Raw genomic sequence first — 114,059 nt, forward strand, 5'->3', positions numbered from 1 at the left:
GCAAGCTCGCCTGCGACGCGGACATCATCCCGGTCGTCCTCGGCGGCGAGGGCCAGGTCCTGGACATCGGCCGCGCCTCCCGCATCTTCCCGCCCCACATCCGCAAGGCCATCACGGCCCGGGACCGGGGCTGCGCCTTCCCGCAATGCACCATCCCGGCCCCCTGGTGCGAGGCCCACCACATCACCTACTGGTCCCGCGGCGGAACCACCGGAACCGGCAACGGCACCCTGCTCTGCTCCCATCACCACCATCTGATCCACAAGGAACACTGGAGCATCCAGATGCGCACCGGCATCCCCTGGTTCACCCCACCACCCCACCTCGACCCCGCCCAGACACCCCGCCGGAACAGATACTTCCGCCCCCACCAGTGGCGCCCAGTTATTTAGGTGCTCGCTATATTTAGTTGCTCGATATTTAGGTGCCCGCTTTCGGCAATGACGGCCTTGTGCGAGCCATGGGGTGAGGACTCGTTGGAGCTCTTGGGGATGCTGGCCCGGGGAACCGGGCCAGCCGGCCCGATCCCGGGGGGCTTCAGAGGAACGGCGTTAGAGGAACTCGGCCCGGCCTTCCATTGCCGAGGACGCCAGTGCGTGTTCCCGCCGCGGGATCCTGCCGGCCGCTTTCGCCAGCCTGCCGGCGATGACGGCATGTTTGAAGGCCTCGCCCATGAGCACCGGATTCTGCGCACGGGTCACCGCCGTAGCCAACAGCACGGCGTCGCAGCCGAGTTCCATCGCCAGGGCAGCGTCCGAGGCCGTGCCGATCCCGGCATCCAGCACCACGGGCACGGACGCGCGCGAGACGATCAGCTCGATGTTGTGCGGGTTCAGGATGCCCAGTCCGGTGCCGATCGGGGCGCCCAACGGCATCACGGCCGTCGCGCCGAGGTTTTCGAGCCGGAGGGCAAGCACGGGGTCGTCGTTCGTGTAGGCGAAGACCTTGAAGCCTCGGGCCACGAGCTGTTCGGTTGCGTCCACGAGTTCGACGGCGTCCGGCAGCAGTGTGTGCTCGTCGGCAATGACTTCGAGCTTGACCCAGTCCGTTTCCAGGGCCTCCCGCGCCAGCTCGGCGGTGAGGACGGCGTCCTTGGCGGTGAAGCAGCCTGCCGTGTTGGGCAGTACCCGGATCCGATGGTCCTCGAGCAGCTGGAACAGCGAGCCCGTCTCCGCCGGCGAATAGCGGCGTATCGCCACCGTGGTCAGCTCCGTCCCGGACGCCACCAGCGCCGCCCCGAGCCCGTCCAGGCTCGGCGCACCGCCGGTTCCCATGATGAGGCGGGAGCCGAGCCTTACGCCGTCGACCACGAACGGATCGGCCACCGCACCGGTCATGGGGACGGCCTGTGTTCCTGCGAACGTCGTCTCGTTCATGCTGGTCATCCTCCTTGGACTGCCGTGACAAGTTCGACGTCGTCGCCGTCGGCGAGCGCCGTGGCGTGCCACTGGCTGCGCGGCACCACTTCGGCGTTGCGGGCGACGGCGACACCGAGCTTCCGCCCGTCGGCGGCGCGGCCGTCGGGGCCGATGCTCCGGCCAGTGAGCTGGCTGACGAGTGCGGAGACGGAGGCGCCGTCGGCGACGCTCTGATCCGTTCCGTTAAGTCGGATGTTCATGCTGCTTCCTTCTTAGGGCTGTCCCCGGACGTAACCGGGATGCGGGAAAAACGGTCGGGGCGGAACCCGGCCCAGCGCGGGTCCGGCGTGAAATCCATGAGTTGCCGGCACACGGCGGCAGCGGCGGGGGTCAGCAGGACGCCGTGCCGGAAGAATCCTGTGGCGATGATGAGTCCCGGGACGTCGCCGCCGTCCGCTTGTGCGATCCGCCCCAGCAGCGGGGCATTGTCCGGGGTTCCGGGCCGCGCCCGCGCCGTGGCTTCCAAAAGCTCCAGCTCGGCGACCGCAGGCACCAGCTGCTGGGCATCCCGCAGCAGCTGGTAAATGCCGCCGGCGGAAACCGCGTGCGGATCCGACGGTCCATCCTCCCGCTGGGTGGCCCCGATCACCACGGTGCCGTCCTGGCGGGGGACGATGTACACCGGGATGCCGCGCACCATGCCCCGCACGGTGGCCGTGAGCAGCGGCTGCAGATGCGGAGGCACGCGGAGCCGGAGGATGTCGCCGTAGACGGGCCGCAGCGGCAGCGCCAGCCCGGCCGGAAGCTCCTCGAGCGCGGCGGCGCCGAGCCCGTTGGCGACCACGGTCTCGGCAGCCCGTACGGTACCGCCGCCAGCCAACCGCACACCTGCCACCTGTCCGTCCTGCCACAGCAGGCCTGCCGCGCGCCGCCGGACGAAGCTGCCGCCTTCCGCACCGAGCACGCCGGCGAGCCGGGTGATCAGCAGGCGGGGGTCCACCTGGTGGTCGGCCGGGATGTCGAAGGCACACGAGATGCCGGGACTCAGCAGGGGCTCCCGGGTGCGCGCCTCGCGCACTGTCAGTGGCTCCACGGCCAGGCCGCATGCCTTCTGGACTTCCCTCAAGTCCGCGAGCGCGCGCCGGTCCGCCGCGTCGGCCCCCACCGCCAGGGTCGGCGTCGTTAAGTAGCCGGTACCCGCCGGGGAATCCGCGCCGGCGGCAACGGCGTCGAGAGCCGCAGCGAATCCTGGCCACAACCGGGAGGCCTCAAGCATCAGTTCCAGGAGCTGTTCCTCCTGGTAGTGCAGTTCACTCACGGGGGCCAGCATGCCGGCCGCGGCCCAGCTGGCTCCGCTGCCGGGAGCATCATCGATCAGGACCACGGATCGGCCCGAGCGGATGGCCTCGAACGCGATGCCATGGCCGATCACCCCGCCGCCGATCACGGCCACGTCGGCAGTCGTATCCCCCGCGATGATTCCCTCTGCGGTACCGGGCCCCGTGTCACAAACCTGGGCGTCGGCGTCATTTGCGGCTCCGGCCGCACGGCCTGCTCGTGTGCCCATGAAAAATTCCTTCCCTACGCCGGTACTAGCCGGATCAGGTCAAGCGGTCGGCTCTGACGCCCTCTCAGCCGGGCAGCGGCGACATGGCTGCTGCGGGCTCCCGCGGTATGCGCCCAGTTTAGAGGAACTAGGCTGGTCCCATGAGCCAGGACCCTCTCCACACCACCGCCCGCCTCTATCTCTGCACCGACGCCCGCAGGGACCGCGGCGACTTCGAGGACTTCGTGGATGCCGCCTTCGCCGGCGGCGTGGACATCATCCAGTTGCGCGACAAGTCGCTCGAGGCCTCCGAGGAGCTGGAACTGCTGGAGGTCCTGCACACCGCAGCGCAGCGCCACGGGCGGCTGTGGGCCGTCAATGACCGGGCGGACATCGCCTCCCTGTCCGGGGCTCCGGTGTTCCATGTCGGCCAGAAGGACATTTCGCTCGACGCCGCCCGCGGCTTTCTCGGCAAGGATGCCGTGATCGGTCTGTCCACCCACAGCCCGAAGCAGGTGGACGCCGCCATCGCTGCCGCGCCAGGCCGCAAAGGGCTCGATTATTTCTGTGTGGGCCCCGTGTGGGCGACGCCCACCAAGCCCGGGCGCGCCGCCGTCGGCCTCGATCTGGTGCGCTACGCCGCCCAGGCGATCGGCGGGGCGGACGCGGAGGGAACCGGCAGGGTCAACGAAAGCGTGCTGCCGTGGTTCGCGATCGGCGGGATCGACCTCAGTAACGTGGAGCAGGTAGTCGATGCCGGTGCCCGGCGGATCGTCGTGGTCCGGGCGATCACCGACGCCACTGATCCGGCCCACGCCGCCGGAGCCTTGCTGGCGGCGCTGGACGCCGCCGCATCCTAAGCAGGTCCCACCCGTAATGCCGGCCGGCACTGAAACTATCCGGCGAGACCCAGCTCCGTCATCCGGCGCGCGTGGTTCGCTGCGAGTTCGGCCGCCAGGCCGTTGACCAGCGCCCGGGCGCCGGCGTCGTCCAGCCCCGACAGTCCGCCGAGGAACGCGTGCTCAGCGCTGACACGCTGGGCGTGGTTCAGTACTTCCCCCAGCAGACGCCTGGCCCACAACGCCAGGCGCGACGCCAGCCGGGGGTCATCGGCCAGGGCCGCCTTGATGCGCGCCTGCAGCACGGCCGTGGACTCACCGGTGGAGCGGACCTGCCCGATCAACTCACGGGTCGCGGCGTCGACGTACCGGCCCACGACGCCGTAAAAGTCCGCGGCGACCGTGTCGATCACGTAGGCCTTCATGAGGGCCTCGTACCAGTCCGACGGGCGCGTGCGTTCGTGGAAGTGGTCCACCGAGGGCTGGAACGGCAGCATGGCGGCCTCCGTATCCAGGCCCATGTGTTCGAGCCGGATTCGGACGAGTTCGTAATGCTGGAACTCGACCACCGCCATCCTGCCCAGCAACGCACGGTCATGCAGCGTGGGCGAATACCGGGCACTCGAGGACAGCCGCTCGAAGGCGGAAAGCTCGCCGTACGCCAAGACTCCCAGCAGGTCGGCAAGGAAGCTGTTGTAGAGGGCAGGATCGTCCGCAGTTGCGCTCATCTTCCAAGACTAATAGCGGAAATCGGGCTACCCTGATTTTCGTGTCACATCATCGCCTGACCCCCAGTGTCCACGAGCAGCAGAACCAGCTTGCCGGGGCACTCAAGGCGTTGCGCACCACGCTGGAACTGCCCGGCCCGTTCCCCGAGGGTGTGCTGCGCGACGCGGAGGCGGCGGTGGCCGAGCACAAGCTCCCGGACCTTGACCTCACGCACGTCGAGTTCGTGACTATCGATCCGGCATCGTCCACCGACCTGGACCAGGCCCTGTTTATCGAACGGAGCAACGGCGGCTACAAGGTCTTCTACGCCATCGCCGACGTCCCCTCCTTTGTCGCCCCGGGCGGGGCGCTGGACGCCGAGACCCGGCGCCGCGGCCAGACCTTCTACACCCCGGACGGCAGGATTCCGCTGCATCCGGAGATTATCAGCGAGGCCGCCGGCAGCCTGCTCGCCGGGCAGCTGTGCGCGGCGTTCGTCTGGGAGTTCGAGCTCGACGCCGCGGCAGAGGTCGCCTCGGTCCTCGTGCGCCGGGCACAGGTCCGCAGCCGCGCGAAGCTCAACTACAAAGGCGTCCAGGCCGAGCTCGACGCCGGCACCGCGGCGCCCGTGCTGCAGCTGCTGAAAGAAGTAGGCCTCAAACGGGTGGAACTGGAACGACTGCGCGGCGGCGCGAGCCTGAACATGCCGGAACAGGAGATCCAGCAACTGCCCGACGGCGGCTACCGGATCGTAGCGGCCCCGCCGCTGCCGGTGGAGGACTGGAACGCCCAGATTTCACTCATGACCGGGATGGCCGCCGCGGCGCTCATGCTCCAGGGCAAAGTCGGCATCCTGCGCACCATGCCCGCCCCGGACGAGGCATCACTGCGCCACTTCCACCGGCAGACCCACGCCCTCGGCAAGCCCTGGGACGGGGAAATGCGCTACGGCGAGTACCTGCGGACCCTTGACCCGACGGACCCCCGGCAGCTGGCCATTGTGCATTCGGCCGGGATGCTCTTCCGCGGTGCCGGATACACACCCTTCGACGGCACAGTGCCCAACGCCGCCGTCCAGTCCGCCATCGGCGCGGCCTACGCCCATTCCACGGCACCGCTGCGGCGGCTGGTCGACCGCTTCGTGCTGGTAATCTGCGAGGCCCTGAGCAACGGCACCGAAGTTCCTGCCTGGGCCCGGGAGGCGCTGTCGTCCCTCCCCGCCATCATGGGCACCTCGGACCAGCTGGCCGCGAAACTGGAGCGGCTGTCGCTGGACACCGTTGAGGCGGCCCTGCTCGTCAACCACGTCGGCCAGGAATTCGACGCTGTCGTCATCTCCGGTCCCAAGCCGGCCAAGGGCACCAACGGCACCAGCAACGGCAACGGCGGGAAGACCAACGGCAACGGAAACGGCCCGTCCGGGATCGTCCAGATCGCCGAGCCCGCCGTGACCGCACGATGCCCCGGCGAGCTGGAACCGGGCACCAAAGTCCGGGTCCGGGTGTTGTCCTCGGACATCGCCACGCGGGAAATCCAGTTGGAGCTCGTGGGCTGACGGCCCGCCGGCGGTCCGCTAGCCGTCCCCACGCCGTCGCCAGCCAGCGCTGCCGGCCGCCCTCCCGGTCACCTCCCGAGGCGTAATCACCCGCCCAGTCGAGGATCCACGCCTTGTACAGCTAGACTGAAGAGGTAGAAATGGATGCCCGGTCGTTGATTTCCATGATTTTCGAATTCAACAAGCCCGCCCCTACGCGATCTTGAGATACACCCGCTGGTCCCCAGTGCCAGCATTTAGATAGCCCGCGATCGGCTTCCACTGGAATTGCTTGCGCGCCTGAGCGTGCTCCGGAACGGCCACCACGGCCGGCCCCGTTGAGCAAGCAGCGCAGCCCAAAATGAATAAGGAAACTCCCCTGTGAGTGAATTGCACACGCACCAGCTTCTGACCGATGAGTCCGGCACGGAGACCATCGAGCCCGAAGAGACCATCATCTCGGACGAAAAGCCGCACGAGATTGCCGAGAAGACCTTTGCCGACTTCAATGTCCGTGCCGACATCGTGGAGTCCCTGGCCGACGCCGGCATCACCCACCCCTTCCCGATCCAGGCCATGACCCTGCCGGTCGCACTGGCAGGGCATGACATCATCGGCCAGGCCAAGACCGGTACTGGCAAGACCCTCGGCTTCGGCATCCCGGCGCTGCAGCGCGTCGTCGGCCGCGACGACGCCGGCTTCGACAAACTGGCCGTTCCCGGCGCCCCGCAGGCCCTGGTGATCGTGCCCACCCGCGAGCTGGCCGTCCAGGTAGCCAAAGACCTCGAAAACGCCGCCAAGAAGCGCAACGCCCGCATCGCCACCATCTACGGTGGCCGCGCTTACGAGCCGCAGGTCGAGGCGCTGCAGAACGGCGTCGAGGTTGTCGTCGGTACCCCCGGCCGCCTGATCGACCTCTTCAAGCAGAAGCACCTGAGCCTGAAGAACGTCAAGATCGTTATCCTCGACGAAGCCGACGAGATGCTGGACCTCGGGTTCCTGCCGGACGTCGAGACCCTGATCGCCGGCACGCCCGCGGTCCGCCAGACGCTCCTGTTCTCCGCCACCATGCCCGGCCCGGTCATCGCCATGGCCCGCCGCTACATGACCCAGCCGACACACATCCGCGCCGCGGACCCGGACGACGAGGGCCTGACCAAGCGCGATATCCGCCAGCTGATCTACCGTGCCCACAGCATGGACAAGGTGGAAGTGGTGGCCCGCATCCTGCAGGCCCGCGGACGCGGCCGGACCATCATCTTCACCAAGACCAAGCGCACCGCCGCGAAGGTGGCCGAGGAACTGGTGGACCGCGGTTTTGCTGCGGCCGCCATCCACGGTGACCTCGGGCAGGGCGCCCGCGAACAGGCGCTGCGCGCCTTCCGCAACAACAAGGTGGACGTCCTCGTTGCCACCGACGTCGCCGCCCGCGGCATCGACGTCGACGACGTCACCCACGTGATCAACTACCAGTGCGTCGAAGACGAGAAGATCTACCTGCACCGCGTGGGCCGCACCGGCCGTGCCGGCAACAAGGGCACCGCCGTGACGTTTGTCGACTGGGACGACATGCCGCGCTGGGGGCTCATCAACAAGGCCCTCGGCCTGAGCTACCCCGAGCCCGTGGAAACCTACTCGTCCTCGCCCCACCTGTTCGAGGAACTCGACATCCCCGCAGGCACCAAGGGCCGGCTGCCGCGCGACAAGCGTGTGCTGGCCGGGGTCGACGCGGAGGTCCTCGAAGACCTCGGCGAGACCGGCAAGAAGAACTCGCGCACCAGCGCAAAGGACGGCAGCCGCACGAGCAGCCGTGACGGCGCCCGTGAAGGCAGCCGCACGAGCAGCCGTGACGGTGCCCGCGAGGGCAGCCGGACCGGCGGACGTGACTCGCGCCGCAGCGGCACCGAAGCCGGCGGACGCTCCGGCGACCGCCGTCGCCGTCCCGCCGAGGCCGATGCCGCCACGGCGTCCACTGCGAACGGACAGGGACCGGAAGCTGCTGCCGCCGCGCCGGCGAAGGCCCCCACCGAGGTGGACCGGGCGACCCGTGCCCGGCGCCGGACCCGCACCCGCCGCCGCAACGGCGAGGTAGTGGCCGGCGGCGACGCACAGCCGAGCGGCGCCGAGGCCTAATCCCCTCCATGACTGACACCGTCTGGGCGCCGGACGGCAGCAACCTGGTGGTTCACGCGGACAACGCGGAATACCTCCCCACGCTGCCGGACGGCGCCTTCACACTGATTTACGTGGACCCGCCCTTCAACACCGGCCGGGTCCAGCGGCGCCAGGAAACCAGGATGGTGCTCAACGCCGGCGGCGAGGGTGACCGCGTCGGGTTCAAGGGCCGGTCCTACGACACCATCAAGGGCGCCCTGCACAAGTACGACGACGCGTTCAGCGACTACTGGTCCTTCCTCGAGCCCCGGCTCGTGGAGGCCTGGCGGCTCCTGGCCGACGACGGCACCCTGTACCTGCACCTGGACTACCGCGAGGTGCACTACGCAAAGGTCATGCTGGACGCGATCTTCGGCCGCGAATGCTTCCTGAACGAGATCATCTGGGCGTACGACTACGGTGCACGGGCCAAGTACCGCTGGCCCACCAAGCACGACAACATCCTCGTCTACGTCAAGAACCCGGCGAAGTACCACTTCGACAGCGCCGAGGTGGACCGTGAGCCCTACATGGCGCCCGGACTGGTGACCCCCGCCAAGCGCGAGCTCGGCAAGCTGCCCACGGACGTGTGGTGGCACACGATCGTTTCGCCGACCGGCAAGGAGAAAACCGGCTACCCGACGCAGAAGCCGGAGGGGCTGATCCGCCGCGTGGTTGCGGCCTCGAGCCGGCCGGGCGACTGGTGCCTGGACTTCTTCGCAGGTTCCGGCACGCTCGGGTCCGTGGCCGCGAAACTCGACCGCAGGTTCGTGTGCGTGGACCAGAACCAGCCGGCCATCGACGTGATGGCCAAACGCCTGGCCGCGCAGGCGCAGTTCACGTCTTTCCCGACCCTCTGACCCGCCGCCCTCACCACGCCCCGCCGTTCCCGCCCGTTGCGCTAACACTTGTGGCGGCTATTCGGGTCCTGGGGGGCCTCATAGGGACGCTAAGTGATAGCTCAACACGGGTCCAGGGTCTCAGCGGACTGGGTCTCAGCGCACCACGGACGAGCCCGTGCCCAGTTCCTCGATCCGGGCAAAGACTTCTGCGGAGGTCAGATTCTCGCCCAGCAGGTTCGGCTTTCCCGCGCCGTGGTAATCGGAGGACCCTGTGATCAGCAGGCCATAGCGTTCGGCGATGCGGCGCAGGAACGTCCGGCCCTCCTCGGGGTTGTCCCGGTGGTAGATTTCCAGGCCGGCCAGGCCGGCATCGATCATCTCCCGGTAGGTCCCCTCCCCCACGATCCGGCCGCGGGCGGATGCCACTGGGTGGGCGAACACCGGGACGCCCCCGGCTGCACGGACCAGTTCGACGGCGAGCGCCGGCTCCGGCGCATAGTGCTGGACCCAGTAGCGCGAGCGTGCTGTGAGGATGGAACCAAAAGCCTCGGCCCGGTCTTCCACCACACCGGCCGCGACGAGCGCGTCGGCGATGTGGGGGCGGCCCAGGGTGGCACCCGGCGCGACGTGATGAATCACGTCGTCCCATGTCAGCGGGTAGTCCTCCGACAAAAGGGTGACCATCTTCTGCGCCCTCGTGTGCCGGGCGTCCTTGGACTTGGTGATTTCCTCAAGCAGCCCGGGATGCGCGGGGTCGTGGAGGTAGCTGAGCAGGTGAACGCTGATGCCTTCCGCGGTGCGGCAGGAGATCTCCATCCCCGGGACCAGCGCGACCCCGGCTTTCCGGGCTGCGACGGCGGCCTCCGCCCACCCGGCAGTGGAATCGTGATCGGTCAGGGCGACGACGTCGAGGCCCGCGGCGGCGGCGGACTCCATGACGCCGGCCGGCGCCTGGGTGCCGTCGGAAACGTTGGAGTGCGCATGCAGGTCGATCCTCACCTCACCAGCCTAGTAGATGGCAGGATCCAAAGCCTCGGCCCCTTCGTGCCGGGGCCCTGCAGCGGCCCTGCACCGCGAGCGCGCCGTTGGCCTAAGCCGCGGCGCTGGTGAGACTATGGGACGGTGAACGATGCAGATAACACCCTAGTCTCCGCTTCCCAGCCCCTCGAAGAGCGCGTCAACAACCGCTCGCAGCGGCCCAGCTCCGACGCCTTCAAGGCCTTCATGGCCAGCAACTGGGCGCCGGCCTCGCAACAGCTCCCCGAGCGGGATGCCGTCGCGGGCCACGCCGCAGGCCGGCGCCGCTCCATCTCAGGCCAGTTCAAAGGTGAACGCCTGGTCATCCCCGCCGGCCCGCTGAAGGTCCGCTCGAACGACTGCGACTACCGCTTCCGGCCGCACTCCGCCTTCGCGCACCTCACCGGCCTCGGCCTGGACCACGAACCTGATGCGGTCCTGATCCTGGAACCGGTAGCGGAGGGCACCGGCGACGACGGCGGAAACCACCACGCCACGCTGTACTTCCGCCCGTTGGCAGGCCGCGACACCGAGCAGTTCTACGCCGATTCCCGCTCCGGGGAGTTCTGGATCGGCGCACGCCCGACCCTGGCCGAGTTCAAGGCCAAGCTGGGACTGGACACGGCCGACATCGCCGAACTTGAACTCGCCATCACCAAGAATGTCGGTGCGCCGGAGATCGGCGGAATATCCATCAGGCTGGTCCGCAAGGTTGACGAGAACATTGATGCCCTCGTCGACACTGCCCGCTACAACACGGCCAAGGACCCCGACAACCTCGACCTGAGTGTGCTCGACGCCCTGGACGAGAAACTCACAGAGGCCCTCTCGGAACTGCGCCTGCTCAAGGACGAGTGGGAAATCGAACAGATGAAGATCGCCGTCGCCGCCACCGTTGCCGGCTTCACCGAGGTGGTCAAGGCGATCCCGCGGGCGCTGACCCACCACCGCGGCGAGCGCGTCGTGGAAGGGGCGTTCTTCGCCCGGGCCCGCGAAGAAGGCAACGAGCTTGGCTACGACACCATCGCCGCCTCCGGCAACAACGCCACCGTGCTGCACTGGACCCGGAACACCGGCAAGATCAACGCCGGCGAACTGCTGCTCCTGGACGCCGGAGTCGAGGCCGACTCCCTCTACACCGCGGACATCACCCGCACCCTGCCGGCCAACGGCAAGTTCTCCGAGGTCCAGCGCAAGGTCTACGAGGCAGTGCTCGACGCCGCCGACGCCGGCTTTGCCGCTGCCCAGCCGGGCACGAAGTTCCGGGACATCCACACCGCAGCCACCACGGTGCTGGCCGAGCGGCTCGCCGAATGGGGTCTCCTGCCCGTCTCCGTCGAGGAAGCCGTGAGCACCGAGGGCCAGCAGCACCGCCGGTGGATGCCGCACGGCACCAGCCACCACCTCGGCCTCGACGTCCACGACTGCGCCCAGGCGAAGCGGGAACTCTACCTCGACGGCGTGCTCACGCCCGGCATGGTGTTCACGATCGAACCCGGCCTGTACTTCAAGAACGAGGACATCGGCATCCCCGAGGAATACCGCGGCATCGGCGTCCGGATCGAGGACGACATTCTCATGACGGCCGACGGGCCGGTCAACCTCAGCGCCGCACTGCCGCGCAAGGCCGACGACGTCGAGTCCTGGATGGCGGGCATCTACCTGGAAGTGGACGGCCAGACGCCGTAGGTCAGCCAGGCAGTATATAGCAGCAAGAAAGGGAGCGTCCCCGCACCGGGACGCTCCCTTTTTGCTGCTATTTGCTGCTATTTGCTGCTGTTTCCTGCCTGAATCAGTGCTGCTGGCCGTCCTGGCCTGCCGCGGGCTTCTCGCTGTCCGTGACCCTGACCCCGTACTGCGGGCGGCCGTCCGGGAGATCCGGATAGCTCACCCCAGAAACCCGGCCGGCCGGGCGGGCCGCCGCCTCCTCAGCTGGGGCCGGTGCCGTCGGTGCGGGGCCTGCGGGGCCCTCCTGCTGGGGTGCACCGCCCTGGTACTGTCCGGCGGGGTCTGCGCCGGTCTCCGGCGTTCTCTGGCCGTACGGGTCGTTCCAGCCCGCGGGGCGCTGCGGCGCATGACTCTGCTGTCCCGGCTGCTGCGGGCCCGGCTGCTGCGGTGCCTGATGGCGGTAGTCGTGCTGCGCGAAACCGCCGGCCGCGGCACCGGACGCGTCATGCGCCGTCATGGGCAGCTGGTGGAGCAGGCGCCGCGCTTCGCCGGCGGCCTCGAAGGAGACCACGACGTCGTAATTGGTCGCCACCACCTGGCTGGTTGAGGTGAAGTCACGCTTGCCGCGCTGCATGGCGTAGGTGACGATGCCAAACAGCATGAAGAACGCTGCACCCATCAGCACTGACGTCACAATCGAGAAATAACCGGGGGTTGTGGAGAAGAACGACAGCATGACGCCGACGAACAGGCCGAACCACATGCCGCTGAGGGCGCCGGAGAGGGCGACGCGGGGGTAGGTAAGCCGGCCGGTCACCCGCTCGACCATCTTCAGGTCATTGCCCACGATCGACACCATCTGCACGGGGAACTGCTGGTCAGCCAGGTAGTCCACCGCCTTCTGGGCATCCAGGTAGGAGTTGTAGGAACCGACAACGTCGCCTCTCGGGACGGTGCGTGCCTCGTCCGAGCCGTTGGGGGCACCGGCCCTGGGAGCACCAAAAATGTTTGACATATGCCCATTCTCACCCATCGGGCTGGTGTGCGGCTGGAAATTCAGCTAAAAGAGAGCAGACTCGGTAGCCTGTAGGGGTGAGCACGAATCTTTCGCGAGTGTTTGTCGCGCGCCTCCTCGGACTGGACGTCTTCGACCCATTGGGTGACCGTCTGGGTCGGCTGCGCGACGTCGTGGTGCTCTCCCGCGGAACCAGGGGCGCCCCGCACGTGGTGGGCATCGTCGTCGAGGTCCCCGGCAAGAAGCGCGTCTTCGTGCCGATGACCCGGATTACGTCCATAGACCAGACCCAGGTCATCTGCACCGGGCTGGTCAATCTTCGCCGTTTCGAACAGCGCGGCGCGGAAACCCTCGTGGTGGCCGAAATGTTCGACCGCCGGGTGACCCTTGCGGACGGCAGCGGCGACGCAACCATCGAGGACATCGCCATGGACCGGCACCGCTCCGGCGACTGGTTCGTCAGCAAGCTCTTCGTCCGCCGCGGCCACTCCCTCTCGCCCCTGAGCCGGCTGCGCCGCAATGAAACCCTCATCATCGACTGGGCCGATGCCCGGCAAGGCGCCAAGACCGAGCCCCAGGCCGCCACCCAGTTCGTGGCCACGCACGAGGACCTCAAGCCCGCCGACTTCGCCGAGGCCCTGCAGGAAATGAGCGACAAGCGCCGCTTCGAGGTTGCGAGCGAACTCCAGGACGAACGGCTCGCGGACGTCCTGCAGGAGATGCGCGAAGGTGACCAGGTGGAGATCCTCTCCGCCCTGGACGTCAACCGCGCCGCCGACGTCCTCGAGGAGATGGATCCGGACGACGCCGCCGACCTCCTGGCCGAACTCCCCAGCGCCCAGGCTGAAGAACTCCTGCAGTTGATGGAACCCGAAGGCGCCGAAGACGTCCGCCGCCTGCTCGAATACGACGAGGACACCGCCGGCGGGCTCATGACGCCCGTGCCGGTGATCCTGCCCCCGGAGGCAACCGTCGCCGAGGCACTCGCGCACGTACGCCGGGAGGAACTCTCCCCCGCCCTGGCGTCGTCGATCTTCGTCGCCCGACCCCCGTTGGAGACGCCGACGGGACGATTCCTCGGTGTCGTCCATATCCAGCAGCTCTTGCGCTTTCCGCCGCCGGAGCCGCTGGGCAATCTGGTGGACAAAAGCCTGGAGCCGGTCTCCGACCAGGCCCACATCAGCGAGGTCGCCCGCGCGCTGGCAACGTACAACCTCAACTCGCTTCCAGTTGTCAACGATGACGGACGGCTTGTGGGGGCGGTGACTGTTGACGACGTGCTTGATCATCTGTTGCCGGACGACTGGCGCGCCCACGAGGACGATGCCCCGATAAGAAAGCTTGGAGGCCGCATTGGCTGATCCCACAGCACCACGGACCTCCAATGTCCGCCCTGGCGGCAGGACCACCGGCGGCCTCGACACGCCACTAAGCGGCCGGCAGCGTATCCTGCCCAACTTCCGTCCCGACCCGGACGCCTTCGGCCATGCCACGGAAGGCTTCGCCCGTTTCATGGGCACCCCCGCGTTCCTGATGTACATGACGGTGTTCTGCTTGTTCTGGCTGGGCTGGAACACGTGGGCGCCGGAGGAATGGCAGTTCGATTCACGGGCGCTGGGCTTCACGCTGCTGACCCTCATGCTGTCCCTGCAGGCCTCCTACGCCGCGCCCCTGCTGCTGCTGGCCCAGAACCGCCAGGACGACCGCGACAAGGTCTCGCTGCAGCAGGACCGCCAGCGGGCCGAGCGCAATCTCTCCGACACTGAATACCTGACCCGGGAACTTGCGTCCCTGCGCATCGCGCTGCGCGAGGTCGCCACCCGCGATTACGTCCGCGCCGAGCTCCGCAGCCTGCTGGAGGACATGCTGGAGGCCCAGGAGGAACTGCGCACCCACGATCCTTCCGCCGGCGCCCACGAGACCCCGCGGGAAAAGGTCAAGGAAAAGATGAAGGAGCGGCGCGACAAGCAGCGCAGCCCCCGGACCCAGCAAATCCCCCGGGTAAAAGCCGGCGGCAAGCGCGATGACCCGGCGAGGGACCGTGCCCAGGGCTCTTCGCAGGACTCTTCGCAGGACCCGACAGGGAACCCTTCGGGGAAACTGCCGAACCCGTCGGCGAACCACTCCGGGGCCGCGGCCGATCCCGCCCGCCAGCCCGCACACCGCACCATCCCCGAAAGCTGAGCATCGCCCGCATGAGCACCCCGCTGGAACAGGCAGTGCACGGCGCACTTGCCACCGTGATCGACCCTGAGCTCCGCCGCCCCATCACCGAGCTCGGCATGGTGGAGTCCGTTGAGATCGGCGACGGCGGCCGCGTGCGGATCGCGGTGCTGCTGACCATCGCGGGCTGCCCGCTGCGCGGAACCATCACGGCGGACACCGAGGCTGCCCTGTCCGCCGTCCCGGGCGTCACCGGCGTGGACGTGGACCTCAAAGTCATGACGCAGGTCCAGCGCGACGCCCTCAAGGAGCAGTTGCGGGGCGCCGGCGCCCAGCGCGGCATCCCGTTCAACGCGCCGGGCTCGCTGACCAAGGTGTACGCCGTCGCCAGCGGGAAGGGCGGCGTGGGCAAGTCCTCGGTCACTGTCAACCTGGCGTGCGCCCTGGCCGCCCAGGGGCTACGTGTGGGGATCGTGGACGCGGATGTGTACGGTTTCTCCGTTCCGGCGCTGATGGGCATCACACAGGCCCCCACGCGGGTGGACGACATGATCCTGCCGCCCGTGGCCTACGGGGTCAAGGTCATCTCCATCGGCATGTTCGTCACCGGGAACCAGCCCGTGGCGTGGCGGGGCCCGATGCTGCACCGGGCGCTGGAGCAGTTCCTCACCGACGTCTACTTCGGCGACCTCGACGCCCTCTTCCTGGACCTGCCCCCCGGCACCGGCGACATCGCGATCTCCGTCGCCCAACTGCTGCCCAAGGCGCAGATCCTCGTCGTGACCACCCCGCAGGCGGCCGCCGCGGATGTTGCCGAGCGGGCGGGTGCGATCGCCACCCAGACGGGCCAGACCGTGGCCGGCGTCGTGGAAAACATGTCCTACCTTGAAATGCCCGACGGCGGCAGGATGGAACTGTTCGGCAGCGGCGGCGGCGCCGTGCTCGCCGGGCGCCTCTCGGCCACCGTGGGTGAGGACGTGCCGCTGTTGGGCCAGATTCCACTCGAAGTCCTGCTGCGTGAGGGTGGGGATTCCGGAGTGCCGCTGGTGCTGGGCCGTCCGGAGACGCCTGCGGCCGTGGCCTTGGCGGGGATCGCCGGCAGGCTGGCGTCGGTTCCCCGCGGCCTCAAGGGCATGCCGCTGGGTCTGCAGCCCCGCTGACAGCGCCCGGCCGCATCCCTGCGCAGGCACTGCGGCAGGCCCGACGCGGGAAGTCCTAGGTCGCCTCTGAGTCGAAGGGTGCCGGTTCGCCCTCGGGCAGCCGCTCGAGCACCCGCTCGGGGCGGTGCGCGGCGACAGCAGTCGCGGCAGCGGCCGTGGAGACCGTTGCCGGTGCCCCGGCGCTCATCGGCTTGGTGTCATCGTCAAGGAGCGCTTCCTTGATGATCCGGCGGGGATCGTACTGGCGCGGATCGTACTTCTTCCAGTCGACCTCATCGATGTCGATGCCGACTTCTTCCTTGATCTGTTCCCGCGCACCGGACGCCATCCGGCGCACTTCCTTGACAATATTGGCAAGTTTTTGGGTGTATTCGGGCAGCCTGCTGGGACCAATCACCAGAAGGCCGATGATCAGCAGAAGTAAGAACTCCGGTCCATTGATTCCAAGCACTTTAGGAAGGTTACCCTCTCGCTCGGGCTGGCGACGATTCCGCGAAGTCCGTATGCCGGCCATGTCCGGCCCGTCCCTGCCTCACGGTGCCAGGTGCTCCAGGATTCGGCTCAATCCGCGCTCGATCCGTTCCGGAATTCCGTTGTGCGAGGCCGGCACGGGAGTGCGACTGCTGACCCGGGTCAGCGCGGCAACGCCGTCGGCCGCCTGCTCGGCCGGCAGGTCCGAAATGTACGTGTATGTCGCCGCCGACGTCTGGTAGATGGCCCGGTAGGGCGGGGCGGGGTTGACCCAAAGAAAGCCATACCCGGGTTCGGGGGCGGCCGACGGCGTGCCGGCCTTGGCCGGGATAAAGCCGTCAGCCACGGCGGCGTGTCCGGTCAGCACGTTGATGGGCGAAACTTCGGCCCGTGCGGGTGCGGGGGGCGCCGCGGGCGCCCGTGTCGAAGCGTGCTGCTCAAGGACCGTGGCGAAGTGCCGGCCATCCGTGAGGCGAAGTTCCAGGACCTCGTCCCCGGAGATGACGCCGGCACGGGCCCAGATGAGGTGGAATCCGAGCTCGCGCAGCTCCGGACATGTCCACCCCTGCGAGCGGAACGCAGCAAGCTCACCGGTGTTCAGCGTCCCGGCAGGGGTGAAGTCGGGCTCGCCGCCGAGGCCGAACGCAACACGGGGCCCGGTTCCCTCAGCGCCGGGGACGCCGGATCCGCTGGCGTCGAACAGCTCCGTTGCACCGAGCGGCTCACCGCTGCCGGGCAGCCCGGGGGCATCCGGGTGGGCGAGGGTGGCAGTCCCTGCGCCCTCGGCGGGGACCGCGTCGTCGCCTCCCATGACGTACGCGGTGCCGGTCATGAGGGCTAAAGCGGCGACGGCTCCGCCGACAGCAAGCACCGGCAGGCGCGGGCCGCGGCGACGGGCGCCGTGTGGACCCGCGGCGGCGGCGCGACCGGCGACCGGCCCCGTCGTCCCTGGCCGACCCGGCACGGGGTGTCCTGCCGGGAACCGGTCCGAGGGCCGCGGACGATGGCCGGCCCCGGCGGCATCCGCCGCGCCCGGCCGTTCCGCTGCATCCAATACGTCCGCTGTGTCCGCCGGGCCGGGGCGTTCCGCCATGGCCCGTTCCGGAGCTGAAGGTGCCGAAGGTGTAGGAGCCGTAGGTGCCGGAGCTGTAGCTGCAGGCACCGTAGCTTCCGGGGCTGTTTGTTCCCGCTCCGCTTCGGCTGTCCGTTCCGCGGCCGCCCGTTCCGCGGCCAGCTGACCGGTCCGTGCCAGGAGCCGTGCAGTCAGGTCCTCACTGGCCTCGGGCACGGCGGCGCCGCGGAGCTTCTCGAGGTACTGGCGTTCGCGCTGTTGCCGGGCGCGGCATTCGGCACACGATTCCACGTGGTCGTGGCGGCCGGCGGCCCATTTCCGGGTAGCCCCGGGCCCGCCCCAGAACCTGCAGCCTGGTGCTCCCAGCAACCGTCTCAGCAGACCCATTGACCGGTTCAGAGGAGGCCGGCGATGCGCGGCATCTTGAGCCGCGGCTTGAGGGACTGCTTGGCCGGCTGCGCCGGGCGCGGGTCGCGGTGCGCGAGCTTTTCACGGAGCATTGTCCGGCCGCGGTGAATCCGGGACCGGACGGTCCCGAGTTTGATGTCCAGCGCGGCGGCGACTTCGTCGTAGGAGAGCCCTTCGAGGTCGCACAGCACGACGGCGGCGCGGAAGTCGGGCGGAAGTTCCTCGAGCGCTGCCTGGACATCGACGTCGAGGTTGTTGAATTCGAAGCTTTGCTCCGGCCCGGGCTCCCGGCCCGGCAGCCGCGACTCGGCGTCGTCGGCCAACGCATCAAAGCGGATCCGGCTCTTGCGCCGGGCCTGGTCCAGGAACAGGTTGGTGGTGATCCGGTGCAGCCAGCCATCGAGCGTGCCGGGCTTGAAGTTCTCGAGCGAACGGAAGACCCGCACGAACACCTCCTGGGTGAGGTCCTCGGCGTCGTACTTGTTTCCGGTCAGACGGTACGCAAGGCGGTAGACCTTGGCGGAGTGGTTCGTCACCACTTCCTCCCAGGTCGGCCGGACCCATTCGGCTTCCGCCGCGGTCCGGGACTGGCCGGTTGAATCTGTTGCCTCTGTTGCCGGGACAGGTGCCAGAATCGACATCGTCCACTCCCCTCGTGGATGGTACCTACGCCTGAATTGTGCCTGCTTGCACAGGTTCCTGCACCCTTCATTCGACGCCGATCACCACGCGGATGAGCGGATACCCATCATTTCAAAATAAGCTGGGAATTTCCTGATCCACCGCGGTCTTCCGCCGAAGGCAGAACGACCCCCTCCGGCCGGGGCCACGGTGCTGCCGCTTCCGCGTCCCGTCCCGCCGGACACAGTACGCTGTAGGGAACACTCCCCTGCCGCCCAGAAAGCGATATCCCATGAGCGCCGATAAGTCCACGAGCTGGTCCTATGCAGAAGATCTGCCTGCCGAGGATGAGGTCCTGTTGCACGCGCGCGAACGGTCCTTCGAGCTTGGCGTGACCCCGATCGGCCCCGGCGTGGGCGCCGTGCTGACGGTGCTGGCGGCGGCGTCCAAGGCACAGACCGCCGTGGAGATCGGCACCGGCGCAGGCGTGTCCGGCGTGTGCATCCTGCGCGGGCTGGGTCCGCAGGCTGTCCTGACCACTATCGACGTCGACGTCGAACACCTCAAGGCAGCGCGCGAAGCGTTCCAGGAGGCCGGCAGCCCCGCCAACCGCACCCGCACCATTTCGGGCCGGGCCGGGGATGTCCTGCCCCGGCTTACGGACGGCGCCTATGATCTCGTCTTCATTGACGCGGACAAACCGAACTACCCCAGTTACGTCGAACAGGCCGTGCGGCTGCTCAAATCCGGCGGGCTGCTGATCGTCAACGATGCCCTCGACAAGGACCGGGTCGCGAACCCGGCCGCCCGGGAAGCCACCACCGTGGTGTTGCGCCAGATCGGCAAGTCCATCCGCGACGACGACCGTCTCGCTTCCGCCATGCTGCCCACCGGAGACGGCCTGCTGATCGCGGTGAAGAAGTAGCCGCCAGGATTCACCAGCCCGGGTGCAGGGGCGGGCGCTGACAGCAAAGGGCGGGGTCCGCAGCCTGGTGGCCGGGACCCCGCCCTGTTGCAAAGCTCTTGGCGTGACGCTATTCGGTGACGCCGACGAGGCATTCCTTGAGGTTCGTCGCCTCAGCGGCATTGAGTTCGACTACAAGCCGCCCCCCGCCTTCGAGCGGAACACGCATGATCAGGCTTCGTCCCTCTTTCGTCACTTCCATAGGGCCGTCGCCGGTGCGTGGTTTCATTGCCGCCATAAGGAATATCCCCTCCATTAGTCCCTGACATACCAGCCCGGCCGGGCTGCGTCCGCTTGGCCAATCAAGCCGTCCGGCAGCGCTCCAGGAGGCTGCCGTGACCGGCAAACTCACAAATAAACCGCTTACAAACTGTGTGCTTCTTGTCCTTGCTTATCCTCTATTATCGCGTAACAATCCGCCCGTAGCTAATCGTTGGACTTTCCAGCGCGTCCCGCCAGGCCGGGCCGGCACCGCCAAATGGTGCTGTGCGTCACGGCGGGTAGTCCCCTCCGCCCGGCAGTTGCGCCCACGCCCACAGCCACACAATCCAGACGACCTGCAGCAGCACGAACATGACCACCACGGTGCCGCGGTAGGCGCGGGAACGCGAGAGAAGGGCGGCGCTGAGGGCGAGCGGGAACAGCGGCAGCAGCATCCTGAACGTGCTGGTCTGGGGGTGCAGGAAGACCAGCAGATAGCCCATATAGCAGCAGCACCAGAGCCTCAGCTCGGTGCCCAGGGCGACGACCGGCCGGGACATCATCAGCAGCGTGAACGCGGCAACGAACACGAAGGGAGCCAGCACGCCGAAGGTCGGCCCGAACAGCATGATGCCGGCGTCGAACCATGGCTTGAACGGCACCAGGTCTTCGCCGCGCCATGCGGTTTCGGTCTTGGTGTAGGCGCCCGGATCGCCGGTCGCGGCCCAGGCGATGGCCGGCCACAGCAGGGCACCGATGCCGCTGACGGCGGTGAGCCCGCCCAGTGACCACAGCTCGGCGTTGCCGGGGAGGGCGAGGCCGTCCCGGCGCTGCACTGTGACGCCCTGCGTCGCGGGGCTCTGGTTCGCGGGGTGTTGTGCCGTGGCGTGTTGTGCCGTGGGATGCTGCACAGTGCGGGTCTGCGCAGTACGGGTTTGCGCAGTGAGGCGCTGCCAGAGACGGTAGAGCAGCAACAGGCCCATCATCGCCGCAAATGGAACCCCGGTAGGCCGGGAAAGGCACATCAGGACCACAACGGGCATGGCCCACAGGTACCGGCGCTCCATGACAAGCAATAGCGCGGCGCCGAGGAGCAGCAGGTTGAGGGATTCGGCGTAGGGCACCTGCAGCACCGGCGCCACCGGGAAAGCCGCTAGGAACACGGTCCCCCAGAGCGCCGTGCGGTGCGTGGCCCGGTGCCGGAAAATTCTGTACGCCACAAGGGCTGCACCCACACCGGAGACCAGGGCGATGGCCGTCAGGGACCACGCCGGGCCCGTGCCTGTCAGCCCGGACACCACCCGGCCTAGCACCGGAAACAGGGGGTAGAAGGCCCACGTGTTCTCCTGGACGGTGCCGGCGTCGTCGGTCGGCAGAAGCGCCGGATACCCCGCCTGCAGCGCTTGGGCGTACCAGCGGGCATCCCAGATATTGATGAAGTTCCAGTAGTCGGGCTTGGCGGGAAACCACGGATTCACGCCCTGGTGCAGGGCGGCGGCCATGAAGATGCAGGCGCTGACCAGCCTGGCGGCGATGTAAAGTCCGGCCACCTGCGCCCACCAGGGCCACCGCGCCATCGCGGCGCCCGCGGCGGCGATGCGGCTCCACAGGGCCGCGTTCAACCCCTGGGGCTTCCGGGCCTCAGGCGCCGCGACGGTCTTCGGGTCTTCCACGCGGCTCACGGACGCTGTTCGGTCGGCGGACGGAGGCGCTCCAGTTCCTCCCCGAGTGCCTCGATCTCCTGGTCCTTGGCGGTGATCTGCTCCCGCAGGTCATCCAGGACCTGATCCACCTGGTCCATCCGGTAGCCGCGGAGTCCGACGGCGAAGCGCAGACGGTCAATGTCCGCCGCGGCCGCGCGCTCGGGCAACAGGACCGGCGGCAGGGATGCGACCGGCTCGTCGAAACCGTCGTCAAAGGAACCGCCCGCACCGCCGTCCCGGCGGCGACGGAAGATCTTCGGTGCCAGGCCGGTGCCCAGGAGGACGGCGACGCCGATCAGCACAATCGCCAGGAAAACCAGGAAGAGACTCACTAGACCATCGTGCCAGAAGCCGGACGCCGGAGCGCTCAGGCGGACGGATCAGCCCCGCGTTCCCTTGATGTTTGCCGTGCCGGTCCCGTTGGTGGAGCCGCCGTTCGGGTTCCGGTGGCGGGCGGCGCCTTCCACGACCAGTTCGACGGCCCGCGCGGGGTCGTCCACCACCTGCACGAGGTCCAGGTCCTCGGCCGAGACCATTCCCTCCGCGACGAGCGTGTCCCGGACCCACTCGAGCAGGGGGCTCCAGAACGCGGTTCCCACCAGGACGATCGGGAAGGAAGTGACCTTGCGGGTTTGGACCAGGACCATGGCTTCGAAGAGCTCATCCAGGGTGCCGAGGCCGCCGGGGAGCACGATGAAGCCCTGGGCGTACTTGACGAACATGGTCTTGCGGGCGAAGAAGTACCGGAAGTTGATGCCCAGGTCCACCCACTGGTTCATGCCCTGTTCGAAGGGCAGTTCGATTCCGAGCCCCACGGAGACGCCGTTGCCCTGCACGGCGCCCATGTTGGCGGCCTCCATCGAGCCGGGGCCGCCGCCCGTAATCACGGCCAGTCCGGCCTCGGCCAGCCGGCGTCCGACCTCGACGCCGAGCTCGTAGTACGGGCTCCCCGGCACGGTGCGGGCGGAACCGAAGACGCTGACTGCCGGACCGAGATCGGCCAGCGCGCCGAATCCTTCCACGAACTCGCTCTGGATCCGCAGCACGCGCCAGGGGTCGGTGTGGACGAACTGTCCCGGCCCTTTGGTGTCCAGCAAGGTCTGGTCGGACATCGTGACCTTGGCGGCCTTGCGGCGCAGCTCAAGCGGACCCTTGTGGCGGATCCCGTTGGGCGCCGGTGTGCTCCGGGCCTCCCTTGCCGGCTTTCCGCCGGGATTCTGTTCCGGGTTCTGTTCGGCGTTCTGCTTGGGGCCGTGCTGCGGATCGGTACTCATGCCCATAGGCTAGCGCGGAACTCGGCCGCCGCCGCGTCGGCGCGTCGGCGCCGCACGGCCGCAGCCGCCTGCCGAGGCCGTATGCCGAGGTCAACGGCGAATGTCCGACGCAGTCCAGCAAGGGGCCTGACGTGCAGGTATCTCTTGAATCACGATCTGCACCAAAATGAGTGATTGCCGTCATATCTGGTCAATCTTCGCTAGATTCGTACTATGACTACTCAAGTGCCCGGCGATGCCCTCGTCTCCCTGAAGGCCGTGAACAAGCATTACGGCCAGCTGCACGTCCTGAAGGACATCAACCTGAACGTCCGCAAGGGTGAAGTTGTTGTTGTCATCGGCCCCTCGGGTTCCGGCAAGTCGACGCTCTGCCGCGCCATCAACCGCCTCGAGACCATCGACGACGGCGACATCAAGATCGATGGCAAGGAACTGCCCGAGGAGGGCAAGGAACTGGCCAAGCTGCGCGCCGACGTCGGCATGGTCTTCCAGTCGTTCAATCTGTTCGCCCACAAGACCATTCTGGAAAACGTCACCCTCGGCCCCATCAAGGTCAAGGGCGTTGCCAAGTCCGAGGCCGACAAGGACGCCATGGCCCTCCTGGAGCGGGTCGGCGTCGGGCATCAGGCCCCCAAACTTCCGGCCCAGCTCTCCGGCGGCCAACAGCAGCGCGTTGCCATCGCCCGTGCCCTGGCCATGAAGCCCAAGGTGATGCTCTTCGATGAGCCCACCTCTGCCCTCGACCCGGAAATGATCAACGAGGTCCTGGACGTCATGGTCCAGCTCGCCAAAGAAGGCATGACGATGATCGTGGTCACCCACGAGATGGGCTTCGCCCGCAAGGCGGCCGACCGCGTCGTGTTCATGGCCGACGGCCAGATCGTTGAGGACGCGACCCCCGAGGAATTCTTCAACAACCCCAAGAGCAGCCGGGCCAAGGATTTCCTGTCCAAGCTGCTGACACACTGACCGACTACGTTTTCGCACCCTGGCTGCCGGACGGCGGCCGCCCAATGAAAGGAATGTCATGATGGCATTTTTGACCCGAAGGAAATCCCTTCTGGTTGCCGCTTCCGCAGCACTGGCACTCAGCCTGAGCGCCTGTGGCGGCAGCTCCTCCACGACCACCAACCCGCCCGTAGCCGAGAAGCCGAGCTTTCCTGCCGATTCCACCATGGCCAAGCTTTCCTCCGCGGGCAAGATCACCATCGGCACCAAGTTCGACCAGCCGCTCTTCGGCCAGAAGGGCCTCGACGGCAAGCCCGTAGGCTTCGACGTCGAAATCGGCAAGCTGATGGCTGCCAAGCTGGGCATTCCCGCCGACAAGATCGAGTGGGTCGAAACTGTCTCCGCCAACCGCGAGCAGTTCCTCAAGCAGGGCAAGGTGGACATGATCGTCGCCACCTACACCATCAATGACAAGCGCAAGGCCGAAGTCGACTTCGCCGGGCCTTACTACGAGGCCGGTCAGGCGCTCATGGTGAACAAGGACAACAACTCCATCACCAAGCCCGAAGACGTCAAGGGCAAGAACGTCTGCTCCGTGACCGGCTCCACGCCAGCCTCGACGATCGTGGAGAAGTACGGAGCCGTCCTGGTTCCGGCCGCGACCTACTCAGCCTGCCTGGAACCGCTGCGGAACCACCAGGTTGAAGCCGTCACCACCGACAACGTCATCCTGGCCGGTTTCGTGTCCAAGGAACCGGACGCCTTCAAGCTGGCATCGGATCAGACCTTCACCAAGGAGCCCTACGGCATCGGCCTGAAGAAGGACGACACCGCCTTCCGCACGTGGGTCAACGACCAGCTGGAGGCCTCCGACAAGGACGGGTCCTACAAGAAGGCCTGGGAAGACACTGCCGGCACCGTCATCAAGACCACGCCCGCGCTTCCCACGATCGACCGCTACTAGCCGCCACTCCCGTCTTTCGCCTGGAATCCCCTCAACGCAGCTGAAGGAACTTATGGACGTCATTATTGAAAACCTCCCCCAGTATTGGGACGGTTTTCTTCGAACCCTTTTCCTGTCCCTGGTCTCGGGGATTATCGCCTTGGTCTTCGGCACCATCCTGGCTGCCGCCCGTGTCTCGCCCGTCGCCGCGCTGCGTGGCTTCAGCATGACGTACGTCGAGATCGTCCGGAACACCCCGCTGACCATCGCGTTCTTCTTCGCCGCAGTGGTTCTGCCCCGCCTCGGCGTTACGTTCCAGCAGTTCGAGGTCGCAGCCATCATCGCCCTGAGCGCCTACACCTCGGCCTTCATTGCCGAGGCCGTGCGCTCCGGCGTCAACAGCGTCCCGGTGGGCCAGGCGGAGGCCGCCCGCAGCATCGGCATGCAGTTCACCCAGGTGCTCTCGCTGATCATCCTGCCGCAGGCCCTGCGCACCGTGATCCCGCCGTTGATCAACATTCTGATTGCCCTGGTCAAGAACTCTTCTGTGGCCGGCGCGTTCTATGTGCTGGAACTCTTCGGCCAGGGCAAGCAACTGGCCAATGCCAACGGCGACGCCGTCATGTGGGTTCTGGTCGGCATCGCATTCTTCTACCTGCTGATAACCATCCCGCTTGGCTTCCTCGCCAGCGTCGTTGAACGAAAGGTGGCGATCGCACGATGAGCTCTGTTCTCTATGACGTCCCCGGCCCCAAAGCCCGACGGGTCTCGCTGATCGGCTCCATCATCGGCGTGATCGTGATCGGCGGCCTCCTCGTCCTGGCAGTCGTGACCCTCGCCCAGCAGGGAATCTTCGACCCCAAACGCTGGGCGGTCTTCCAGCTTCCCGAGGTCTGGGCCCTGATCGCCGCCGGCATCGGCGCCACGCTGGCCGCCGCGGCCGTGTCGGCCGTGATTGCATTCCCGCTGGGCCTGCTCCTGTGCCTGATGCGCATCTCGGACAACGCCTGGATCAGGGTGCCCACCCGGATCGTGCTGGAATTCCTGCGCGGCATGCCCGTCGTGCTCATGATGCTGTTCGTGCTGCTCGTCTTTGCCACCAGCTCGTTCATCGCCGTCGTGGCCGGCCTTGTCCTTTACAACTCGGCGATTTTCGCCGAGATCATCCGCGCCGGCGTCCAGTCGCTGCCCAAGGGCCAGCGTGAGGCTGGCCTGGCGATCGGCCTTACGAGCTTCCAGTGCCGGCTGACCATCGAGCTGCCGCAGGCCATCCGGCGCATGCTGCCGTCCCTGGTCGCGCAGCTCGTGGTGCTGCTGAAGGACACGTCGCTCGGCTACATCGTCGCCTACGGCGAGCTGCTCCGGGCCGTGCAGGTCATGGCGGACTTCCTGGGTCCGCAGTACCTGTTCCCGGTGTTCTTCGTGGCCGCGGCCATCTACATCGCGATCGACCTGGCGGTCTCCCGCCTGGCCATCTGGCTCGAACGCCGCGGCTCCAAGCGCGCCGCCGGCGGCGTGGCGCACGTGCCGGTCGCCGGTATTCCGGCCGCCAAGTAAGCCGTCCCACCCACAAAGGGTCCGGAACCTCACGGAGGTTCCGGACCCTTTGTGCGTTACGCCTTGTTTCCCGGTCGTTGTGTCCTGGCGTTGGTTCCTGGGCTTTGCTAGGCGCTCAGCCAGGTCCGCAGCGCCCGCAGGCATTCGCGGATGGCGTCCGCCTCGACGTGCTCATTGTCCTTGTGCGCCAGCAGAGCATCGCCGGGCCCAAAGTTCACCGCGGGGATGCCCAGTTCACTGAAGCGTGCGACGTCGGTCCAGCCGTACTTGGGCTTCGGCTCCGCGCCGACGGCGGCAACGAAGGACGCCGCCGCGGGGTGGTGCAGGCCCGGCCGCGCGCCGGCCGCACTGTCGGTGCGCACGACGTCGAATCCGTCCAGCAGTTCGCGCACGACGGCCTCTGCTCCGTCCGGGGTCTTGTCCGGCGCGAAGCGGTAGTTGATTTCCACGACGCACTTGTCCGGAATGACGTTCCCGGCCGTGCCGCCGTGGATCTTCACGGCGTTGAGGCTTTCGCGGTAGTCCAGGCCGTCAACCGTCACGGTCTGCGGCTCATACGCCGCCAGCCGGGCCAGGATCGGGGCCGCGGCGTGGATGGCATTGCTGCCCATCCAGGCCCGGGCCGAGTGGGCAGCCTCGCCGTTCGTGGTCACTTCGAAGCGGCTGGTGCCGTTGCAGCCGCCCTCCACCGTCCCGTCGGTCGGCTCGAGCAGGATCGCAAAGTCCCCGCCGAGCAGGGAGCCGTGATTGCGCACCAGACGGCCCAGGCCGCTCTTCACGGCCTCGACCTCCTCGTGGTCGTAGAAGACGAATGTGACGTCCTTGCCTGGTTCCGCCCCGCCGTCGAACATGGTGGCCGCCAGCGCCAGCTGCACTGCGACGCCGCCCTTCATGTCAGTGGCGCCGCGGCCGTAGAGGATCCCCTCTCCAGGGGCCCCGGAGGGCCAGTACGCCGGCACGGTCCCCAGCGAGCCCTCTGTGGTGGGCAACGGCACGGTGTCCAGGTGGCCGGCCAGGATGACGCGCTCGGCCCGGCCCAGGTTGGTGCGGGCGATGATCGAATCGCCGTCGCGGACCAGCTCCAGCTGCGGCAGCTGGCGGAGGGCATGTTCCACGGCGTCGGCCAGGACCCCCTCGTTGCCGGAGACGCTGTTGATGTCGATCAGGGCGGCCGTGAGCAGGGCGACGTCCTGGCGGAGGTCCAGATGGACCGGTGTGCGGACAGGGACGCTGGCGGTGGCACTGGCAGGGGTGCGCGGGTTCGTGGGGGTCACCGTTCCACCTTATCTGGTTGCCTTCCCGTCCCACCTGAGTCGCTGCAGGGGCCGTTTCCAGGCGTCGAGAGGCCCCTGCAGCGTGTCAATCGGGTTGTCATGAGTTTCAGCGCCCGAGGGGCCTCTCGTTAGACTTGGGCCATGACTGAAACTGCTGCTCCCGCTGTGCCCGCCGACGCTCGTTCCGACGCCCGCTCTGCCTATGGCTACGGGGTGGCCACCGTGTCCACCCGCAACGGTGACGCCACCGTGCTGGACGTGTGGTTTCCGGCGCCCGCGCTCGGAGTCGCCGCGGATCACCAGCGTGACGTGGAGAACGCGGACCAGTCGCTGATCGACATCGCCGCCAGCGGCATTGACCCGGACCGGGGCACAGAGCAGATCGTTGTCTTCGCCCAGATCAACCTGGATGCGGCACCCGCGGACACGGCGGACGCCTACCTTCGCCTGCACCTGCTCTCCCACCGGCTCGTCCAGCCCAACACCATCAACCTTGACGGCATCTTCGGCAAGCTTCCCAACGTGGTGTGGACCAACTTCGGCCCCGCAGCCGTGGAGGACTTCGAGCTGACCCGGGCGCGCCTGCGCAAGCGCGGCGCCGTCACGGTGTTCGGCGTGGACAAGTTCCCGCGCATGGTGGACTACGTCGTTCCCTCCGGCGTCCGGATCGCCGACGCCGACCGGGTCCGGCTCGGTGCGCACCTGGCCGAAGGCACCACGGTCATGCACGAGGGCTTCGTGAACTTCAATGCCGGAACCCTGGGTACCTCCATGGTCGAGGGCCGGATCTCGGCCGGCGTCATCACCGGCGACGGGTCCGACGTCGGCGGCGGGGCCTCGATCATGGGAACCCTCTCCGGCGGCGGCAAGGAAAAGATCTCCCTCGGCGAGCGGGTCCTCCTCGGCGCCAATTCCGGTGTGGGCATCAGCATCGGTGACGACTCGGTGGTGGAGGCAGGCCTCTACGTCACCGCCGGCACCCGTGTGCGCGTGATCGGCCCCAAGGACGCCGACGGCGAAGACACCAGCCGGATCGTCAAGGCCGTGGACCTTTCCGGCGTTCCGAACCTGCTCTTCCGCCGCAATTCCACCACTGGTGAGGTTGAGGTCCTCCCCCGCAAGGGCCAGACGGTGGAGCTCAACGAGGCCCTGCACGCCAACTGACCGCACCGGCTGGTACGGTATGGCGGGCGGCGAAGACCGCGCGGGCGGGGCCGACCCGCCCCGACGAAAAAGCCGATGACGCAGCCCGCAGGGGCCTGAGGGAGTATTTTCGTGGCACGACGAGGGAGCTGGCGGCGCCGGATTGTCCTTCTGCTGACCCTGGCGATGGTCGCGGGCGGCATCTACACCGCGGTGACGTTCCTGCAACGGTCGGAGACCTTGATCACCGAACGCTGCACGGCCACGGGAAGCGGCGGCGATGACCTCTCCACCGACCAGGCGGCCAACGCCTCCCTCATCACCGCCGTCGCGGTCCGGCGGGGACTTCCGGCCCGGGCCGCCAGCATCGCGCTGGCCACCTCGATGCAGGAATCAAAACTGCGCAACATCGGCCATGGCGACCAGGCCGGTCCCGACTCCCGAGGACTGTTCCAGCAGCGGCCGTCCCAGGGTTGGGGCACCACGGCGCAGGTGATGGACCCGTACCACGCCAGCAATGCGTTCTACGATGCCCTCGTCGAGGTTTCCGGGTACGAGTCGCTCGATATCACCGTTGCCGCCCAGCGCGTCCAGCGCTCGGCGTACCCGGAGGCCTACGCCCAGCATGAGGTGATGGCCCGCGCGTTCGCCTCCGCCCTGAGCGGGCAGACGCCCGCAGGCCTGGACTGCTCCCTGCGCTCCCCCGACGCCGCCGGGAATCCTGCCGCCGTCACCGCAGGGCTGACCGCTGCACTCGGGGACGTGACGGCGTCCACCGACGGCCGGACCCTGCTCGTGGAGGCCGAAGGAACCCAGGCCTGGGCTGTGGGCCAGTGGGCCGTGGCCAACGCCAAGGAGCTTGAAATCACCAGCGTGGAGGTCGAGGGCCGCGCCTGGAACCGGCAGTCCCGCGACGGCTGGCAGCCGGCCCTAGTCCCGGCCGGCCAGGTCAGGGTTACCGTCGCAGACGCCCCCGGCACCTGACCGCTACCGGGGGTCAGTTGGCAGCGGCTCAGTTGCCACCGGGTCAGTTGCCAGCGGGTCAGTTGCCAGCGGGGGCAGCCGTCACCGGGCGGGCTCAGACGAGGAGATCGACCACCGGCTGCACGTAGCTGCGGAACAGCTCCGGCTGGGACAACAGCTCGTGGCTCATGATGATCTTGTCGGGCTCGAGATACCAGGCCCGCGGCTCCGCAAGCGGGAGCTCGATGATCGTCAGGCCGAAATCCTTTGAAGCCCGTCCCACGTCAAGCAGGCGGTCCTCCACCATGTCGGCCAGCAGCTCGTTGTTGCCGTTGGCTTCGCGCTCCGCCTCGAGGGTTCCGTATTCGGCGAGGCGTTCCCGGGCCCACGTCAAAGCGGCCCCGAAGTGGGCCTGCAGCACGCGCCGGAGGGCCGGCGAATTGCTGAACGCACGGAAGCCCGGAGGGGAGAGCTCGGGGGACATTTCCGGGTGGTCTTTCAGCAGCTGTTCCCACCAGGCCTCCCATTCGGTCTTGAGCGCAGCCGGGCCGCCAACCTCTGCGATCAGGTGGGAGTGGTCCGAGGCGCGGATCTTCGGTGCCGCATGGCAGAGCGCCGGGTGTCCCGCGGTGTCCAAGCCGGCGGCGTCACGAACGTAGAGGGCAATGAGCATGGGACCAGAAGTATCCATCGTGATCCGCCAGCCTGGTCCGCCGGTGTGGTGCATCCAATTGCCTCCTTGGCAAGACGTACGATCTCAGTCTATTCCTGTTGTTATGAGGCGTTAACGGCTGGCTGCCCGGCCGCCAGCCGTCGCTTCAGGCCCGCCAGGTGGGCTTCGAGCACATCCTTGCACATCACGGCCGTCATCCACTCGGGCTGCAGGAGGGCGTGCATCGTCAGGCCGTCGAGGACTGCCAGCAGCAGTTCCGCTTCGGTGACGAGCACCTGTTGGTCGAGGCCGGCCGCGTGGTCGGCGTCAGCGCCTTCGGCCTCGGCCAGGCCCAGGATGAGCCCGCCCACGACGGCGGCCACCGCCCGGTGGCTGCGGTCGGCCTCGGCGGCCAGGAACGGCCTTGTCCGGGCAGCATTCTTGAAGGCCATCCAGACGCAGGCATCAACCGCCCGTTCCTCGTCCAGCGGAAGAAACTCACCCAGCAGCGCCAGGACGGCCGCATGCTGCTCCCCTGAAACCGGCGGCGCATCGCCCAGCCGGGAGTCCGCGTCGGTGAGGCGGCCGACGATTCGGTCCACCACCACGGCGAACGCGTGGGTCAATAGCTCGTCGCTGCTGGCGAAGTAGTGCCGCACCGAGCCGACGGCCAGCTGCGCTTCATCGGCAACTTCCCGCAGCGAGGCCCGCTCGAGGCCATCCGTTGCGATGATCCTGAAGACTGCGTCAACTATTTCCTGGCGCCGGATGACGGCGTCGACAAATTTAGGCACTGGTCTTTTTTAGCACGTACGTGCCGCGGCCGCCCCGGGCCACACCGGTCCCGGCGGGGACGTGGCGCGGGTCACAGCGGCACGGTGCCCCCATAAGTACGACGCCGGCCGCGCACCTCAGCAAAAGGTGCGCGGCCGGCGTCGTCCTGTCTATCGCGCACGCCGTGGCCGGCGGGCGGGCTACAGCGACGGGTAGTTGCGTTCCGGTTCGCCGACGTAGAGCTGGCGCGGGCGGCCGATCTTCGTATTGGGGTCGCTGATCATCTCGCGCCACTGGGCGATCCAGCCCGGCAGGCGCCCGATGGCGAACAGCACGGTGAACATCTTCTCCGGGAAACCCATGGCCTTGTAGATCAGGCCGGTGTAGAAGTCCACGTTGGGGTAGAGCTTGCGCTGGATGAAGTAGTCATCGCCCAGGGCTTTCTCTTCAAGGCGCATGGCGATGTCGAGGAGCTCGTCGTTTCCGCCGAGCTTGCTCAGGACCTCGTGGGCCGTGGCCTTGATGATCTTGGCGCGCGGGTCGTAGTTCTTGTAGACGCGGTGCCCGAAGCCCATGAGGCGGACGCCGTCCTCTTTGTTCTTGACCTTCTCCATGTAGTCCTCGGGCTTGATGCCGTCGGCCTGGATCTGGCGCAGCATCTTCAGGACGGCCTCGTTGGCACCGCCGTGGGCGGGGCCGAAGAGGGCGTTGATGCCGGCGGAGACGGAGGCGAACAGGTTCGCGTTCGAGGAACCGACCAGGCGGACGGTCGACGTCGAACAGTTCTGCTCGTGGTCGGCGTGCAGGATCAGGAGCAGGTCCAGGGCCTTGGCGATGACCGGGTCCACCTCGTACTGCTCGGCCGGCAGGCCAAAGCTCAGGCGCAGGAAGTTCTCCACCAGGTTCATCGAGTTGTCCGGGTACAGCATGGGCTGCCCGATCGACTTCTTGTGGGCGTAGGCGGCGATGACCGGCATCTTGGCCATGAGGCGGATGGTGGACACCTCCACCTGCTCGGCGTTGAACGGATCCAGCGAGTCCTGGTAGAACGTCGACAGCGCCGACACGGCCGAGGACAGCACCGGCATCGGGTGGGCGTCACGGGGGAAGCCGCTGAAGAAGCCCTTGAGCTCCTCGTGCAGCAGGGTGTGGTGGCGGATCCGCTGGTCGAAGGACTCCAGCTCGGTGGGGGTCGGCAGGTTGCCGTAGATCAGCAGGTAGGAGACTTCCAGGAAGCTCGAGTGCTGGGCCAGCTGCTCGATCGGGTAGCCGCGGTAGCGCAGGATGCCGGCGTCACCATCGATGTAGGTGATGGCCGAGGTGGTGGCCGCGGTGTTCATGAAACCGGGGTCGAAGGCGACGGCGCCGGTCTGCTTCAGCAGCTTGGAAACGTCGTAGCCTTCGTTCCCTTCTACAACCTTGATGCGCGGGAGTTCGAGTTCGCCGCCGGCATGGCGCAGGGTTGCGCTGGTGGTTTCAGTCATGGAGTCTCCTCATGAGGCATCGGGGCCTCTGTCGAAAGCTGGTCCAACATCTGGTGAAGCTGCCCGCGGATCCTGTGCGGACAGGATTTCCAAAGGCTGCGCTGCCTTCTTGTGGAAAGCCACCATTGATCGTCAGTTAAAAAGTACCTTCACTTCGCGGGTGGCACTAATCCGGGGGGCCCGCAAAACGCCAAAAACACGCCACATGTGGCACGCGTCACAGCATTGTTACGCTTCCGGGTCCAGCCGCGAGACGGCGGCGTCGATCCTTTCGTCGCTGGCGGTCAGCGCCACCCGGATGTACCCGTTGCCGGCGTCGCCGTAGAAGACCCCGGGGCCAACGACGATTCCGCGGTCCGCGAGCCGGCCCACGGTGTCCCACGTCGCCTCGCCGGCGGTGGCCCACAGATAAAGGCCCGCCCTCGATTCATGGATTGTCAGGCCGAAACCTTCGAGCGCGGGCACGATCCGTTCCCGACGGCCCCGGTACAGGTCCTTCTGGGCCTGGACGTGGGCGTCGTCGCCGAGGGCCACGCGCATGGCTTCCTGGACCGGATTGGGCACAATCATCCCGGCGTGCTTGCGGCTGTTGACCAGGTTCGCCATGATCACCGGATCGCCGGCGACAAATGCCGCGCGGTAACCGGCCACGTTGGACTGTTTGCTCAGCGAATAGACGGCGAGCAGGCCATCGTGGGAGCCTTCTGCGACCTGCGGATCCAGGACGCTCGGGACCGGGGCGCCGCCACGCTGGAGGTCCCACTCCCCCCAGCCGAGTTCGGCGTAGCATTCATCGGACGCGACGACGGCGCCGAGCTCGCGGGCCTGCCGGACGATCCGCCGCAGCGACGCGATGTCCCGGACGCTGCCGGTGGGGTTGGCCGGTGAATTGACCCAGACCAGGCGCACGCGGGCCCGGGTGCCGGCGTCGAGCTCGTCAAGGTCGTCCGCGGCGACCTGCTCCGCACCGGCGAAGGTGGCCCCGATGTCATAGGTGGGGTACGCAACCGTGGGCCGGACGACGACGTCGCCCGGCTTCAGGCCGAGCAGGAACGGCAGCCACGCGACGAGTTCCTTGGAACCCACCGTTGGCATCACATTCTGCGGGTCGAGCCCGGGGACGCCGCGCCGGCGCGCAAACCAGCCGGCGATGGCTTCCCGCAGGGCCGGCGTCCCGTGCACCGTGGGATAGCCGGGGGCGTCCGCGGCGGCGCGCAGTGCGTCCTGGATGAGGGCCGGCGTCGCGTCCACCGGGGTTCCGATGGAAAGGTTGACGGCTCCTGCCGGGTGCCGGGCTGCCGTGGCGAGATACGGCGCCATGGCCTCCCACGGGTAATCGGGCAGGCTCAGGCCGAAGGTGCGCACCGCGGATGTCACCGTAGCGCCGTCCTAGTTCTCTTGGTTCTGCGGCGGCAGGGCGGCGATCATGGGGTGGTCGGTGTGGGTGTTCCCAACCTTCGCGGCGCCGCCCGGGGACCCGAGTTCGTCGAAGAACTCGACGTTGGCCTTGTAGTAGTCGGCCCATTCTTCGGGGGTGTCGTCCTCGTAGTAGATCGCCTCCACGGGGCAGACCGGCTCACAGGCACCGCAGTCCACGCACTCGTCGGGGTGGATGTACAGGGAACGCTCACCCTCGTAAATGCAATCGACGGGGCACTCCTCAATACATGCCTTGTCTTTGACATCTACACACGGCTGCGCGATTACGTACGTCACGTCCCTGGCCTCTCCACGTTGGTTCCGGCGACCGGCCGGATGATTTCCAGGCCCTGAGCCGGGCTGCTGACTTCTGAGCCTATTATCTCCCAGCCTGTTCCCGCGAACCTAGCCGGACGTCACACATGCTCCGCGTCTTACGATGATCTGATGAGCTCGCCTTTGCCCTTGCCCCAGCAGTTTCTCTCCGCCGCCCCGCTCGGCACCCGCGTTGTGGTCCGGTACAGGATCGACGGCGGCCTGACGGATGCCCTCGGCGAGCTCGTGGATCGCGCCGACGGCGTATGCACCGTCCGCACCCGCCGCTCCGACGTCGTCATTGCCCTCCCCCTTGTCGTGGCAGCCAAGGAAGTCCCGCCGCCCCCGCCGCGCCGCGCCCCGCGGATGCAGGAGCCCTGACGGGCGGTTCCGGGGTGGGCGCGTCGGTGGTTGCGCCGAGGGGACATGCCCTCCGCCCCACCTGACCACTGGACATGCCCTCCGCACCTGGCCAACCAATGGACATGCCCTCCCCTGTTGGCCAACCACGCACATGCCCAGCCTCACCCCCGGCCACCAATGGACATGCCCTCCCCTGCTGGCCAACCACGCACATGTCCAGCCCCACCTCCGGCCATCAATGGACATGCACTCCCCTTGCTGCTGGAGATGGACATTTCGGCGCCGTGCTCATCGCCGCCAGCCACCGCGGGACATGTCCAGCGGTAAACCAACAGAACAAGGGACATGCCCAGTGGTGCATCGAAAGAGCACGGGACATGCCCAGTGGTGCATCGAAAAGAGCGCGGGACAATTTCAGCGGTGGCTGGGCGCGGTGCAGGATCAGAGTGCAGGACCACAGTGCCGAACCGCATCGCAAGGGCACACGAAGCCGGACGTGGAGTCTGACTCTAGGCGGCGGCAGATAGCCTGTTCAGGGCTTCGCGGACCATGGCGATGAAATCCTCGGGGTGGTCCCTCAGCAGCGGGTACGTCACAACAAGAGTCGGGATTCCACGTCGCGTGGTGACGTTCCAACGCCGCCGGTCTTCCTCGAAGCTTGCCCTGTCCATGTGGAATCCCGCCCCGTCAGTCTCGATGCCGAGACGGCCGTCGACCATCAGGTCCAGGTGTCCCATCCCTGGAACATTGACCTGCGATTCAACATGGAAGCCGGCCTGCCGCAGCAGGAACCGGGCCAGGCACTCAATGAGCGACTGCGACTGCGGGACAATCGCCGACACGATCCGGCGCTCCCGGGTGTCGTTCCGGCCATCGAGCCGCTGACGCAATGAACCCAGCGGGAGTCCCTTCAGCACGACGGCGGATTCGGCGATGATCAGCCCGTGAGGTTCGGGTAGGCAGCGCAAGCATTGGATGACCGTGTCCAGGAGTGTCGGCGGCGCGGGCGCCCGGTGGCAGACGAAGCCCTGGTAGCTCCTGCTGTGGGTGAGGGCAACGTGCGGCTGGGCCGGGGCTTCAAGGACCCACAGCCCGCTGAAGTGTGCCGCGGTGATGCACGCCGGTTCCGCCGGAAGCGAGCGTATGGCGATCAGCTGCGCGTCTACACCGGGCAACGCATAGACGCCGCGGGCCACCCGGGACACGGCTCCCGAGTCCATCGCGGACTTGAGCTGAAAATCGGAGACCCCCGCGGCGGCAATGTATTTGGCGCGGGCGACGCCGTCGTAATTCGAGAGCACCTCGATGACGTTGGCCATTCACCCATGGTGGAGCCGCACTCTGCGCCCTGGAAGTCGGATCCCGCACTATGTGGAAAACTGCACCGGCCGGATGGGGGCGGTGCCGGACAGGTCCGACCATGAGGGGGGCATGTCCCGCGCACCAACCCGGGGCCGGACATAATGCCATTGTGCCCACTCGAGCGCCCGAAAAATGGGCATGTCCCGAGGGGAGCCGGGCAGGGCGGTCCGGTCCTGGCCCCTCGTCACCGGTCCTGGCCGGTCGGCCTCCTGTAGCGCCGGCACCAGGCCAGCATGGCCACGGTGATGCCTGCGATGCCGAAGACCCAGATATTGCCCGCGGCGTCGCCGATGACCAGGCGCTTGCCCGTTTCCAGGGTGGACCACCAGCCAATCAGCGCGTAGCAGAGGACTCCGCAAGCCGCCGTCGGGACGACAGAACGGAATGCCGCCCCCAGCCACAGCTGGACCGAGCCCAGCAGCACGAGCGCAGCGACGGCGCCCCACGGGACGTCCACTCCGCCCAGGACCAGATCGTGGCGATGCAGGGCGGTGCCGGCCAGGGCAACAAAAAGAGCTGCCGGCACGGCGGCGGCAATGCCGCCTGCCGTACCGGCAGCTCTCTCAATCACGTTGTGGCTAAAGCCCGGAGACCGGGATCAGACCTTGGCGCGGGCGCGGTTGGCCTTGGCACGCTCGTTGGTGTCCAGGATGACCTTGCGGATACGGATTGAATCCGGGGTAACCTCAACGCACTCGTCTTCGCGGGCGAATTCGAGGGACTCTTCAAGGGTCAGGTCGCGCGGGGGCGTCAGGTTCTCGAAGGTGTCCGAGGAAGCTGCACGCATGTTGGTGAGCTTCTTTTCCTTCGTGATGTTCACGTCCATGTCGTCGGCGCGGGAGTTCTCGCCCACGATCATGCCCTCGTACACCTCGGAGGTGGGCTTGACGAAGAAGGATCCGCGTTCCTGCAGGTTGATCATGGCGAACGGGGTCACAACACCGGCGCGGTCGGCGATCATCGAACCGTTGGTGCGGTATTCGATGGGGCCGGCCCACGGCTCGTAGCCTTCGGAGATGGAGGCGGCGATGCCGGCGCCGCGGGTGTCCGTGAGGAACTTGGTGCGGAACCCGATCAGGCCGCGGGCCGGAACGATGAACTCCATGCGGCACCAGCCGGTGCCGTGGTTGGCCATGTTGGTCATGCGGCCCTTGCGGGCTGCCATCAGCTGGGTGACGGCGCCGAGGTACTCTTCGGGCACGTCGATGGTCATGTGTTCCATCGGCTCGTGGACCTTGCCGTCGACGGTCTTGGTAACCACCTGCGGCTTGCCGACGGTCAGCTCAAAGCCTTCGCGGCGCATCTGCTCGACCAGGATGGCCAGTGCAAGCTCGCCACGGCCCTGGACTTCCCAGGCGTCGGGACGCTCGGTGGGGAGAACCTTGATGGAGACGTTACCGATCAGTTCCTTGTCGAGGCGGTCCTTGACCTGGCGGGCCGTGACCTTGGCGCCCTTGACCTTGCCGGCCAGCGGGGAGGTGTTGATACCGATGGTCATGGAGATGGCCGGGTCGTCAACAGTGATCAGCGGCAGCGGCTGCGGGTTCTCGGCGTCGGTCAGGGTCTCACCGATGGTGATCTCCTCGATGCCGGCGACGGCGACGATCTCGCCCGGGCCAGCGGACTCAGCCGGGACGCGGTCCAGTGCCTTGGTCGCGAGAAGTTCGGTGATCTTGACGTTCTTGAGCTCGCCATTGGCGCGTGCCCAGGCCACGGTCTGGCCCTTGCGCAGGGTGCCGTTGTAGATGCGCAGCAGCGCCAGGCGGCCCAGGAACGGTGAGGCGTCCAGGTTGGTGACGTGTGCCTGCAGGACACCGTTCGGGTTGTAGGTCGGGGCCGGGATGTGCTCGATGATGGCCCGGAAGAGCGGCTCGAGGTCTTCGTTTTCCGGGGCGCTGCCGTCGGCGGGCTGCTCGAGGGAGGCGCGGCCGACCTTGGCGGCGGCGTAAACAACCGGCACGTTCAGGATCTTGTCCAGGTCGAGGTCCGGAACTTCGTCGGCGAGGTCGGAGGCCAGGCCCAGGAGCAGGTCCATGGATTCGTGGACAACTTCTTCGATCCGCGCGTCGGGGCGGTCGGTCTTGTTGACCAGGAGGATCACCGGCAGGTGCGCGGCGAGGGCCTTACGCAGCACGAAGCGGGTCTGGGGCAGCGGGCCCTCAGAGGCATCGACGAGGAGGACGACGCCGTCGACCATGGACAGGCCGCGCTCCACCTCGCCACCGAAGTCGGCGTGGCCGGGGGTGTCGATGACGTTGATGGTGATGGTTTCGCCGTTGGAGGACGGTCCGTTGTAGGCCACCGTGGTGTTCTTGGCCAGGATGGTGATGCCCTTTTCGCGTTCCAGGTCACCGGAGTCCATGACGCGGTCTTCGAGGTGGTTGTGCTCGGCAAAGGAGTTGGTCTGCTTGAGCATGGCGTCGACCAGCGTGGTCTTGCCGTGGTCAACGTGGGCCACGATCGCGACGTTGCGCAGGTCACTGCGCGATGCAGTGGCTACCGCGGTGTTGGTGGTGGTTTCAGACATGCGTTATTGCTCGATTCAGTGGTGAAGTCAGCTGTGGTATCGCGACATTTCCAACCGGAACGCACGACAGATAAGTCCCTTTGGCACAGGGCACCTACTACCATTCTAAACGCTAGGTCATTTATTGGCCTAAAATGCGGATCGGTGACCAGCGTCCGCGCTGTCGCCAGAGCAGGACGGGCGCACGGAAATGGTCTATCACGTGTGAGTAAAGTCACTGGATTTTCCAGCGCCCATGCACCATCATTGCTCTGATAGCAGCAAGCAAGCCCGGAGACATTCATGCGAAACGCCTCGGCCCTGTCCCGCTTCGTCGCAATGATGATCGCCACCGGCGTGGTTCTTGGCGGCTGCGGACAGACCTCTTATTCACCTGCGCCCGACGCGGGCTCTTCCGAAGTGGGCTCTTCCGACGCTGGATCATCAGAGTTGGGAGCTGTGGGTACGCCACTGACCGGCAGCGGGGCCGGAGCGGCCGTTGGCGCCGGAGTCCCGGTCGCGGCCGGGTCCGCGGCGAAGACGCGCATCGGGTCCACCATCGACCCCGCCGCACTGCCGAGCGGCTCGACCTACCGCAATCCTGCCAACGGCCGCAACGAGATCATCGTCAAGGACACCAGCAATGTCGCCGTGCTGATTGGCGACTCGCAATCGGAACCTTCCTACGGCTGGCCCAGGCAGGGTCTGGCCGCTGCTGGGTACAAAGTCTTCTTCTGTGGCCGGGGCGGCACCGGTTTCGTGGCGTCCAACGGCAAGACCGGCAACTACATCGACGCGCTTCAGCGCGGCGACTGGAAACTCCCGTACGGCACTCCTCCCCTCGTGGTGATCGAAGGCGGCGGGAACGATGCCGCACGCGGCGCCTCCGATGCGCAGATCGTCTCCAACGCGGAACGGCTGATCGCCAGCATCCAGCAGCGTTACCCCGCTGCCCGGATACTCATGGTCGGCACACTCGGGCGCGGCGCCCACTACGGCGGAGGACGCCGGAGCGAGGTGGACGCGCTTTTGGGGCGGGTGGCGGACCATCACGGGCTGTCGTTCGTCAGCGCAGGCGACTGGCTCACCCGGTACAACCTGACGGGCTCGATGGCGGACCGGGTCCACCTGAACCGGCAGGGCCACGCGGCCCTGGGCGCCGTTTTCGGCCAGCGGCTGCAGTCCCTGGGGTTTGACTATGCCGACCCCGGCATGCTCGCCGGCTTATCCCACTAACGCAGGCTTGTCCCACCGGCGCAGGCACCGCCAGCGCCTGGCCACCGGCGCAGGCACTGCCAGCGCCGCGCCACCGGCGCAGGCACCGCCGGCGCACGGGCCACAGCACAACAAAGGAGCCGGTGTCCGCCCCGAAGGGAGGACACCGGCTCCTGTACTGCCAGCCGCTAAGCGCTGCTGGCGGCGGACTTCTTCAAGCCCTCAGGAAGCGGCCGCTCAGGCCACGTCCATTTCCGGCGGCAGCATGAGGCCGGCGCCGGGGATGGCGTTGAGCAGCGCCCGGGTGTAGTCCTGCTGCGGCGACTCGAAGACGTCGTCCGTCGAGCCTGTTTCCACCAGCTTGCCCTTCTCCATGACGCACACGCGGTCGGCGATCTGCCGGACCACCGCGAGGTCGTGGGTGATGAACAGGTAGGTCAGGCCGAGCCGGGACTGCAGTTCGGCGAGCAGGTTCAGCACCTGCGCCTGCACCAGCACATCCAGTGCCGAGACGGCCTCGTCGCAGATGATCACTTCGGGGTCCAGGGCCAGGGCACGGGCGATCGCGACCCGCTGGCGCTGGCCGCCGGAGAGCTCGTTGGGGTATCGCTGCATGGTGGACTGCGGCAGCGCCACCTGGTCCAGCAATTCCCGGACCTTCTTCTCGCGGCTGGCCTTGTCCCCGATCTTGTGGGTCCGCAGCGGTTCCTCGATGGTCCGGAAGATGTTGTACATCGGGTCCAGGGAACCGTACGGGTCCTGGAAGATCGGCTGTACCCGGCGCCTGAAGGCGAAGAGCTCTTTGCTGTTCAGCGTGGAGGTGTCCACGCCGTCGAAGATGATCTTGCCGGAGGTCGGCGTCAGGAGGTTCAGGACCATCTGCGCCACCGTGGACTTGCCGGAACCCGACTCCCCCACGATCGCCGTCGTGGTTCCCCGCTTGACGTTGAAGGAGATGTCGTCGACGGCGGTGAAGTCCGTGGACTTGCCCAGGCCCGAACGCAGCTTGAAGACCTTCCTGAGGTTCTGGATCTGCAGGACGTCGTCGGACTTGGCCGGCTCAACCACGCCGGTCTCGCTCGGGGCGAGCATGTCGTCGGTTTCCACGCCGAGTTCCTTGGCCGCCTGGATGCGCCGGGACGCCAGCGACGGCGCCGAGGCGACCAGCCGCTGGGTGTACGGGTGCTGCGGGTTCTGCAGCAGCTCCAGCGAGGGTCCGGATTCGACAACCTGGCCGCGGTACATGACCACCACCTGATCAGCACGCTCGGCGGCGAGGCCGAGGTCGTGCGTGATCAGCAGCACCGCGGTGCCCAGTTCCGTGGTCATCTTGTCCAGGTGATCGAGGATCTGGCGCTGCACGGTCACGTCGAGCGCCGAGGTCGGCTCGTCCGCGATGAGCAGGCGCGGCTGGCAGGCGAGCCCGATCGCGATCAGCGCGCGCTGGCGCATGCCGCCGGAGAACTCGTGGGGGTACTGCTTGGCGCGGCTTCCGGCGTCGGGCAGCCCGGCCTGGGAAAGGACCTTGGCGACGTCGTCGGGGCCGCTCGGGAGTCCGTTGGCCTTCAGCGTCTCGCGGACCTGGTCGCCGATCTTCCACACCGGGTTCAGGTTGGACATCGGGTCCTGCGGGACCATGCCGATGCTGTTGCCGCGCAGTTCGATCATCCGCTTTTCGCTGGCGTTGGAGATGTCCTCGCCATCGAACAGGATCTGGCCTGCCGCGACCCGCCCGTTGCCCGGGAGCAGGCCGATAGCAGCCAGCGCGGTGGTGGACTTGCCGGAGCCCGACTCGCCCACAATCGCGACGGTTTCGCCCGGCATGACGGTGAGGTGGGCGTTGCGGACGGCGTTGACCTCGCCGTTGCTGGTGGTGAACCCGATGGCCAGGTCCTTGATTTCAAGCAGCGGGCGCTCAGTGGCGTACTCAGCTTCCTGGAAGTCAACAGAGGCGCTCATGGTGTCCCCTTTCATCGCTTGCGGGCTTTGGGATCGAGGGCATCACGCAGGGCATCGCCCAGCATGATGAAGCTCAGGACGGTGATGGACAGCGCGATGGCCGGGTAGATCAGTGGCATCGGGTTGGACCGGAGGGAGGCCTTCGCCGCGTCGATGTCATTGCCCCAGGACATGACGCTGGCCGGCAGCCCGATGCCGAGGAAGGACAGCGTGGACTCGGCCACGATGAACGTTCCCAGGGAGATGGTGGCCACGACGATGATCGGGGCCAGCGAGTTCGGCAGGACGTGGCGCATGAGGGCGCCGAACTTCGAGACGCCCAGCGAGCGGGCGGCCGTGACGAAGTCGGCGTTCCGGACCTCAACGACGGCGCCGCGGGTGATGCGGGCAATCTGCGGCCAGCCGAAGATGATCAGGATGAGCACCAGCGTCCACACGGTCTTGTTAGCCCGGAACATCGGCAGCTGCATCAGCACGATCGCGCCCAGGATCAGGGGAAGGGCGAAGAAGATGTCATTGATGCGGGCCAGGACCGAGTCGATCCAGCCGCCGTAATAGCCGGCGACGGCACCCATGATGCCACCGATCAGCAGCACGCCGATGGTGGTCAACAGGCCCACGGTCACCGAGGACCGCGTACCGAAGATAACGCGGGCGTAGACGTCGCAGCCCAACTGGGTGAAGCCCAGCGGGTGGCCCGCGGCGGGGCCGGCGTCGGAGTTGGCCAGCTGACAGGCCTCCGAGGTCGGGTCGATCGGCGAGAAGAGCCCCGGGAAGAGCGACACCGCCACGACCACCAGGATCAGGAACACGGAGATGATGAAGAGCGGCTGCTTGCGCAGGTTCTTCCAGGCCTCACCCCACAGGCTTAGCGGTGCGGCTTCGTCCTTGACCCGGTCCGTTACCTGGAGCGGAGTCTCGGAGACATCGGCCACGAAGTGCACGGTCCGGCGGGCCGGGCGGCGCGAATCGGCGTGCCGTGCGGTGGTGGTGGTGTTATCAGGAGTCATAACGGATCCTCGGGTCAAGCCAGCCGTAAAGCAGGTCAACGAGCAGGTTGGAGAGGCAGTAGATCAGCACCAGGACGGTGACGATCGAGACCACCGTGGGCCCTTCGCCGGACAACACGGCCCGGTAGAGCCGGTTGCCTACGCCCGGAACGTTGAAGATTCCTTCCGTGACGATTGCCCCGCCCATCAAGGCACCGAGGTCGGCGCCCAGGAAGGTAATGACGGGAATCAGGGAGTTGCGCAGGATGTGGACGCGGACCACCTGGAACCGGGAGAGGCCCTTGGCGGTGGCGGTGCGCACATAGTCGGCGTTCATGTTTTCGATGACGGACGTGCGGGTCAGGCGCAGGACATAGGCAAACGATCCCAGTCCCAGCACGATCGCCGGCAGGATGAGGTCCGGGATGGTCGCCGCGGAGCTGACGGTCGGTTTGGCCCAGCCGAGCTGGACTCCGATGGTGAACTGCAGCAGGAAGCCGAGGACGAAGATCGGGATGCCGATTACGATCAGCGAAAAGATCAGGACCGTGGCGTCAAAGAGCTTGCCCTTGCGCAGGCCGGCGATGAGGCCGAAGATGATGCCGAAAAAGGCCTCGAAGATCAGCGCCATGATGGCCAGCCGCGCCGTGACGGGGAAGACCTCGCCGAGCACGGCGGCGATGGGGCGTCCGGAGAAGTCCTGGCCGAGGTCGAACGTGAAGATGCTCTTGAGGTAAAGCAGGTATTGCATCCAGAACGGCTGGTCAAGGTGGTACTGCATGCGCAGCTTGGCTGCGACCGCCTCGTTCACCGGCTTGTCGCCGAACAGGGCCACGATGGGGTCACCGGGCAGGCTGAAGACCAGGAAATAGACCAGCAGTGTTGCGCCCAGGAAGACGGGAATCAGTTGCAGGAAACGCTTGAGGATGTATGTCGACATCAGCGAGTCACACCCTCGTTGGCAGGCATCCTGTCCAGGGATGCGGCGGAGTTGTTCATCAAAGAACCTTTTCACTATGGATGCAGGCCGGCGCCGGTTTGCTCACGGCGGCAGGGCTGCGAAAAGTTCGCCCGAAAGAGCCGGGCATCAAGAAAATAAATGGAGGGGAAACACGACGACGGCGGAGGCCCCAGTATGGGCGGCCCCCGCCGTCGTTTTGTTGTTACTTACCGGTTACGTTGTAGTACAGCGGGACGCCGTCCCAGCCGTAGTCGACGTTGGTGACCTTGTCGCTCCAGCCGCCCTGGGCAACCTGGTACCACAGGGGGATGGCCGGCAGGTCCGTCAGGAGGATCTCCTGGGCCTTGTTCATGGCCTTGTTGCCGTCGCTGACCGACGCGGCGTTCAGGCCGTCGGAGATGGCCTTGTCGAACGTCGGGTTGGCGTAGCTGGCGTCGTTGGAGCCGGCACCGGTCTTGTAGATCGGGCCGAGGAAGTTGTACAGCGACGGGTAGTCTGCCTGCCAGCCGGCACGGATGGAGCCGGTGAGGGTCTTGGCGGTGGCGTCGTTGCGGGCTTCCTTGAAGGTGGCGTACGGCTTGCCTTCAACCTTGATGCCGAGCGTGTTCTTGAGCTGGTTGACTACTGCCTCAACCCAGGCCTTGTGTCCGCCCTTGTCGGCGTTGTAGGCAATGGTGAACGTCTTGTTCGCGTCCCACTTCTGGATGGCGTCAGCCTTGGCCCAGGCTTCCTTGGCCTTGTCGGCGTTGAAAGTCAGGTTCTCGGCTCCGGCGATCGAGTCGCTGTAGCCGTCAAGCACGGGTGCCGTGAAGTCCTTGGCGGGCTGGCGTGCACCGTTGAAGATCACCTTGGTGATCTCTTCGCGGTTGATCGCCATGGAGATCGCCTGGCGGCGGAGCTTGCCGGCGTCGCCGCTCCATTCCGGCAGGTATTCCGGGATGGCGATGGTCTGGTTGCCGGCGTACGGCTTGTTGATGGTGCGGTCGCCGAGGTCAGACTTGAAGTTCTTCAGCGCGCTGGTCGGGATGGTCTGCAGGATGTCCAGGTTGTTGGACATCAGGTCCTGGTACGCCGAGTCGTCGTTCTGGTAGATCTTGAACGTCACGCCGGCGTTCTTGGCCTTGCGCGGGCCGTTGTAGTCCGGGTTCGGAACGAGCTGGATCTGCACGTTGTGCTGCCAGCCGCCGTCCGCGAGCTTGTACGGGCCGTTGCCGACCGGCTTCTCGCCGAAGCCCTTCGGGTCCTTCAGGGCACCGGAGGGAACCGGAACAAACGCGGTGTAGCCAAGGCGAAGCGGCCAGTCAGATTCCGGCTGCTTCAGTTCGACGGTGAACGTCTGGTCGTCAACGACCTTCAGGCCGGACATGGTCTCAACCGTGGAGCCCTCTGCGCTGGCTTCGTCGTAGCCCTTGATGCTTTCGAAGAAGCCACCGCTGAGCTGGGCGTTCTTGGCTGCGGCGCCGAAGTTCCAGGAATCGACGAAGGACTTGGCCGTGATGGCCTCGCCGTTCGTGAACTTCTGGTCCTTCTTGACCTTGATGGTGAAGTGCTGGCCGTCCTTGCCCTCGATGGACTCGGCGAGTTCGTTGACCGGCTTGCCGCTGGGGTCGTAGCTGACCAGACCCGCGAAGATCATGTCGATGACCTTGCCACCGCCGACTTCGTTGGTGTCGGCGGGCATGAGGGGACGCTGGGGTTCGGAGCCGTCGGCGAGGATCACTTTGCTGGTGTCGCCGCCGGTACTGCCGCTACCGGTTGCGGAGCCGCTGGCACCGCATCCGGTCAGGGCGAGGGCGGCGATAGCCACCATGCCCAGTGCTTTGGAAGTGCGCGAAAAACGCATTCCGCCTCCTATGAGTTGTGGGAGTTCGTGAGGGAAAAACTTATGCTTCCCCGTAAGCAGGCACAGGGGTATCCCCTGTGACGTGGCCTACATATGGAAGTAGCCTAGCCCTAAACCGTCCAAATGTTGGAACTCTGTTGCCAAACCGTGATCCGACAATCTCATGACGAGTAACGTCAAGCGGAGTGTATTTCAAGTCACACGCTACCGGCTGGTAGTATTCGCCCGCGGTGTGACCTGGGTTACTCGCCCTTAACTGGAATCTACCGGTTTTGGCCCCTGTTCCGACCCCCTCCAGGCAAGCCTCAGCTGGCCCCTGACAGCAGCTGCGCGCGCAGTTCGCGGCGCTCGCGCTGCTTGTCCGGATCCGGCAGCGGAACCGCCGCCAAAAGCCGCTGGGTGTAGGGCTCCTGGGGATTGCGGAGGATCTGGTCGCGGGTCCCCTGCTCCACGATCCTGCCGCGCTGCATGACACATATCCGGTCCGCGAGCACGTCCACCACCGCGAGGTCATGGGTGACGAAGAGGCAGGCGAACCCCAGTTCCTTCTGCAGGTTCTGGAAGAGATCGAGCACCTTGGCCTGGACTGAGACGTCGAGGGCGGAGGTGGGCTCGTCGGCGACCATCAGCTTGGGCTTGAGCGAGAGGGCCCGCGCGATCCCCACGCGCTGCTTCTGCCCGCCGGAGAGCTCGTGCGGGTAGCGGTTGCGGTAGTCGCGCGGCAGCTCGACCTGGTCCAGCAGCGCCTCAATCCGCCGCTGCAGGTCGGCGCCCTTCGCGGCCCGTGCCAGGAACATCGGCTCCCCGATGCTTTCCCCGATGGGCAGCCGGGGGTTCAGGGACGACGACGGATCCTGGAACACCATGCCGACATGCCGGCGCATCTCGTGGAGCTGCCGGCCGTTCCTCTTGGCGGCGGAAATGTCCTGCCCGACTACCCGCATGGTGCCTGCCGCCACCGGCAGCAGGCCGACGGCGGCCCGGCCGATGGTGGTCTTTCCGGAGCCGGACTCGCCGACGAGACCGACCACCTGTCCGGGATAGATGACCAGGTTGGCCCCTTCCACGGCACGGAAGGCCGGCACCCGGCCCTGCTTCGGGTACTCGATGGCGACATCGGTGAGCTCCAGGACCGGCTCGCCCTTCGGCTTGGCCGCTTCGGCCGCGGCCAGGGCGGCGGCGTTTTCGCGCTCGCGCCGGATCAGCTCGTCTTCAGGAATGGAGAGGATCTCGACGTGGGTCGCGGCCGCGAGGGCGGCGGTGACATCCACGTCCGCCGTGGAATCCGCGCCGCCCTGGCCCAGGTGTGGGACCGCAGCCAGCAGCGCCTTGGTGTACTCGTGCTGCGGGTTGTGGAAGATCTGCGCTGCCGTGCCCGTCTCCACGATCAGGCCCTTGCGCATGACGGCGATCCGGTCGGCGAGGTCGGCCACCACTCCCATGTCGTGGGTGATGAGCACAATGGCGCTGTCCAGTTTGTTCCGCAGGTTGCGCATGAGGTCAAGGATTTCGGCCTGGACGGTCACGTCGAGGGCCGTGGTCGGCTCATCGGCAATGAGCAGCTTCGGGTCGCAGGAGAGCGACTGCGCGATCATGGCGCGCTGGCGCTGGCCGCCGGAAAGCTGGTGCGGGTAAGACCGGAAGGCCTTCTCCGGATCGGGCAGTTCGACAAGTTCCAGCATGCGCAGGGCCCGGAGCCGGGCTTCTTCCGGGGAAACTTCATTGTGCAGACGCACAGTTTCGACGATCTGCGACCCCACGGTGTACACCGGGTTCAGGGCCGTCATCGGCTCCTGGAAGATCACCGCGACGTCCTTGCCGCGCACCGCGCGGATATTGGCCTCATTGCTCCCCAGCAGCTCACGGCCGGCAAGCTTGACACTTCCTGTCACACGGCTGTTACTCGGCAGCAGGCCCAGCAGCGCCATCGAACTGGCGCTCTTTCCGGAGCCGGACTCCCCCACGATGGCGAGCACTTCGCCGGCCCGGACCTCGTAGTTCAGGCCGATCGCTGCCGGGACCCATTTCTTGTCCACGCCGAAATCCACGCTGAGATCCCGGACCTCCAGGACAGGTTCGCCTTTGCCAGGCACAGGTGACGCCGGCGGATCGAGGGTGATGAAGTCAGTCATGATGGGCTATCCTTCCGCCCGGGCCGCCGGTGCACCGGGGATTAGTGCTGCGGCTCGGAATACTGAATTATTGGGGGCATGAGCTCTACGCCGCACGCCGGAAATGTTGAAGTCTTCAAAGCACGAACCAACAAGTGGTTCGCGTTGCTGTCCTGGGCGGTGGCCGCGTTCGGTGTCGTGGTCACGGTCGTCATGGCGGGTCCGGGGGCGCTGGGCGGCATCGCCCCGCTGGCCTTCATTGCCCTCATGGGCTGGCAACTGTTCTGGATGCCGTCCGTTGTAGTCCACGATGCCGGCGTCACCCTGGAGAATCCGTTCCGCTCGATTGAGGTGCCGTGGGCAGCGCTGGTGCACGTCGATACCCGTTTTGCGCTGACGCTGGTCACCGCCCGGAAGAGCTACACCTCCTGGGCCGCGCCGGCCCCCGGCATCTGGGGCGGCCGCCATGCCCGCCCGGAGGACCTCCACGGCCTGCCGGCAACCACCTACGGTCCCGGCAAGTCGGTCCGTCCGGGAGATCTGAAGACCACGGACTCCGGGCAGGCTGCCATGCTGGTGCGGGCCCGGTGGCATGACCTCGTGGAAGGCGGGCAGCTCGCCGCCGGCGACGCCGCCAGCACCGCGGCAACGGTGACCGTCCGCTGGGTGGCGATTGGCGCCGTCGTACTGCTCCTGGCGGCAAGCTACCTGGCGATTACCGCCGGTTAGAGCGGTCCTGCAGGGGGCCGGCATCTACTGGCCCCGTGTTCCGTCAGCCGGCCCGTCGTTGCGGGGATCCTCAGGCGCCGAGGCGCCAAGTCCGGTGACGGTACCTGCCTGCACCGCGGCACCCCCATGATCGGCCGCCTTCTTGGCATTGAACTTCTTCTGCCGTGGGTCAAAGGCGTCCCTCAGGCCGTCGCCGATGAAGTTGATGCTGAGGCAGATGAGCACGATGAACATGCCCGGGAACCAGAAGAGCCAGGGCCGTGTGGCGAAGGCCTGCTGGTTCTGGGAGATGAGCAGGCCCAGTGACGTGTCCGGGGCCTTGACGCCGACGCCGAGGTAGCTCAGCGCCGTTTCGGTGAGGATCGCAGCGGACATGGTCAGGGTCACGTTCACGATCAGCACGCCGACGGCGTTGGGCAGGATGTGCTTGAAGATGATCCTGGCGTTGCTGGCGCCTGAAATCCGGGCCGCATCCACGAACTCGCGTTCGCGCAGGGAAAGGAATTCGCCGCGCATCAGTCGGGCCAGGGCGACCCAGCTGATCAGGCCAAGGAAGATTCCGAGGGCCAGGACGCCGTTGGTGCTGGCGAAGGAGGCGAACCAGCTCCCCTGGTCCCGGCGGCCGGCGAGGGCGGCCATGACGGCGGCCAGCAACAGGGCCGGAATGATGATGATGACGTCGGTCAGGCGCATCAGGATGGCCTCGGACCAGCCGCGGAAGTACCCGGAGATGGCACCGACCACGACGCCGATCAGGCCGGCGATGAGGCCGATCACGATCATGATGGTGATGGACTGCTGTGCGCCGCGCATGGTCATGGCGAAGAGGTCGCGGCCGATCCGGTCCTGGCCGAACGGATGTTCGCCCCAGGCCAGCGGCCACAGCGAGGAGGTCGGTGCGCCGCCGTTGACCAGTGGCGAGACTTGCGTGTGGGAGTACTTCCACCAGCCGGGGATTCCCAGGTAACCCACCGAGGTGAAGGCCAGGATGAATATGAAGGCGAACACCACGAGGCCGATAATGGCGCCGGAGTGTCCGAGGAAACGCTTCCGGACGATCTGGCCCTGGCTGAGACCCTTGGCCTCAAGGACCGGCTCAACGCCGGCCGCGGCTGATATCCGCGAGGCTTCGTCTTCGGCCATGATTACTTCCTGCTGACTTGGCTGGCTCATGCTTTTACCCTTACGCGCGGATCCAGTGCGGAGTAGGCGAGGTCCGCGATGAGGTTGAAGACCATGGCCGTGATGGCCACGCAGATGAAGACGCCCATGACCGGGTTGGGATCGGTGTGCGCGATCCCATCCAGGAACAGGAAGCCCATGCCGCGGACCGAGAAGACGGTTTCGGTGATGACGGCACCGCCGATCAGCGCCCCAATGTCGAAGGCCACGATCGTGGCGATCGGGATCAGGGCGTTGCGGAAGGCGTGGCGCATGATGACGGTCCGCTCGCTCAGGCCTTTGGCCCGGGCCGTGCGGATGTAGTCCATGTTCATGATTTCGAGCATCGAGGCCCGGGTGAAGCGGGTGTAGCTGGCCAGTGAAATGAGGATCAGGGCCAGGGTGGGCAGGATCAGGTGGGTGAAGGAGTCAAGGCTCAGGACCCAGAAGTCGCCCTGGATGTTCGGCGTGCTGGCACCGATGGTGGCGATCGGCCGGCCGCGCACACGGCTGTTGTTGAAGTAGCTGGGCCACGCCTGCATGTACCGGTCCAGCAGGATCAGGAAGCCGACCAGGAACGAGGTGATGGCTGCCGCCCGCATGGACTGCCCGCGGTCGTAGCCGCCCACCAGGTAGCCGATGCCCATGCCGATCAGGACGAAGGCGACCGCCAGGAGCACGATCATCAGGAACGTAGCCTCGTTGAGCAGCGGCTGAAGGAGGAAGTAGAGCACGACTCCGACGCCGACGGCGATGAGGGCCGACTGCAGGGCCTTGCGGTTTTTCAGCCCGGCGGAGAGCAGGGTCACGGCGAACGCGATGCCGACACCGGCGATGGCGATGACCACGGGGCCCATGCCCGGGGTCTTGAACCATTCGGTGGCGGAGAAGTAAATGAGCACCGCGGTGACGAAGGCGAAGGCGACGGCGCCGGCCAGCAGCCGGCGCCGCATGGTCCCGCCCGCCGCGACGGCTGTCACTGCGCCGACGACGACGCCGATCCCGAGGGCCGCGGGCAGCGGCACGTCGGGGTTCCGCAGGAAGTCGTTGAAGCCGATGGCGCCGAATTCCTTGAGCAGGACGGCGACCCAGAAGATCGGCAGTGAGAAGAACAGGAAGGCCATGAACGTCACGCCGTAATCCAGGGTGCTGTACTGCCGGAGGGCGGTGACGATGCCCAGGGTGATGCCGATCAGGATGGCGAGCACCGTTGCCGCGGTGACGAGGGTCAGGGTCTGGACGAGCGCGAAGCCGAGGGCCTCGGTGATGGGCTGACCGGCGATGTTTTTCCCGAGGTCACAGGAGTTGGCGAACGGAACGAGGCACTGGACAGCGCCGCCGAACCATTTGAAGTACCGCAGCGGGGCCGGGGTGTCCAGCTGCAAGAGCTCGGTCCTCGCGTCCATGAGCTGCTGCTTCTGGGGCGTGGGGTTGGCGCGGAATTCCTCGAGGGGATCGCCGGACGCCGCTGTCAGGAGATATACGAGGTAAGACGCACCGAGAAGGATGAGGGCGGCAGTCACGAGCCGCCGGAAGATGTAGGTCACCATTGGAATAGAACCTCGGAATTCGGGCCCAGGGATTGCCCGGACCGGTCGCGGAGTTTGGCCGGTTCCCGCCGATGTGGCGGCGGGACCACGGCATCGTCAGGGATGTCGCCAGAAAGGCGCCGGGACCGAAGAAGCTGTGGTCCCGACGCCTTTCCAGCAGTGTTACTTGGGGTCGCGGGCTACTTCTGCGCCCATTCCCAGAAGTTCCACCAAACGCCGGTCTGGTTCGGCATGTACTTCACACCGGTGATGCGGTCGCTGTACGCGTCCACGCCAACCGACTGGAACAGCGGCAGGCCGTAGGCCGAATCCCAGATCATCTTGTCGATCTGCGCAACGAGGCCGTCCTGCTTGCTCTTGTCGGTGGTGACAATCAGTTCGTCCATTAGCTTGTCGGCTGCGGGGTCGCTGAACTGGTTGAAGTTGGAGTCGTTGCCGGACTTGAAGATCTGCGGAACGCCGGACACGCCGACACCCGAGTTGCTCCAGCCAAAGATGGTGGCATCGTAGCTGCCGTCACCGAGGGCCTTGCCCCAGTCAGACTTGCCGAGGCCGCCGTCGACGATCTTGAAGCCGGCCTTGGTGGCGGACTCGCTGATCAGGGAGAAAGCGTCAACACGGTTGGGGTTGTCCTTGTTGTACATGATGCGAACTTCGGGGGTGGCGCCGTTGAGGAGCTTCTTGGCACCCTCGATGTCCACACCCTGGTAGGCGGAGGAACCATTGTTCTTGGCCGAGTCGGCGTACGGGGCCTGGTCCGGAACGAACAGCTGGGAGTCAAGCGGCGCAGCCTTCGGGTCCAGCTTCTTGACGATCTTGTCGACGATGTCCGTACGCGGGACGGCCTTCATGAACGCCTCGCGGACGTTCTTGTCGGCAAACGGGCCCGAGTAGTTCAGGTCGATGTGGTCGTACGCGAGCTGGTTGCCGACGTCGACCGTCACGCCCTGGCTTTCGAGTGCCTTGAGCTGCTCCACGGTGTCCGCGGATGCCTGCGGGGCGATGATGTCGGCCTCGCCGTTCTTGAGAGCCTGGACCTGGGCGGGTGCCTCACCGATGTAGCGGACGGTGATTTCGTCCAGATTGGCTTCCGGTCCCCACTTGTAGTCCTTGTTCTTGACCATGGTCAGGGACTGGTCCTGGTTGACGCTCTTGACGATGAACGGACCGTTGGAGAGGTAAAGGCTCGGATCGGCCGGCAGGGTCTTGGTGTCAAAGCCGGTGTTCCACAGGTCCGCCATAGCCTTGAGCTGGGCGTTCGCCGGCTTGGGGGCCTTGGAATCGCCGCGGGGCATGCCCTTCAGCAGGTCAATGAACGCCTTGGTGTCCGCCAGGCCTGCCTTCTTGGCCAGGACGTGGGCGGGGATGTCGACGCCGGGGCCGCCGATGGCGATTTCCCAGTCCGCGAAGGGCTTGGAGTACTTCAGCGTCATGCTGCGGCCGTCGTCACCGAGTTCCGGGAAGTCGGTGAGGGCGATACCGGTGGGGTCACCGGCGTAGGAGAAGTAGGACGTTCCGGTCTTACCTTCCGCGTCGGCGTCGTTGTAGTAACCGGAGAAGGCGGCCCACTGCAGCACAAGGTCGGCTGCGGTAACAGGAGTGCCGTCGGACCACTTCACGCCGTCGTTGATGGTGTACTTCACCGTCAGCGGATCGTCAGAGACCTTTTCCATCTTGCCGAACTTCTCATTGCGGACAACGTTGAGCTTGTTGTCGATGTAGAAGAAGCCCGAGTGCGTGGCGTAGCTGACCTTTGAATTGATGTCAGTGTTTCCATCGGCCGTGTTCGGGTTGAACGTATTAAACGCGTTGACCTCTACTACAGTTGCCGATCCGCCTTGCTTGCTTGCTGCCGCCGCAGTGGTCGGGGTTGTCCCGCCACTGTTGCCCGCGCAGGCGCTGAGGGCGATGGCAGCTGCTGCCGCCACGCCCACTGCTTTGGAAATACGACCCAAGCGCATTCCGCCTCCTTGTTTCTGTGGTGTGGGTGAGACCGGCGCCGAAGGCGCCAGACAGACGTCCACACTCCCCCAGCGGCAGTGTGGCCCGTCTCACATGGCATGAAGCGTAACCCCAAAGACCGTCCGGAGCCACCAAAGTTGACTCACCGTAAAGTTCGTTATGGAGCTGCAACATTGGGCAGGTTCCACAGGGCCAGCTTTCCCACAAAACGTTGACGGCGGCGTAACAAAAGGATAAAAGCGCCGCACACAGAAAAAGCCCCAATCCGAGAATCGGGGCCCTCCAGTTAATCCTTAATTACTTGGCAGAATTACCGCGCTGAGCGGCGGCGGAGAGCCTCCTTCTCATCACGGCTGACCATCGCGACAGGTCGTTGGCGTGAACTGAGACGGCGGCGGCTCGTGTCCTCACGTTCCTCAGCTGCCATCAGCCGGCTTCGAGGACGAAGAAGATGAAGGACAGGAACGCTGTCTTCTCGCCGGTGAGGATGCGCGGCGGAAGGAGTTCGTGCGGTGTGTTTGGAGATGGCCCTGGTTCGCTCACGGTGGCGACGCGGTATCCCGCCGATGTGAAGGCGTTGATCATCGCGTGAAGTGGTCGGTGCCAGAAGGTCAGAACCGCAGGCTCGCCATCGAACTCGTAATCCTCCGAGTACTGCCGGATGGCGAAGTAGTCCTCGGCTGGTTGGGTGATCACGCTGACGGTGGGGTGGTTGACCGACAGGATCAGGCGACCGCCCGGCTTCAGCACGCGCCGCAGTTCGCCAAGCGGCGCTGACCAGTCCTCCAGGTAGTGCAGAACCAAAGACGAGACAACGTCGTCGAAGGCGCCATCCGCGAAAGGCAGCGGCTTGCTGAGGTCGGCCAAGTATAGATCCGCGGTTCCGCCAAGTCGCTGTCTTGCCAGTTCGAGCATCGCAGGACTGGAATCGAATCCCGTCATGATCGCGCCCTTCGCGCTCAGTGCCGCGGACAGGGGCCCGGAGCCGCACCCTGCATCCAGGACCCGGTGGCCGTCGACGTCGCCGGCGAGGCCAATCATCGCCGGCCGCTCGTAGTAGGCGTTGAGGAGGCTGGACTCGTTTTCCGCCGAGTAGCTCTCGGCAAAACTGTCATAATGGTCGGCTTTCACGGATCCTCGCTCTCGGGTAAACGCTCATGGTCAGTAGGGTCGGCCCGATCCTAACAACGTGGCCGTAAAGCCCGTAAGCATCGCCCGTTGATAACAGATTCGGTTTCGTGTGTTGGATCAACGCGGTTGGTCTGTTCTGGTGGTCGAAATGATTACCGTGAGCCAGAACGCCTGCGTCGATAGTTTATTGTCGGCAGGTGCAGCAAGACTGAGAACGTGAATATTGTCCTGATACCGCCTCTGCTCTGCTCTCCGCTCGCTTACGCCCCGGTGATCGACACCGTCTGGACGCGCGGGCAAGTCACTTTGGCCGACACCCGGCACGACGACACCATTGCGGCCATGGCCGAACGGATCCTCCGCGAGAACGTCGGCGACATTGCTGTTCTCGGAACAAGCATGGGAGGGTACGTCGCCCTCGAAGTCATCCGCCAGGCGCCCGATCGCGTCACCGCTCTCGCACTCGTAAGCACGTCCGCCCGAGCCGACTCCGCGGAGCAGCTCCAAGCGCGGGCGCGCCAGTCCGCGCTCGTTGAAGGCGGGCATTTCGACGCTCTTGTCGACGCCGCCTTCCCTGGCGTCGTCGCGGCAGACAACGAATCCGACGATGCACTCCTAGCCACTTGGCGCTCCATGACCAGCCCAGTCGGTGCAGAAGCCTTTCTCCGACAGCAGCAGGCAGTCGTGCAGCGCGCCGATCTTCGCTCGATTCTGCCGTCCATCGCCTGCCCGACAGCGATCATCCACGGAGCCCAGGACCGCCTCATCCCTCTGAACGCTGCGGAAGAAATGGCAGAAGCGCTGCCCACGGCCCGGTTCACCGTCGTCGAGGGTGCCGGCCACTTCCTGTTCCATGAGCAGCCCGCCGCCGCACGGGACGCCGTTAGCTCCTGGCTTGAGTCCGCCACATAGCCAACTGTCCGTGAAGCCCTCACCCGCTCGCAAAAGCGATAGCCGCCAAGAACACGTGTTCTTTGCGGCTATCGCTTTTGGCCTCAGGGAGATCAGAAACCAGACGTTGAAGCGGAACTCCACGACGTTCCGCAGTCGAACAACGTCACGGGTGGCCGTTCGTGCTTCTCAGGAGGTCGAGGATGGCGGCTTCCTTGGACGGGGCCTGGATGGGTCGGGCCACCACCAGCGATGTCGCGATCGGCGCTCAGCCCTGCGTTGGGCCGCGTCCAGATAGTCCTCGCGCGCCGCATCAAAGACCTCGTGAGGAAGACTCAGCGTTGCACGGCTCAACTGGCGTCCTACCAGCAGATCGCTGATTGCCCCCGGGATCTCCCGCGTCCCCCGAGCACCTTTCACGGACCGCCTGAGCTGCACGCCCTGCTCCGTGAGCCGCATCCCCCAGGATGAGTCGACCTCAGCAAGGCTGGAACCGACCAGGACCGCTATTGCCGTCTCTACCCGTTCCCGGGAAGGGACGTCGGCCTGCAGCATGTCCCACCCCGGCAGCAGCGCACGGAGCGACGAGGAGCGCCTCCCATCATGCAGCAGGGTCACGAGCGTTGCAGCGTCATCCATGTCTATGCGGTCCACGCCGTTCAGGCTAGCGCACTCCGAGCCGCCACCGCCTCGGGAACAATCACCGTCTCGGAAGAACGTTAAGTTCCCCAACACTTCGGCCGAGGATTCCCGGGAGGTACCGGAGCTGACTCAGACGTTAAAGCGGAACTCCACCACGTTCCGTCACCAAACAACCCGTTGTAGAACAGGGGGTACGCTGACGAACATACTGGTCGACCATCACGAGATCCGGATTTCGACGGCTACTGCGACCCCATGGTCCGCCGGCTGCTTGAGGACTAATGTTCCCTAGCGTCGCAGCGAGCGGCCAATCTGGCTGATAGCGGCATCATAGGCCACATCCCAGATCCAGCCAGCAGCCGGTGCACCGGCCAGCTCCAGTGACACCAGCCCGTGGACTTGGCCCCACACGACGGCGACCATCGAGGCGATCTCGTCATCCGCTGCTCCGGGCAGCGCTGCGGCAACCGCGGCGAACAGCGGCGCGATCGACGGCTCAGTGGCACCCGGCGTCGGCCGACACGGCACCAGGCCGGCCAGTGAGCCGCCGAACATCAGGCCGTAGAGGATCGGATGCTCCAGTGCCCAAGTTCGGTAAGCCCGGCCCAATGCTTCGAGGCCGGCAGCGGCGACCTCTTGTTGGGAGGCAGCAAAGGAAGCGAAGCCATCGTCGAGCACGGCAGTCAACAGCTCCGCCTTGCCCCCGAAGAGCGAATACACCGCCGTCGTCGACGTCCCAGCGGTAGCGGCAATACTGCGCAGCGATAAGGAGGCGGCGCCGTCGCGGGCGATGAGGGAGGCTGCGGTGTCGAGCAGCCTGCGACGCAGGGTCTCATCGTGGACTATGGGTCTTGCCATAGGACAAGTATTGCATAACACTGTTCTGTAACAGCGTTATGAATAGGAGAAGCCCATGTCGGAGCAAGTGCACGCAGGACGTTTCACTGCCGATCCCGGAGGCGGCCCGGTGACAATCTTCCTGATTGGGATGCGCGCCAACCGGTGGTGGAAATTCGGGAAAGTGGCAAGGGTGGGGGCGGCCATGCCCAGGATGCTTGCCCACCTGGCCAAGACGCCGGAGGCTGGATTGTTGGGCTACCAGCAATGGTTCGGGCGGACGACCATCATGGTCAGCTACTGGAGGAGCCCGGAGCATCTGCAGCGGTTCGCGGCCGACCGGTCGGCGCCGCACCTTGAGCCCTGGCGCCGATTCATGCGCGAATCCGCCGGTACTGGCGACATCGGCGTATGGCACGAAACCTACGAGACGATGCCCGGTGGCAGGGAAAGCGTGTATAGCGATATGCCGGTCTTCGGGCTGGCAGCCGCTACCGGTCACGTACCAGTGGGAGCGGGACTGAACACCGCACGCCAGCGCTTGGAGGCAGACGAGGTAAGTTGGCGTCTGTCCGAATGAGCCGTCTAGATTGCAGTTTCTCACTGTGCAAGGTCCCCGGCCAATAGTGAAGGCAGAGCCTGTTGATTGGAGTCATCGCCGCGATTCTCCGCCACGGACGGCGACCCGGCACGCTTCCGGTGAACCCGGCGCAGCAAGCCTCACCACCGTGCGAACGGGCCGCAGCACTCCCGAAACAAATCCAAAGTTCCTACGAGGAGAAGAAACTAAATGCCGACTTTCAACGGCCCCGAAACAGGACCCGCTGTCGCCCATTTCGAAACACCGCGCCTTCATGCCCGCCCATTCCATCCGGCAGATGCAGAAGCCTTTGCCGCCTATCGCGCCCAGCCCCAGGTCGAGCGGTACCAAAGCTGGAGCAATTACACCCTTGAACAAGGTCGCACCCTCATCAACTCGATGCAAAACATCCAGCCCGGCATACCGGGAGAGTGGTACCAGTTCGCCCTCGAAAGACGTGCCGACGGCATTCTCATCGGCGATGTTGCATTAAAGGTGAACGACACTGAAAAGAGCGAGGCGGAATTGGGATTTACGCTAGCGCCCGAGCACCAGGGGCACGGGTATGGCCGTGAGGCGGTTCTGGGGCTCCTCGGCTACGCCTTCGAGCAGTTGCATCTCCACCGCGTACTAGCTGTCACCGACGCGCTCAACGATTCTGCGGCCCGGCTTCTTGACAGGGTGGGAATGCGGAGGGAAGCCTACTTCCACGAAAACGTCTTTTTCAAAGGTACGTGGGGAAGTGAGTTCGTCTTCGGAATACTGGACCGGGAGTGGACTGCAGGTCCACGGAGCGTACCGGATCTGCCTCCGACGGAATCGGGCCATAAGGAAACGACCGAAATGGCCCCCTCCCCGGTCGGCATCAAGGGGTTAGCTGTGAAATGACTCGTGAGCGCAGGTAAGGGAAAGACCCGCATCGCCTCGCGTTGGAGTCGCAGGTCATTGGGTATCCGAGGAAAAAGCCCGAAATTTCCTATGCACCCGGACTCCGTCCGAAGGTCCTTGAAGCTACGACTATCAATTCTGTTACAAGAAATGCCGCCCTCGTACGTTTTCACGGAGGGCGGCATTTCTACTGATTCAGGCGAAGAATCTACACATTAAATCTAAATTCAACCACGTCGCCGTCGGCCATGATGTATTCCTTGCCTTCGATCCGGACCTTGCCGCGGGCCTTCGCCTCGGCCATGGAACCGGCCTCGATCAGGTCATCGAAGGAGACGACCTCGGCCTTGATGAAGCCGCGCTGGAAATCGGAGTGGATCACGCCGGCCGCCTGCGGGGCGGTGTCGCCCTGGCGGATGGTCCACGCGCGGGTTTCCTTGGGGCCGGCCGTCAGGTAGGTCTGCAGTCCGAGGGTGTGGAAGCCAACCCGGGCGAGCTGGTCGAGCCCGGATTCATCCTGGCCGTTCATTTCCAGCATCTCGCGGGCTTCTGCCTCGTCGAGCTCCACCAGGTCGGACTCGAGCTTGGCGTCCAGGAAGATGGCGTCGGCGGGGGCCACGAGGGCCCGCAGTTCCGCCTGCTTCTCCGGACTGCCGAGGATTCCCTCGTCGGAGTTGAAGACATAGATGAAGGGTTTGGCCGTGAGCAGGCCGAGTTCCTTGAGGTGCTCCATCTCCAGCTTGTCGCTCTTGATGGACGAGAAGATGGTGTCGCCGCGTTCCAGCACTGCCTGCGCCGCCAGGATGGCCGCCAGTTCGGCGGCCTCCCGCTTCTTGATCTTGACTTCTTTTTCGATCCGCGGGATGGCCTTTTCGATGGTCTGCAGATCGGCCAGGATCAGCTCGGTGTTGATCGTCTCCATGTCGGAGCTGGGATCGACCTTGCCGTCGACGTGGATGACGTCCGGGTCATCGAACACGCGGACAACCTGCGCGATGGCCTCGGCCTCACGGATGTTGGCGAGGAACTGGTTGCCGAGGCCCTCGCCCTCGGAGGCGCCCTTGACGATGCCGGCGATATCCACGAAGGACACGGCGGCGGGCAGCAGGCGCGCGGAGCCGAAGATGCCGGCCAGCTTTTCAAGCCGGGCATCCGGCAGGTTCACGACGCCGATGTTGGGCTCGATCGTGGCGAACGGATAGTTCGCCGCGAGGACCTGGTTGCGGGTCAGTGCGTTGAAAAGGGTTGATTTGCCGACGTTGGGCAGTCCGACGATGCCAATAGTAAGAGCCACGAGCATATATTCTACCCGCACCAGCCGCCGGCCGTTGCTGCGGCCTGCGGCTGCGCCTGTGGCGCGGCAGGGTGCCGGCGCGGGCGCGGGGCGGTGTGGGGTGTTCCCGGGGCGTTGTCGGGTGGTGCGGCGGGTACATCCCGGAGTGTTCCAGGGTGTTCCAGGGTGTTCCGGGCGTCGAAGCCAAAACTGTCACAGGGGCATGTCACAGTGAAGACATGGAAGCTTTTTCTCTGATTCTCGCCCTGCTCATGCTGCTCACGGGCGCCGTCACCGGCGCCGCCGTCGTCTATGTCCTGCTGCGCCGGCGCTATCTGGCCGTGGAACAGGACTTCGACGGCGTGTCAGCCCGGCTGTCCGAGGTCAGCGCCCAGTTCGCCGCCGCCGACGCCGAGAGGCGCCTGCTCGCGGCCCAGAACCGGGAACTCGGCGAGTCCCGGAACCACGACGGCAGTGTGCTCCGTGCGCTGGCGCCGGTGGCAGAAAAGCTCACTGCCGTGCAGCAGCAGGTATCCCTGCTCGAACGCGACCGGCTGGAGCAGTACGGCCAGCTGGCCCAGCAGCTGCAGGAGGCCCGCCTGTCCGATGAGCAGCTGCTGCGGTCCACGCATGCGCTGGAGTCCGCTCTGCGCTCCAACAGCGCCCGCGGCCAGTGGGGCGAGGTCCAGCTGCGCCGGGTGGTCGAGGCGGCAGGCATGCTGCGGCACGTGGACTTCCACGAACAGCTCCACAGCGGGCAGGCCCACAGCTCCGGCACGGACGGCAGCCTCCGGCCCGACCTCGTGGTGCAGCTGCCCGGCGACAAGCAGCTGGTGGTCGACGCAAAGGTCCCGCTGGCGTCGTATCTTGCCGCCCAGGACCTCGGCGCCGCCCAGGCGGGCCAGCAGTCCTCGCAGCTGCCCGGCAGCCAGCAGGCGCACCTCGCCGCCCATGCCAAGGCCCTGAAGGCCCATGTGGACGCGCTGGGCAGCAAGAAGTACTGGGACATCCCAGGCAACTCTCCGGAGCTGGTGGTCTGCTTCCTGCCAGCGGAATCAATCCTGGCCGCCGCCCTCACGGCCGACCCGGCCCTGCTGGACTACGCACTGGCCAAGAACGTGGTCCTGGCCTCCCCCGGGACCCTGCTGGCGGTGCTGAAGTCGGTGGCGTTCACGTGGCGGCAGGACGTGTTGACGGACAGCGCCCGGGAACTCTTCGAGCTCGCCCGGCAGCTCTACGACCGGATGGGCACGCTCGGCGAGAACGTCACCAAGCTGGGGTCCTCGCTGAAGACCTCGGTTGAGCGGTACAACTCCATGGTCGGGACCCTTGAGGCGCGCGTCCTGCCGACCGCGAGGAAACTCAACGCCCTGGAAGCCGCCGGACTGGCCACTCCCCCCGCCGTCGAAGTTACACCGCGGGCAGTCGCGGCCCCGGAACTTCAGTCCCGTGACGAGTCAGAAGAGTCCGCGGCCTAGGTGCCCTGCGCTTGGGTCTCAGTACCCCAGGACTGTCCAATGCCCAGGACTGTCCAGTACCCAGGACTGTCCAGTGCTTAGGACTGTCCGGTGCCTAGGACTGTTCGGGGCGGGTGCCGCGGCCGCCGAGGGCGCGGGTGACGTCGCCGGCCTGCTTCAGGGTGGCCCGGAGCTCCTTCGGCAGGGAGAACAGGAGGTCTTCCTCGGCCGTGACGACTTCCTCGACCGATCCGTAGCCGTAGTCGGCGAGAAGCCGCAGCACATCCTTGACGAGGACTTCCGGGACAGAGGCCCCCGACGTCACGCCCACCGTGGCGACGCCCTCGAACCACGTCTCGTCAACCTCGTTGGCGAAGTCGACCCGGTAGGAGGCCTTGGCGCCGTATTCCAGCGCCACCTCCACGAGGCGGACCGAGTTTGAGGAGTTGGCGGAGCCCACCACGATCACCAGATCCGCCTGGGGCGAGATCTTCTTGATGGCCACCTGGCGGTTGGTGGTGGCGTAGCAGATGTCGTCGCTGGGAGGGTCCTGCAGGGTGGGGAACCGCTCCTTGAGCAGGCGCACGGTCTCCATGGTCTCGTCCACGCTGAGGGTGGTCTGCGAGAGCCAGATGACCTTTTCCGGGTCGCGGACCGTGACCTTGTCGACCTCGTGCGGGCCGTTGATGATCTGGATGTGTTCGGGGGCCTCGCCGGCGGTGCCTTCGACTTCCTCATGGCCGTCGTGGCCGATCAGCAGGATGTCGAAGTCATCCTTGGCGAACCGGACGGCTTCGCGGTGCACCTTGGTGACCAGCGGGCAGGTCGCGTCAATGGTGCGCAGGCCGCGGTCCTCGGCGGACTGGACGACGGCGGGCGAGACTCCATGCGCGGAAAAGATCACGAGGGCGCCTTCCGGAACCTCGTCGGTTTCATCGACGAAGATGGCGCCCTTTTCCTCCAGGGAGCTGACCACATGGACGTTGTGCACGATCTGCTTGCGGACATATACCGGCGGGCCGTAGTGTTCCAAGGCTTTTTCCACCGCGATGACTGCACGGTCCACGCCGGCACAGTAGCCGCGGGGGGCTGCCAGGAGGACCTTTTTGGGACCGGCGACCGGGGCCGCGGCCAGGACGTCTTCCGGGGAACGCCGCCTGCGCGGAACGGATGGCATCGGAACGGAGACAGCGGTGGTGGTCATGCTCCCATGCTACCGGTGTTCAATCCTGCCCCGTTTGCGGCCGCCGGCGACCCGGACAGCCACTCCCGTGGCTACCAGTGCTGCTCCCGCGACGGCACCAACGACGATCCACTGGCCGAAGCTGGCAGAGCACGCCGCGACGAACTCGTTCTTGAACAGCTCCGCCACATCGTTACCGCTCGAGGTCCCGGCGACAGCGGCGCCGGCGGCATCGCTGGCAAGCTTCCATACCCCCGCGAGCACCAGCGTCCCAACGCCCATTCCGACCAGCACGGTCCACCGGCGTCGGGCCGCAACGAACGCCAGAATGAAGGCGATGGCCGCGCCGACGGCAACGGCGTAGCCCATCGGGGCGTAGACGGTGACGCGTTCGATCATCTGGCGCTGGTCGGACTGCCCGATATGGATCAGCACCTGGCCGGGCGCCTCCAGCGGAAGGGTGGTCGCCGCAGTGACCTGCTTGGCCACCAGCCCGGCAAGCGGCGCGACATCCAGGGTGAGCGAGGACGAGCCGTCAACCTCCGGCGGCAGCGTGCTGGGGTCGGCGAACGTGAGGCGGTGGCTCTTGCGCAGGGTTTCAGCCCAGGCCTCGGGGTAGCCGGGCAGTCCCGTCAGCGAGCGCGCCGCGCTGTCCAGGACCGGCCGGGCCAGCTCCGTGAAGGCTTCGGGAATGCCGGCGCTGGCGGCCAGGCCGTCGACGGCGGCCGCGGCCAGCCGCTGCTGGAACGCCGGGTCCTTGCCCAGCGGCGCGGTCAGGGCAACGAAGCCCTCTTCCTGGACGATGTTCTGGTCCACCCACATGGCTGGAACGGCGACGGCTGCCATCAGGAGCCCGATGAGGACGGCGACGGCAGAGACAAAAGTGCGCAAGGGATTCCTAGGAGGTTGATGGCATCCCTCCCATCCTAGGGCGGGGCCGGGCGCGGCCATAAAGTCGGACCCCGGTGGTAGAGCTATGGATAGAGTTGACAGAGACAACTTCCGGCTGCCGGCCGGCCCACCCGCCGGGGAGCGGGCCGCCGGCAGTCGCGGTGTAAGGACATGCAGTAAACGGCACGCAGCAAAGGACACGCACACATATGCACAAGGCACTCCACCAGGCACTCCCGGCCATGGAGCCCACGCATGCCTGAGGACGCGGCGGCGGCCACCACGCTACCGGCCACCGCGGCCCAAACCAGTCCGGACAACCCCTGGCCGCTGCAGTTGCTGTCCCAGAAGCTCAAGATGCATATCGACCGCGCGCCCTCGGCATGGGTTGAGGGGCAGGTAATCGAACTCAACCGGCGTGGCAGCAACGCCTACCTGACCCTGCGGGACATCGACGCCGAAATCTCGCTGCCGGCATCGGTCTGGACCACAGTGCTGGACCGCCAGGCCGCCCCGCTGGAACGCGGTTCCCGGGTTGTAGCCCTGATCAAGGCCGAATTTTGGCTCAAGACGGGCCGGCTGAACATGTCTGTGAAGGACATCCGGCCCGTGGGCCTCGGCGACCTCCTGGCCAGGATCGAGCGGCTGCGCCAGGCCCTCGCCGCCGAAGGACTCTTTGCCGATTCGCGCAAAAAGCGGCTTCCATTGCTCCCGCACCGGATCGGCCTGATCACCGGCCGCGACTCTGACGCCAAGAAGGATGTACTGCGCAATGCCGCCCTGCGCTGGCCGGCCGTCGAATTCGAGATCCGCGAAGTAGCGGTCCAGGGGAACACCGCCGTAGCCCAGATGATCGCGGCCTTGCGGGAACTCGACGCCCACCCCGTGGTCGACGTCATCGTCATCGCCCGCGGCGGGGGCGCCCTCGAGGACCTGTTGCCGTTCAGCAGCGAGGAGCTCATCCGGGCCGTCGCGGACGCGTCCACCCCCGTGGTGAGCGCGATCGGGCACGAAGCGGACCGGCCTATCCTCGATGACGTCGCAGACCTCAGGGCATCAACGCCCACCGACGCCGCGAAGAGGATAGTTCCCGACGTCGCCGAGGAGCTTGTCAGGGTCCGGCAGGCACGGGACCAGCTCCGTCGCGGGGTCACCCGGCTCGTTGAACGCGAGGGCGACCGGCTGGCCTCCCTGCGTTCGCGCCCCGTGCTGCTCTCCCCCGACGTCATGATCAGCCAGCGCCACGAGGACGTCGAACGGCTCAAGGTCCGCTCGCACTCGGCGATCAGCGCCGCCGTCGTGCGGGCAGCGGACCAACTGGTCCACCTCAAGGCGCAGGTGCGCGCACTCTCGCCGCAAAAGACACTGGATCGCGGCTACGCGGTGGTCCAGCTCGCCGGCGCCGGAAACGCCCCCGCGGCGCACCGGGACGTTGTGCGCCATCCGTCCCAGGTGCCCGCCGGCACGGACCTCACGGTTCGGGTGGCCGGCGGCCGGTTCACGGCCCAATCCACCGGCGGCCAGGAACCGGCCGAGGAATAACCCCGGCGGACGGACGTGCCCACACGGCCACCCGTCAGCGCCCCGAACAGGCACCACCGTCAGCACCACAGACAGCGTCACCGCGGCACAAACCGCGACAATCAAGGAGCACCCACATGGCAGCAGAACCCAACCCGAACGCCGACATCGAGGCCCTCAGCTACGAGGACGCCCGCGAGCAGCTGGTCGCCGTGGTGGGCAAGCTGGAGGCCGGCGGCGCAAGCCTGGAGGAATCGCTTGCGCTGTGGGAACGCGGCGAAGCGCTGGCCAAGCGCTGCGAACAGTGGCTGGAAGGCGCCCGCAAGCGGCTCGCCGCGGCCCGGGACCAGGCCGCGGACAAGAGCTAGGCACCGGCACGCCGCGGCGTGCCGGTTCCCTCCGTATTAGGAGCGCTCGACCAGATCCCGTTCCAGATCGACGTCGAACTCCGGATCCGGCCACTGCAGCTTCAGCCCTTCCAGGGCGTCCAGCATCAGCTGCTGCACCGCGATGCGGGCGTACCACTTCTTGTTGGCCGGCACGACGTACCAGGGCGCGATGTCAGTGGCCGTCTTCTCGAACGCCTCCTGGTACGCATCCATGTAGTCGTTCCAGAAGGCGCGCTCCTTGAGGTCGGTGCTGCTGTACTTCCACACCTTGGTTTCGTCATCCAGCCTGGCGAGCAGCCGGTCCTTCTGCTCGTCCCGGCTGATGTTGAGCATGACCTTGACCACCGTGGTCCCGGCTGCCGCCTGCCTTGCCTCGAATTCGTTGATGGCCTTGTAGCGCCGCTCCAGTTCCTCGGGACTTGCCCAGCGGTGGACCCGGTGAATCAGGACGTCCTCGTAATGCGAGCGGTCAAAGACGCCCACCATGCCGGCCCCCGGCACTGCCTTCTCGATCCGCCAGAGGAAATCGTAGGATTTCTCCTCCGGGGTCGGCGCCTTGAAGGACTTGAGCTGGACACCCTGCGGGTCCATCTGGCCCATGACATGGTTGACGATCCCGCCCTTGCCTGCGGTATCCATCGCCTGCAGGACCAGCAGGATGCGCTTGGTGCCGCCGAACCGGGATTCGGCGAAAAGCTGCTCCTGCAGGGTGGTCAGCTTGCCATCGAGCTCTGCCAGGAGCGCCTCGCCGTCGGATTTCCCGCCCGGGTAGCCCGGGGTGGAGTCCGGGTCGCAGTCCTTCAGCTTGAATTTTTTTCCGACCAGCAGCGTCTCGGCGGGGTGCCGCTCGAACATCACAGCATCTGTCATGGAAAGCCTCTTTCCAGTTTCGTGCAGCCGCTGCGCGGGCGAGTTCCCGAGCTCCGCTGCTGACCGAAGCCTAGTTCCCCTTATACCGGCTCAGGAAGTCCGCCATGCGGTTGATTGCTTCCTCGAGGTCCTTGACGTTCGGCAGCGTCACCATCCGGAAGTGGTCCGGCCGGACCCAGTTGAACGCCCTTCCGTGGGACAGGAGAATCTTCTGCTCGCGGAGCAGGTCCAGGACAAATTTCTCGTCGTCGCGGATGTGGTAGACCTCGGGGTCCAGCTTCGGGAACAGATACATGGCCCCGCGCGCCTGCTGCGTGCTGACGCCCGGGATGGCGTTGAGCATGTCATAGGCCTTGTTCCGCTGTTCCAGGAGGCGCCCGCCGGGCAGGATGAGGTCGTTGATGCTCTGGTAGCCGCCGAGGGCGGTCTGGATGGCGTGCTGGGCCGGCACATTGGCGCAGAGGCGCATGTTGGCCAGCAGGTTGATGCCCTCGAGGTAGTCCGCGGCGGCCTTTTTCGGCCCGGAGATGGCCATCCAGCCGGCCCGGAAGCCGCAGACCCGGTAGGCCTTGGAGAGCCCGCTGAAGGTCAGGCACAGGACATCGTCGCCGGTGAGCGAGGCGAGGTTTACGTGTACCGCGTCTTCGTAGAGGATCTTCTCGTAGATCTCGTCGGCGAAGAGCACCAGGCCGTGTTTCTCCGCGAGGGCAACGATCTTCTTCAGCGTCGCCTTCGGGTACACCGCACCTGTCGGGTTGTTCGGGTTGATGACCACGATGCCCTTGGTGCGCGGCGTGATCTTCGCTTCCATGTCCTCGAGGTCGGGCTGCCAGCCGGATTCCTCGTCGCAGAGGTAGTGCACGGGTTTCCCGCCGGCCAGGGCAACCGAGGCCGTCCACAGCGGGTAGTCCGGGGTGGGGATGAGGACCTCATCGCCGTCGTCGAGCAGGGCCATGAGCGACATTGTGATCAGTTCGCTGACGCCGTTGCCGAGGTAGATGTCATCCACGTGGATGTTCTGGATCCCGCGGGTCTGGTAGTACTGCGACACGGCGGTGCGGGCCGAAAAAATGCCGCGCGAGTCGCTGTAGCCCTGGGCATGCGGCAGGTGGCGGATCATGTCCACCAGGATCGCGTCCGGCGCTTCAAACCCGAACGGGGCCGGGTTTCCGATGTTCAGTTTGAGGATGCGATGACCCTCCGCCTCCATCTGCTGGGCGGCCTGAAGAATCGGTCCACGGATGTCGTAAAGGACATTATGAAGCTTGGTGGACTGCTTGAATTCTGCCATTCATCAAATATGCCATATGGAGGATGTACTTCCGCTGAGACATGACTCACACACGGGCGCCGCAGTAACAACAACGACGCCGGTGCCCGGGCTGTAAGCCCGGACACCGGCGTCGCAGGGTCGCCAGTGGCCTACTGCTGGGCGAGGCCCTTTTCCTTCAGCCACGCGTCGGCGGCATCTTTCGGGTTCTGCTTCTGGCTGCCGCTCACGGCACGGTTGAGGTTGATGAGGTCTTCCGTGGTGAGGACCTTGGACACCGCGTTGAGCGTTTCCTTTGCCTTGTCCGTCATCTTGGCCGAGTTGTACAGCGGCAGCACCTGCTGGGCGATGAAGTTGTTCTTCGGATCCTCCAGCACCACGAGGTCGTTGTCCGGGATGGACGGGGTGGTGGTGTAGATGTCGGCGACCTGGACCTGGTCCGAGAGCAGCGCCTTGAGCGTGACGGCGCCGCCGCCGTCGCTGAACGGCTCGAGTTTCTTGGGCACACAGTTGTAGTTCTTCGCCAGGCCCGGCAGGCCGTAGGCGCGCTCGGCGAAGGTCGCCGGGGCGCCGATGACGAGATCGCCGCAGACCTTCGCCATGTCTTCGATGGACTTCAGCTGGTGCTTCTCGGCCGTGGCCTTGGTGACCACCATGGCGTCCTTGTCCTCAGCCTTGGAGGCATCGAGCACGGCCAGGCCCTGCGGGAGCTTGGTCGGGAGTGCCTTCGCGATGTCTTCGGCGGAGACCTCGGTGGCGTCCTTGTTTACATACAGCAGCAGGTTGCCGCTGTAGTCGGGAACAACGTCCACCGAGCCGTCCTGGACTGCTTTGATGTAGACCTCGCGCGAGCCGATGTTCGGCTTGGTGCTGGCGGTGACGCCCGCGGCGTTCAGGGCACCGGCGTAGACCTCGGCCAGGATCTGGCTCTCGGGGAAATCAGCCGACCCGATCACCAGGGCACCGCCGGAACCGGAGGCGGCACCGCTGCTGGCCGGGGCCGAGCTCAGCGGGTTTGATGAGCCTCCGCAGGCGGACAGGGCCATGGCCAGGCCGACGCCGACGGCCAGGCCGCCGAATGCGCGCCGGCCAAGGCCTCGTTGGCGGGATTCCTTCATGACGTACCTCCTTGAACAACAGTCTCCGCGATCACGGGGTCTGTGAGATCAACCGCAGCCTGCTGGCTGCGGTTCGGCTTGGATGAGGCGCCCCGTGACAGGAACAGCCTCTGAATAAGGGCAAGGATAAGGTCGACGCTGATGGCAAGGGCGGCGATCAGCAGCGAGCCTCCCAGCATTTGCGGGAAGTCGGAGAGCACGAGCCCGTCGAACAGGTAACGGCCCAGGCCGCCCAGGTTGATGTAGGCGACCACGGAAACGGTGGCGATCACCTGGAGCACCCCGGTCCGGAACCCGCCGTACATCACCGGCAGCGCGTTCGGGAATTCCGCCCGGAACAGGACCTGCCACTCGGTCATGCCCATGGCGCGGGCGGCATCCACCACGTTGCGGTCGACGCTGGAGATTCCGGCGTAGGTGCCGGCGAGCAGCGGCGGCACGGTCAGGATCACGAGAGCCCAGATCGGCGGCATCAGCCCGATGCCGGCGAGCAGGACGAACAAGGTGAGCAAGCCGAGGGTGGGCAGGGCGCGCAGTGCGCCCGCGACTGACACGATCGCAACCCGCCCGCGGCCGGTATGCCCGACGAACAGGCCGATCGGGACGGCGATGGCGATGGCGATCACCATCACCAGGCCCGTGTAGAACAGGTGTTCGGCCAGGCGCACCGGGATTCCGGCACTGCCGGACCAGTTCTCCGGATCGCTGAGCCAGGCAAAGGTGTCCGTGACGACGTTATTCACGCGTTTCCCCCTCCGGTCTTGGGACGCGAAAACCGCATCGCCGCCGCGGCGGGGCCAGTCCTGTCCGGGCCCGCGCCCGAACCGGTGCCGCCACCCGTGGCCGCCGCGGCCCGGGTCCAGGGCGTCAGCAGCCGTTCAAGCAGCACCAGGACGGCGTCCATCAGCAGCGCCAGGAGAAGGATGGCGATGATGCCCACCACCACTTCGGTGACGAAGTCACGCTGGAGGCCGGAGGTGAAGAGCATTCCGAGGTTGCCGATGCCAAGCAGTGCCGCGACGCTGACCAGCGAGATATTGCTGACCGAGACCACGCGCAGCCCGGCGAACAACACCGGCAAGGACAGCGGCAGGTCGATCTGCATGAAGCGGGCGAAGGGTTTGAACCCCATGGCGACGGCGGCCTGCCGCAGGTCCTCGTCCACCGAGTCGAAGGCATCCAGCGTGGCGCGCACCAGCAGGGCGATGGCGTAGATGGTCAGGGCCACCACCACGTTGACCGGATCCAGGATCCGGGTTCCGAGGATGGTCGGCAGGATGATGAAAAGCGCCAGCGAGGGGATCGTGTACAGCAGCGAGGACCCGGTGAGCACCAAGGACCGGAGCCCGCGGCTCTGCCGGGCGAGCTGGGCCAGCGGAACGGCTATGAGGACCCCGAACACCATCGGCAGGATGGCCAGGATGAGGTGCTGGCCGGCGAGGCTGAAGACTTCGGCCCTGTTGGCCAGGAACCACTCCATCAGAGCCCTCCGTGCCGGACGTTGCGGTCTGACTCGATGACGGCGAGGACTTCGGCGGCTCCGATGACTCCGGCCACCCGGCCGTCGTCGTCCACGGCGACGCCGAGGCCCGAGGGTGAGGACAGGGCCGCGTCCAGTGCCCGGCGGAGCGTGTCCCCCTTCCGGAACAGGGAGCCTCCGGGAACCATCGCCGGGGCGGTTCCGGTGGCGCTGCGGGGCCCGGCCCAGCCCAGGGGCCGGAGAGCGTCGTCGACCACCAGCTGCCATTCATCGGAGCTGCCCTCACCCCTGAGCTGATCGGGCGTGAGAGTGGGGACGGGGTGGATGGTGACACCGTCCGAGGGGCTGAACGCAAGGTGCCGGAACCCGCGGTCACGGCCCACGAAGGAGGCCACGAACTCGTTTGCCGGGGCCCGCAGGATCTCCGCCGGGGCGGCGTACTGCGCCAGCTTGCCGCCGACGGCGAACACGGCCACTTTGTCGCCCAGGACGGTGGCCTCGTCGATGTCGTGGGTGACGAAGACGATCGTCTTGGCCAGGTCGTGCTGGAGCCGGAGGAGCTCCTTCTGGAGTTCGTCGCGGACCACCGGGTCCACGGCGCTGAAGGGCTCGTCCATGAGCAGCACCGGAGGATCGGCCGCGAGTGCCCGGGCCACTCCTACGCGCTGCTGCTGTCCGCCCGAGAGCTGGGACGGGTACCGCTTGCCGAGCGAGGAGGCCAGCCCGACGACGTCGAGCAGTTCCTGGGCGCGCTTGCGGGCGTCGGCTTTGGACACGCCGTTGAGCCGGGGAACGGTGGCGATGTTGTCCAGCACGGAGCGGTGCGGCATCAACCCGGAGGACTGCATGACGTAGCCCATGGACCGCCGCAGCTGCGCGGCAGGGATTGAAGTGACATCGGCCCCGTCCACGGTGATGACGCCGGACGTGGGCTCCACCATGCGGTTGATCATCCGCAGGGACGTGGTCTTACCGCAGCCGGAGGGTCCGACGAAGACAGTGATGGCGCCCTTATCGATGGACATGGTCAGCCCGTCAACGGCGGCCTGACCGCCCTGGTACTGCTTGGTGACGTTCTGGAACTCGATCATGGCTTCGGCCATTTCCGGGCTTACCTAACTGTTGGCGGCAACATTGGTCGGGCCAGCGCACGGTTCGTCAGTGTGCTGGCCATAAAGCAGTTAGCTCATAGACTAACCAGCACCCCGGACTATGTCAGCGGCGCGGGGCTCCCGTAAGGCTTCGGAAGCACAACGATTTTGGATGGGTGGCGCGCCGGAAATCCTTCCGGCGCGCCACCGCGGCCCTTGTCTCACCGGGCGGTGTGCTTCAGCGGGGCCGCCGTGCACCCTTCGCGCCACTGTTATTTCTGGTATTTCCGTCCTGGCGGCTCTTTCCGCCGCCGTGCGCGTTCTCGTGGTTGTCCCGTTCGGCCGACCGCTGGCTCTTGCCCGCTACGACGATCTTCTGGTGCCATTCCCGCTGGTAGGCGCGCCGCGCGGCCGCGTCGTGGCGGCGCGCCAGGGCGGCGAGTTCGCGTTGCAGCTTCAGGTAGCTGGCCCACCGGCGGTCCTCCAGTACGCCGTCGGCGAGCGCCGCCTGCACGGCACAGCCGGGTTCCCGGCCGTGCGCGCAGTCCGAGAAGCGGCAGTGCTCGAAGAGCTCTTCGAGGTCGCCGAACATCTCCTCCATTCCTCCCTCGGCGTCGAAGACCCCGAAGCCGCGCACCCCCGGCGTGTCCATCAGGACGGCGCCGCCGGGCAGGGGAACGAGCGCGCGGGACGTGGTGGTGTGCCTGCCCTTGCCGTCGCCCGCCCGCACTGCCCCCGTCTCCTGGGCCGGGACGCCGGCGAGGGCATTGATGAGCGTGGATTTTCCGGCGCCGGAGGGCCCCAGCAGCACCAGCGTGCCGCCGGGCGGCAGATGGCCCAGCACTTCGTCGAGGCCATCGCCGTTCTCGGCAGAGGTGGTGACGACGTCGACGCCGGCTGCCTGGCGCACGACCGTCGCCACGACGTCGTCCGCGAGGTCCGCGATGTCCGCCTTCGTGATGATCACGAGCGGTGTGGCACCGGAGTCCCACGCCGCAACCAGGGTCCGTTCGAGCCGGTTGTGCGTGAGCGGACGATCCACGGGAACGACGATCCCGACGACGTCCATGTTGGCGCCAAGGACCTGCGCCTCGGACGAGGCCTCGAAGGCACGCTTGCGGCTCAGCTCCGAGTGGCGGGGCAGGATGCCCACGATGGCGGGTTCCCCCGCCGCGTTCGGACCCAGCCAGACCCAGTCCCCGGTGGCGGGAAGCTCCCCGCCGCGCGGGTAGGGCAGGTGGGCGGTTCCGCCGCCCTCGGCCACCAGGACGAGGTTGCGGTCCACCCGGATGACGCGGCCCGGGCGGTCGCCGCCCGGCACCGGCTGGGCCGCGAACCGCTCGGCGACGCCGGCGGTGTAGCCGTAGAGGACAGGACCCTCGGGGCCAGCCTCGTCGGAGGGCCCGGCCACATGAGGCACAGATGAATGAGGTTCGGATGAATTGGTAATGAGGGCGCTGCCGGCGCCCCGGGATGCAGGATGAATGGTCAACGAAAACCCTTTGGTGGGGCCCCGTGGTGCGGCGCATTGCGGGCGGCGGAGGTTTGGATGCCGCGCGCGGAGACTAGCGCTCGATGGCTAGGCTGCGCCGTGGGACGGGGCAGGAGTAATGACATGGCTTGTATCGGTGCGCTGCGCGCTCAGAAATATCGCATTCATTGCTTCCACCTCCCCGTCGATTGCCGGCCTGCTGCGGCCGGCGGTTTCTACAGGATAGCCATGGTGCCCGTGCCTGGCCAGCGGTTTAGCCGGAAAGTTTTCCGTTCAGCGGCCGCTCACGGTACAGACGCAGCCCGGCATCCACGAGCGAGACCCGGTTTAGCTGCGCCACCTCATCCAGTGGAATCCAGGCCGCGTGGGTGGTGCTGCCGTTCACTTCGTGACGCAGTTCCCCGCCCGTGATCGTCGCCTCGTAGACCAGCCGGAGCGACTGGAAGTCCCGTACGCCGCCGTCGAGCCGGACTTCGGACGGCCAGTGCCCGACGTCGATCCCGAGCATGGCGCCGACCTCGGCGTCGTAACCGGTTTCCTCGTGAATCTCGCGTCGGCACCCGTCCACCGGGTGTTCGGCCAGGTCCAGGCCGCCGCCGGGCAGCGTCCAGCCCTCGCGGCCGTCCTGCTTCCAGTACGCCAGGAGGATCCCGGCATCGCGGATGATTACGGCGTAGGCGGCTGGCCGGGTGTCGAATTGCATGCTCATCCCCCCAGCGTAGTGGCCGGAGGATTGCCTCCGTCTAGCCCTGTTCCGCCACCAGCTGCAGCACCCCGAACACCGGCTCCTGCGCCAGGACCCGGACATCGGTGATCCCCGCGGCGGCCAGTGCCGTGCGGAACGACTCCTGGAGCCCCGGCACGTTCATGCCGAGTCCGCCGCCCAGAATGACGGGGCCCTCGATACCGAGCTGCCGGACGGTCTGCGCGGCGAGGTCGGCGAGGTCGCGCCCGGCCTGCTCCATGAGGGCCCGGCTCGGCGCATGCCCGGCGTCTGCAGCCTCCACCACGAGACGGGCCTGCTGGGCCCAGAACCGGCGACCGGTCTCGGGCGAGTGGAACATGGCGATCAGCTTGTTCGGGTCATCCACCCCGCAGGATGCCAGCAGGGCAGTGGAGAGTTCGTCGGGTTCCAGCCCCTGGTTCATCCGGCGCAGGCTGTGGCGGACTGCCTCCCGGCCCAGCCAGTAGCCGCTGCCCTCGTCGCCGAGCAGGTAGCCCCAGCCACCGGCCCGGGCCTCCTCGCCGCGACCATTCTTGCCCCACGCGGCCGATCCGGTGCCGGCTATGACGGCGACGCCGGTGCTGGCGCCGCCTGCGGCAAGCAGCAGCCGGGAGTCGTGGACCACCGTGATCCGGGCACCGGGCACGTGCGGGGCAATCAGTGCCGCGAGCGCCGCGGCGTCGTCATCGGTGTCGATGCCGCCGGCTCCGGCGTAGACCTCGGCGACGTCTCCCCCGCCGATCCTGGCGAAGAGTTCCGCGAGGTTGAAGGCGGCTTCCTCGGGGCTGACGTTCTGGACATTGGAGCTGCCCACCGATTCATCGGCAACGGGCGCGCCGTCCTCGAACCTGACGCCCCGGGTTTTGGTGCCGCCGATGTCCAGTCCGATCACGGCACCTGTCCTCGCCGTAGCAGATGGCGTGGTGGAAGATGGAACGGAGTCCGCCGCCGGCGGCATATCAGTGTTAGTCACTGGAACAGGTTACTGAATCGCTGCAAGGAGCCCGCAATGCCCCACGATCTTTTCGGCACACCCGTCATCGCGGCGCCCATGGCCGGAGGCACCTCCACACCGGCCTTCGTCGAGGCCGTACACCGGGCCGGCGGGCTGGGCTTCCTCGCGGCCGGCTACAAGAGCGTGGCGGCCATGCAGGCGGAAATCCGCACCATCCGGGAGTCCGGCGCCCGGTGCGGCATGAATGTGTTTGTCCCGGATCCGGCCCAGCTGCCGCCCTCCGCGGCGGTGCTGGCGGAACTCGAGAATTACCGGCAGCAGCTGCGCACCGACGCCCGGCGCTACGGCGTCGAGCTTCCGCAGTTGCGGCTCGACGACGACGACGAATGGCAGGGAAAGATCGATGCCCTGCTCTCAGACCCCGTGGAGCTGGTCAGTTTCGCCTTCGGGCTGCCCGGACCGGACGTCGTTCGGGCCCTGCAGCGGGCGGGGTCGGCGGTGCTGGCCACTGTCACCAACGCGGCCGAGGCCGTGCAGGCGGCAGGGCAAGGCGTGGACGCCCTCGTCGTGCAGCACGCGAGCGCCGGCGGACACAGCGCGGCCTTCCTTCCGGCCCCGGAGCCGGCTGACGCGGCGCAGCCGGGCGGCACGACAGCGGAGCCGGGCGGCACGACGGCGGAGCTGCTCGCCGAGGTGCGGTCCGCCGTCGACCTTCCGCTGGTGGCTGCGGGCGGCATCATGGATGCGGCCGGGCTGGACGCCGTGCTGCGTGCCGGGGCCGTCGCAGCCCAGCTCGGCACCGCGTTTCTCCGCACTGACCAAAGCGGCGCCAAACAGCTGCACAAAGATGCCCTGGCCGATCCGCACTTCACCCGAACCCGGCTGACACGCGCCTTCACCGGCCGGCAGGCCCGGGCCCTGGAGAACGAATTCGTCCGCGACCACCCCGAGGCGCCGGAGGCCTACCCTGTCGTCCACCACCTCACGGCGCCCCTGCGGGCCGCGGCCACCGCAGCCGGCGACGCGGAACGCCTGAACCTGTGGGCGGGCACGGGCTGGCAGAAGGCACAAGCCGGACCCGTGGCCGGCGTCGTGCAAGGGCTGCTCGCCGGCCGCTGAGCGCAGCAGCAGCCCCCGCCGACCCCCTCAGGACCCCGACCATCGGAATCCGGCCGGACCTGGCCGAACTCCGAAGTCGCCGGAAACGTGCCAAACCGCCGTCACTTTACGGCGACCTCGGGGCCAACCGGCGACCGGAGCGCACCGGCCTGAGCGCACGGGCTCCGGCTCGGCCTCAGCGCACCGGCCCGGCTCAGCCTGCCGAGCGTTCGCGCACGAAGCCTGCCAGGAGCGCCGGACCGTCGCGGAGCACGAATTCGCGGAACAAGCGCACGGGATCGGACTCGGGATCGGCCACGGCATTCCGCGAAACCGGCTCCCGCCAAGCGAGGCCGATCTCGCGGAACGCCAGGACTGAATCCAGGGGAATCTCCACCCAGCCCGGTCCGCCGTCGTCGGCTTCGGTGCCCCGCGACGGGTGGTGGCTGTTTTGTGCGGCTCTGCCGGGTGCGGAGCCGCCGGGCGGCAGAATGCTGACGCCGAGCCCGGCCGAGACGAGGCCGCGGACGGTGTGCGAGTCCTGGCTCTCGAAGGCAATGCGCGGGCGGAACCCCGCCTCCCGGAACAACGCGTCGGTCAGCGAGCGCATGCCGTAGCCGGACCCCATCGCCACGAAGGGCTCCTGCCGGATCTCGGCAACCTTGGCCCGACGGCGGCCGGCCAGGGCATGCCGGTGGTGGACCACCAGGCGCAACGGTTCGCGGTACAGCGCGGCCGAACCGATTCGCTTGCTGGGTGTGGCAACGGGTGCCGTGAGCGCCACGTCGGCGGAGCCCGCGGCCAGTTCCGCGAGGCAGCCGTCCCGTGCACCCTGGCTGAGGTCAAAGGCAGTCTGCGGGTGCCTGCTCCGGAACGCACTGATGAGCAGCGGCAGCATTGCCTCGCCGAAGGTGTGCTGGAACGACACGGCGATCCGGCCGCGGACCACCTCCGACTCGTGCCTGACGCTGTCCAGCCCCGTCTGGAATTCGGCCAGGGCAGCCTCGACGTGGGGCATGAGCGCCTTCGCCGCGGGCGTCAACCGCACGCCCCGGCCGTCCCGGATCAGCAGCTCCGTCCCCACGATGGCACTGGCCCGCGCAATGGCACGGCTCACGGTCGACTGCGGCAGGCCCAGGAGCTCGGCCGTCTCGGTAATGTGCTCCGTCCGCCCCAGTTCCGCCAGCATCGGCAGCAGGGGCAGCAGCTGCACGAGCTGCCTGTGTTCGACGTCCATGTTCCCCTCCGACACTGATCCATATTTGCTATCTATTCTATGGAAATCATGCATTGGAAGCATCCCTCGGGCAGGCTTTAGCCTGAAGGCATGCCACGCATTTCCGCACCCACCGGCACCGGCCCACGCCCCGCGGCCAAGGACGCAGCCAATCTCGCAGCTGATTCTGCAGCCAACGCTGCCGCATGGGCTGGCCATCCGAAGGGCTCCACGGCCTACCGCCGGATCCTCGCCGGGCTTGCCTTTGCCGGCGTCGCAACCTTCGCCCAGCTCTACGCCACCCAGGCGGTGCTCCCGCTCCTGGCGGCGGATCTTCGCGTCTCGGCCGCCGAGGCCGCGCTGACCATCTCCCTGGCAACGGTAGGGCTGGCCCTGACGGTGCTCCCCTGGTCCTTCCTGGCCGACCGGATCGGCCGGGTCCGGGCAATGATGTGGGGCATCTCAGCGGCCACCGTCCTGGGCCTGCTGGTCCCCCTGGCCCCCAGCTTCCCCGTGCTGCTGTGCCTGCGGATGCTGGAGGGAATGGCCCTCGGCGGCATCCCGGCGATCGCGATCGCGTATCTCAACGAGGAGGTCAACAAGGCCCACGCCGCCGTCGCCGCCGGGAGCTATGTCGCCGGGACCACCCTGGGCGGCCTGGCCGGCCGGCTGGTCGCCGGACCCGCGGGTGAACTGTGGGGCTGGCGGGCCGCGGCCCTGGCGGTCTCCGTTCTGGCTAGCGGAGCGGCAGTCCTGTTCCTTGTTCTGGTGCCCCGGGCCAAGGGCTTCACCGCCGCGGCCGCGGGCGGCTTCCGCGGGGCCTTTCGCACGCTGGCCGGCCATGGCCGCAATCCCCGGCTCCTGGCCCTGTACGTCCAGGCATTCCTGCTCATGGGCGGTTTCGTGGCCGTCTACAACTACCTCGGATTCCGGCTGTCAGGGGAGCCGTTCAGCCTGCCCGCCACCGCGATCAGCCTGATCTTCCTGGCCTACCTCTCCGGAACCGTCTCGGCGCGCTGGGCAGCGGGCCTGACGTCGCGGTTCGGCCGGCGCACCGTCCTGATCGCCGGCACCGCACTGATGGCAGGCGGCCTGGCCCTGACGCTCACGGAACAGCTGGCCGCGATCCTGGCGGGATTGCTGCTGTTCACGGGCGGCTTCTTCGCGGCACACAGCATCGGATCCGGCTGGACCGGGCTGATCGCCACGACGGGCCGGGCGCAGGCCGCCTCGCTGTACAACCTTGCCTACTACCTCGGCTCCAGCGTGCTTGGCTGGGCCGGCGGCCTGGTCTTCCAGCGGTTCGGCTGGACGGCCCTTGCGCTGACGGTCATCGGACTGGCCGGCGCGACGGCGGCAATCACCGCCGTCGCGCATCCCGCGCCGGTGCCCGCAACCGGCACCGCGGCCGCCGGCAGGGTCACGGCATCGGGCTAGGCACCGGACCCTCGGGCTACTGCGTTGCCTCGATCGCCTGCACGAGGTCGGCGACGATGTCGGCCGGGTCCTCCAGCCCCACCGAGATCCGCAGCAGGTTCGCGTGCGGCTTGGCCGCGGCTTCGACCGGCCGGTGGGTCAGGCCGGCCGGGTGCTGGATGAGGGTATCAATCCCGCCGAGGGACACGGCGTGGGTGATCATGCCGACGGCGGCCGGGATCCGCTCGGCGTGCTCGGCGCTGGCGAGTTCGAAGGCCATGAGCGATCCCGGCCCGGACATCTGTGTGCCCACCAGGCCCTGCGGGTCGCATTCGGCCAGTCCCGGGTAGTAAACCCGCCTCACGAGCCCGTGCCCTGCCAGGGCAACCGCGATTTTTTCGGCGCCGGCCTGCTGGGCGCGGACCCGGACCGGGAGCGTTGCCAGCCCGCGGTGCAGCAGGTACGCCGGCCACGGGGTCAGGATGCCGCCGGTCACGGCCCGGATCTGGCGCAGGCGCACTGCCCATTCAGAGCCTGCGGCCACCACGCCGCCCATAGCGTCCCCGTGGCCGCCCAGGAACTTCGTGGCGCTGTGCAGCACCATGGCCGCGCCGTGCTTGAAGGGTTGCTGCAGTACCGGGCTGGCGAAGGTGTTGTCCACCAGGAGCGGCACACCGTCGGCGGCGGCTGCCACGCGGGCGATGTCCACCAGCTCGAGGGTCGGGTTGGCCGGCGTCTCGAGGATCACCAGGCCGGTGTCCGGCCGGAGGGCGGCGCCGACGCCCTCCGGCGTCGTGAAGGTGACCTCGTTGCCAAGGACGCCGGAGGCCAAAAGGTAGTCGCTGCCGCCGTACAGCGGGCGCACGGCGACAACGTGCTTCTTGCCCGCGGCCACAACCGCGAGGAGCACGGCGCTCAGCGCCGCCATTCCGGTGGCAAAGGCGACAGACTCGGGCGTGCCTTCCAGGACAGCGACGCCTTCTTCGAAGCGTGCCACCGTGGGGTTCCACAGCCGCTGGTAGACCGTGCTTTGCCCCTCCACATGTGAGCCGCCGGTGGCCATGTGCTCGTAGGCAAGGCCTCCGTCGTGCACGGACGGCAGGGGCGCCGTCGTGGACAGATCGATGGGCACCGCGTGGACGCCCAGTTCCGTGAGCCCGCTCCGGCCTGCGTGGACCGCCAATGAATCTTGAGAAAGCACCCTTGCTCCTTACGAATATTCACCATTGAATTCCGCAAGTATCTGGCAATAATTCGCGCTTTTGTAGAGGTTCTGAATGGAACTGTCGGATAACGCCGTTTATGATGAACGGAGAACACTACTAGGAGGATCCGTGAGCAGCACCGCGAAGAATGTTCGGCCGGGAGCCAGCGAGCCGCTGGACGCGATCGACGAGCGCCTGCTCGCTGCCCTCGTCGCGGACGCCCGCATCTCGAACAAACAGCTGGCAGAGCTCGTGGGGATCGCGCCGTCGACCGCGCTGATGCGCACCCGCGCCCTGTCCGAGCGCGGCATCATCGAGGGCTTCGAGGCCAATCTGAGCCTGTCCGCGATCGGGCGTTCGGTCCAGGCCCTCATTGCGGTCCGGCTCCGGGCCCATGACCGCGAGCAGATCGACCGTTTCACTGCCCGGGTGCCCAAACTGCCGGCAGTGCTCTCGACCTTCCACACGTCCGGGTCAGTGGACTACCTGCTGCACATCGCCGTCGCCACCACCGAGGACCTCCGGGACTGGGTTCTGGACAACCTGGCCACCGACCCCGTGGTGGGCCACACCGAAACCACGCTGGTCTTCGACCACATCCAGGGCAACCACGGCCCGCTGCCCTAACGGGCCCGGCCGGCGCAGTTAGACCCGGCGCAGTCAGACCCAGCGCAGTCAGACCCTGCGCAGTTAGCCCCGGCGCAGTGCGCTTCGCAGCGTAACGGCCGCCAGCGTCAGCGCGGCGGCGGCGCACACCGTGACGAAACCGGCGACGGCGCTCTGCAGCCCGACCATCCCGGCCGCGAGCCCCAATCCGATCACCGGGAAGGCGCTGCCAAGGTACGTGATCACATAGACGGTGCTGATGATCTGGGCGTGCCGCGCGGCCTCCACCCGGCCGGCAACATCGTTGAACACGGTCCGGAAGGCCACGCCCTGCCCCACGCCGGCAGTGATACTGGCCAGAATCAGCAGCCACGGGCTGCTCCAGGCGGCGGCCGCGGCGATCAGCAGGACGGAGACGCCCAGGACGGCCAGGCCGGCGGACACGGCAAATCGTCCCCGGATGGCCAGCAGCTGGCTCAGGGCTGAGGACCCCAGCGTCAGCCCTGCCAGCAAGCCGATCAGCGGTCGCGAATCGGCGTGGACAATCTGGGCGAAATAGCCGGGGGCGAGCGAGAGGCAGAAGCCAAAAACGGTGAAGCTCAGGAAGCCCACGGACGACGCCAGCCAGAAGGCGCCGCGCGCGTCGCTGGAGACCGAGGGCCGCCGCGGTGCCAGGACCCGCAGGGTCTGGGGACCGGCGTGCAGGCTGATGGCGGGCCGCGCCTTGAGCAGGTACAGGGGCACCAGCACGGCGGCGAGGACGATGGAGTGCAGGTAGTACGGCGTCGACGTCGGGCCCGGCAGGAGGGACAGCATTCCGCCGATTGCGGGGCCGGCCGCCACCCCGCCGGCGGAGGCCAGGAGTGTGAACCGTGAGGCCCACTCCGGCCGGCTGGGCAGCAGCTCGCGCAGGGCAGCCGAGCTGGCCCCGGTGGCGAGCGCTACGGCGACGCCCTGCAGGGCGCGCCCGGCGGAGAGCGCCACGAGGTTGCCCGCGGTGGCGAAGACAAAGCCGCCGGCCAGGCCCACCAGCACTGCCAGTACGAGGGCGGCGCGGCGGCCGATGTGATCGGACCAGTGGCCGGCCAGGACGAGTGTGGCCACGAGGGCCAGGACGTAGGCCGAGAACGCCACCGTGACATCGAGCGCCGTGATTCCGAGTTTTGCCTGCAACAGCGGGTACAGCGGCGTCGCAAGATTCGCGCCGACCAGCAGCGTAAAGATCACAACCCCGGCCATCACGAGCCGTGCGGTGGTGGAAGCGTCCCAGCCCCAGCGGTCAGCTGTGGCCGGGCGCATGCGGAGTTCGCTAAAGACTGTCATGGCCGTGCCCTTGCATGAAATCGGGCCGCATGCGTTCCCTGTGGGGAACACCGACGGCCCGGTCGAAAAGATTGGTACCTACAGAATGCAATACCAATGATCTGGATGGCCAAGTTCTGTGCCAAAATTGAGCAAAACAGTCATTCTCAGACTGCTCAAGTGAACCGGAGTGATGATTTGAACAGTCTGGACCCCACCGACCTGAAGATCCTGCTGGAGCTGATCCGGGATCCGCGGATCCAGATCGGCGAGCTCAGTGACGCCCTGGGCATCGCCCGGAACACCGCCCAGTCGCGCGTGCGGCGCATGCTGCGCTCCGGTGTGCTGCACGACGGCGGCCGTGAAATCGATCTGGAGGCGGTGGGGTACGACGTCGTCGCCTTCGTGACGATCGAGGTCAACCACCGGGAACTCGACGGCGTCGTGGGGGCCCTGCGGCTGATCGCCCAGGTTCTGGAAGTCCACGAGATCTCCGGGCGCGGCGACGTCTGGTGCCGGGTGGTGGCGACGGATACGCACAATCTCCAGGCGGCCCTCCGGTCGATCCTTCGGATCAAAGGCGTCATCCGCACCGAGACCGTCCTGGCGCTGCACACCCATATCCCGTACCGGACCGAGCCGCTGATCAGCCGGCTCGCCCAAGGCAACGCGCTCGCCCCCGGCCGGTCCGCGTCGCGGCGGGCCGGGGGCGCCGAATTCCAGGTGGACAAAGGATAATGTCCCGGTGACTATCATCGACAACGCCGTCTACGTTGACGGCATCCGCAGCGCCGAGCCGCGGAACCTCGAGCAGACTTTTGAGACCCTGACCGAGCACGGGGGCATGGCCTGGATCGGCCTGTACCGGCCGACCACTGAGGAAATGGCGGCCGTGGCGGCAGAATTCAACCTGCACGGGCTGGCGGTGGAGGACGCGATCTCTGCCCATCAGCGCCCCAAACTGGAACGCTACGACGACAATCTGTTCACTGTGCTCCGCCCCGCCAGGTACCTGGACGAGACCGAAACCGTGGAGTTCGGCGAGCTCCACGTCTTCACGGGGCGCAACTTCGTGGTCACCGTCCGGCACGCCGAGACGAAAGTCGTGGGCCAGGTCAGGCGCCGGATGGAGGGCCGGCCCGATCTGCTGCGCCACGGGCCCGAGGCCGTCCTGTACGCGCTCATGGACCAGGTGGTGGATGACTACGGTCCCGTGGTAGCCGGGCTGGAAAACGACATCGACGAGATCGAGGACCAGCTCTTCAGCGGCGACCCCCTGGTGTCCCGGCGGATCTACGAGCTCGCCCGTGAAGTCATCCATTTCCAGCGCGCCATCCACCCGCTCCCGGCAATGATGCAACAGCTCCGCCGGGGCTTCGAGAAGTACCGGGTGGACATCGAACTGCAGCACAGCCTGCGCGACGTCGAGGACCACGTGGAGCGGCTGATTTCCCGCGCCGATTCGTTCCGTGACCTGCTGCAGAATGCGCTCACCCTGGACGGAACCCTGACCGCCAACCGCCAGAACGAGGCCAGCGCGGAACAAAACGAACAGGTCAAGAAGATCTCGTCGTGGGCCGCGATCTTCTTCGCGCCGACATTTGTGGCCGGACTGTATGGCATGAACTTCGACAACATGCCGGAGCTGCACTGGACGCTTGGCTACCCGATGGCAATCACGCTCATGGCCGGCACGGCGGCGCTGATGTACGCCATCTTCAAGAAGAAGGGCTGGCTCTAGCCAGCGGCGCGGCGGTTCCGGACCTGGACCATGAGCCGTCGGAACGCCAGGACGAACACGACCTCGATCAGCACCATCAGCCCGAGCAGCAGCCACTTCCCGCTGCCGATGAAAACGATGGCTCCGGTGAGGACCAGAATGCTCCCCAGCGCCAGGGAGTAGACGGCAAATCCGAGGGCTACCCTGGCGCTGCGGACGCCCGTGCGGAAGCCGAAGCCCTGCGGTTTCCCACCGGGGTACCCGGCAACCCGGTCCGGACCGGCGGGCTGGAGCTTGTCGAACTCCTCCCACGGGTCGCGGTCCTGCTGCTGATTGGTCATGGTTCCATTATCCCGCGGGCCCGGAAACGCCGCGCCCCTGAGACCGAACCGTTGGACACTTTCGCGCTGAAACACTTTCGCGCTGAAGCATTTTGGTGCCGTCACGACGACGGGGCCAGGACCAGTGGTCCGGGCCCCGTCATTGCATGCCGATTGGGCTACTTGCTGTGGCCGTGCCCGCCCGAGTCGCCGCGCTTGCTGGTCTTGGCGGCGTGATCGCTTTCAAGACCGGCCGGAGCGGCACGGTGCTCGGCGGCCTTGGCCTGGCTGGCCGCGCGGTGCTCGGCGGCCTTGGCCTGGCCGGCGGCGCGGTGTTCAGCGGCGTTGGCCTGGCCGGCGGCGCGGTGTTCAGCGGCGTTCTGGTGTGCCCATCCGCTGTTGCCGTTCGATGCGTGGGACGCGTCGGCTTCCGGCGCGTCGGCCGAATCCTTCGCATCGTCTTCGGCGGGCGCCGGGGCCGGAGCAGCGGGGGCCGGAGCCGGGGCAGCAGGCTCCTGAGCGTCCGCGACCTCTTCCGCGCCATGGTCGTCCGCGTTCTGGTCGTCCGCGACCTCTTCCGCGCCCTGATCTTCCGCACCCTGATCGTCCGCGTTCTGATCGTCCGCGTCCGCCTCTGTGCCCTGATCGTCCGCCTCCTGGTCATCCGACTCAGCCGGATCGCCCGGTTCAGACGATTCAGACGATTCGTGATCGGCGGCTTCCTGGTCGCCCACTACCGGAGTCTCCGACCCGGCCGACCCGACCGGCTCAGAGGTTTCGGTGCCGGTCGCCGTCATGGTTGACGTCGGGTCAGCCGGGAGATTGGTGGTCGCGGTGGCCGCCGCTGCGCCGGCGCCGCCAGTGACGACGACGGAGGCCACTACTACTGCCTTGCCTGTGGTGCCCAGAGCACTAAGCCAGCAGATGATTCCTGCCACGGGAGATTCCTTTCAAAGCGGATAAGAGACCGCTGCCGTCCCCCCGGTCGGCAGCCAGCGCCACACTACCGCTCGGAAACGACCACTTGTCGGCCCTTTAGCCGCTCAGGCCACATCCTGAGCCAATGTTGAGCAAACACTGAGCCTCGGGGCAATCACCACGTCCTTAGGCCGCGCGTACGTCGACCTCGCCGGGTTCTGCGCCGTCGGTGCCGAAGACCAGCTGACGGGTGGCGATCTTTTCGGTGAAGAAGCGGTCGTGGCTGACCACGACGACCGCGCCGGGGAAGTGGAGCAGTGCCCGCTCCATCACCTGGGTACTGGACATGTCCAGGTGGTTGGTGGGCTCATCCAGCAGCAACACCGAGGCCCCGGACAGCAGGCACTGGGCCATGGCGACGCGGGCTTTCTGTCCGCCGGAGAGGTTCCCGATCTTCTGTTTGAGGTCGGCTTCGGAGAACTGGAACATGGCGAGGAACCTGTTGACGGACTTCTTCGTGGCGCTGAAGGCCAGGCTGTCCGGCAGCGCGTTCACCGCGTGCGAAACGGTGTCGGCGTCGTCGAGCTCTTCCAGCATTTTGTTGTAGGAAACAAAACCCGGCCCCTTCGCCCAGACCACTTCACCGGAATCCGCCGGTTCCTCCCCGGTCAGCACTTTCAGCAGCGTGGACTTGCCGCTGCCGTTGGAGCCCAGGACCACAATCCTGTTGCCGCGGCGGATCTCAAAGCTCAGGTCTTCGAACAGGACCTTGTCGCCATAGGACTTGCCCAGTCCTTCGACCCGGCAGAGGACATCCTTCACGTGCAGCCCGCCGTAGATCTCGGTGACGATCTGGTCCACGGGACGTGGTGTCCGCGCTTTCTTGATCTTGGCCAGCTGGTTCCCCAACCCGCGGCTGGCGGCCTTGGCGGCCTCCCGGCGGTCGGCGATGCCCTCCGCCTCAAAAGCCAGCAGCTCGGACTCATGGACGAACTGGGCCTCGAGCGTCTTGAGCCGGAACTGCTTCTGGACCACGTACTCGGCGAAGTTGCCGGGGTACTCGTGCAGGTGGAAGTTTTCCACTTCGATGATCCGGGTGACCACCGCGTCGAGGAACTTCCTGTCGTGCGAGACGATGATCGCGGCGCCGCGGTAGTCGCGGAACCAGTTTTCGAGCCATTCGACACCGGCCACGTCGAGGTAGTTGGTGGGTTCATCCAGCAGCAGGACGTCCGGGCCCTCCAACAGGATCTTGGCCAGGGCGGCGCGGTTGCGCCACCCGCCGGAGAGTTCGTCGATCGCGCACGTGCGGTGGGCGTCGCTGAACCCCAGAGTGGTCAGGACCGTGTCGATGCGCCGCTTGTAATCCCATCCGTCGAGGCGGTCCATGTCCTCGAACAGCTCGGCCTGGCGCCGGATCAGCCGGTCCAGCTCCGCCTCGGCGGGGTCAGCCGCAATGGCGGCGTCGATGGCTGCCAGCTCGGCCTCGGCAGCCTTGATCTCGACAAACAGTCCGTCAAGGACCGCAAGGATGGTTGCCTCGCCGTCGAGCTCGGAAAACTGGGAGAAGTACCCCACCTTGGTTCCCTGCTCCACGGTGATCGTTCCGGTGTCCGGGGAGACCTGGTCCAGGACGAGCTTGAGGATGGAGGTCTTCCCGGAGCCGTTCTTGCCGATCAGGCCCACCCGGTCCCCGGGCTCCAGACGGAAGAACGCCTCGCGGAGGATCTGTGTGTTGTCGAAGCGGACGCTGACGTCGTGCAGCCGGACCAGGCTCACTGCTGCGCGAGACGGTTGCGGACGATTTCGCTGACGGCCTTGCCGTCAAAACGTCCGGCCACCGTGGCGGTGACGGGCTTCATCACTGCCCCCAGCTGACGCATGGACAGCTCGACGCCGTCGGCCTTGAGCGCCGCGATGGCCTCGTCCACGATCGTCTCGACTTCCGCCGCGGTCAGTGGCTTGGGCAGGTAGGCCTCGATCACCTCGGCCTCGGCGATCTCGGCCGCGGCGCGCTCGGCTTCGCCAGCCTCGGTGTAGATGCGGGCCGTGTCGCGGCGCTTGGCGGCTTCCTTTTGCAGGAGTGCGGTCACCTGTGCGTCGTCCAGCACGATTGGCGTCTTGCCCGATTTCTCCCGGGTCTCGATCTCGCCCAGGACGTTGCGCACGGTGGTCAGGGCAACCTTGTTGCGGTCCTTCATGTGGCTCACGACGTCGGCGTGCAGGCGTTCTTTCAGGGTGGTCATAGTTCTCCTCGTGTTGTTAACAAGGCTAGCGGCAGAACCCGTTGGCCCCGATCGCCGAGATGATCCGCTGGGCGTCTTCGTCCGGGAGGGCGGGGACGTCCCCGCTGAACTCCGTCTTTGCGGCAGCGATGAGCTGGTCCGCCGTCGATTGCCCCAGCAGTCGGCCGCACAGGCGGCGGGCCTTGTCGATTGCCTGGTCGTCTGGCAGGCGGGGGTTGATCTTGGCCAGCGCGGCCAGGAGGGCTTCCTGCTGGGCCGGGTCAGGCTTGGGCAGCGACGCCGGCAGGCCCGCCGCAGGGGTCCCGGCGGACGGCTCGGGGCTCGGGGAGGCGGAGCAGGCCGCGGTCAGCAGAACAGACAGCAGGGCCAGGGCGATCGGGGTGGTGTTCTTCATCGGTGGTGGCCTTGTCTGCGCTGGATGTCTGTCTTGGATGCCTGCGCTGGATTCGGCTGCCTTGCCGCTGGATTGCACGATGGTCTTGCCGCGCGGATTGCTGCGCCGGCGCGGCCACGGCGCCGTTCACGCAGGTTCACACCATCTCATGAAAACTCTTTTTTGGCCCGCACCCGGGGTCGCCGGTAGTGCGACACGTTGCGGCTGTTCCAAATGTCGAGAGACTGGCGTAGCGTGACCTTCGTCACATCCGGTTGAGGATTGGTATCGGCCCGCTTCGCTTCGGAAGAAGGAATCCATGGATCGCCGGACTTTTCTCACTGCAATGCTGACTGCCTTGGCCACGACCGGGGCCAGTTCCGCTGCCACACGCCCTAGGCCGATTCCGGCCCTCTTCACACCGTCCCTTGCCCGTACGGCTGCCTCTGCCTCCCGGGCTCTCAAGGGCGCAGCCCACGGCGGAGATGATGCGCTGGCATTGAGGCAAATCCGGAGTCTCAATGCCAGCTGGTACTACTCCTGGGGATCCTCGTATACCGTCACGACCAACCCGGCCTTTGTCCCGATGGTGTGGAGCGCGAATGCTTTGCTCAGACAGGACGCCCTCGGCGACGTGGCCAGGCAACTTCCCCAGACGAGGACCAAACACCTCCTCGCTTTCAACGAGCCGGACCACCCAGGCCAGGCCAGCATGTCTGTCGATGAGGCCATCCGGTTGTGGCCCCACCTTCAATCCACCGGCCTGCGTCTGGGATCTCCGGCCACGGTCGATGTCAGGAGCCCGTGGCTGGACCACTTCATGGCCAGGGCGCGGCAGGCGAACCTCCGCATCGACTTCATGACGATGCATCACTACGGCTCGCCGAACCCAGAGAGTTTCCTGGCCAAGGTCTGGTACTTGCATCACAGGTATGGGAGGCCCGTCTGGGTTACCGAATTTGCCGTTGCGGACTGGCAGGCAACCCCGGCACGCCCCTCTAAGTACACGACCCGTGAGACCGCGTATTTCATGCGGGCTGCGGTTGCCGGCATGCGAGTGATGCCCTTCGTCGAACGGTTTGCGTGGAAATCCAGGGATCCCGGTGACCCCGCCATGGGCCCGTCTTCCCTCTATCAGACGAACGGCCGGCTGACCTCACTCGGCCGGCTGTACGCTTCGCTGTGACTTCCCGTCAACAGTCGGAGAGAGACCCCCCGCTACTTGTCCGTGCTGTTCGGCCCATCCTGTCGGGTGGGAAGCACGAGGAGGGCGTTACTGACGGGACGTTCCGCGCCGCCCGAGGGATATTGAGAACGGCTCCTCCGGCAACTGCTGTTGTGGAACCGCCACCGTCCAGGTTGATCGCATGGACCATTCCAAGGGACGTACCGACGTCGGCATCCCTCACTGTCCGGGCCGCGGCTTAGGCTGGTCGCATGCCGCCAACACCTGCCCAGTCTCCGGTTCCGGTTGAAGTCCTCCTCCACACCGGTCCGGCCGAGTGGTGGCAGATCGTTGCCGCGCTTGCCCCTGTTGCTGTACTCGTAGCGGCGGCCGTGGGAGCGTTCATGGCCTGGCGGACTCTGCGCCAGAAGGCCGTCGCCGACGACCGGGCCGAGTGGTGGAAACGGACCCAATGGGCGCTGGACCGTGCCCTGAACGAGTACGGGGACAGCAAAGCCCTGGGGCTGGCTGCGCTGGACGTGCTCGCCCGCAGCGAGTTGGCCCGCAACGAGGAGCTTGAGCTTCTGGACATCGCGTGGGAGTCCGTGTACGGGGCCGGTGAAAGCACAGGCAGCGGGCAGCACGTCGCTGCGCAAGTTACCGGCTCGGCGGCCCTCTCGCATCACCGGGTTCTGGTCGCCGGCGCCAGGCTGCGCGTCAGACTGGACGACCGGCTCGGCCGCACAACCCCTCCCGGCGCTGCGGCCCTGGCCAAGGAAGCGCTCTAGCCGCGGCTGGCCCTGCCTTCGAGTGGGAGCACCAGGATGACGGCCACGCAGACGCACCCGGCGCCGCAGAGGGGGCAGAGGTAGCCGGCTGCCTGTTGGTCGTCCGCCCAGAAGCAGGGGATCGTCGCCACCTGCGCAAAGCCGGCCCGCTCCAGCATCCCCAGGGAAGAGTGCTGTGGGTCGGCCGAGACCCAGGATGCGGACACGACATCGTGGCAGCCACGGGCCTTCAGAAAGTCCAGGCTGGCCGCGAGCATGATCGAGCCGATGCCCGTTCCCCTGGCTGCGGGCGCGACGACCTTGGGCTTCAGCTCCCCGACCCGGGCCCCGTTCGACGCCGCCCGGGTGCCCATCGTTGCGGCTCCCATGTTTTGCTGCTCGTCTTTCGGGCGTGAGCATGCACCATGGCGTCGCCTTGGTGCGTGCATGGACAACCCGGCCGGTGGCCAACAGGTGCGCCGGCCGGGGCAGTGTCGGACTACGAGTATGTCAGGCCAGCTGCATTTAAGGGCCAGCGTGGATCCAGGACGGGATAGCCTGGCGTCCCGGACCACGCCGGCATGAGGCGGGCCCGGGAAAGCCGTTGGTCAGCGGGCGAGGTACGCTCCGCTGGTCCGCGACACGGTGGTGTAGCCGAACCGTGAGCCGGTGACGCGGACGGTGAGCTTGGTGCCCTTGTCGGCGGTCCGGACCTTGTAGGTGGATGCGTAGGCCTCAGAGATGACGACGCCGTTGCGCAGCCAGCGGTACGTGAAGGCAGTGCCCCAGCTCCACGTGCCCCGCTGCACGGTCAGGACATTCCCGACCTTGACCGTACCGGCAATCGTCGGCGTGGCCGAAATCAGGGGCAGGCCCGCCACCCTCGCCGAAGCGTTGATCGTCTGGTACTTGCCGCCCGTTGCAGTCGGGTTCACGTAGGCCGAGAGCTTCGTGCTGGCGTCGGCCTTCGTCAGGACGTAACTCCAGCCGTAGGCCCCGGCGATCTGGACGCCGTTGCGCAGCCAGTGTACGTCCGAGGTGATCCCCGCCCGGTCATACCAGGGGTCGGGAGTCAAGGTCACCTTCGACCCGACGGTCAGGGTTCCGGTAATGGCCCGCGTCGACTCACGCGCGGTCACGGGCTTGGGTGCGGTGACTTTTACCCAGGCGGTGGTGTAACCGGGGGCGGACGCGGTCACAAGGACGGCGAGGGTCTTGCCAACTTGGGGCTGTTCCGGGGTGAAAGTCGCGCCGCTGACCGTTTTCGACCCGTCCAGCCAGTTGTAGGTGAACGTCAGCCTGTCGGAGGGCACGGACCAGGTCCCGGCCGACACCTTCATCACAGAGCCGGTCACGGCGTCCCCGGTCACGACCGGCTTGGTGACGTTCGTCAGCTGCTTCAGCTCCCCGGCCGCCGGCACGGCGACCGGGTTGGAGTAGATGTGGGTGTCGTACCAAGTGCCGGACTCGAGGACCAGGGTGTGGCCCTGGTCCTTGGCCGTGATCGTGTAGGTCAGCGCAGTGGCTCCGGGAATCACGACACCGTCGCGCAGCCACTTGTAGGTGTACTCGCCCCGCCAGGCAGTCCAGGGAACTTCGTCTACGGCGGTGAGGACCTCCCCCAGGCCGGTGCCGCCGGTGACCACGGCGCCGGGGGCTTGGTCGAAGTCAGAAACCTTTCGCTGTTTAGAGGTCGCGGCGGCCGGCTTGAACCCGGGCGCGTGGCCGGTGATCCTGACGCTCAGTAGCCCCGTTGATCCCCAGCCCTTCGGGTCGAACATTTCCGCGGTGGCACCCGGGATGGGCTTGCCGTCGCGAAGCCACTGGTACTGGCGGTGGATGACCGGAGCGCCCTTGAAAGTTCCCCCAGCGAACACAAGACGGCTGGGCCTATCCGGGTGGGTGTCCAATTGAGCGATGCCAACATCCCCCGCAACGACGGACGGGACAGCGCCGCCGGCGATCGTGACGGGGTTGGTTTTGGCGGACTGCAGGGTCGTCTTTGCATAGCTCGGCGCTGCCGCCGTGGTCTTGACCCGGAGGCCCTTGCCGAGGTCCGCCGTGGTGAGCAGGTAGGTGGGGCCGGTGGCGCCCGGGATGGGCACGTCGTTGCGCAGCCACTGGTGCGTGAGCGTGGCGTCCGCGGGATCCCAGGCGCCGTTAACAACGGTCAGGGTGCTGCCGACCTGGAGGGCCCCGCCGATGCCGGGCCGCGGGCCGGCGACGGCGCCGCCGTTGACCAGCATCGGATACGGATGCCCGTCCGGCGCCGTGCAGAATCTGACTGAGTCGACCACCGGGCCGCAGGAATCGATGTTCGGTGGGATGGCCCACTGATCGGGATCGGCCTGCGCCGGAACGGCGAGGCCCGCAAGCGAGAGCGCCGTGAGCGAGAGCGCAGTGAGTGCCCCGGCGATGCCGAAGCGGATGGTCTTCTTGTTCAATTTTCCCCCAAGTCTTTGAGCCGGCTCCCGGCTCCCCCGTCGCCGAGCATAATGCCCAGACACCATTTCAACAATGATTGCGCAGGTCAGGGGCTTGGAATGATGGTGCTGCTCTGCACCGGTCACGGGTCCGTGGGCAACGCGGCCGGGGTCCAGGACCAGTGCTGGGCCGGCTTCATGCAGGCGACCTTCAGCGCAGAAACGGCCTTTTCGACTGTCCAAACCGGGAAGGGCGTTGCCGCTGGCGGCCAACGACTAAGGTCAGGCCTGGAGATTTCGGTGGGTGCCGGAGCCGTGCTCAGTCGGGCTGACGGCCGCGGATCCTGGATGATCCTGCCCTGCAGCCGGGCCACGCACTCAAAGGTTCAAAAACCCTTGAAATCTGTGGAGCTAAGGAGATTCGAACTCCTGACCTCTTCGATGCGAACGAAGCGCTCTACCAACTGAGCTATAGCCCCGAAGCAACGCCGGTCCTGACGGAACGGCGTTGCCGGTGTCCCTAGGCTACAAACTATCTGCGCTGTTTTCCAGCCAGCCCCGGAAAGTCTCGGTGCCGTGTCGCGCCTCCGGCACCAGGTTCAACCCCTCGCGCAGGTAGCGGCCCATCGCGCCGGGCAGTGGTAAGCGCACGAGTTGACCCTTTGCGCGGGTGGCCCGCTGCCATTCCCGGGCAAAGTCGACCATGTCTTTGGATTCGGGGCCGCCGAGGTTCAGTACCCGGTGCCGCGGGCCCGCGGCTGGAACGGGCGCCGGGTCAAGGGCGGCCTCCAGCAGTACCGCGGCTGCGTCGGCCGGCGATACCGGCTGGAACCGGGCACCTCTGACCACGGGGATGATCCGCAGCTTTGAGCCGGCGCCGAACATCATCGCGAGCAACGAGTGGAACTGGGTGGCCCGGACCACCACGGTCTCGAGTCCGGACAGCTCGTAGGCGTGTTCTTTGGCAGCTTTCGACCGGTAGAAGGAGGAGTTGCTGCGATCGCAGTTCACGATGGACAGCATGACGGCCCTGGCCGTTCCCGCGTCCTGTGCAGCGGCCAGAAGCCGCGCACCGCCGTCGGCGAAGTTCTTGCGCGCCTTCCCGGCGCGCCCTTCCAGGCAATCGATCACGACGTCGGCGCCGGCCAGGACGGCCGCTATCCCCTCTCCCGTCGTGACGTCCGCGCGGAAGTACTCCGCGCCCGGGATGTTGCCGGCGGCGCCGGCCCCCGGCGGGTTGCGGCTGAGGACGGCCACGGCGTGCCCGGCGTCGACGGCCAGGCGCACCACTTCTCGGCCCACTTGCCCGGTTCCACCGGCAACGCAGATCCTTGTCATGACCCGAGGCTACCGCAGCGAAGCCCGCCGGCGACGCTGCGGGGAAATGAAGAACCCCGGGCCGCCATCGCTGGCTGCCCGGGGTAATCTCCGGAAGGACGGGGCCGATCAGGCGCGGCGCCGCTGGAGGACATCATCCAGGTTGCTCAAGGCGCTCTGGGCCTTGCTGAGCTGCTTAGTCTCAGAATCGTCGGCGGTCTGCGGATCGGACGCTGCCGGTCGCGCCGAGGCCTGCTTGAGAGACGGTTTCCCTACGGCCTTCGGCGCCTCGGGAAGGTCAAGGGGCATTGGGGCCGCACGTTCGGCCTTCGGGGCTTCGACGTAGGTGGGCTTGGGAACCTCGACGGGCTCCCAGCTCGTGCCCTCCGCTACTGCACCTGCGTCGGCTGCCATGGCCGCCGAGGCATCCCCAGAGGCGACGGCTTCAGCGAGGGCGGCCTGGCGGAGTTCCAGTGCGGTCAGCGGCTTCGGCGCGGGCTCGGGCGTGTCGCGGCCCGCTTCGGCGTCGAAGAGCGGGCTTTCCGGCCGGGCAGCGGGACGTCCGTCGGGAAGGGAGGGCGTCTGTTCGGGCACCGACGGCCGCGCAGGGGTGCGTTCCGGGCTGCCCATGGCTGCACGGAATGCAGCGTTCATCTTCCGCCGGCGATCGCGGACGGCAAGACGACGAAGCAGCGCCACTGCGGCGAAGGCGCCCAGGAGGGCGGTCACCGGCAGCCAGCCTGAACCGATGCCGAAAAGCCGAAGGGCTCCGGACACCACTGCCGTGAGGAGAGCCAGGAGCCCGGCTACCGCCAGCACCAGCCGCGCCCAACGAATCCGGAATGCCGGGGAGCCCGACGCAGCAATCGGATTCACCCGAGGGGTCGCCGCTTTGCCCGCCCCAGTCCCAGGTGTGCCGCCGGCCGGGTCTGCGCGCTGTGTGCTGATCATGGGTTTCTCCTGCTGCGCCGCCATTTTCATAACCTTCCCCGCATGTGGATCTGCTGGTTCCATGTCAATGACATCCGCCAGGAAGTCGCCTGCAGGCTGCAGCTGGTGGCGTCCGTTCCGGAGAACGTAAGGCGCCACCCACACGATCCAGAGCGCAACAGCAATGACAAGGATCACAGAGCTGCTAAGAGGGAAGTCCACACTCAAAACCGTATGAGGTATATGAGGTGCTGCCCCGCATTGTCAGGGGTGTGTCGCGCGCGCAGCGGCGACTGGCCGGCGTCGGGGCGTCGTGGCTGGTCAGGCGGCTCTCATGGGCCTCAGGACTGGCGGGTTCTCAGCCACCGCGCGAGGAGGCCTTCCGGCACTTCCTCAGCCGTGAGCGCGAAGGTCCGGTGGTCTGCCCATTCACCGTTGATGTGCAGGAACCTGGGCCGGAATCCCTCGTCACGAAACCCGAGTTTTTCCACCACGCGCAGGCTCGGCGCGTTCTCCGGCCTGATGTTGATCTCCATGCGGTGCAGGCCAAGGGTGCCGAAGCAATAGTCGGTCGCCATGGCCACGGCGGTCGGGGCGATCCCCCGGCCGGCCCGTTCCTTGTCGACCCAATAGCCAAGCGTCGCCATCATGGCCGACCCCCAGACAATCGAGGACACCGTCAGCTGCCCCACGATCACCGGCGCCTGATGGCCTGGTGTCCATTCCGCGATGACGAACGGCAGGGCCGTGGCCTGCGCGGCCTGGGCCTTGAGCGAGCGCACCATCTGCCGGTAGTCCGGCAGGCCGCCGCCGGGGACCGGGTTCGATGCCTCCCAGGGGGCCAGCCACTCGCAGTTGCGGGACCTGAGCGCTGTCCACTCCTTGCGGTCCCGGTACCGGATCGGGCGCAACACGATTTCGCCGCTCTCCAAGGTCACCGGCCAGGTGAAGCTGCCCCCCACGGGAGTTATTTGGCGAGGCTGGGGGCCAGGCTGGACGCGAAGCCGGGCAGCCATTCGCGCAGGCCCGGGCCGAGGTCCTCACTGTCGCAGGCGAGCTGGACACAGGCCTTGAGGTAGCTGAGCTTGTCGCCGGTGTCGTAGCGGCGGCCGCGGAAGATGACGCCGTACACGCCGTAGCCCTCGCCGGTGCCGGCCGAGAGTTCCTGCAGGGCGTCCGTGAGCTGGATTTCCCCGCCGCGGCCGGGCGCGGTGCGCTCCAGTACTTCAAAGACGGCCGGGTGCAACACGTAGCGGCCAATCACGGCCAGGTTGGACGGGGCGTCCGCGACATCGGGCTTCTCCACGAGCTGGTTGATGCGGACGTAGTCCTCACCGCCGATTGCCTCGACGTCCGCGCAGCCGTAGGCACTGATCTGGGACGGGTCCACCTCGATCAGAGCGACCACCGACCCGCCGGTCTTGGCCTGGACCTCGATCATGGTGCTGAGGAGCTCATCGCGGGCGTCAATGAGGTCATCTCCCAGGAGGACGGCGAACGGCTCATGCCCGACGTGCTGCTTGGCCCGGAGGACCGCGTGGCCGAGGCCCATGGGATCGCCCTGGCGGACGTAGTGGATGTCACCGAGGTTGCTGGCGGCCTGGATGGATTCGAGCTTCGCAGTGTCACCCTTCGCCTCCAGGGTGGACTCCAGCGCGGGGACGCGGTCGAAGTGGTCCTCCAACGCCCGCTTGTTGCGGCCAGTGATCATCAGGATATCGTTCAGGCCGACATTCACGGCCTCCTCGACGACGTACTGGATGGCCGGCTTGTCAACGACAGGCAGCATTTCCTTGGGCATGGCCTTTGTGGCCGGGAGAAACCTGGTACCAAGGCCCGCGGCGGGGATAACGGCCTTGCGGACGGAAGCGATGGGTGTATTCACACGACTAATCTAACGGAGGGACCAATCATTGCGTAATCATTATGCGAACCGCCTGCCGGCCCCCCGGTGCAGCGCGGCCGCAAAAGGCAGAGGAGGGGCCAAGATGGCGTCAAAAGAGGAAATTCGCTCCAGCCACAGGGCGGCGCGTTCCGCACTCCCGCTGACCGCACAGGACACCGCCGCGGCGGGCATCGCCAGCCACGGGCTCGCGTGGGCCTCCGGGCTTGGCCGCGGCCGCCAGGGCACCTTCGCGGCGTACCTCGGTGTGGGCGCCGAACCGCCCACACTGCCACTGCTGACTGCCCTGGTCGAGGCCGGGCACCGGGTGCTGCTGCCCGTTTGCGAACCCGACATCGAGCTCAGATGGGTGTACTGGACTCCCCAGTCCGGGTTTGTCCGCAGCCGGTACGCGCCCATCCAGGAGCCTGTCGGAGAGCGCCACGGAACCGAAGTCATGCGGGACGCCACCGCAATCTTCCTGCCGGCCACCGCGGTGGATTTCTCGGGCAACCGAATCGGGCAAGGCGGCGGCTACTACGACAAGTTCCTTGCCGCCCTGGCTGCCATGTCCTCCGCATCCGGCGGGGCGGACGCCGGGGCGGACGACGCTGCCGCCGACGCTGTCGCGTTGCCGACTGCCGCCGTCGTCTATGACACGGAGGTGCTGCCCGCAGGCAGCATCCCCGCGGAGTCGTTCGACCGGAAAGTCGACACGGCGCTGACCCCGGGCGGGATCGTCCGGCTCGGCCGATCCCGGCCTGCCTGATCCGGGTTCCCGCCAAGGTGATAGAATTGGCACTCAGGCCCTGCGACTGCTAAGGACGGAACAGGTCGATAGACATATCGGCGGTGATCCGGACTCCGCAGCACGGGACCTGCTCGTTTGCCCCTGAGGAGGATTTCCAGTGCCCACGTATGCATACGCCTGCAAGGACTGCAGCCACGCCTTCGAGATCGTGCAGTCGTTCAGCGACAACTCCTTGACGTCCTGCCCCGAGTGCCAGGGCACGCTGCGCAAGAAGTTCAATAGCGTCGGCGTAGTGTTCAAGGGCTCCGGCTTCTACCGGACCGATTCGCGCGACACCAAGGGCAGCACGGTTTCCCCGGCTCCTGCAGCTCCCGCGGCCACCCCCGCGCCCGCCGCAGCGGCCAGCTAAGGCACCTGCCGGGTTGGCACCGGCCGCCGGCTGGGCTACGGCCGGCTGATTCTGGGCACTGCCTGAATCCCTGTCCGCTGTTGCCGTTGCCGCTGTTGCCGTTGCCGCTGTTGCCGTTGTCCACATAGGACGTTCCGCAGCTGCCGCCGCTCTGCGCAGATCCGTAGCGTGGCGGCATGGAACTTTTCCTCACCGCGGTTTCCCCGCCTTCGTTCAAGACGGCTGCCCCGGCGGCGCCTGTGCCGTCTTCCACGCCTTTGTTCAGGCCTTTCCGCGCCGCAATGCCTGAAGCTGGCCCCGGCCGCTGGTCCCGTACCGGTATCCGTCCAACGAGCCTTCCTGCCGCCACGTTTTCCGCCGCGGGCCTTCCGTTCCGGAGCCGGATCGGTCCCGTGAAACCCCGCCGGCGTCCGCCCCGCGGCCGTCCGTCGTGGCGCCGCCTGCGCGGCTGGCTGAACCGGAACCGGCGGCTTATCGCGGCCCTCCTGTTCTGCATCCCCGCCGGGCTGACAGTTCAGCAACTGGCTCCAGCGCCCACTGACACTGTCGCAGCCTTCGCCGCCGCGGCCGATCTGCCCGCTGGAAAGTCCCTGGAACCCGGCGATCTCAGCAGGATCAGCGTGCCACCCGGCCTTATTCCTGCGGGCAGCCCCGGCAGCGAGACCGCGTTCGAGGGAAAACAGCTGGCCGCACCGTTGCGCCAGGGCCAGCTCCTCACCGACGCCCAGATCCTGGGACCGGGCCTGCTCGCCGGAAGCCCGCGAGGCTCTGCGGCCGTGCCGCTGAGGATGGCAGATCCGGCCTCCATCCAGCTGGTCTCCCCCGGGCAGCTCGTCAACGTGGTGCTCACTGCCGGCAACGGCATGGAACAACCCGGCGAAAGCCAAATCCTGGCCGAAGCCGTACCAGTGCTCTGGACGTCGACGCAGGGCGGCAAAGCCGGCTCCTGGCCCGCCACTGCGGAGACTGACGGGCTGGTGGTGGTGGCAGCGACGGCCGACCAGGCCCGCAGGCTGGCGGGCGCGTCTACCCAGGGCAAATTGTTTTTCGTGCTTGTGGCGTCACCGCCGGGCTAGCCGTCCAGCCAGCAGGGCGTTTCCGCCGGGCCAGTGGCCCGGGCCGTAGGCTCCGACGCGGGCCGCGCCCGCAGGCTCTGGGCTGCGGGCGCGGCCCGTCAGCCCCAGTGCGGCGGCTTCTGTTCCTGGAGCCAGGCGTCGTGATCGTAATTATCAGGCTGGTCACCCCAGCGCCGGGGGTCGTCTTCCGCCGCCTTGTTCGGCAGCACACCCTCCGGAACGGTGGCCTGTGCCTCCGAACGGCGCGACGTCTCCTTCGCGGCCTCCTGGTCCGGCCCGTCGCCGGTCGATTCCCCGGTCGATTCGCCGGCCTTCGACCCTGCGGTGTCGGCCGCGGCCCCCGTCGACTCACCGGTCTTCGGCCCCGCGGTGTCCGCCGCGGCGCCCGCCGCGCCGGCTTCGCGGGCGCCGGTGGCGCCGGCGTCGTTCGTGTTGCCGGCGTCGTTCGTGTTGCCGGTCTTGCCGGTGTTGCTAGTGATGCCGTCCGCACTCATGCCGCCGGCCTCCTTACTGCCTGTATTGCCTGTCATTGCTGATGCTGGTGCCTGCCGGCGGAATTCTTGGCCAGCAGTTTCATGGCCGCGGAACACCTGTCCCGAGGGTTCGGCCGCCACGTGGTACTCGGCGGCCCGCGCCTCGTCAATCGCCAAGTGCTCGATGCCGTCGTCGAAGAAACCGTGCGATGTCCGCAGCCGGCTGGACACGGCGGGCTTCTCCAACCCGAGGTAGCCGCCTATCCGGTCGGCGCAGGCCGAGGGGTCGGTGAAGACCTCTATGGTCCACAGGGGCATGTACCGCCAGCCAAGCCGCTCCAGGAGCTGCGGCCGGAGCCTGCTCCGTTCGCGGACGCTCATTCGCCGGTAGTGGCTGGTACCGTCCGACTCGATCGCCACCGGACGGGGAATCTCCGCATCGTCCTGGCCGATCGTGGTCATCGGATCGGCGGCCGCCACCATGTTCAGGACGCCGTCGTACTGGTGCCACACCCGTGCCCCGCGGGCCCGGAGCCGGTCACCCAGGTCGGCCACGAGCGGATCGGCGCCGAGCGCCTGCTCGCTGGCCGCGGCCCGGGAGGCGGGGCTCCCAAGATCCGTGTTGCCCGCGATCTCACGGTCCAGGAGCTCGTAGAAGTCCACGGCGCCGTGGCTGAGGCGGCTGACATCAAGGTCTTCGGGCCGGAAGCAGCTGAGCACGTGCAGGGACCGGCGGGCACGCGTCATCGCCAGGGCGAATTTTGCTCGGCCACCTTCGGCGGAAAGCGGCCCGAGGCTGTGGAGGGTGCGCCCATGCGGGGTGCGGCCATAGCCCGGGGAAAAGATGACGTGGTCGCGCACCAGGCCCTGGGCCCGTTCCAGATCCACTACGCGGAAGGACTCATCCCCCGCAGTGAAGAAGCTGCCCAGCATGGGGTAGTTGGGCAGTTGCGCCCTGATGGCCTCGCCGATCCGGGCGGCATGGCGAAGGCTGCCGGTCACCACGGCCAGCGACGTCCGGGGGCGGAGCCGGGCGTGCTCGAAGACCAGCTCCACCGCGCGGTTGACCTCGGCAACAACCGATTCGACGCCGTCGTGGTCAGCGCTGGGCAGCCCCGTGCCGTCGGGGAGGTACTCCACGCTGAGGGTACGGTCCAGCCCTGTGGCGGATTGGCCCTCCGGGAGGCGGGTGAGTTCCCCGCCGTAAAAACCCTTGCTGAGCTGGCGCACCAGGTCTTCATCGACCGCACGGTACACGGTCCTGAGGTTCCAGACCGGAAGCACGGCAGAGAGTGCCCGGTACGAGCTCTCAACGCTTTGGTAGGAGCTCTCCCCCACGGCGAGCCGTTCGACGCCCACGGTAAAGGTCCGGGGGCTGGCGATCTGTTCGTCGCCGAAGGCGATGACCTGCCGGGACCGGGCGATCGCCGGGAGGACGGCCTGCAACGAGGTCGTCTCGGCGTCAAGGATCACGACGGCATCGAAGGTCTGGTCGATCGGCAGCAGACCCGTCATGAGGTAGGGGCTGACGGACCACACCGGTACCAGTGTGGGCAGCAGCTCCTGCGCCTGGCCGCTCAGGGCTGCCAGGGTCACCCGGCCGTCCTTCAGCAGGCTGCGCAACAGCTCGGCCTGGCGGGGGTACGCCGAGATGGCAGTGCGCCAGCGCTCGGACAGGTTCCAGCGCAGCCGGGCAGCGCCGCTGGCGATATGGGCGTTGTCCGCAAGTCGGTACTCCGCCTCAAGCTGGCGCAGGGCGTCGCCGTCGGACATGGCGAGGTAGTCATCGCCGCTGATCATGGCCTCCAGGGCCGACTGCCACCAGGCCAGCTCAAGTTCGGCGGTCACCGACCCCTCCGGGACCTCGCGCTCGGCAAGGTCGGCGAGAAGCTCGCCCAGGCCGTGCTCTCGCATGCTTTCGACGAGCAGCGTGCGCTCCGGAAGGGTTTCAAGGGTCGCGCTGTCGGCGACGAGCCGCCGCACCCGGGGCAGGAGTTCGTCGTAGGGTGCGCGGTCCAAGTCGCCGCCGGCAGCGGTGTGCTTGACAGCCAGGCCCAGTTCAGCCAGTTCCGCTGCGAGCTCCCGGTAAAGGCCGCTGATTTCAGCCAGCCCGGACGGCACGGCCGGGTGCCGCTGCGTGGTCGCGTAGCCGGACCAGGCGGCGCGCTGTTCCTGCACGAGGACCAGGGAGCTGTGCAGGTCCGCGATGTGCACGCCGGGCCGGACGTACTCCTTGGCCACCCTGCGCAGGCGTGAGCGCTGCATGGACGGCATTTCGATCCCGCGTTCCCTGCGCCAGGCAGAGGACGCGGTGGCCGAGATCAGGTCGTGGACGGGCCGGTCAAAGATGTCGGGAGTGAACTTGTCCAGACTTTCGCGGACGGCCACGAGAAGTTCGATCTGCTCGCCCCATTCGGCGAAGGTCCGGCCGAGCCGGATCTCTGCGTGTTCCGCCACGGCATCCATGCGCCCGCGCAGCAACGGCAGTTTTTCCGCAACGGACTGGGCAACGCCCTGCGCCTCCTGCGTCTCCTTGCGGGTCAGCAGGCGCGCGCCGTGCCAGGGGCTGGTGGTCGACGCCCGGCTGAAGCTGCCGAGCTCGGCGGCGCGGCGGAGCCGGCCTGCGAGCTCCTCGCGGTCCCGGATATTGTCCAGCACGCTGCGCTTGAGCCGGACGGTCGTCGCCGGTGCCGGCTGGATGGAGGTCAGCTCTGCAAGGGACTGCATGGCCTCATACGGCGAGCAACCCCAGCGCGCCCGGACGTTGTGCAGGGAGGCTACGTGGTCCATGAGGGCGTGGCGGTGCCCGGTCAGTGTGGCGTGAAGGTTGCTCAGTTGCGGCTGCAGCGACTTCTCGTTGCGGACGATCGCCCGGACCAGCTGGCCCTTCAGCTGCAGCGGGCTGGCGCTGCCCGTCAGCTGCAAGAGGACCGAATCCAGGCCGAGGCCATCCAGCTGCCCGGAGATCTCGGCGAGGCTGGCCCGCCTGTCGCCAACCACCAGGACGGACTTGCCCTCGTCCACCAGGGCGCCGATGGTGTTGATGACTGTCTGGGTCTGGCCCGTGCCCGGCGGGCTGCTGACCACCAGCGAGTCGCCCGCCCGGACGGCGTCGACCACATACTGCTGGTCCGTGTCGGCGTCGAGCAGCAGAAGCTCGTCCGCGGGGTCACGGTCGTCCGTGCTGGGGAAGCGGCCGGGTTCCAGAGCAGGCACGTCGACCAGTTCGCCGGAACCGGACCGAGCCAGCGCGGTGACCAGGGGGTTGTTCTGGTTGATCCACGGATCATCGAGGTTGCCGGAGAGGTCGGCGAACGTGGAGACGAGCAGGTTGTGTTCGACCTCCGCGCCGTGAATCGGCTGGACCAGGGTGCCCAGGCGGTCCAGAACGGGCTGCGGGTCGTAACGGGCCGTGCTGTACGCCATCCTCGTCACCGCGTTGACGTCGAAAACGATCCCGTGGACGGTCTTGAGGTGCCGGACCAGCGCCGGGTTGATCTGCGCCTGTTCGGTGAGCTGCAACTCATAGTCGTCCTCGCCGGGGCGCACCGTGAGGGATATGGCGGTGAGCATGACCGGGGCCGAGATCCGTTGCGGCTTACCGCCGACGGCGGACGTCCAGACGACCGTGCCGGCGGAGAAATACCCCGCGTCGATGCCGCGGTCATTGGCGAGTTCGAAAATCTTGGAGCGCAGGTTTCGTGATGCCCTGGCCGCGACAACGAATTGCTGGCGGTCGCGGATCAGGGTCGAGAGCCGGGTACGTCGCCCTGCCATCAGCTGGGCGAGCCCCGAGGGATGGGCATGAGTCAGGTCAATTGAGCCTTCGGGCGTCTTGGTGAAGCGCAGCATGGTATCTGCACCGGTGACGGGCTTGAGCCCCGACAGCCATTTCCTGAACTCCTCGGAGCCCTCGGGGTGGCCTTGACCAACTGACACTGCTGCCTTCTTTTCTGTGCTCGACTTCTCTGTGCCGGACCGCGGCGGGCTCGACTCTGGCGGGTTCGTCGTATCAACGCTCGTCTGTGTTGCGTCCGCGCTTTCCCTGGCCGCATCTTGTGTGGTCGCGGTTGCCAGGCTCGCGCGGGACGCCTTGGACCATACCGGCATGCTTTCGAGGGTAGCCCGAATCCCCCGCAGGTGCGGGGCCGCAACACTGGGCGGTGCGAAATTCAGGCTGAATTGTCAGAAACATTGTCAGGAACAAAATGAAATGGCCGGCCTCGAAAGGCCGGCCACTCAGATTGCTATTCCCACTCGATGGTTCCCGGCGGCTTGCTGGTCACATCCAGCACCACGCGGTTGACGCCTTCCACCTCGTTGGTGATCCGGTTGGAAATCCGGGCCAGGAGATCGTAGGGCAGCCGCGACCAGTCGGCGGTCATGGCGTCCTCGGAGGACACGGGGCGCAGGACAATCGGGTGTCCGTAAGTGCGGCCGTCGCCCTGGACGCCCACGCTGCGGACGTCCGCCAGCAGCACCACGGGCATCTGCCACACTTCGTCATCCAGTCCGGCCGCGGTCAGCTCGGCGCGGGCGATCGCGTCGGCCTTGCGGAGCAGGTCCAGGCGTTCCTTGGTGACATCGCCAACAATCCGGATGCCGAGGCCCGGGCCGGGGAACGGCTGGCGTCCGACGATTTCCTGCGGCAGGCCGAGCTGGGCACCGACCGCGCGGACCTCGTCCTTGAACAGGGCGCGCAGTGGTTCAACCAGTTCAAACTGCAGGTCCTCGGGGAGCCCGCCCACGTTGTGGTGGCTCTTGATGTTGGCCGCACCCTCGCCGCCGCCGGATTCGACGACGTCGGGGTACAGGGTGCCTTGGACGAGGAACTTGATCTTCTCCCCGTGCGCCGCTGCCTCGGCAATGATCGCCAGTTCGGCTTCCTCGAAGGCGCGGATGAATTCGCGGCCGATGATCTTGCGTTTGGTCTCGGGATCGCTGACGCCGGCAAGGGCGCTCAAGAAGCGCTCCTGCTCGTTGGCGACGTAGAGCTTGACGCCGGTGGCGGCCACGTAGTCGCGTTCGACCTGTTCGGCTTCGCCCTCGCGCAACAGCCCGTGGTCCACGAAGACGCAGGTCAGCTGGTCGCCGACGGCGCGCTGTACCAGGGCGGCGGCCACAGCCGAGTCGACGCCGCCGGAGAGGCCGCAGATGACCCGGGCGTCGCCGATCTGGTCACGGATCCGCTGGACCTGCTCTTCCAGAATGTTGCCGGTGGTCCAGTTCGGTTCCAGCCCGGCGCCCTTGAAGAGGAAGTTTTCCAGGACCTGCTGGCCGTAGGCCGAGTGCTTGACTTCGGGGTGCCACTGGACGCCGTAGAGGCGCTTGTCCTCATTGGCGAACGCTGCGACGTCGGCGCCCGCCGTCGTCGCCAGGACCTCAAAGCCCTCGGGGGCTTCGTGGACGGAGTCGCCGTGGCTCATCCAGGTGCTCTGGTGCTGGGGCATGCCGGCCAGGATGGAGCGGCCCTCGCCGAGTGTGGTGGTCTCGGTGGCGCCGTATTCGCGCAGGCCCGTCTGGGCCACCTTGCCGCCGAGGGCGTTGGCCATGGCCTGGAAGCCGTAGCAGATGCCGAAGACCGGGACGCCGGCCTCGAAGAGGTCGGCACCGACGCTGGGGGCGCCGTCGGCGTAGACGCTCGAGGGCCCGCCCGAGAGGATGATCGCGGCGGGGTTCTTGGCCAGCAGCTGCTCGGTGCTGTACGTATGCGGAACCACTTCCGAATACACATTCGCTTCCCGGACGCGGCGGGCAATCAGCTGCGCGTACTGGGCACCGTAGTCAACAACCAGAACCGGCCTGTGGGACGTCTGGGATGCAGTGGGAGTAGTCACCCCACTAGACTACTTTGCGCTGCTGCCCGCCCGCACATTGAGAAGCCGGTGCTGGCCCGAATCGCGGGCCGAGGTAAGCGAACTCACATGCCCGACGGCGGCTGCCGGCGTCGAGTCACTGACCCGGAAGGACTGATCGGGACGGATCAGGAAGGGCGCCGGGTCAGGAGGGGTTCAGTACCGCTGGGGCGCCTGCGGGTTTGCTGCGAGTTCGGCCTCGACCTCGGCGTGGAACTTCTTCTCGACGAAGAAGGACAGGAACGGCACGACGCCACCCAGGGCCATAACCACCAGCTTGGTGAACGGCCAGCGCATGAGCGACCACAGCCGGAAGTTGGAAATCAGGTACACGACGTACATCCAGCCGTGCACGATCAGGACCGTGATGGAGAGGTTGACGCCCCCGATCACCCCTGGCGGCTCGGCGTCTGCGAATCCGAGGCCGAACGGCTGGCCGGTGACGGCGTTGGTGCCGCCGGCGAAGAGGTACTGACCGAAGCCGTACCGGGCGATCAGTTCGGCGCAGAGCAGCAGCAGCATCGTGCCCGTCAGGTAGGCGAGCACCTTGTAGAACTTCAGGGCGGACCGGATTTGGGCCTCGGTGCCGCCGAAGCGGCGCTTCTTCCCGGCTTTCCCCGTGCCGTTGGTGGACTGCGGCTGGATGGCGGGCTGGGGCTCGATCATGATTGCACTCTCGGGTCTGTGGGTTGGGGGGCTGTGGGATGGGAGTCGGTGGGCGCTTGTGCCGCCTGGTGGTGGGCCGCCTGGTGGTGGGCCGCGTTGTGGTGGGCCGCGTGGCGGTCGGTTGGGGGCTCTTCGCCGGCCGTTTCCTCGTCGAGCGCGTCTTCGAGGTCGCGGCGGTAGTCGTCCTTGACGAGCCGCCACCAGATGAACAACGCGAAACCAGCGAAGACCACCCATTCCACGGAATAGAAGAGGTTGAGCCAGTTGACCTGTTGCGCGGGCGGCTGCGGGCCGATCCGGAGGGGTTTGACGTCGCCGCCTGCGGCCGCGGCCCCGACGTCGGTGCCGCCGGCCAGTTCGGTGGTCGCTGCGACAAAGCCCGGGTAGCTGCTGACGTTCCAGTCGTTGATGATTTCGGCAACCGAGACGGCGCTGGCGCGGCCGGGTCCGGGATCCGTCCGCGGCAGCGGGGACTCGGACGGCAACAGCCGCCCGGTCAGTTCGATGGTGCCCGACGGCGGCGCCACGGCGTCCGCGGGATCCGCCACCCATCCGCGTGCGACCGGAATCCAAGTCTGCGGTGTGGCCCCGCCGCCTTTCAGGGCCGGGGCATCCTTGACGGCGAAGGCCGACACGATCCAGTAGCCCTTCGCCCCGTCATTGAGCCGGCCGGGGACGAGGACCTGCTTCTGGGGGTCGTAGCTGCCGGTGGCGGAGACCATCTGGTCAGCCACGGATCCGGGGAAGAAACCACCCGGCTGCAGGACCGAGGTGAGCTGCCGCGTTTGCTCCGTTGTGGTGGAGACCGGGGCTTCGGCCTGCGTTGAACGGCCGAATTGCCACTGGCTGAGCAGCACAAAGACCCCGGAAATGGCGATCGCGAACACGAGTCCTGCGATCCAGCGGGGTTTGAGGGCAGTTTTCAGCACCCCTTAAAGGTACTTCGTCCCTGTGTAGAACAGCGAAACGGGCCATCGAGAGTGGGGCCGCCGGGTCCCTGCGTGGCGACGGAGTCGACACGAAAGGGCCTGCCCCTAGAGAGGGGCAGCCGGGTCCCTGCGTGGCGACGGAGTCGACACGATAGGGCCTGCCCCTAGAGTGGGGCAGCCGGGTCCCTGCGTGGCGACGGAGTCGACACGATAGGGCCTGCCCCAATCTCAGTGGTCGAAGAACACCAGGCTGGAATTGATCAGTTCGGCGATCACTTCGGCGTCGTAGGCGCGGCGGAGCGATTCGCGGAAGGACTCTTTCGACAGTGAGCGTGCCAGCGTCGCGAGCACTTCGAGGTGATCGGAAAAGGAGCTCGCCGGGGTGGCGATGAGCAGAATCACTGTGGCCGGGCCGTCGGCCGCGCCGAAGTCCAGCGCCCTGCCGTACTTCGTGATGCCGACCGCGATGGATGTCTGTGACACGAGCTCGCTGCGGGCGTGCGGCAGGCCGACACCGCCGGGCAGGCCGGTTGCGAGCTGGTGCTCCCGGGCATTGACCTGCTTGAGGAAGCCCTCGAGATCGGAGATTCGTCCGGCAGCATGCATGCGTTCAGTGAGCTGGGCAGTGGCGTCGAGCTTGTCCGTGGCATCCATTTCGAGGATCACCATCTCGGGTGTGGTGAGCTCGGCGTCGTACCGGTCCAGTGGTTCCGCCAAGAGATGTCCCTTCGAAGTGGCGTCAGTGACGCCGGCCGGCAGTCCAATGACTAGCGTTGCAATCCTGCACTGCCGGCCGGCGCTGAGTCTTAGCGCAGGGGCACGATGTCCTCCACGCCCAGCCGTGCGGCATCGGCGGATTCGTCGTCCGGCTGCTGTTGGCTCAGGCGCTCGGCATCAACCCGGGCCAGATAGTGCTTGATTTCGCCCTCGCGCTGCGCATCACTCCAGCCGAGAACGTCTCCCATTAGTTTAGCGACTACCGGAGCGGCGGACACACCGCGGTCCCACGCTTCAATCGAAATCCGGGTGCGGCGGGTCAGGACGTCCTGGACGTGCCGGGCGCCCTCGTGCGTGGCCGCGTAGACGGCTTCGGCAGCCAGGTAGTCGTCAGCGCCCGGCAACGGTTCGGCCAGTTCCGGGCTGTCGGCGATGAGCGCCAGGACCTCCGGCGTCATGGCACCGTAGCGGTTGAGAAGGTGTTCGATCCGGGCAACGTGGACGCCGGTCTCCTCCGCCATCCGGTTCCGCTGGTTCCACGCGGCCTTGAAACCGCTCGCCCCCAGCAACGGGACGGATTCCGTGCAGCTGGCCGGGACACGCTCGTCCATGCTGCGCGTCGCCTCGTCGACGGCGTCCTTGGCCATGACCCGGTAGGTGGTCCATTTACCGCCCGCCACCACCACGAGACCCGGCACGGGGTGGGCCACCACGTGTTCGCGGGAGAGCTTCGCGGTGGAATCGCTTTCGCCGGCCAGCAGCGGCCGCAGCCCCGCGTAGACGCCCTCGACGTCCTCGCGGGTCAGCGGGCGCTTGAGGACCTTGTTGACGTGCTCGAGCAGGTAGTCGATGTCCTTGCTGGAGGCCGCGGGGTGGGCCTTGTCGAGGTGCCAGTCGGTGTCAGTGGTCCCGATGATCCAGTGCCTGCCCCAGGGGATCACGAAGAGCACGGATTTCTCGGTCCGCAGGATCAGCCCCACCGTGGACTGGATCCGGTCGCGGGGCACCACGAGGTGGATGCCCTTGGACGCCCGCACCTTGAGCTGCCCGCGGTCTGTCACCATGGCCTGGGTCTCGTCCGTCCAGACCCCGGTGGCGTTGATGACCTGCTTGGCGCGGATTTTGAAGCTGGAGCCGTCCTCGTGATTGACCACCTTGGCGCCGACCACGCGCTCGCCCTCGCGCACGAAGTCCACAACCGACATCTGGTTGACCGCGTGGGCGCCGTAGTGCGCCGCGGTCCGCACGAGGTTGGCGACGTACTTGGCGTCGTCGACCTGGCCGTCGTAGTAGCGGATGGATCCGACGAAGGCGTCGTCCTTGAGGCTGGGGGCGGCGCGCAGGGTCCCTCGCCGGGACAGGTGCTTGTGGAAGGGGACGCCGCGGCTGTGCCCGCCGGTGATGGACATCGCGTCGTACAGGGCGATTCCGGCGCCGACATAGGGCCGCTCCAGGAACGGTTTGTGGAGCGGGTACAGGAACGGGACCGGCCGGGCCAGGTGCGGCGCCAGGACGGAGAGAATGAGGCCGCGCTCATGCAGTGCCTCTTTGACCAGGCCGAAGTCGAGCATTTCGAGGTACCGGAGGCCACCGTGGATGAGCTTCGAGGACCGCGACGACGTCCCCGCAGCCCAGTCGTTCGCCTCGACGATGCCCACACTGAGCCCTCGGGTCACGGCGTCGAGGGCGGCGCCGGCACCCACGATGCCTCCGCCCACGATCAGGATGTCGAGCTCTTTGCCGGGGGCGGTGCTGCCCCTGAGCACAGTGATTGAAGCCTCGCGAGCCGCTGGCCCGAGGGCACCTCCGGCCTCGGCAGAACCGCCGGGAAAACTGTTCATGTCACGCCTCCATCCGGATCAAACCTCGTAGGGCACCAGACTACGTCCAAGTTTCCCGGATGGGCAGGGCCCTCAACGGCCCGCGCGCGGTTTCAGTTGCCGGCGTACGGCGAGACGACGACGTCGACGCGCTGGAATTCCTTCAGGTCCGAGTAGCCGGTGGTCGCCATTGAACGGCGCAGCGCGCCGACGAGGTTGGAGGTGCCGTTGGTGTGGTGGCCGGGCCCGAACAGAACCTCTTCGAGCGGCCCGACCGTTCCCACGTTGACCCTGTCGCCGCGGGGCAGTTCGAGGTGGTGGGCTTCCTGGCCCCAGTGCCAGCCCTTGCCGGGGGCTTCGTCGGCGCGGGCCAGGGCGCTGCCCAGCATCACGGCGTCGGCGCCCATGGCGATGGCTTTGACGATGTCGCCGGAGGATCCCATGCCGCCGTCGGCGATCACATGGACGTAGCGTCCGCCGGACTCGTCCATGTAGTCCCGGCGGGCCGCCGCGACGTCGGAGATCGCGGAGGCCATGGGCGAGTGGATGCCCAGGGCGCGCCGGGTGGTGGTGGTGGCTCCGCCGCCGAAGCCGACCAGCACGCCGGCGGCGCCGGTGCGCATCAGGTGCAGGGCCGGGGTGTAGCCGGCCGCCCCGCCGACGATCACGGGGACGTCGAGTTCGTAGATGAACTGCTTGAGGTTTAGCGGCTCGTGGTCCTTGGAGACGTGCTCGGCCGAGACAGTGGTCCCGCGGATGACGAATATGTCGACGCCGGCGGCCACCACGGTCTTGTAGTGTTCCTGCGTGCGCTGCGGGGTCAGGGAGCCGGCCACCGTGACGCCGGCGGCGCGGATCTCGGCGAGGCGGGAGGTGATCAGCTCAGGCTGGATCGGCGCCTGGTAGAGCTCCTGCATGCGCCGGGTGACGGCCGGGCTGTTGGTCTCGTCAGCGAGGCCCGCGATTTCGTCCAGTACGGACTGCGGGTTCTCGTACCGGGTCCACAGGCCTTCGAGGTCGAGCACACCGAGTCCGCCGAGGCGGCCCAGGGCGATGACGGTCTCCGGCGACATGGCCGAATCCATCGGCGCCGCGATGACCGGCATGTCGAATTTGTAGGCATCGATCTGCCAGGAGACGGAGACGTCCTTGGGGTCACGGGTGCGCCGGTTGGGGACGATCGCAATGTCATCCAGGGAGTAGGCACGACGCCCACGCTTGCCACGGCCAATCTCAATCTCGTAAGTCACTGCTCTAGGTTATCCCAGCGGACGCGGGGCGCCGCTTCGGCGTACTGTGGCGTCATGCTTTGGCGTAACGGACAGCGGTGGATCTTCGACGGACACATTGCCGGACTCGGCACGGGATCGGGCCTGCGCGCGGTGGTGGGCCTATGGACGCAGTCCCCGTTCGGGTCCTTCACCGACGCGATGGTCCAGCTGCCCTCCGGCCACCGGATCCTGCTGGCACCGAGCGTCGAGGCCGCCGGCTTCATCAGCGCGGTCTATAACTTCGACGAGACCTGCATCGTGCCCCTGGCATCAGAGCATGGGGCGGGGCAGCTCGCCGTCGACGCCGGGCCGCTGCGGATCCGCGCCCGGCTCGGGTCCCGCACCCGGCTGGGCGCCGTGGCGCGGCTGGTCCCCCGGGCTCTGGCGGTGCATCCGCGCTGGCTGCGTGCGGTCAACCCCATTGCGGGCAGAATCATCCCCGGCGTGCGCACTGCGGGCACGGCCAAGGGCGGCCGGCGGGAATACTACGGGGTCACCGATCTGCACCGCATCGACTCCGCGACCGTCAGCTGGGACGGCGCCGACGCCGGCCCGCTCACCGCCATCCGCCCCGCCGTCAGCTTCGGTTTCAGCAGCGTCCCGCCCGAACCCAGCCTGGCCCGGGTGCGGACGACCATCGAGGGCGCTCCGCTTACTCGCCGCTGACGTTCTCGGTGTCCGGGACGGTGAGCTGGGACTCGAACATCCGGAAGTACCGGCCGCGGCGCGCCACAAGTTCCCTGTGGGTGCCTTGTTCCACGATGCGGCCTTCCTCGAGCATGTAGACCACATCGGCCTTCTCGATCGTGGCCAGGCGGTGGCTGATGGCGATGATGGTGCTGCTGCGGTCAGCGAAGAGCCGCGTGAAGATCCGGTGTTCCGCCAGCGCGTCGATGGCCGACGTCGGCTCGTCCATCACCATGAACGATGCGCCGCGGTAGAAGTTCCGGGCCATCGCCAGCCGCTGCCACTGCCCGCCGGACAGGCCGGAGCCCTTCCGCCCGCGCGGGTCCTCCATCCAGTTGCTGACGTGGTTGTCCAGGCCGTTGGGCAGTTTGTTGATGAATTCGAGGGCCTCGGCATCCGCGGCGGAGCGCCGGACCCGTCCGTCGTCGCGGGGCGAATCGACGTCGCCGAAGAAGATGTTTTCCGCCGCGGTGGCGAATTCATACTTCAGGAACTCCTGGCTGAGCACCGCCAGGTGCCGGTGCCAGGAGGTGACGTCGACGGCGGCGAGGTCCACGCCGTCGAGCATCACCTGCCCGGAGTCGGGACGGTACAGCCCGGCCAGGATACGGATCAGGGTGGACTTGCCGGCGCCGTTCTCCCCCACGATCGCGATGTGCTGGCCCTGCCTGATGGTCATCGAAATGCCGCGGATCACCTCCAGTTCGCTGCCGGTGTACGTGAAGCGGATGTCCCGCAGTTCCACCGTCTTCGGCGCCTGCAGCAGCGGCGGCGCGTGGCCGGACGGCACGGGCAGGGCCATGAAGAACTCGTAGTCCGTGAGGTTCGCCAGGTCCTCATCGATTGAGCTCAGTGAGGAGACGAGGCTGTTGGCGGTCGAAAGGGCGCGGCTGACAATCTGCTGGACATAGAGGAACTGCCCCACCGGCTGGGCCCGGGCGATGATCTGGCCCACCACCCAGATCAGCGAGACCACCTCGGCGCCGTACTGCAGGGCATCGGCCGCGAGCTGTTTGGGGATGTAGCGCTTCTGGAAGTCCAGCCGGCGCTTTTCATCGGCGTCCCGCAGGCGGGAGCGCAGGCCCATCAGGTAGCCGACAATCCCGTAAAGCCGCATCTCGGCGATGTGCTGCGGCCGCAGGAGGTTGGTTTCGATCATCCTGCGCTGCCGGCGCGAATCGACCTGGGTGTTCCAGTGCGCGATCTGTTCGCGGGAGAGCTTGAACTGCAGGTAGACGCTGGGGACGATCGCAACCAGGACGATCACGGCGATCCACCAGCTGACCAGCAGCAGCGCGCCGATCGCCAGCAGCACGGAGACGAGCTGGGTGAAAATCGCGGCGATCCGGTCCAGGACGCGGGCGTAGGAGTCGGAGAAACGCTTCGCCCGGTCGTACAGGTCCACGGTCTCTTTGTCGTCGTAGCGCCAGAAGTCCAGGGTCAGGAAGCGCTCGTACATCAGGTCACCGACGATCGCGCCGACCCGGAAACTCATGAGCTGCTGGATGTAGCGGTCCACGCTGCTGAACGATCCCCAGAAGAGCCCGAGTGCCGCGGTGATGATGACGTACACGACGGCCTGCGCGCCGGCGTCGGCGTCGCCCGCGTAGGCGGCGGCCAGCGCCGTGGTGGTCAGGGCGGCGAAGTACGTCGTGACCAGCGGCAGCAGTGCCGAAATCAGCGAGCCCAGGACCTTCATGACGACGGAGGCTGGCGAGGCGCGGAAGCTCACCCGCAGCACTTGTGCCACGGCGCGGGCGTAGGGCTTGAGCGCGAGCTTGCGTTTGGGCGCGCGTGCCGGCAGGAGTTCGGACATGCCTCCAGCCTAGTTCCGGGACCCGGAGCCAGGGCGTGAGCGGCACCGCCGCCGGGAATCGGGGCGCCGTTAAACCGGGTGAGCCCGCCGAAACCATGGTTTCGGCGGGCTCACCCGGTTCGGGCAGCGGGTCTTAGCGCGACCCGTAGTTCGGTGCTTCGACCGTCATCTGGATGTCGTGCGGGTGCGACTCCTTGAGCCCGGCCGCGGTGATGCGGACGAACTTGCCGCGCGCCTTCAGCTCCGCCACGGTCGGTGCGCCGGTGTAGAACATGGTCTGGCGGAGCCCGCCGACCAGCTGGTACGCCACCGACGACAGCGGACCGCGGTACGCGACCCGGCCCTCGATGCCTTCCGGGATGAGCTTGTCATCGCCGGAGACGTCGGCCTGGAAGTAACGGTCCTTGGAGTACGAGGTGTTCTTGCCGCGGGTCTGCATGGCGCCGAGGGAGCCCATGCCGCGGTAGCTCTTGAACTGCTTGCCGTTGACGAAAATCAGGTCGCCCGGGGATTCGTCGCAACCGGCCAGGAGGGAACCGAGCATCACGGTGTCGGCGCCGGCGACGAGCGCCTTGCCGATGTCACCGGAGTACTGCAGGCCGCCGTCGGCGATCAGAGGCACGCCGGCCGGGATGGCGGCCTTCGCCGACTCGTAAATGGCCGTGATCTGCGGGACGCCGACGCCGGCCACCACACGGGTGGTGCAGATGGACCCGGGACCGACGCCGACCTTGATGCCGTCGGCACCGGCGTCGATCAGGGCCTGGGCGCCTTCGCGGGTGGCGGCCTGGCCGCCGATGATGTCCACGTGCGCGGCAACAGGATCGGACTTGAGCCGGCGGATCATTTCCAGCACACCCTGGGAGTGGCCGTTCGCGGTGTCCACGAAGAGGGCATCCACACCGGCGTCGATCAGCGCCATGGCGCGTTCCCAGCCGTCGCCGAAGAAGCCGATCGCCGCGCCGACGCGCAGGCGGCCTTCGTCGTCCTTGGTGGCGAGCGGGTACTGCTCGGCCTTGGTGAAGTCCTTCGTGGTGATCAGGCCCTTGAGCCGGCCCTGCTCGTCAACGAGCGGGAGCTTCTCGATCTTGTTCGTGGCCAGCTTGTGCGAGGCTTCCTCGCGGCTGATGCCGACGTGTCCGGTCACGAGCGGCATCTTGGTCATGACATCGCTGACCAGCCGCAGCGGGAAATCGGATTCGGGCACGAAGCGGGTGTCGCGGTTCGTGACGATGCCCAGCAGCCTGTTGCCCTCGTCCACGACCGGCAGGCCGGAAACGCGGTAGCGTGCGCAGATTTCGTCCAGCTCGGCCAGCGTGGCCTCGGGGCCGATGGTCAGGGGGTTGGTGATCATGCCGGATTCGCTGCGCTTAACCCGGTCCACCTGGTCGGCCTGGTCGGCGATGGAAAGGTTGCGGTGCACGACGCCGAGACCGCCCTGGCGGGCCATGGCGATGGCCATCCGGGACTCCGTGACGGTGTCCATCGCGGCGGAGAGCAGCGGGGTCTGGACCGTGATGCGCTTGGAGATCCGGGACGACGTGTCCGCTTCCGAGGGGATCACGTCGGTGTGGCCGGGCAGGAGCAGGACGTCGTCGTACGTCAGGCCGATGAAGCCGAAGGGATCGTGTTCGGGCTGGGTCATGAGTGCGCCTCTTACCTTGGGTTACGGGTTCACGGGTAGGGGTTGCAACAGATGACCAGCCCGTCATTACGGGTCTGGCCTGTGCAGAAGGTCATGCAGAAGGTTCGTGCAGAAGGTTCGTGCAGATGATTCGTGCAGAAGTCCTCAATAAATAGTAGAACCTTGGCGGCGATAGCCATATTCCGGGCGGTAATGTCCGGTTTCAATGTGAGCCGCCCCATGCCGGACGGCTCCCCCGGCCGGCCGGGCATGCTTCCGGCCGGTGGGCGTCGGACTACTTCCAGCCGGTGGCGGCGAGCAGCCGCCGTTCGAACATGGGGATCATGGTCTGGACGTACGTCTTGGTCAGGTGGTTGTCGTCCTTGTAGACGTACACGTTGCCGACCACCGCGGGGCATGTTCCGTTGGCGCAGATGAAATCGCTCATGTCCATGAGGTGCAGCCTGGGCACCTGGCCGCGGTACGCGTCCAGCGGCGAGGACCCCGCGAGCGATTCCTGCTCCGGCACGTTGCACTCCGAGGCATCCGGGCCGTTCTTCTGGACGCACTCGGGCATATTGATGGTGAAGCGGGGGTTGTCGCGGATGCCCACCACGTCCATGCCGGCGTCGGTGAAGGGCTTGATGCCCGCCAGGTACTCAGGCACTTCGGTCTCGAACGGCGCTTCCTTGTGAGTCAGGGACGCAACCGTGAAAACGGCGTCGGGGCGGTGGTCCAGGACGTACTGCGCGCTGGCCCGGTTGAAGGCGTTGCAGTCCGCGTCCCGCTCCGGGGACTCCCCGCCGAAGCGGCAGTTGCCCTTCAGGAGCGTGACAACTTCCCAGCCGTGGCTTTTCGCGATGGGGCCCAGCGCCGCCATGTACTGCTGGGCATGGGAGTCACCGAGCACCACGATCCGTTTGGTGACCTTGTCCGGCTTGTTGTTCTGCAGGCACCCCTGAAGCAGGGGGTCGCTGGGGACGTTGGCGTCCGTGCACAGCCCGTCGATGTCCGCCCACTCGTTCTTCATCGCCGCCGGCGCGGGGATGATCTTGGCTTCCGGCGTGGGCTTGCCGGCGTTTTCCGGTGCCAGGGCGGCCGCGCCGGGGGTCAGTTCCTTGGGCTGGGACGCCGCCTCGGCTTCGTCGGCCAGGAGCTGGCTCTGCCACACGGCGACGGGACCCGCCAGCAGGGCACCACAGGCGGCAATCACGACGGCGGTGCGCCAGGCGCGGCGCTTGGGCCAGTGCCATTCGCGCAGGGGCTTCTCGACGAAGCGGGTGGTGAGCACGGCCAGGACGAGGGACGCGGCAACGATGCACAGCCCCTGGAACAGGTTGGGCGCCGTGATGCCCGCCCCGGCGAGGGCCAGGACCAGCAGCGGCCAGTGCCAGAGGTAGAGCGCATAGGAGTTATCCCCCAGCGCCACCAGGGGTTTCCAGGTCAGGAAGCGGTCAACCCCGAAGCGGCTGCCGCT

At 67.0% G+C, this 114,059-nt stretch carries 105 protein-coding genes, 1 tRNA gene and 1 riboswitch (1 of these 107 running past the window's edge); of the genes, 36 read left to right on the forward strand and 70 right to left on the reverse strand.

The window, feature by feature from the left end; genetic code table 11:
* On the forward strand, positions 1–392 hold a 392-nt coding region (locus AC1DNG_RS15385), incomplete at its 5' end, for an HNH endonuclease (RefSeq protein ID WP_476887701.1).
* Positions 393–551: 159 nt separating this feature from the next.
* Here AC1DNG_RS15385 and AC1DNG_RS15390 read toward each other — a convergent pair.
* The 3 genes from AC1DNG_RS15390 to thiO all read right to left on the reverse strand — a co-directional run bounded on the left by AC1DNG_RS15390 (position 552) and on the right by thiO (position 2,925).
* Positions 552–1,376, reverse strand: coding sequence for a thiazole synthase (locus AC1DNG_RS15390; protein WP_476858915.1), 825 nt, complete (start codon positions 1,374–1,376; stop codon positions 552–554).
* 5 nt (positions 1,377–1,381) lie between these two features.
* On the reverse strand, positions 1,382–1,618 hold the full coding sequence (gene thiS / locus AC1DNG_RS15395; RefSeq protein WP_476850364.1) for a sulfur carrier protein ThiS: 237 nt from the start codon (positions 1,616–1,618) through the stop codon (positions 1,382–1,384).
* Complete coding sequence (thiO, locus tag AC1DNG_RS15400; RefSeq protein ID WP_476887702.1) at positions 1,615–2,925, reverse strand: glycine oxidase ThiO; 1,311 nt, start codon at positions 2,923–2,925, stop codon at positions 1,615–1,617. Before thiO ends, thiS begins: the two co-directional genes overlap by 4 nt.
* Positions 2,919–3,039, reverse strand: a riboswitch (TPP riboswitch). (Overlaps the previous gene by 7 nt.)
* A gap of 26 nt (positions 3,040–3,065) precedes the next feature.
* Between thiO and thiE the strand changes: the two genes are divergently transcribed.
* The gene (gene thiE, locus AC1DNG_RS15405; protein ID WP_476887703.1) at positions 3,066–3,764 is read left to right on the forward strand and encodes a thiamine phosphate synthase; all 699 of its coding nucleotides are present in this window, start codon (positions 3,066–3,068) and stop codon (positions 3,762–3,764) included.
* A gap of 35 nt (positions 3,765–3,799) precedes the next feature.
* On the opposite strand, the gene AC1DNG_RS15410 is transcribed toward thiE, so the two are convergent.
* The gene (locus AC1DNG_RS15410; RefSeq protein ID WP_476887704.1) at positions 3,800–4,471 is read right to left on the reverse strand and encodes a ferritin-like fold-containing protein; all 672 of its coding nucleotides are present in this window, start codon (positions 4,469–4,471) and stop codon (positions 3,800–3,802) included.
* 41 nt (positions 4,472–4,512) lie between these two features.
* Here AC1DNG_RS15410 and AC1DNG_RS15415 point away from each other — a divergent pair, with 41 nt between their 5' ends.
* From AC1DNG_RS15415 to AC1DNG_RS15425, 3 genes are all read left to right on the forward strand, one after another.
* The gene (locus AC1DNG_RS15415; protein WP_476887705.1) at positions 4,513–6,006 is read left to right on the forward strand and encodes an RNB domain-containing ribonuclease; all 1,494 of its coding nucleotides are present in this window, start codon (positions 4,513–4,515) and stop codon (positions 6,004–6,006) included.
* 360 nt (positions 6,007–6,366) lie between these two features.
* Positions 6,367–8,118 carry a DEAD/DEAH box helicase gene (locus tag AC1DNG_RS15420; RefSeq protein ID WP_476887706.1) on the forward strand — a complete coding sequence of 584 codons (1,752 nt, stop codon included), beginning with the start codon at positions 6,367–6,369 and terminating at the stop codon, positions 8,116–8,118.
* Between the two features lie 8 nt (positions 8,119–8,126).
* Positions 8,127–8,999 carry a DNA-methyltransferase gene (locus AC1DNG_RS15425; RefSeq protein ID WP_223913905.1) on the forward strand — a complete coding sequence of 291 codons (873 nt, stop codon included), beginning with the start codon at positions 8,127–8,129 and terminating at the stop codon, positions 8,997–8,999.
* A gap of 135 nt (positions 9,000–9,134) precedes the next feature.
* Here AC1DNG_RS15425 and AC1DNG_RS15430 read toward each other — a convergent pair whose 3' ends face one another.
* Entirely contained in the window at positions 9,135–9,980 is an 846-nt protein-coding gene (locus tag AC1DNG_RS15430; RefSeq protein WP_230008367.1) for a PHP domain-containing protein, read from the reverse strand.
* Between the two features lie 123 nt (positions 9,981–10,103).
* On the opposite strand from AC1DNG_RS15430, the gene AC1DNG_RS15435 reads away from it, so the two are divergent.
* Positions 10,104–11,687, forward strand: coding sequence for an aminopeptidase P family protein (locus tag AC1DNG_RS15435; protein ID WP_476873794.1), 1,584 nt, complete (start codon positions 10,104–10,106; stop codon positions 11,685–11,687).
* A gap of 103 nt (positions 11,688–11,790) precedes the next feature.
* Here the strand turns inward: AC1DNG_RS15435 and AC1DNG_RS15440 are convergent, their stop codons facing one another.
* Entirely contained in the window at positions 11,791–12,681 is an 891-nt protein-coding gene (locus tag AC1DNG_RS15440) for a YflT domain-containing protein (RefSeq protein ID WP_476887707.1), read from the reverse strand.
* Positions 12,682–12,758: 77 nt separating this feature from the next.
* On the opposite strand from AC1DNG_RS15440, the gene AC1DNG_RS15445 reads away from it, so the two are divergent.
* Genes AC1DNG_RS15445 through AC1DNG_RS15455 form a run of 3 tightly spaced genes read left to right on the forward strand, consistent with a single transcriptional unit; the run spans position 12,759 to position 16,004 of the window.
* Positions 12,759–14,042: a magnesium transporter MgtE N-terminal domain-containing protein gene (locus tag AC1DNG_RS15445; protein WP_028275668.1), complete on the forward strand. Its 1,284-nt coding sequence runs from the start codon at positions 12,759–12,761 to the stop codon at positions 14,040–14,042.
* Complete coding sequence (locus AC1DNG_RS15450; protein ID WP_476887708.1) at positions 14,023–14,865, forward strand: DUF1003 domain-containing protein; 843 nt, start codon at positions 14,023–14,025, stop codon at positions 14,863–14,865. Before AC1DNG_RS15445 ends, AC1DNG_RS15450 begins: the two co-directional genes overlap by 20 nt.
* A gap of 11 nt (positions 14,866–14,876) precedes the next feature.
* Positions 14,877–16,004 (forward strand): Mrp/NBP35 family ATP-binding protein, encoded by a 1,128-nt coding sequence (locus tag AC1DNG_RS15455; RefSeq protein WP_476850355.1) that lies wholly within the window; start codon positions 14,877–14,879, stop codon positions 16,002–16,004.
* Between the two features lie 55 nt (positions 16,005–16,059).
* On the opposite strand, the gene AC1DNG_RS15460 is transcribed toward AC1DNG_RS15455, so the two are convergent.
* The 3 genes from AC1DNG_RS15460 to sigE form a co-directional block, all read right to left on the reverse strand.
* The gene (locus tag AC1DNG_RS15460; protein ID WP_230008673.1) at positions 16,060–16,455 is read right to left on the reverse strand and encodes a twin-arginine translocase TatA/TatE family subunit; all 396 of its coding nucleotides are present in this window, start codon (positions 16,453–16,455) and stop codon (positions 16,060–16,062) included.
* Between the two features lie 81 nt (positions 16,456–16,536).
* The gene (locus tag AC1DNG_RS15465; RefSeq protein ID WP_476887709.1) at positions 16,537–17,934 is read right to left on the reverse strand and encodes a hypothetical protein; all 1,398 of its coding nucleotides are present in this window, start codon (positions 17,932–17,934) and stop codon (positions 16,537–16,539) included.
* An 8-nt stretch (positions 17,935–17,942) separates the two neighbouring features.
* Positions 17,943–18,596, reverse strand: a complete 654-nt coding sequence (gene sigE, locus AC1DNG_RS15470; RefSeq protein WP_079550334.1) for an RNA polymerase sigma factor SigE — start codon at positions 18,594–18,596, stop codon at positions 17,943–17,945.
* A 272-nt stretch (positions 18,597–18,868) separates the two neighbouring features.
* Here sigE and AC1DNG_RS15475 point away from each other — a divergent pair, with 272 nt between their 5' ends.
* Positions 18,869–19,501, forward strand: coding sequence for an O-methyltransferase (locus AC1DNG_RS15475; protein WP_018773821.1), 633 nt, complete (start codon positions 18,869–18,871; stop codon positions 19,499–19,501).
* Between the two features lie 109 nt (positions 19,502–19,610).
* Here the strand turns inward: AC1DNG_RS15475 and AC1DNG_RS15480 are convergent, their stop codons facing one another.
* From AC1DNG_RS15480 to AC1DNG_RS15495, 4 genes are all read right to left on the reverse strand, one after another.
* Positions 19,611–19,778 (reverse strand): DUF3117 domain-containing protein, encoded by a 168-nt coding sequence (locus tag AC1DNG_RS15480; protein ID WP_079550332.1) that lies wholly within the window; start codon positions 19,776–19,778, stop codon positions 19,611–19,613.
* 253 nt (positions 19,779–20,031) lie between these two features.
* Complete coding sequence (locus tag AC1DNG_RS15485) at positions 20,032–21,423, reverse strand: hypothetical protein (RefSeq protein WP_476887710.1); 1,392 nt, start codon at positions 21,421–21,423, stop codon at positions 20,032–20,034.
* Positions 21,420–21,776 carry a DivIVA domain-containing protein gene (locus AC1DNG_RS15490; RefSeq protein WP_476855767.1) on the reverse strand — a complete coding sequence of 119 codons (357 nt, stop codon included), beginning with the start codon at positions 21,774–21,776 and terminating at the stop codon, positions 21,420–21,422. Before AC1DNG_RS15490 ends, AC1DNG_RS15485 begins: the two co-directional genes overlap by 4 nt.
* A 48-nt stretch (positions 21,777–21,824) precedes the next feature.
* Complete coding sequence (locus AC1DNG_RS15495) at positions 21,825–22,718, reverse strand: LOG family protein (protein ID WP_476887711.1); 894 nt, start codon at positions 22,716–22,718, stop codon at positions 21,825–21,827.
* 213 nt (positions 22,719–22,931) lie between these two features.
* On the opposite strand from AC1DNG_RS15495, the gene AC1DNG_RS15500 reads away from it, so the two are divergent.
* From AC1DNG_RS15500 to AC1DNG_RS15515, 4 genes are read left to right on the forward strand one after another with little or no spacing between them, the layout of a single operon-like run.
* Positions 22,932–23,687, forward strand: coding sequence for an amino acid ABC transporter ATP-binding protein (locus tag AC1DNG_RS15500; RefSeq protein ID WP_028275678.1), 756 nt, complete (start codon positions 22,932–22,934; stop codon positions 23,685–23,687).
* Between the two features lie 58 nt (positions 23,688–23,745).
* Complete coding sequence (locus tag AC1DNG_RS15505) at positions 23,746–24,630, forward strand: glutamate ABC transporter substrate-binding protein (RefSeq protein ID WP_243180934.1); 885 nt, start codon at positions 23,746–23,748, stop codon at positions 24,628–24,630.
* Between the two features lie 52 nt (positions 24,631–24,682).
* On the forward strand, positions 24,683–25,333 hold the full coding sequence (locus tag AC1DNG_RS15510; RefSeq protein ID WP_223913898.1) for an amino acid ABC transporter permease: 651 nt from the start codon (positions 24,683–24,685) through the stop codon (positions 25,331–25,333).
* A complete protein-coding gene (locus AC1DNG_RS15515; protein ID WP_223913897.1) occupies positions 25,330–26,166 on the forward strand; it encodes an amino acid ABC transporter permease in 837 nt (278 codons plus the stop codon). Before AC1DNG_RS15510 ends, AC1DNG_RS15515 begins: the two co-directional genes overlap by 4 nt.
* A gap of 107 nt (positions 26,167–26,273) precedes the next feature.
* On the opposite strand, the gene dapE is transcribed toward AC1DNG_RS15515, so the two are convergent.
* Entirely contained in the window at positions 26,274–27,371 is a 1,098-nt protein-coding gene (gene dapE / locus AC1DNG_RS15520) for a succinyl-diaminopimelate desuccinylase (protein ID WP_476859007.1), read from the reverse strand.
* Between the two features lie 210 nt (positions 27,372–27,581).
* On the opposite strand from dapE, the gene dapD reads away from it, so the two are divergent.
* Positions 27,582–28,604, forward strand: a complete 1,023-nt coding sequence (gene dapD, locus AC1DNG_RS15525; RefSeq protein ID WP_476887712.1) for a 2,3,4,5-tetrahydropyridine-2,6-dicarboxylate N-succinyltransferase — start codon at positions 27,582–27,584, stop codon at positions 28,602–28,604.
* 111 nt (positions 28,605–28,715) lie between these two features.
* Complete coding sequence (locus tag AC1DNG_RS15530) at positions 28,716–29,567, forward strand: hypothetical protein (protein WP_476887713.1); 852 nt, start codon at positions 28,716–28,718, stop codon at positions 29,565–29,567.
* A gap of 94 nt (positions 29,568–29,661) precedes the next feature.
* On the opposite strand, the gene AC1DNG_RS15535 is transcribed toward AC1DNG_RS15530, so the two are convergent.
* From AC1DNG_RS15535 to fdxA, 5 genes are all read right to left on the reverse strand, one after another.
* Positions 29,662–30,273 (reverse strand): hypothetical protein, encoded by a 612-nt coding sequence (locus AC1DNG_RS15535; RefSeq protein WP_028275685.1) that lies wholly within the window; start codon positions 30,271–30,273, stop codon positions 29,662–29,664.
* A gap of 47 nt (positions 30,274–30,320) precedes the next feature.
* Positions 30,321–30,992, reverse strand: coding sequence for a TetR/AcrR family transcriptional regulator (locus AC1DNG_RS15540; RefSeq protein WP_476887714.1), 672 nt, complete (start codon positions 30,990–30,992; stop codon positions 30,321–30,323).
* A 180-nt stretch (positions 30,993–31,172) separates the two neighbouring features.
* Positions 31,173–32,456 (reverse strand): citrate synthase, encoded by a 1,284-nt coding sequence (locus AC1DNG_RS15545; protein WP_028275687.1) that lies wholly within the window; start codon positions 32,454–32,456, stop codon positions 31,173–31,175.
* 228 nt (positions 32,457–32,684) lie between these two features.
* The gene (dapC, locus tag AC1DNG_RS15550; RefSeq protein WP_476887715.1) at positions 32,685–33,833 is read right to left on the reverse strand and encodes a succinyldiaminopimelate transaminase; all 1,149 of its coding nucleotides are present in this window, start codon (positions 33,831–33,833) and stop codon (positions 32,685–32,687) included.
* A gap of 12 nt (positions 33,834–33,845) precedes the next feature.
* A complete protein-coding gene (gene fdxA / locus AC1DNG_RS15555) occupies positions 33,846–34,172 on the reverse strand; it encodes a ferredoxin (protein WP_028275689.1) in 327 nt (108 codons plus the stop codon).
* A gap of 150 nt (positions 34,173–34,322) precedes the next feature.
* Between fdxA and AC1DNG_RS15560 the strand changes: the two genes are divergently transcribed.
* Complete coding sequence (locus AC1DNG_RS15560) at positions 34,323–34,571, forward strand: putative acetyltransferase (RefSeq protein ID WP_476858928.1); 249 nt, start codon at positions 34,323–34,325, stop codon at positions 34,569–34,571.
* A 491-nt stretch (positions 34,572–35,062) separates the two neighbouring features.
* Here AC1DNG_RS15560 and AC1DNG_RS15565 read toward each other — a convergent pair whose 3' ends face one another.
* The 3 genes from AC1DNG_RS15565 to typA form a co-directional block, all read right to left on the reverse strand.
* Complete coding sequence (locus AC1DNG_RS15565) at positions 35,063–35,872, reverse strand: type IV toxin-antitoxin system AbiEi family antitoxin domain-containing protein (protein ID WP_476887716.1); 810 nt, start codon at positions 35,870–35,872, stop codon at positions 35,063–35,065.
* Positions 35,873–36,099: 227 nt separating this feature from the next.
* Positions 36,100–36,486 carry a hypothetical protein gene (locus tag AC1DNG_RS15570; protein WP_476887717.1) on the reverse strand — a complete coding sequence of 129 codons (387 nt, stop codon included), beginning with the start codon at positions 36,484–36,486 and terminating at the stop codon, positions 36,100–36,102.
* 27 nt (positions 36,487–36,513) lie between these two features.
* Positions 36,514–38,442 carry a translational GTPase TypA gene (typA, locus tag AC1DNG_RS15575; RefSeq protein ID WP_079550304.1) on the reverse strand — a complete coding sequence of 643 codons (1,929 nt, stop codon included), beginning with the start codon at positions 38,440–38,442 and terminating at the stop codon, positions 36,514–36,516.
* 282 nt (positions 38,443–38,724) lie between these two features.
* Here typA and AC1DNG_RS15580 point away from each other — a divergent pair, with 282 nt between their 5' ends.
* Positions 38,725–39,657, forward strand: a complete 933-nt coding sequence (locus tag AC1DNG_RS15580; RefSeq protein ID WP_476873781.1) for an SGNH/GDSL hydrolase family protein — start codon at positions 38,725–38,727, stop codon at positions 39,655–39,657.
* A gap of 216 nt (positions 39,658–39,873) precedes the next feature.
* Here the strand turns inward: AC1DNG_RS15580 and AC1DNG_RS15585 are convergent, their stop codons facing one another.
* The 5 genes from AC1DNG_RS15585 to AC1DNG_RS15605 all read right to left on the reverse strand — a co-directional run bounded on the left by AC1DNG_RS15585 (position 39,874) and on the right by AC1DNG_RS15605 (position 47,520).
* On the reverse strand, positions 39,874–41,595 hold the full coding sequence (locus AC1DNG_RS15585) for an ABC transporter ATP-binding protein (RefSeq protein WP_223913888.1): 1,722 nt from the start codon (positions 41,593–41,595) through the stop codon (positions 39,874–39,876).
* A gap of 11 nt (positions 41,596–41,606) precedes the next feature.
* Positions 41,607–42,605: an ABC transporter permease gene (locus AC1DNG_RS15590; RefSeq protein WP_230007110.1), complete on the reverse strand. Its 999-nt coding sequence runs from the start codon at positions 42,603–42,605 to the stop codon at positions 41,607–41,609.
* Positions 42,595–43,524 (reverse strand): ABC transporter permease, encoded by a 930-nt coding sequence (locus AC1DNG_RS15595; RefSeq protein WP_230007109.1) that lies wholly within the window; start codon positions 43,522–43,524, stop codon positions 42,595–42,597. The genes AC1DNG_RS15590 and AC1DNG_RS15595 overlap by 11 nt, the downstream gene beginning before the upstream one ends.
* A 223-nt stretch (positions 43,525–43,747) precedes the next feature.
* Complete coding sequence (locus AC1DNG_RS15600; RefSeq protein ID WP_230007108.1) at positions 43,748–45,388, reverse strand: peptide ABC transporter substrate-binding protein; 1,641 nt, start codon at positions 45,386–45,388, stop codon at positions 43,748–43,750.
* 305 nt (positions 45,389–45,693) lie between these two features.
* A complete protein-coding gene (locus AC1DNG_RS15605; protein WP_230007107.1) occupies positions 45,694–47,520 on the reverse strand; it encodes an ABC transporter ATP-binding protein in 1,827 nt (608 codons plus the stop codon).
* A gap of 78 nt (positions 47,521–47,598) precedes the next feature.
* On the opposite strand from AC1DNG_RS15605, the gene AC1DNG_RS15610 reads away from it, so the two are divergent.
* Positions 47,599–48,228, forward strand: coding sequence for a PH domain-containing protein (locus AC1DNG_RS15610; protein WP_476887718.1), 630 nt, complete (start codon positions 47,599–47,601; stop codon positions 48,226–48,228).
* Positions 48,229–48,252: 24 nt separating this feature from the next.
* Here AC1DNG_RS15610 and AC1DNG_RS15615 read toward each other — a convergent pair whose 3' ends face one another.
* The 4 genes from AC1DNG_RS15615 to AC1DNG_RS15630 form a co-directional block, all read right to left on the reverse strand.
* Positions 48,253–49,371: an ABC transporter permease gene (locus AC1DNG_RS15615; protein WP_476850371.1), complete on the reverse strand. Its 1,119-nt coding sequence runs from the start codon at positions 49,369–49,371 to the stop codon at positions 48,253–48,255.
* Between the two features lie 26 nt (positions 49,372–49,397).
* A complete protein-coding gene (locus AC1DNG_RS15620; protein WP_476850338.1) occupies positions 49,398–50,939 on the reverse strand; it encodes an ABC transporter permease in 1,542 nt (513 codons plus the stop codon).
* 179 nt (positions 50,940–51,118) lie between these two features.
* Entirely contained in the window at positions 51,119–52,900 is a 1,782-nt protein-coding gene (locus AC1DNG_RS15625; RefSeq protein ID WP_223913883.1) for an ABC transporter family substrate-binding protein, read from the reverse strand.
* A gap of 427 nt (positions 52,901–53,327) precedes the next feature.
* Positions 53,328–54,032, reverse strand: coding sequence for a class I SAM-dependent methyltransferase (locus tag AC1DNG_RS15630; RefSeq protein ID WP_476887719.1), 705 nt, complete (start codon positions 54,030–54,032; stop codon positions 53,328–53,330).
* Between the two features lie 216 nt (positions 54,033–54,248).
* Between AC1DNG_RS15630 and AC1DNG_RS15635 the strand changes: the two genes are divergently transcribed.
* On the forward strand, positions 54,249–54,944 hold the full coding sequence (locus tag AC1DNG_RS15635; protein WP_476850335.1) for an alpha/beta fold hydrolase: 696 nt from the start codon (positions 54,249–54,251) through the stop codon (positions 54,942–54,944).
* A gap of 909 nt (positions 54,945–55,853) precedes the next feature.
* Here the strand turns inward: AC1DNG_RS15635 and AC1DNG_RS15640 are convergent.
* Positions 55,854–56,423: a TetR/AcrR family transcriptional regulator gene (locus tag AC1DNG_RS15640; RefSeq protein ID WP_476887720.1), complete on the reverse strand. Its 570-nt coding sequence runs from the start codon at positions 56,421–56,423 to the stop codon at positions 55,854–55,856.
* Between the two features lie 55 nt (positions 56,424–56,478).
* On the opposite strand from AC1DNG_RS15640, the gene AC1DNG_RS15645 reads away from it, so the two are divergent.
* Both AC1DNG_RS15645 and AC1DNG_RS15650 read left to right on the forward strand, forming a co-directional pair.
* Positions 56,479–56,982, forward strand: coding sequence for a DUF4188 domain-containing protein (locus AC1DNG_RS15645; RefSeq protein WP_230009803.1), 504 nt, complete (start codon positions 56,479–56,481; stop codon positions 56,980–56,982).
* 210 nt (positions 56,983–57,192) lie between these two features.
* Positions 57,193–57,870, forward strand: a complete 678-nt coding sequence (locus AC1DNG_RS15650) for a GNAT family N-acetyltransferase (RefSeq protein ID WP_476887721.1) — start codon at positions 57,193–57,195, stop codon at positions 57,868–57,870.
* 208 nt (positions 57,871–58,078) lie between these two features.
* Here the strand turns inward: AC1DNG_RS15650 and ychF are convergent, their stop codons facing one another.
* Positions 58,079–59,164: a redox-regulated ATPase YchF gene (ychF, locus tag AC1DNG_RS15655; RefSeq protein WP_028275710.1), complete on the reverse strand. Its 1,086-nt coding sequence runs from the start codon at positions 59,162–59,164 to the stop codon at positions 58,079–58,081.
* A 218-nt stretch (positions 59,165–59,382) separates the two neighbouring features.
* On the opposite strand from ychF, the gene AC1DNG_RS15660 reads away from it, so the two are divergent.
* Entirely contained in the window at positions 59,383–60,621 is a 1,239-nt protein-coding gene (locus AC1DNG_RS15660; protein ID WP_230008652.1) for a DNA recombination protein RmuC, read from the forward strand.
* A gap of 94 nt (positions 60,622–60,715) precedes the next feature.
* Here the strand turns inward: AC1DNG_RS15660 and AC1DNG_RS15665 are convergent, their stop codons facing one another.
* The gene (locus AC1DNG_RS15665; RefSeq protein ID WP_018773787.1) at positions 60,716–61,804 is read right to left on the reverse strand and encodes a 4-hydroxy-3-methylbut-2-enyl diphosphate reductase; all 1,089 of its coding nucleotides are present in this window, start codon (positions 61,802–61,804) and stop codon (positions 60,716–60,718) included.
* A 9-nt stretch (positions 61,805–61,813) separates the two neighbouring features.
* The gene (locus AC1DNG_RS15670; RefSeq protein ID WP_476850330.1) at positions 61,814–62,674 is read right to left on the reverse strand and encodes a hypothetical protein; all 861 of its coding nucleotides are present in this window, start codon (positions 62,672–62,674) and stop codon (positions 61,814–61,816) included.
* 255 nt (positions 62,675–62,929) lie between these two features.
* On the opposite strand from AC1DNG_RS15670, the gene xseA reads away from it, so the two are divergent.
* Both xseA and AC1DNG_RS15680 read left to right on the forward strand, forming a co-directional pair.
* Positions 62,930–64,216: an exodeoxyribonuclease VII large subunit gene (xseA, locus tag AC1DNG_RS15675; RefSeq protein WP_476887722.1), complete on the forward strand. Its 1,287-nt coding sequence runs from the start codon at positions 62,930–62,932 to the stop codon at positions 64,214–64,216.
* A gap of 116 nt (positions 64,217–64,332) precedes the next feature.
* Complete coding sequence (locus tag AC1DNG_RS15680) at positions 64,333–64,563, forward strand: exodeoxyribonuclease VII small subunit (protein ID WP_476850329.1); 231 nt, start codon at positions 64,333–64,335, stop codon at positions 64,561–64,563.
* 36 nt (positions 64,564–64,599) lie between these two features.
* On the opposite strand, the gene AC1DNG_RS15685 is transcribed toward AC1DNG_RS15680, so the two are convergent.
* The 9 genes from AC1DNG_RS15685 to AC1DNG_RS15725 all read right to left on the reverse strand — a co-directional run bounded on the left by AC1DNG_RS15685 (position 64,600) and on the right by AC1DNG_RS15725 (position 73,587).
* Positions 64,600–65,454 (reverse strand): polyphosphate kinase 2 family protein, encoded by an 855-nt coding sequence (locus AC1DNG_RS15685; protein WP_476850328.1) that lies wholly within the window; start codon positions 65,452–65,454, stop codon positions 64,600–64,602.
* Positions 65,455–65,524: 70 nt separating this feature from the next.
* Complete coding sequence (locus AC1DNG_RS15690) at positions 65,525–66,745, reverse strand: pyridoxal phosphate-dependent aminotransferase (protein WP_079550274.1); 1,221 nt, start codon at positions 66,743–66,745, stop codon at positions 65,525–65,527.
* A 131-nt stretch (positions 66,746–66,876) separates the two neighbouring features.
* The gene (locus AC1DNG_RS15695) at positions 66,877–67,842 is read right to left on the reverse strand and encodes an ABC transporter substrate-binding protein (protein WP_223913874.1); all 966 of its coding nucleotides are present in this window, start codon (positions 67,840–67,842) and stop codon (positions 66,877–66,879) included.
* A complete protein-coding gene (locus AC1DNG_RS15700) occupies positions 67,839–68,585 on the reverse strand; it encodes an ABC transporter permease (protein WP_223913873.1) in 747 nt (248 codons plus the stop codon). The genes AC1DNG_RS15695 and AC1DNG_RS15700 overlap by 4 nt, the downstream gene beginning before the upstream one ends.
* A complete protein-coding gene (locus AC1DNG_RS15705; protein ID WP_230008996.1) occupies positions 68,582–69,322 on the reverse strand; it encodes an ABC transporter permease in 741 nt (246 codons plus the stop codon). The genes AC1DNG_RS15700 and AC1DNG_RS15705 overlap by 4 nt, the downstream gene beginning before the upstream one ends.
* The gene (locus tag AC1DNG_RS15710) at positions 69,322–70,425 is read right to left on the reverse strand and encodes an ABC transporter ATP-binding protein (RefSeq protein WP_476887723.1); all 1,104 of its coding nucleotides are present in this window, start codon (positions 70,423–70,425) and stop codon (positions 69,322–69,324) included. The genes AC1DNG_RS15705 and AC1DNG_RS15710 overlap by 1 nt, the downstream gene beginning before the upstream one ends.
* 226 nt (positions 70,426–70,651) lie before the next feature.
* Entirely contained in the window at positions 70,652–71,833 is a 1,182-nt protein-coding gene (gene rsgA, locus AC1DNG_RS15715) for a ribosome small subunit-dependent GTPase A (protein WP_476887724.1), read from the reverse strand.
* Between the two features lie 325 nt (positions 71,834–72,158).
* A complete protein-coding gene (locus AC1DNG_RS15720) occupies positions 72,159–72,614 on the reverse strand; it encodes an NUDIX hydrolase (RefSeq protein WP_028275721.1) in 456 nt (151 codons plus the stop codon).
* A 34-nt stretch (positions 72,615–72,648) separates the two neighbouring features.
* On the reverse strand, positions 72,649–73,587 hold the full coding sequence (locus AC1DNG_RS15725) for an N-acetylglucosamine kinase (protein ID WP_476887743.1): 939 nt from the start codon (positions 73,585–73,587) through the stop codon (positions 72,649–72,651).
* A gap of 51 nt (positions 73,588–73,638) precedes the next feature.
* Here AC1DNG_RS15725 and AC1DNG_RS15730 point away from each other — a divergent pair, with 51 nt between their 5' ends.
* The gene (locus AC1DNG_RS15730; RefSeq protein ID WP_476887725.1) at positions 73,639–74,703 is read left to right on the forward strand and encodes a nitronate monooxygenase; all 1,065 of its coding nucleotides are present in this window, start codon (positions 73,639–73,641) and stop codon (positions 74,701–74,703) included.
* A 193-nt stretch (positions 74,704–74,896) separates the two neighbouring features.
* On the opposite strand, the gene AC1DNG_RS15735 is transcribed toward AC1DNG_RS15730, so the two are convergent.
* Entirely contained in the window at positions 74,897–75,919 is a 1,023-nt protein-coding gene (locus AC1DNG_RS15735) for a LysR family transcriptional regulator (protein ID WP_476887726.1), read from the reverse strand.
* A gap of 90 nt (positions 75,920–76,009) precedes the next feature.
* Here AC1DNG_RS15735 and AC1DNG_RS15740 point away from each other — a divergent pair, with 90 nt between their 5' ends.
* Positions 76,010–77,335 (forward strand): MFS transporter, encoded by a 1,326-nt coding sequence (locus AC1DNG_RS15740; protein WP_476887727.1) that lies wholly within the window; start codon positions 76,010–76,012, stop codon positions 77,333–77,335.
* 16 nt (positions 77,336–77,351) lie between these two features.
* Here AC1DNG_RS15740 and AC1DNG_RS15745 read toward each other — a convergent pair whose 3' ends face one another.
* The gene (locus AC1DNG_RS15745; protein ID WP_476887728.1) at positions 77,352–78,515 is read right to left on the reverse strand and encodes a trans-sulfuration enzyme family protein; all 1,164 of its coding nucleotides are present in this window, start codon (positions 78,513–78,515) and stop codon (positions 77,352–77,354) included.
* Positions 78,516–78,648: 133 nt separating this feature from the next.
* On the opposite strand from AC1DNG_RS15745, the gene AC1DNG_RS15750 reads away from it, so the two are divergent.
* Positions 78,649–79,146 (forward strand): Lrp/AsnC family transcriptional regulator, encoded by a 498-nt coding sequence (locus tag AC1DNG_RS15750; RefSeq protein ID WP_018773770.1) that lies wholly within the window; start codon positions 78,649–78,651, stop codon positions 79,144–79,146.
* A 63-nt stretch (positions 79,147–79,209) separates the two neighbouring features.
* Here AC1DNG_RS15750 and AC1DNG_RS15755 read toward each other — a convergent pair whose 3' ends face one another.
* Positions 79,210–80,448, reverse strand: coding sequence for an MFS transporter (locus tag AC1DNG_RS15755; protein ID WP_476858943.1), 1,239 nt, complete (start codon positions 80,446–80,448; stop codon positions 79,210–79,212).
* Positions 80,449–80,625: 177 nt separating this feature from the next.
* Between AC1DNG_RS15755 and AC1DNG_RS15760 the strand changes: the two genes are divergently transcribed.
* Positions 80,626–81,165: an Lrp/AsnC family transcriptional regulator gene (locus AC1DNG_RS15760; RefSeq protein WP_476859008.1), complete on the forward strand. Its 540-nt coding sequence runs from the start codon at positions 80,626–80,628 to the stop codon at positions 81,163–81,165.
* Positions 81,166–81,172: 7 nt separating this feature from the next.
* Entirely contained in the window at positions 81,173–82,168 is a 996-nt protein-coding gene (gene corA, locus AC1DNG_RS15765; protein WP_230009012.1) for a magnesium/cobalt transporter CorA, read from the forward strand.
* Here the strand turns inward: corA and AC1DNG_RS15770 are convergent.
* The 5 genes from AC1DNG_RS15770 to AC1DNG_RS15790 all read right to left on the reverse strand — a co-directional run bounded on the left by AC1DNG_RS15770 (position 82,165) and on the right by AC1DNG_RS15790 (position 86,025).
* Positions 82,165–82,488: a hypothetical protein gene (locus AC1DNG_RS15770; RefSeq protein WP_476850318.1), complete on the reverse strand. Its 324-nt coding sequence runs from the start codon at positions 82,486–82,488 to the stop codon at positions 82,165–82,167. The two genes, corA and AC1DNG_RS15770, sit on opposite strands and share 4 nt — an antisense overlap.
* A gap of 158 nt (positions 82,489–82,646) precedes the next feature.
* The gene (locus AC1DNG_RS15775; protein WP_476887729.1) at positions 82,647–83,405 is read right to left on the reverse strand and encodes a hypothetical protein; all 759 of its coding nucleotides are present in this window, start codon (positions 83,403–83,405) and stop codon (positions 82,647–82,649) included.
* 166 nt (positions 83,406–83,571) lie between these two features.
* Positions 83,572–85,164 carry an ABC-F family ATP-binding cassette domain-containing protein gene (locus AC1DNG_RS15780; RefSeq protein WP_476887730.1) on the reverse strand — a complete coding sequence of 531 codons (1,593 nt, stop codon included), beginning with the start codon at positions 85,162–85,164 and terminating at the stop codon, positions 83,572–83,574.
* Positions 85,161–85,631, reverse strand: a complete 471-nt coding sequence (locus AC1DNG_RS15785) for a GatB/YqeY domain-containing protein (protein ID WP_018773763.1) — start codon at positions 85,629–85,631, stop codon at positions 85,161–85,163. The genes AC1DNG_RS15780 and AC1DNG_RS15785 overlap by 4 nt, the downstream gene beginning before the upstream one ends.
* A gap of 25 nt (positions 85,632–85,656) precedes the next feature.
* The gene (locus tag AC1DNG_RS15790) at positions 85,657–86,025 is read right to left on the reverse strand and encodes a hypothetical protein (protein WP_476850315.1); all 369 of its coding nucleotides are present in this window, start codon (positions 86,023–86,025) and stop codon (positions 85,657–85,659) included.
* A 478-nt stretch (positions 86,026–86,503) separates the two neighbouring features.
* Here AC1DNG_RS15790 and AC1DNG_RS15795 point away from each other — a divergent pair, with 478 nt between their 5' ends.
* Positions 86,504–87,190, forward strand: a complete 687-nt coding sequence (locus tag AC1DNG_RS15795) for a glycosyl hydrolase (protein ID WP_476887731.1) — start codon at positions 86,504–86,506, stop codon at positions 87,188–87,190.
* Positions 87,191–87,197: 7 nt separating this feature from the next.
* Here AC1DNG_RS15795 and AC1DNG_RS15800 read toward each other — a convergent pair whose 3' ends face one another.
* Positions 87,198–87,380, reverse strand: a complete 183-nt coding sequence (locus AC1DNG_RS15800) for a phosphodiester glycosidase family protein (RefSeq protein WP_476870502.1) — start codon at positions 87,378–87,380, stop codon at positions 87,198–87,200.
* Positions 87,381–87,441: 61 nt separating this feature from the next.
* On the opposite strand from AC1DNG_RS15800, the gene AC1DNG_RS15805 reads away from it, so the two are divergent.
* Positions 87,442–87,957, forward strand: coding sequence for a hypothetical protein (locus AC1DNG_RS15805; RefSeq protein ID WP_476887732.1), 516 nt, complete (start codon positions 87,442–87,444; stop codon positions 87,955–87,957).
* Here the strand turns inward: AC1DNG_RS15805 and AC1DNG_RS15810 are convergent.
* From AC1DNG_RS15810 to galU, 7 genes are all read right to left on the reverse strand, one after another.
* The gene (locus AC1DNG_RS15810) at positions 87,954–88,325 is read right to left on the reverse strand and encodes an N-acetyltransferase family protein (RefSeq protein ID WP_476873763.1); all 372 of its coding nucleotides are present in this window, start codon (positions 88,323–88,325) and stop codon (positions 87,954–87,956) included. The genes AC1DNG_RS15805 and AC1DNG_RS15810 overlap by 4 nt on opposite strands.
* A 219-nt stretch (positions 88,326–88,544) precedes the next feature.
* Positions 88,545–90,380, reverse strand: coding sequence for a hypothetical protein (locus tag AC1DNG_RS15815; RefSeq protein ID WP_476887733.1), 1,836 nt, complete (start codon positions 90,378–90,380; stop codon positions 88,545–88,547).
* A gap of 385 nt (positions 90,381–90,765) precedes the next feature.
* Positions 90,766–90,838, reverse strand: a tRNA-Ala gene (locus AC1DNG_RS15820).
* A 46-nt stretch (positions 90,839–90,884) separates the two neighbouring features.
* Positions 90,885–91,697 (reverse strand): SDR family oxidoreductase, encoded by an 813-nt coding sequence (locus AC1DNG_RS15825; protein ID WP_476887734.1) that lies wholly within the window; start codon positions 91,695–91,697, stop codon positions 90,885–90,887.
* Positions 91,698–91,805: 108 nt separating this feature from the next.
* On the reverse strand, positions 91,806–92,804 hold the full coding sequence (locus tag AC1DNG_RS15830; RefSeq protein WP_476887744.1) for a hypothetical protein: 999 nt from the start codon (positions 92,802–92,804) through the stop codon (positions 91,806–91,808).
* Between the two features lie 143 nt (positions 92,805–92,947).
* Entirely contained in the window at positions 92,948–93,568 is a 621-nt protein-coding gene (locus AC1DNG_RS15835; RefSeq protein ID WP_018773754.1) for a GNAT family N-acetyltransferase, read from the reverse strand.
* A 5-nt stretch (positions 93,569–93,573) separates the two neighbouring features.
* On the reverse strand, positions 93,574–94,491 hold the full coding sequence (galU, locus tag AC1DNG_RS15840) for a UTP--glucose-1-phosphate uridylyltransferase GalU (RefSeq protein WP_476855733.1): 918 nt from the start codon (positions 94,489–94,491) through the stop codon (positions 93,574–93,576).
* A 103-nt stretch (positions 94,492–94,594) separates the two neighbouring features.
* Here galU and AC1DNG_RS15845 point away from each other — a divergent pair, with 103 nt between their 5' ends.
* The 3 genes from AC1DNG_RS15845 (at position 94,595) to AC1DNG_RS15855 (ending at position 96,724) form a co-directional block, all read left to right on the forward strand.
* Positions 94,595–95,257 carry a 5-formyltetrahydrofolate cyclo-ligase gene (locus AC1DNG_RS15845; protein WP_476887735.1) on the forward strand — a complete coding sequence of 221 codons (663 nt, stop codon included), beginning with the start codon at positions 94,595–94,597 and terminating at the stop codon, positions 95,255–95,257.
* Between the two features lie 139 nt (positions 95,258–95,396).
* Positions 95,397–95,648, forward strand: coding sequence for an FmdB family zinc ribbon protein (locus tag AC1DNG_RS15850; protein WP_079550223.1), 252 nt, complete (start codon positions 95,397–95,399; stop codon positions 95,646–95,648).
* A 392-nt stretch (positions 95,649–96,040) separates the two neighbouring features.
* The gene (locus AC1DNG_RS15855) at positions 96,041–96,724 is read left to right on the forward strand and encodes an RcpC/CpaB family pilus assembly protein (protein WP_476887736.1); all 684 of its coding nucleotides are present in this window, start codon (positions 96,041–96,043) and stop codon (positions 96,722–96,724) included.
* 98 nt (positions 96,725–96,822) lie between these two features.
* Here the strand turns inward: AC1DNG_RS15855 and AC1DNG_RS15860 are convergent, their stop codons facing one another.
* From AC1DNG_RS15860 to AC1DNG_RS15890, 7 genes are all read right to left on the reverse strand, one after another.
* Complete coding sequence (locus tag AC1DNG_RS15860) at positions 96,823–101,136, reverse strand: AAA family ATPase (RefSeq protein WP_476887737.1); 4,314 nt, start codon at positions 101,134–101,136, stop codon at positions 96,823–96,825.
* Between the two features lie 308 nt (positions 101,137–101,444).
* Positions 101,445–103,034 carry a glutamine-hydrolyzing GMP synthase gene (guaA, locus tag AC1DNG_RS15865; RefSeq protein ID WP_476887738.1) on the reverse strand — a complete coding sequence of 530 codons (1,590 nt, stop codon included), beginning with the start codon at positions 103,032–103,034 and terminating at the stop codon, positions 101,445–101,447.
* A gap of 174 nt (positions 103,035–103,208) precedes the next feature.
* Positions 103,209–103,718 (reverse strand): DUF3817 domain-containing protein, encoded by a 510-nt coding sequence (locus AC1DNG_RS15870; protein ID WP_028275738.1) that lies wholly within the window; start codon positions 103,716–103,718, stop codon positions 103,209–103,211.
* Positions 103,715–104,647, reverse strand: coding sequence for an SURF1 family protein (locus tag AC1DNG_RS15875; protein ID WP_476887739.1), 933 nt, complete (start codon positions 104,645–104,647; stop codon positions 103,715–103,717). The genes AC1DNG_RS15870 and AC1DNG_RS15875 overlap by 4 nt, the downstream gene beginning before the upstream one ends.
* 228 nt (positions 104,648–104,875) lie before the next feature.
* Positions 104,876–105,364 carry a PTS sugar transporter subunit IIA gene (locus AC1DNG_RS15880; protein ID WP_476887740.1) on the reverse strand — a complete coding sequence of 163 codons (489 nt, stop codon included), beginning with the start codon at positions 105,362–105,364 and terminating at the stop codon, positions 104,876–104,878.
* Positions 105,365–105,453: 89 nt separating this feature from the next.
* Entirely contained in the window at positions 105,454–107,205 is a 1,752-nt protein-coding gene (locus AC1DNG_RS15885) for a glycerol-3-phosphate dehydrogenase/oxidase (RefSeq protein WP_028275740.1), read from the reverse strand.
* Positions 107,206–107,297: 92 nt separating this feature from the next.
* Positions 107,298–108,434, reverse strand: coding sequence for a GuaB3 family IMP dehydrogenase-related protein (locus AC1DNG_RS15890; protein ID WP_230007196.1), 1,137 nt, complete (start codon positions 108,432–108,434; stop codon positions 107,298–107,300).
* A gap of 54 nt (positions 108,435–108,488) precedes the next feature.
* On the opposite strand from AC1DNG_RS15890, the gene AC1DNG_RS15895 reads away from it, so the two are divergent.
* On the forward strand, positions 108,489–109,121 hold the full coding sequence (locus AC1DNG_RS15895) for a hypothetical protein (protein ID WP_230007195.1): 633 nt from the start codon (positions 108,489–108,491) through the stop codon (positions 109,119–109,121).
* Here AC1DNG_RS15895 and AC1DNG_RS15900 read toward each other — a convergent pair.
* The 3 genes from AC1DNG_RS15900 to AC1DNG_RS15910 all read right to left on the reverse strand — a co-directional run.
* Complete coding sequence (locus AC1DNG_RS15900; protein ID WP_476887741.1) at positions 109,108–110,958, reverse strand: ABC transporter ATP-binding protein; 1,851 nt, start codon at positions 110,956–110,958, stop codon at positions 109,108–109,110. The genes AC1DNG_RS15895 and AC1DNG_RS15900 overlap by 14 nt on opposite strands.
* 133 nt (positions 110,959–111,091) lie before the next feature.
* Positions 111,092–112,603, reverse strand: a complete 1,512-nt coding sequence (guaB, locus tag AC1DNG_RS15905) for an IMP dehydrogenase (protein ID WP_018773740.1) — start codon at positions 112,601–112,603, stop codon at positions 111,092–111,094.
* Between the two features lie 274 nt (positions 112,604–112,877).
* Positions 112,878–114,059, reverse strand: partial view of an acyltransferase family protein gene (locus AC1DNG_RS15910; protein WP_476887742.1) — the 3' portion only. It continues 903 nt past the right edge of the window; the window shows 1,182 of its 2,085 coding nt (coding positions 904–2,085); the start codon falls outside the window, past its right edge; the stop codon is at positions 112,878–112,880.

Source organism: Arthrobacter sp. 01T425 (genome assembly GCF_056398725.1).

Coding starts and splice junctions, on each gene's coding strand:
- AC1DNG_RS15390 (WP_476858915.1), bottom strand. CDS start 1,376: ATGAACGAGACGACGTTCGCAGGAACACAGGCCGTCCCCATGACCGGT.
- thiS (WP_476850364.1), bottom strand. CDS start 1,618: ATGAACATCCGACTTAACGGAACGGATCAGAGCGTCGCCGACGGCGCC.
- thiO (WP_476887702.1), bottom strand. CDS start 2,925: ATGGGCACACGAGCAGGCCGTGCGGCCGGAGCCGCAAATGACGCCGAC.
- thiE (WP_476887703.1), top strand. CDS start 3,066: ATGAGCCAGGACCCTCTCCACACCACCGCCCGCCTCTATCTCTGCACC.
- AC1DNG_RS15410 (WP_476887704.1), bottom strand. CDS start 4,471: ATGAGCGCAACTGCGGACGATCCTGCCCTCTACAACAGCTTCCTTGCC.
- AC1DNG_RS15425 (WP_223913905.1), top strand. CDS start 8,127: ATGACTGACACCGTCTGGGCGCCGGACGGCAGCAACCTGGTGGTTCAC.
- AC1DNG_RS15440 (WP_476887707.1), bottom strand. CDS start 12,681: ATGTCAAACATTTTTGGTGCTCCCAGGGCCGGTGCCCCCAACGGCTCG.
- AC1DNG_RS15455 (WP_476850355.1), top strand. CDS start 14,877: ATGAGCACCCCGCTGGAACAGGCAGTGCACGGCGCACTTGCCACCGTG.
- AC1DNG_RS15465 (WP_476887709.1), bottom strand. CDS start 17,934: ATGGGTCTGCTGAGACGGTTGCTGGGAGCACCAGGCTGCAGGTTCTGG.
- sigE (WP_079550334.1), bottom strand. CDS start 18,596: ATGTCGATTCTGGCACCTGTCCCGGCAACAGAGGCAACAGATTCAACC.
- AC1DNG_RS15475 (WP_018773821.1), top strand. CDS start 18,869: ATGAGCGCCGATAAGTCCACGAGCTGGTCCTATGCAGAAGATCTGCCT.
- AC1DNG_RS15480 (WP_079550332.1), bottom strand. CDS start 19,778: ATGGCGGCAATGAAACCACGCACCGGCGACGGCCCTATGGAAGTGACG.
- AC1DNG_RS15495 (WP_476887711.1), bottom strand. CDS start 22,718: ATGAGTACCGATCCGCAGCACGGCCCCAAGCAGAACGCCGAACAGAAC.
- AC1DNG_RS15500 (WP_028275678.1), top strand. CDS start 22,932: ATGACTACTCAAGTGCCCGGCGATGCCCTCGTCTCCCTGAAGGCCGTG.
- AC1DNG_RS15505 (WP_243180934.1), top strand. CDS start 23,746: ATGATGGCATTTTTGACCCGAAGGAAATCCCTTCTGGTTGCCGCTTCC.
- AC1DNG_RS15510 (WP_223913898.1), top strand. CDS start 24,683: ATGGACGTCATTATTGAAAACCTCCCCCAGTATTGGGACGGTTTTCTT.
- AC1DNG_RS15515 (WP_223913897.1), top strand. CDS start 25,330: ATGAGCTCTGTTCTCTATGACGTCCCCGGCCCCAAAGCCCGACGGGTC.
- dapD (WP_476887712.1), top strand. CDS start 27,582: ATGACTGAAACTGCTGCTCCCGCTGTGCCCGCCGACGCTCGTTCCGAC.
- AC1DNG_RS15535 (WP_028275685.1), bottom strand. CDS start 30,273: ATGCACCACACCGGCGGACCAGGCTGGCGGATCACGATGGATACTTCT.
- AC1DNG_RS15545 (WP_028275687.1), bottom strand. CDS start 32,456: ATGACTGAAACCACCAGCGCAACCCTGCGCCATGCCGGCGGCGAACTC.
- AC1DNG_RS15560 (WP_476858928.1), top strand. CDS start 34,323: ATGAGCTCGCCTTTGCCCTTGCCCCAGCAGTTTCTCTCCGCCGCCCCG.
- AC1DNG_RS15565 (WP_476887716.1), bottom strand. CDS start 35,872: ATGGCCAACGTCATCGAGGTGCTCTCGAATTACGACGGCGTCGCCCGC.
- typA (WP_079550304.1), bottom strand. CDS start 38,442: ATGTCTGAAACCACCACCAACACCGCGGTAGCCACTGCATCGCGCAGT.
- AC1DNG_RS15580 (WP_476873781.1), top strand. CDS start 38,725: ATGCGAAACGCCTCGGCCCTGTCCCGCTTCGTCGCAATGATGATCGCC.
- AC1DNG_RS15585 (WP_223913888.1), bottom strand. CDS start 41,595: ATGAGCGCCTCTGTTGACTTCCAGGAAGCTGAGTACGCCACTGAGCGC.
- AC1DNG_RS15590 (WP_230007110.1), bottom strand. CDS start 42,605: ATGACTCCTGATAACACCACCACCACCGCACGGCACGCCGATTCGCGC.
- AC1DNG_RS15595 (WP_230007109.1), bottom strand. CDS start 43,524: ATGTCGACATACATCCTCAAGCGTTTCCTGCAACTGATTCCCGTCTTC.
- AC1DNG_RS15600 (WP_230007108.1), bottom strand. CDS start 45,388: ATGCGTTTTTCGCGCACTTCCAAAGCACTGGGCATGGTGGCTATCGCC.
- AC1DNG_RS15605 (WP_230007107.1), bottom strand. CDS start 47,520: ATGACTGACTTCATCACCCTCGATCCGCCGGCGTCACCTGTGCCTGGC.
- AC1DNG_RS15610 (WP_476887718.1), top strand. CDS start 47,599: ATGAGCTCTACGCCGCACGCCGGAAATGTTGAAGTCTTCAAAGCACGA.
- AC1DNG_RS15615 (WP_476850371.1), bottom strand. CDS start 49,371: ATGGCCGAAGACGAAGCCTCGCGGATATCAGCCGCGGCCGGCGTTGAG.
- AC1DNG_RS15620 (WP_476850338.1), bottom strand. CDS start 50,939: ATGGTGACCTACATCTTCCGGCGGCTCGTGACTGCCGCCCTCATCCTT.
- AC1DNG_RS15625 (WP_223913883.1), bottom strand. CDS start 52,900: ATGCGCTTGGGTCGTATTTCCAAAGCAGTGGGCGTGGCGGCAGCAGCT.
- AC1DNG_RS15640 (WP_476887720.1), bottom strand. CDS start 56,423: ATGGCAAGACCCATAGTCCACGATGAGACCCTGCGTCGCAGGCTGCTC.
- AC1DNG_RS15645 (WP_230009803.1), top strand. CDS start 56,479: ATGTCGGAGCAAGTGCACGCAGGACGTTTCACTGCCGATCCCGGAGGC.
- AC1DNG_RS15650 (WP_476887721.1), top strand. CDS start 57,193: ATGCCGACTTTCAACGGCCCCGAAACAGGACCCGCTGTCGCCCATTTC.
- AC1DNG_RS15660 (WP_230008652.1), top strand. CDS start 59,383: ATGGAAGCTTTTTCTCTGATTCTCGCCCTGCTCATGCTGCTCACGGGC.
- AC1DNG_RS15665 (WP_018773787.1), bottom strand. CDS start 61,804: ATGACCACCACCGCTGTCTCCGTTCCGATGCCATCCGTTCCGCGCAGG.
- xseA (WP_476887722.1), top strand. CDS start 62,930: ATGCCTGAGGACGCGGCGGCGGCCACCACGCTACCGGCCACCGCGGCC.
- AC1DNG_RS15680 (WP_476850329.1), top strand. CDS start 64,333: ATGGCAGCAGAACCCAACCCGAACGCCGACATCGAGGCCCTCAGCTAC.
- AC1DNG_RS15685 (WP_476850328.1), bottom strand. CDS start 65,454: ATGACAGATGCTGTGATGTTCGAGCGGCACCCCGCCGAGACGCTGCTG.
- AC1DNG_RS15690 (WP_079550274.1), bottom strand. CDS start 66,745: ATGGCAGAATTCAAGCAGTCCACCAAGCTTCATAATGTCCTTTACGAC.
- AC1DNG_RS15695 (WP_223913874.1), bottom strand. CDS start 67,842: ATGAAGGAATCCCGCCAACGAGGCCTTGGCCGGCGCGCATTCGGCGGC.
- AC1DNG_RS15705 (WP_230008996.1), bottom strand. CDS start 69,322: ATGGAGTGGTTCCTGGCCAACAGGGCCGAAGTCTTCAGCCTCGCCGGC.
- AC1DNG_RS15710 (WP_476887723.1), bottom strand. CDS start 70,425: ATGGCCGAAGCCATGATCGAGTTCCAGAACGTCACCAAGCAGTACCAG.
- AC1DNG_RS15720 (WP_028275721.1), bottom strand. CDS start 72,614: ATGAGCATGCAATTCGACACCCGGCCAGCCGCCTACGCCGTAATCATC.
- AC1DNG_RS15725 (WP_476887743.1), bottom strand. CDS start 73,587: ATGCCGCCGGCGGCGGACTCCGTTCCATCTTCCACCACGCCATCTGCT.
- AC1DNG_RS15730 (WP_476887725.1), top strand. CDS start 73,639: ATGCCCCACGATCTTTTCGGCACACCCGTCATCGCGGCGCCCATGGCC.
- AC1DNG_RS15735 (WP_476887726.1), bottom strand. CDS start 75,919: ATGGACGTCGAACACAGGCAGCTCGTGCAGCTGCTGCCCCTGCTGCCG.
- AC1DNG_RS15740 (WP_476887727.1), top strand. CDS start 76,010: ATGCCACGCATTTCCGCACCCACCGGCACCGGCCCACGCCCCGCGGCC.
- AC1DNG_RS15755 (WP_476858943.1), bottom strand. CDS start 80,448: ATGACAGTCTTTAGCGAACTCCGCATGCGCCCGGCCACAGCTGACCGC.
- AC1DNG_RS15770 (WP_476850318.1), bottom strand. CDS start 82,488: ATGACCAATCAGCAGCAGGACCGCGACCCGTGGGAGGAGTTCGACAAG.
- AC1DNG_RS15785 (WP_018773763.1), bottom strand. CDS start 85,631: ATGACCACCCTGAAAGAACGCCTGCACGCCGACGTCGTGAGCCACATG.
- AC1DNG_RS15790 (WP_476850315.1), bottom strand. CDS start 86,025: ATGAAGAACACCACCCCGATCGCCCTGGCCCTGCTGTCTGTTCTGCTG.
- AC1DNG_RS15800 (WP_476870502.1), bottom strand. CDS start 87,380: ATGGTCCATGCGATCAACCTGGACGGTGGCGGTTCCACAACAGCAGTT.
- AC1DNG_RS15805 (WP_476887732.1), top strand. CDS start 87,442: ATGCCGCCAACACCTGCCCAGTCTCCGGTTCCGGTTGAAGTCCTCCTC.
- AC1DNG_RS15810 (WP_476873763.1), bottom strand. CDS start 88,325: ATGGGAGCCGCAACGATGGGCACCCGGGCGGCGTCGAACGGGGCCCGG.
- AC1DNG_RS15825 (WP_476887734.1), bottom strand. CDS start 91,697: ATGACAAGGATCTGCGTTGCCGGTGGAACCGGGCAAGTGGGCCGAGAA.
- AC1DNG_RS15845 (WP_476887735.1), top strand. CDS start 94,595: ATGGCGTCAAAAGAGGAAATTCGCTCCAGCCACAGGGCGGCGCGTTCC.
- AC1DNG_RS15870 (WP_028275738.1), bottom strand. CDS start 103,718: ATGATCGAGCCCCAGCCCGCCATCCAGCCGCAGTCCACCAACGGCACG.
- AC1DNG_RS15885 (WP_028275740.1), bottom strand. CDS start 107,205: ATGAACAGTTTTCCCGGCGGTTCTGCCGAGGCCGGAGGTGCCCTCGGG.
- AC1DNG_RS15895 (WP_230007195.1), top strand. CDS start 108,489: ATGCTTTGGCGTAACGGACAGCGGTGGATCTTCGACGGACACATTGCC.
- AC1DNG_RS15900 (WP_476887741.1), bottom strand. CDS start 110,958: ATGTCCGAACTCCTGCCGGCACGCGCGCCCAAACGCAAGCTCGCGCTC.
- guaB (WP_018773740.1), bottom strand. CDS start 112,603: ATGACCCAGCCCGAACACGATCCCTTCGGCTTCATCGGCCTGACGTAC.